Consider the following 114,051-nt stretch of genomic DNA (forward strand, 5'->3'; position numbering starts at 1 on the left):
GGGGGGGGGGGGGGGGGGGGGGGGGGGGGGGGGGGGGGGGGGGGGGGGGGGGGGGGGGGGGGTGGGGGGGGGGGGGGGGGGGGGGGGGGGGGGGGGGGGGGGGGGGGGGGGGGGGGGGGGGGGGGAGGGCGGGCGTCCGCCGCGTCCGGAGCGCGGGGGCGGGGGCTGCTGGCGCAGCCAGCCGTGTTCTTCCAGCAGGGCCAGGGCGGGGTCGAGATCGGCCATGGCGGGGAAGTCGCCGCGGGAAAGCTGCCGGAACAACTCGCGCTTGGTGAAGCCGCTCAGCCGGGTGTCGGTGAGGTGGGCGAGGACCAGGTGCGCGGCGTCCTGGGCGGGGTCGGCACCCATGGCGTCGAAGACGTGCTGGGCGTGCGCGGTGAAGTAGTCCCCCAGGCGGGTCGCGTCCGCGACGGTGGCCGCTTCGATGGGCCGCGTCCAGCCGTCTTGCGGGTGAGCGGCGAGGTGGAGCAGCCCGGCGATGCGGGCGACCGCCCCATCGCGCTTGCTCGCCCACTTCACGATGCCCGCGAGTGAACCACCCTTGCCGATACGGGATTCGGTGGTCCGCTGGTAGGCCAGCAGCACCCCGTCCGCCTCCGGGCTGAGCGTCAGCAGCGCCGGATCGGTCCACCCGGCGAGCGCCAACGCGAGTCCGCCGAGCCGGGCCGCGTAGGTCTCGGCAACAGCGTCGGGGATCAGGGCGGGGGTGAGGTTGCGCCGGCCGACGAGCGATTCGGGCTGCGAGTACAGGAACCGCGCGAGCAGCCCGCGGCCGTCCGCCCCCTTGATCTGGCCGATGGATTCCAGGACTTCGGGCTGGACGGCCAGGCCCATGGTGACGGCCGGGGCCTGGATGTGCTGCGCGTCGCGGCCCTGCCGGTTGACGCGCACCATGTCTCCGGCGTGCCCTTTGAGGAAGATCTCCATGTTGGGGGCGCCGCTGTAGCGACCGGCGATGATCTCGAAGATGCCGCCCTCGGGCGACAGGACGCCGATGCGGCCGTCCTGTTCGGCCAGCAGCGTGGCCAGGCTCTCCGGCGTCACGTCGTCCGCGACAAGCACCGGCTCGAACGGCACCTTGATCTCCTCTGCCGCCTGCGCGAGCGCGACGGCTTCGGCGGTGAGCTGGTCACGCAGCCCGGGTTCGGCGTTGGCGGCCTTGGCGGCTGCCTTGTCGGCCGCGGACTTGGCCAGCCGTGCGGTCACCTCCGCCTCGGCCCGCGCGGGCAGCGACAGTTCCACGAGGGTCTTCTCGACGGCCAGCAGGGGCGAGGTCATCAGCGCGAACACGGCGCTCTTGCGGTTGCCGGGGTCGAGGGCGACGGCGGTGTAGACGTTGACCGGCTCGCGCCACCGGCCCCGCACGCACACCACGGCCCGTCCGCCGGCGGCGGTGGCGACGACGGACAGCGCCAGGCACCCGGCGAGGTCGGCGGGGGTCTGCGTCTCCTCCGCGACCGCGGTCACCATGTCGGCCAGCCACGCGGGCAAGGCGTCGGTGGGGAAGTCGGGCAACTCCCTGCGGGGGGTGAGGGGTACGGGTTCGTCCCAGACCGGACCGGTGACCTCTTCGGCCGTCAGGGCGTCGAACCCGGCCCACAGCTCGGAGCTGTCCACAGGTGGTGTGCTCATGCCGCGCTCGTCTCGGTGGCGCCGCCGCGTGCGAGGCCGGAGCGGATCGCGGTGCGGCACTCGGGGGCGGACAGGCCGGCGGCCTGCCCGGCGCTCATCAGCTCATCCGTGACGGCCGTCTCCGTCAGGTCGCCGGTGCGGATGAGGCGGGCGAGGGCGTAGGCGGCTGCGTACACCGACCGGTTACGGCCGCCCTCGCGGGCGGACAGCACCTTCTCCAGCTCCCCCCGCAGGGCGGTGGTGCTGTAGGCGGTGGCGTTGCGCATCCGGGCCGACAGCTCCGACAGCGGCATGGGGGCGGGTGCGGGCTTGCGGGTGAGCAGGCCAGTGAGCCACGCAGGGAGGGGGGCGGCAGGACCGTCGTGAATGATCTCGTACGGTGCCCCGCTCACGGTGCTGCCGGCGGCGACCACGTACCCGCCCCAGGCCCGGGTGTCGACCTTCCACCCCAGGCTGCCGCCCGTGCTGCGTAGCGTCTTTCCCTCCGGTGCGGTGAAGTACAGGTGCAGTCCGCCGCGGCGGGTGCGCACCGTGTACGTCTCGGTCGGCAGCCGCTCCCCCGCGCGCTCGCACAGCGCGGCGAACACATCCAGCCCATCGGCCACGCCCAGCGCCGCCCACTCGGGTGGCGCGGTGTCCGTGTCGTCCTTGGGAAGGTCCAGGTCCACCACGACCAGCCCGGCCGGGCCGGTGGCGATGCCGACGTTGTACGGCGCCGCCTGCCAGCAGCGGGCGATGCTGTCGGCCTCCACGGTCGCCCGCTGCTCCGGGGTGCGGTGACCGTCCGCGCAGCGGCCGGTGCGGGGGCAGTCGCGCTCAGGGTGCCCGGCGGGCCGCTTGTCCCCCGGGCGTAGAGGGAAGACCGGCCACCCGCGCGAAGCGGCGCTCAGGGCGGCGCGCGGCAGCGCCGCGGCCTCGGGGGTGTGGCTCGTTGAGGTGGTGCGGTCGGGGTGGGGCTCGCCGGATACGGCGTGATGGGTCATGCTGGGGATCTCCTGTTCCGTCCTGGTGGCGGTTCGGGTAGGCCGGAGGCGGCGGGCGACCATGGAGTGGAGTCCCGCCGCCTCCGGTGCGCGGAGGCGCTAAGTGCAGCCGTTAGGAGGGCTGTTCGTCGCTGTGACCGGTGGCCCACGGGTCGGTGGCACCGTGCAGGCGGCGCCAGGGCAGGTGCGGAAGGCGCGGAAGGGGCATCAGCGTCCAGCGCAGGCGTTCGTTCCAGCAGCCGCACGGCTCCCACTCGCTTCCGGCGTACTCGCCGGTCTCGTAGTCGCCGTAAGGCCACTCGATGCCGCCGTCGCCGTCGCACTGCGGGCAGCCGGGGCGGGGGGTGTCGGTGAGGATGAGCGCGGGGCGCGGCCAGACGGCCCGCTGAATGCGTAAGCGGATCACAGGGTTCTCCCAGGTCTCAGTAGGTGAGGCAGGCGGGGTAGGTGGTGCCGGTCGTGCAGTGGCCGAACGCGTCGGCGTCCACCGCGGGTGGGGTCAGAGGGTCGTCGTGGTGCCGTCGAGGCGGGTGTGGGTGACGGGGCAGCCGCAGGTGCCGGCGTAGTTGCCGCACTGGGTGCAGCACTGGCAGTAGGGGGAACCGCCGCAGTCGCAGCAGTGGTCGGGGATGGTCTGGCCGGTGCCGCCGCACTCGTAGCAGCCGTCGTCCGTCCCGGCGTACATGTCCTCGCCGGAACCGTCGCAAGCGGCGCAGTCCTCGTACCGCTCGCACATCTCGCATGCGAAGTCGTCCTCTTCGTGGGGAGATTCGGGCACGTTGGCTTCCTTCGTTCAGTAGGTGAGGCAGGCGGGGTAGGTGGTGCCGGTTGTGCAGTGGCCGAACGCCTCGGCGTCCACGGTGTAGGTGTGGTGCTGGCCGTCCTGGCTGCGCACGGTGATGTGGTCTCCGGTGGCGTCCGTGGTGCGGGTGGTGACGACGCCGGTGGGCCCGGCGGCGGGGGCGGGTCCCTGGCAGGTGGACAGCAGGACAGCGGCACCAGCGAGGGCGATGAGGGCGGTGATGGTCCGGCTGCGGAGCTGGTCAAGCACGTGGGGCCCCTTACTTGCGGCGCGGGGTGCGGTTGTTGTTGAAGGTGCGCAGGGTGATGGCTGCGGCGGCGCCGAGGCCGAGTGCGGTGCCGCCGATGGCGAGGGCGGTGATGGCGAGGGTTTGGAGGGTGGCCAGGACCATGGGGCCGATGAGGGCGAACGCGGTGATGGCTCCGGCGCCGATGCCGCCGCCGACGATGAGCCGCGTGGTGATGGGGCTCAACTCCCGCCCGCGCTCCGTCTGCTGGGGTACGACGATGATCTGCGGGGGTGCGGCGTAGTACGGGGGCTGGCCGGGCGGCTGCACGACCACGGGCACGCCGATGGTGTACGGCGCGGGGGTGTTGGGGTCGGGCAGGGGGATGGGCGTGTGGTCAGTCACGGTGTCTCCGTCCCGGTGGGGTTAGTGGCCGAGTTGGGCCACGGAGTGGGCCAGGTCGTGGGTGACCTGGTTGATGGGGGCCGCGAGCCCGGTGCTGGCGAGGTAGAAGCCGAACAGCACGGCGACGACGCACGATCCGGCGCCCAGGGAGCGCGAGCGCAGGAGGAAGGCGAGGAAGACGCCGAGCAGGACGGCGGCGGAGATGGACAGGATCACGGGTGAACCTCCGGGGTGGTCAGCGGCGACGGCGTGCGGCGCGGCGGGCGGTCCTGGCGTCCTCGCGGGCTTGGGCGGTCTCGCGGATGCGGTCGATCTCGCGCTCGATGGCGCGAGTGGACTTGCCGCGGGCTTCGAGGCGGACGGCTTTGGCGGCGAGGTAGATCACGCGGGCGGTCTCGCGGGCGTTGTGCGGGTCGCGGTCGGTCAGCGCCATGGCGGGGTGTCCTTCCGGGCGGCACGGGCGGCGGGTTCGGCGGTGGCGTCGTGCCAGGTGCGGCGGGCGGCGTTGAACAGGCGCCGGCCGATGCGGATGCGTTTGCCGTGGCCGTCGCAGCGGCGGCAGTGCTTGCCGCGCTTGGGGCGTCCCTTGCGGTCGGTCTTCATGGCGAAGCCGAAGCCGCGGCACTTGCGGCAGTCTCCGAGCGGACTGCCCGCACACACCAGCCCGTAACAGAGTGTGATGGCGGGTGGGATGGCTATAGCAGCCTCGATAGGGGTCACGGGTGCCCTTCCAGGCGGGTTTCCGGGGGTTTCCGCAGGTGGGCTGCTAGGTGCTAGGTAGCAGATCAGCCCATGGATGGGGTGCTAGCAGGGGTGCTAGACCTAGCAGCGGCGGCTGCTAGGTCTAGCACCGCGCCGGAGGGCGCCCACCTCTACTTTTCGTCACGCTCGGTGATGGCTTTGAGGAGGTCGGCGCGGACGGTGCCGCGCCGGGTGGTGCCCTTCCCGGCGTCGGTGGTGCCCCACACGTCCACGGCGGTGATGCCGTGCGGCTTGAGGTTCGCGGTCACCGTCTCGCCCTTCCAGGTGCCGTAGACGGCGGGGCGCAGGTCGGCCAGACGGGCGGCGATCTTCTCGTTCCACACCTTCTTCTCATCCGCCGCGACGACGGACAGCACGTCCTTGAGGAGGTCGAAGACGGGGGTGGTGTCGGCGGCCGGGGCCTGGCCGGTGGCGTGGCCGGTGATGTTGCCGTACTTCTCCCGCATCACCCGCGCCCGGGCGACGACCTGCCCGGCGGCGACCGCGTCGACGAACGCGGAGGAGACGATGCGCGGGTCGTCGCCCTCACCGGCCATCCAGCAGATGCCGCGGTCGGAGCGGGAGAACATGGTGGCCTGGTACCCGGCCTTGTTCATGCCGGAGCCCAGCACCATGTCGTTGGCCTGGTGCCCCATCACCTTCAGGCAGAACCGCAGCACCGCGTTGTTGCTGATCCCGGGCGGCAGGGACTTGGCGTCGGGGCGCTGGGTGCCGAACATCACGACCATGCCCAGCGCCGGGCCACGCTTGGTCAGGTCGGTGCAGATGGCCTCGATCTCCTTGCCGTACTTCTCGTGCTCGAAAGGCACCTGGCACTCATCGAACCCGGCCACGATCGGGTGCAGCCGCAGTGACTTGTCGTTCGCCAGCTCCGGGGTGACCTTCGACTCCGGGCAGCGCGAGGTGGGCAGGGACTTGATGACCTTCGCCCGCCGGCGCAGCTCTTCCTTCAGCTCCCGCAGCGTGGCCACCAGGTACTCGATGTCCTCGTCTTCCTCACCGGCGCGGTAGCGGTGGCAGACCGGCTCCAGCGTCTTGAAGTCGCCGGTGCCCTTGAAGTCGAACGCGTACAGTTCCGTGCGCGGATCGAGTGCGGCGATGAGCAGCAGCAGCCGCATGAGGAAGGTCTTGCCCATGCGGGGGATGGAGCCGACGACGACGGCGGCGAACATCAGCGTCACGCTGACTTCGCCCATGCGCTGGTCGTTGCCGAACACGGCGGGCTTGAACAGGTCCACGGTGCCGGACTTCAGCAGCGGCCAGGCCGGTTTCGTGGTCTCGTTCATCGGCCGGTCCCCCACCCACAAGATGAGCCGGCCTTCGTGCTCGCCGGGGTCGGCGGACGGCCACACGCACCCCACCTTGCGGCGCAGGCCGGAGGCGAGTTCCTTGCGGGACTCCATGATGTCCTCGGGGGTGACGCCGTAGGGCAGGTCGAGGTCGGCGCGGTAGCCGGGCCCGTCGCGGACGATCTCCGAGACGAAGCGCATGCCGTTCATGTCGCCGCCCTTCTTGATGGCGGCGCAGATCTTGGGGTTCCCGATGTTGTCCAGCGCCCGCAGCACGATGGTGCCGGTCAGCTTCTCCACCTCGGTGCGCAGCACGGCCGGGCCGATGATGGGGTGGTCCTTCTCCTGCCCGTAGAAGCCCAGCGCGGCGACCGCGGCCAGCGCCAGCACCGTCAGCCAGTCCGGCGCCATCACATACAAGGCCAAGGCCAGCACCGGCCCGGTGACGCACGCCAGCAACATCACCAGAGTCCGGCCGCGCACCCGGCGGTCACGCTGGCGCGAGAGGGTCAGGTACTGGCTCACGTCCTCATCGCGGACGGCGGCGGCGCGAAGCGGTTCGGCCTCGGTGTCCCACACCCACCGCCGCGTCGCGCCGGCGAACCGGATGCCGCCGCGCGGCGCGGTCACCGCCAGCCGCAGCCCGTACCAAGGGGTGCGGATCGAGTGGTATGCGGCTGTGTAGGCGGTGCGGGCGCCGAAGTGCCGGGCGGTGAGCGCGAATTCGGTCTTCGTGGCCAGCCACGGCGGCAGGATCGGACGCCGCTTCTCGTACACCACCCCGGACCGCGGCAGGTCCGGGGAGTCGACGGGCACCCGACGCGGCGCGTCGTCGTCCGGCTCGTCGTCCACCGGACCGGTCGGCCCGGCCGGGTCGGCCGGTCCGGTGTGCGGACGGTCGGGGGTGGAGTCGGCCGACCGGTCGGCGCCCGGACGGGTGGGCGAGTCGGGCGACTTGGCGCGGGCGGATCGGGCCTTGCCGAGGTCGACCACCTCAGCGCCCGAACCGGCGGTCATCTCGGCTTCGAGCCGGTGGAACAGCTCGTCATCGTCGTCGGGATGGTTCACTTCAGGGACCTTCCGCTTCCGGGTGGGAGGGGTGAGGCGGGCCCGGCCTCGCTGTGAGAGGTGGGGCGGCCGGGCCCGCGCTGTGCGGCGGGGGGTCAGAGCTGGTTGGGCTCCAGGGCGAAGAAGACGACGTTGCCCCGGGCGAGGTCGGGATTGTCCAGTGCGATCTGGCGGCGCAGGTCGGTGAACACGTCGTGGCGGGTGGAGTCCACCGGGCTGCACGTGCCGAAGTAGGTGCCCGACACGCTGCCGGGGATCTCCAGCGTGATCACGTACTGGTGGGTGCCCTGCGAGGCAGGATCGGACGGCGTGGTGGCCTGAGTGTGGGTGCTCACGGGTGGAAGCTCCTTGATGGTGGGATTCAGGCTGCGCGGGCGGGTGTGTCCGCGCAGGTGACGCAGGTACCGAGCGAGGACGGGATGACGTACCCGGCGTCGCGGCGGCAGGCGGGGCAGGTGCGGCGCGCGCTGTTCGCGGCGGCGAGCGCGGCGCGCTTCGCGGCCGTCAACGGCCGCACCGGTAGCGCCAGTTCGAGGCGGTAGAGGTAGGCGACCCGCACACCGCGCGTGCGGCGCGAGCGCCACATGAGCTGCGCGGCGACCGCTTGCCCGCCGGGCCGCAGGCCGCGGGAGCGGAGTTGGCGGCGGGTGGCGTACCCGTCCGGGGCCAGCTTGTACGGGAAGGTGGGGATGCCGTAGCGGGCCCCGGACGGGTCGTAGAACCTCACGCCGCCTCGCCGTCAGGCGTGTCCTCGCGGACCTCGCCTCCGGCTTCCTTGATACGCGCGGCGACCCAGCCGACGGACCACCCGGTCTCGCGGGCGAGGTGACGAACACTCGCACCGAGCTGGATACCGGTGTCGATGACGGCCAACGCGTCGCGTTCATCGAGCTTGCCCGGCTTGCCCACGACCGTGTTCACCGAGGTGTTCACCGGTGCGGCCGTGGTGTTCACGCCCGCCCCGCCACCCGGCGAGACGGGGGCGTTCACGGCAGGCTTGCCAGGGGCCTGAGCGGTGCGCTGGCGCTTACGCGCTTCGCGCTCGCGGCGTTCACGCTCGGCCCGTTCGGCAGCAAGCTGCTCTTGCCGCTGCCGCTCGGCACGTTCGCGTTCCCGCTCGCGCTCAGCACGTTCGGCCTGTTCCCGCTCGCGGGTGGCTTCAGCGTCGCGGGCCTCGCGGGCGAGAAGGGCTTCGTGCTCGCGCTGTTCACGCAACCCGGCTGCTTCCCACTCCCGGCGTTCACGCTCGACGCGTTCGGCGTGTTCACGCTTTTCGCGCTCCCGCTGTTCACGCGTCGCGCGTTCGCGTTCACGCTCAGCCCGCAACCGTTCGGCCCGGGCATCACGCTCGCGCTGTTCACGCGTGCGCCGCTCAGCCTCTTCAGCGTTCAGCCGGGCCAGCGCACGGGCGATGGCATGCCGGTAGGCGAGGGAAGTTTCCGAGGTGACGATCAGCAGCAGCGGCGCCACCGAATGAACCGCGACCCCGACCCCATCCCCCGACAGCGCGGAGTTGCCGATATTGAGGGCCAGGGTCATCACGCCGGTCATCCACCGCAGCACGACCGGCCACCGCCCGCCACGCCCACCGAGGCGAGCCAGCGTGGCATCGAGGCAGACCACGATCACCACCGCCGCATCGACCACGATGGGAAGGATCGGGGCGGTCCACCGCCACGCGGTAGGGGTATGACCAGCGGCCAGCGGAGTGACCGTCAGAACGCTGTAGAGCATCGCCCCGGCCACGATCAGCCACGTCCCCGCCGACAGCGTGCGCTCCGCCTTACGGATCGCACCCGGGGAGGTCAGGACGCCCACGGGTTCCTCCCCGGGGTGCGCAGGGCGGCCAGCAGCGGTCCGGCGTGCCGGTTGATGCCCGCGGCGGCCGCGGCCACGGACTGCTTCGCGGCCACGGTCAGTTCGTGGCCGGGGTGCAGTTCGCCGGGCTCGGGCAGCCCCCAGTCGTCGCCCACGGGCAGGCGGATGACGGTGGTGGTCAGCAGGGCCGGGCGGTCGGCGTCCGGCTCAGCCCACCACCGGTGCTCCGGCTCGACGAAGACGGGCTCGGTGCGCCAGTCACGCCACCGCGCGGGCACCGCACGGGCGTTGGCGAGGGCCTGGTGGGGCAAAGGCACGTGCACGTCGAACAGCAGCCCTTCGCCGTTCTCGTCCCAGGCCGGGACGACCGCTCGCACGTCGGGGCGGATACGGACGTAACCCGGGGACATGACGGGCTCGGTCGCGATCCGCCACACCACCGCCGCGAACTCCTCAGCGGTCAACGGCTCGTCGGGGCTGGTGAGGTGTCCGGCTTCCTGGCGCAGGTAGGCGCCGAAGCGGGAGTGGCGGTCGGAGGCGTACAGCCGGTCGTGGTCGTCATCGACCACCGCCAGCACACCCCCGGTCCACGTGACACTCATGCCGCTCCCCCCGCAGACGGGGTGTGGGTGCCGGTGCGGCCGGCGCGGCGGCCGTTGACGCTCGCCATCACCGGAACCGGCGCGTCGGTCAGCAGCCAGCCGCCGCCACCACGCTTGGCCTCGTACATGGCCTCGTCCGCCCGCCGCAGCAGCGCGGACCACTGGTCGGGGCGGGTCGGCACGGTGCAGGCGGCGCCGATCGACGCCCCCAGACGCAGCGTGCGGCCCTCGTAGCCGAACGGGTGGCACAACCACTCGTGCAGCGCGACGAGTTCACCGTTCAGGTCCCAGTCGGCCAGGGGCAGCAGGGCGGCGAACTCATCCCCGCCGAGGCGAGCGACGATGCCCAGCGGTTCGGCCCACTCCGCGAGACGAACCCCGGTCTCGCGGATCGCGGCGTCCCCGGCCGCATGGCCGAAGGTGTCGTTGACGCCCTTGAAACCGTCCAGGTCGATCACCACGGCGGCCACCGGCCCCCGTCGCAGCAGCCGTACCGCGCGGCGCTCGAACATGGCCCGGGCGGGCAGGCCGGTCAGCGGGTCACGGCGGGCCTGCGCGATACGGTGGCGCATCCACAGCGTGTGGACGGACCACCCGGCCGACAGCGGCCCGGCGGTCACGGCGGCGGACAGCAACGTGCTCATGCCGCCACCCCCCACGGCACCTCGCCGGGGGCGCCGATCAGGTCGGCGGCCAGCCGGATCATGCGGCCGTACAGGGCGGGGTCGTCGGCGAGGATGTCACGGGCCGCGGCCTCACGCGCGGCGCGCTCCTCAGCCGACTCGCCCTGCTCCCCGAACCACAGCTCAACCGGGGTACCGAGGGCAAGTTCCAGGAAGTCGGTGGTACTGCGGGCCTCATGCCCGGCGACGAACGAACGCATAGTTGCTCCCCCTTGGAGCGGTTCGGGTAGGCCCGGGGCGGCGGTCGACCATTGGAGTGGAGTGCCGCCACCCCGGGGCAGAACGGAAGGTCAAACGGCGGCGATGATCAGGGCTGCGATCAGCAGCCACAGGTGGTGCCACGACTGGTCCAGCGCGTATGCGCCGGTGTCCAGCGTCGGCGCGTAACCGCCCGCGGCGGTCGCGGGGGCCGCCGGGTGAGCGGGCGTGCCCAGCTCGTAGAACTCGCTGTTGCGGGTGACCTTGGCCAGCCAGGCGAGCGTGCTGCGGCGGTCGGCCCACCAGTGCGAGGCCGCGTCCACCGCGAACCCCACCACCAGCCCGACCACCCGCAGGTGCAGCCCGAGCACGCCGGCGACCAGCGCCAGCACCATGGCCTTCGTCAGCGTCAGGGACGCGACGTGCCGGGTGTCGGCGAGACGACCCGGCCAGCCCGAGCGGCCCTTGTCGGCTGCCTGACGTGAGGTCTGAACCCAGTGGTCGCCCACGCTGTGGGCGACGTATAAGGCGATGAAGACGACAGCGAACGTGATGGTCATCGTCGCCCCTCAGACCCGCACGCGGCGCGGTCGGTTGAACAGGTTGTTCAGGCCGTTGGAGACCGCGGTCACGGAGGTCAGGGCGACGAACGTGGTCATCGGCCAGCCGACGTGGTGCTGGTGGACGGTGCTGGCGTTGAGGATCGCGGCGGCGATGGCCAGGGCGAGGAACAGCAGGGAGGCCCAGGCGCGGGCGGTCGTGATCGGCCGCGAACCGCGGGCGACGAACTCCAGGTCCTTCGGGGCGACGATGGCGCGAGGGGCGGCCGCGCCGTTGCTGACCTCCACCAGGTTGCCGCTGGTGTGGCTGGCGATGCCGGACACGGTGCACAGCACCGCGCTGGTACGCACGCGCACCACGTCTCCGATGGCGAGATACATGGGGTGGTCTCCTGTTCAACGAGGTGAAGAGAGGGAGGCGGCTGACGGGTCGTCAGTGGCGGTGCCAGGTGCCGGCGGCGGCGTTGCCGTCGACCTGGGCCTGCCCGCGCTGCTCACGCGCGGCGGCCTGCGTCTGCGGGCTGTGGTGGCGCCGGTAGTCGTCCGCCGCTTCGGCCTGGAGCCGCTCGACGGCGGACGGGGCGGCGGGCTGTTCGGCGGTGCGGGAGCGGAATACGCTCATTGGGATCCCTCCGGGGATTTCAGGGCGCACCCCGCGAGCTGCCAGGCGAAGGGGGTGCGCCCGCTTGCGTAGAGACGGCGGCTCGGCTTCGAGCAGCCACGCCCCCAGACACGCCGCAGCGCGGCCATGCCGGGGAACGTGCGCGCTCGATGCGCAACGAGACCCAGCCGCGATCGGGCGGTAACCCGACCGCTTCCGGATCAAGTGATGACGCGGGCGGGAACGTCGCCGTGCCGGTCCAGCGCGGCGACTCCCGAGGTATGTCGGCGACCCATGCCGGTTCCTTCCGGACGGGATGGCTTCCAGGTGATCGGTAGCCGCACCACTCCCCGCCGGCCGGAAGGCCGGGGTCGTGCTGGCGCGACCCGCCATCCACCCCTGAGCGGTCAGTGGACAGCGCCCCTTTTCGTGCCCCGGGGAGGTGGTGGCCCCGGACCGCGTGATCCACGACGCGGCGGCGTGCGGCCGGATCGCTCCGGCTGCTTCCCGGGTCCGTGCCAGGACCGGAAGCGGCCTCCCGGACCCAGCGGAGCCGGGCCGGAGGCGACCCCATCGACCACCCGTGTGCAGGTGGCTGGGGCGGCACGCTGTGGAGTTTTCAAGGAACAGCCGCTCCCCTCCCGCCCCGTTTCCAGGGCGTTCAGGCGCGTTCGGGCAGTTCAGACGGCTCGCCGCGTCGCTCTCAGCGAGGTGGACCCGCTTTGCAGCTCCGCCTCAGAGTGCACTGTGAGGCAGAGTGAGTCAAGTCCCCTCCGGAACAAGCCGCGCCGGGAGCTTGGTTCTACCTCTGCCGCTTGGGCACTATGAGGCAGAGACGCAACGAGGCTTGGGGTACAGATGGTCGAGTGGACCGGCAGATTCGCCTATCAGCAGGTGGCCGACCGCCTCCGGCGACGGATCGCCGACGGCGAGTTCGCCGAGACCGGGCAGCTCCCTTCGCTGGCACAGATCCAGAAGGACTACGAGGTCACAGTGACCGTCGCCCGCGCCGCCATTCGCCAGTTGACGACGGACGGGCTGGCCGTGAGCCACCAGGGCAAGGGGGCCTTCCTGACCCCGAACGCGAGTCAGGCCGCGCGGACGGCAGATCCGGCCGAGACCGCCACCGAGCTGCGCGAGGAGATCGAGCGACTGCGGACCGAAGTCAGCGAGTTGCGCGACCGGGTCGCGAACCTCGAAGGACGCTGAGCGTCCAGCCTGGGCAACGGCTGTGCGGGACATCCGGACCTCCTCGTTCGGTGTGTCACAACTTCACCGCGAACGAACGAAAGCCGGTATCACGTCTCGCTATCCGAAAAGACGGCATGCGTTTTACACATCCGCTTATACATGCTCTATCGCGGCGTTCCGTTGCTCTACTCGGCCCGCTACACTCGCGGTTCCGGGTAGCTACCTAGGAGGGGCAGATGGCTCGGCGGCACCCTGACTGGAAGCCTGAGCTTCTACGTAAACACCGAGAGGAAGTCGGCTTAACTCTGGAAGACACCGGGGAAAAGCTTCGTGAGATCGCAGAGCGACACGGGTTCAATATCGCCGCGAACTTCCAGACTATTTGGGGACACGAGAAAGGGTCGGTCTACCCCGGCCCTCACTATCGCCGAGCGTACTGCCGACTGTACCGATGCAATGAGGCTCAGCTCGGCTTCCGTGGGGCCCTGCCCGGAGAGGACGCACCGGTGGCATCTGCCGCAGCAACGATTCCCGCAATACGGGAGAGCAACGACCAGCCGCAGGCCGTGCGTCAGGCGCTCAGCAGCATTCGTGAGGGTACTGACGACGTAGACGGTGAGGCTCTCAGAAGCCGCGTGGTCGAAGCGTGGCGCCGGCACACTGCCGGTAGCACCGAGGGCCCCACGGTCGTGCTGGTCGGCGGCTTCGCGGGATCAGGGAAGTCCGAGTTCGCCAAGTTCCTTGGTGGCCTGACGGGCTGGCCCATCCTCGACAAGGACTCCTTGACGCGGCCACTGGTCGACCAACTTCTCATCGCGTTGGGCGGCGAGGCCCACGACCGGAGTTCGCAACTCTATCGGGAGAAGGTGCGCCCGCTCGAATACCGCTGCTTGATGGAAGCCGCCTGGGACAATGTGGACTGCGGCATCTCGACAATCCTTGATGCGCCGTTCGTCTCAGAATTCTCTCAGGCCGATTGGATGCAGCGTTTTCAGAACCGCTGCCGCTCCAAGCGTGTCTCCGTCGCCACCATCTGGGTTGAGTGCGACCCGGAATCCATGCGGGAGTACATCGAGTTCCGCGGCGCGGCCCGCGACGCCTGGAAGATGGAGGCGTGGGAGGACTACTTGGCCACTCTGGACCTCAAGTTGCGCCCGCAGGGCCCCCACTTCGTCGTTGACAACCGACTGGGCGCTGCCGTGGCCCTCGTAGACGAAGCACGCGATGTGCTGAGCGGAGGCGGCTTGTGACCGGCGCCGGCGTCATCTTGTACGGCCCCCCGGCCTCGGGGAAGGACACGATCACCGCCCAACTGGCCCAGGCACAACAGAACTTCGCCCTGTTCGAGCGACTCAAGGCGGGCCCAGGAAGAACGACCGGATACCGGCCGACGACACCGGATCACATCGAGCGGCTTGCCCAAGCAGGCGCTCTCCTCTACCGGAACGCCCGCTACGGCGCGGAATACGCGATCGACCGGGAGGGCGTATCGGCTCTACTTGAAAGCGGGCAGGTTCCTGTGCTGCACATGGGCCAGGTTGCCGGCGTGGTGGCTCTGGCCGCCTATCCCCTCCGATGGCTCCGAGTGCTCCTGTGGTGCCCGTTGGAGACCACCGAGAACCGTTCAGCGGAGCGCGGGGACAAGGATGCCGAGGCAAGGGTCAAGGCATGGCACGAGACCCGGGAAGACCTCCTGGCGAACGCCCAAGAGCCCTGGTCGCTCGTTCTCCGTACCGACCAGCTCGCGCCGGTCGAATCCGCACAGGCCATTGCAGCAGCGCTGCGCGACGGGCTGATGCCGCGTCCGCAGAACATCCCGGAGTTGATCAAGTGACGACCGTGGGCATCCTGCATCCCGGAAGTATGGGGGCGGCCGTCGCCGGTCAAGCGGCCCTTGGAGGGGCGGAGGTTCTGTGGTGCCCAGACAGGCGGAGCAGCGCGACGCAAAAACGTGCTGCACGCTACGGCCTTACCCCCGTCAGCAGCCTCGCTGAGCTGTCCGCACGGGCAGACATCATCCTAAGCATCTGCCCTCCGGCCGCAGCGCGTGAGGTAGCGGAAGCGGTAGCCGAGACGGCGTTTTCCGGGATCTACGTGGAAGGCAACGCAGTCGCTCCGACCTCCACGAGGACTATCAAAGACATCCTCACGGCCGCAGGCGCGTGCCTCGTCGATGGTGCGCTGGTCGGCTCGCCGCCGTCTGAGGTGAAAGGCCCCCGGTTCTATCTCGCGGGTCCGACCAAAGCTGTGGACACAGTGGCACAGCTATTCACGAACAGTGCGGTAGACACGCATTTCCTGTCGGGCGAACTCGGCAAGGCGTCGGCCTTGAAACTCTCTTATAGCAGCTACCAGAAGACCAGCCGCGTTCTAGCCGCAGTAGCGTACGCCCTTGCACGCGATCACGGAGTTGAGCAAGAGCTAGTTGAGATCGCTAATCAGCGCACCACCAGCTACCTATCCGAGATTGAATACATTCCCAAAACGCATGCACGGTCATGGCGCTGGGGATCTGAAATGCGAGAAGCAGAACAAGCAATTAATGAATCCGACCTACCGGCACACCTCGTCAGCGCTGCGGCAAGACTAATGGAACACTGGAAACTAAGCTCGGACTTTCCAAGTGTAGAAGAATCACTTGATTCGCTACATTGCCCCCGAGACGTTTCTCGGTAGCCATTCTTCCAGAACCTGGCTTGGCACGAGGCGGCGGACCAACTAGCTCCTGTGCACCAGTGCGAGCACCTTGTTGCCAAGTTCGAAAGCCCCATTCGCAACCGCTACGGCGGCATTAATCATTTGCCCTAGCTTAGTCAGGCGCGGAAGGACTCCCCGATCTTCAAGTTGTGCCACGGCGGTTGGCTGTCGCACCAGCGCACCCACAAATGCGTCTAGGCTCTCCTCAAGCGGAGCACACCCTGTAATGCGCACCTGATGTACAGCTCTAAGCATGGCGTGGAGATGACGGAGGAGTAGGATTCGCGCATCTGGTTCCAACTCCATTTCTGCCACGTCGCTCATCAGGCTCGTGATTGCTTGTTCAATCCGAGATAGATCTTCGGCGGAAATCACGGGTTCCGGTCGGTAACTACGCAGAGCACGCGAACATGTTGAAAGGCGCCCTACGGCTGCACTGCGCGGCACATCACAGCCGGGAGCGAATTTAATAAAGAACTGCTGCAAATTTTGGCCACGATTGGTCATTAGTGCCAGTGCACTCTCAACTTCATCAAGATGCTCCAGGAGATGTTCCATCTCATCCACGTCATCTACGGTGAATGCAGCTACAGCGTCACGAATTTCCATTGGCAGGGCAAGAACTTGAGCAAGAGCCACCACAGCTTCAGGGCTACTCGCACCGTATTGGGGCACAGTAATTGCAGCCAATGCGTCCCAGGCAAGCGCGCCTTGGGGGCTCTGAGAATGCCTGCGATGCAACTCCAGTAGGAGGGCGTGGAGGCGGCCAGCGGGGTTGTCGAGGTGCTCTGCCATGGCGCGCAGGGTACGTCCCGCAGTGTCCGCAGTGCCAGGTGCGCGAGGGGGGCTCTTCATCCTTCACTGGGGCTACTTGGGCGAGGTGTCTTGTGTGGCTCGTGGCCAACCCTTGGCCAAGCTGAGGCAGGCGCGAGGTTACCGGCGGCCATCCTTGCTGGTCACGCCGCTAAGTGGCACCGAGAGCGGCGCGGTCTTGAAAACTGTCGTGGCGGCAACGCCACCGTGGGTTCAAATCCCACACCCTCCGCAGCACAACGGCCTCTGACCAGGTGTTACCGGTCAGAGGCCGTTTCGTTTCGCGGTGACGGTGCGGACAGCGCGTCGTGGTCGGGCTGCGTCAGCTGGGGCATTCGCCCGGCTGCGCGGGTGACTGGACCAGTGTCACCTCCGTCTGGACCGAGCCGTCGGACTGCTTCACCGGGGACGTCTCGGTGAAGCCGGTGATGGCGTAGTAGTGGTGACCGTAGCCCTGGCCCGGGGAGTCGCCGGTCTTGCCGTAGTTGATCCACAGCGTGCCGGTGAGCTGCTGCTCCTCGTACCGGTACGCCATGTGGGCCTTGTCGCCGGGATCGACGGTCTCGTTGTACGTCTGCGTCGTGGTCTGCGCCGAACCCCAGGTGTAGGAGTACGAAGTGGACACCGTCGTCTTGAACAGGTCCTCGATGCCCGACTCCACGCTCACGCCGACCGTCACGGAGTTGCTCTCCGAGTAGGTCTCGGCCGCCGAGTAGCTCTCCGTTGCCGTGCCGCCGGAGCAGTTGAGGAAGTCGCTGGTCACCTGCTGCCAGGGGCCGAAGCCGATCTGTGTCGGGGTGCCGTCGCCGTTCGGGTAGAAGCCGCAGCTGATGTTCTTCTCCTGGCCCGCCAGGGCGGCGTTGCAGTCCGAGACGAGCTGCGTGGCGCTGACGGCTCCCGGCTGCGACTGCGCCGGGTAGTCGCTCGCGGGGGCGCCGAAGACGGTGCCGTCCTTCAGGCAGACGTACCCGCCGTCGCAGGGCTGGGGGGTCTCGGCGTAGGCGACCGCGGTGGCGGCCGCGGACATGAGCACCGCGGCGGCCGTTACCGCCAGGGCTCGGGTGGTGCGACGTGTCATGGTGCTGCTCCAGTCCCAGGGAAGCCGGCCGTCGTGTCACACGTTCACGGGCATGGGCAGGCTGCGCGCACGCGGATGCCCGGCGAGCGGTGGGGTGACGGGGGATCAACGCCCCTCGCCGTCCGGGCGGGGGCCTGAGCAGGACAGTAGGCGCACCGGGCGGCCTGGTTCACGCGTCGGGCGGGACCGCGCACGAGTGGTGACGGGTTCCTTCGCGCGCCGTGACAGCGCAGGCCCGGTTCTGGTAGTTCGGCGGAACGCCGCGCTCGTCCCGCGCCTCAACGGCCGCTTCCGGCCGCCTGGCGGGCGCTGCGCGGGTCAGTCCGCAGTCCGGTGGGCCAGGACGTAGCAGCGCTGGGTCTCGGCCTCCTGGGGGACGGGGGCGCGTTGCATCGTGGCGGTGACCGTGAAGCCCGCCTCGCGCAGCGGGGCGAGGACCGCCTCCGGCGGGAAGAAGTGGAAGTCGACGTCCACCTCGTGGCCCCACCAGTCGGTCAGGTGGCGCGTCTCCGCGCCGACGTGGAACGCGAGCAGCAGCGGGGCGCCGGGACGCAGCACGCGGCGCAACTCGTCGAAGACGGCACGCAGTTCGGACGGGTCGAGGTGGATGACGCAGTACAGCGCGACGGCCGCGCCGAACTCACCGTCGCGCGCGGGCAGTTCCCGCAGGTCGCCCTCGCGGAACTCGCACCCCGGATACGCCTGCCGGGCTGTGGCCACCATCGCGGGGGACAGGTCGACGCCGACGACCGCCCGCGCGCCGTGCTCCGTGAGCCAGCCGGCCACGTGCCCAGGACCGCACCCGAGGTCCGCCACCGGCGCACCCGCGACCGCCTGCTCGACCACCGAGGCCAGCAGCGCCCGGTCCAGCGGCTTGTACGCCAATTCCCCGCCGACGCGCGCGAGATACTCCCCCGCCACCGCGTCATAACTCCGCCGCGTCCGAACGCGGTCGTCGGCAGTACCCATACGGACAGCGTGCCACGCGGTGCAGAGGCAAGGGGCGCATCCCCTCCCGTCGTCCGCCGCGTCACTACTGTGGGACCGGGTCAATCAGGAGCCGACCGGGTCGATCAGGAAAACGGTGGAAGGCGGACAGCGGCGTGAAGTATCTGGTGCGCGAGAAGATGTTCTCGATCGGGGACGACTTCTGGATCGAGGACGAGCACGGGAACAAGGCCTTCTACGTCGACGGGAAGGTGCTGCGGCTGCGCGAGACGCTCGTCGTGCAGGACCCGCACGGGCGGGAGCTGGCCGTCATCCACAAGAAGGTGATCAGCGTCCGCGACGCGATGACCGTCGAGCGGGACGGCGAGGTGCTGGTCACCGTGCGCAAGAAGCTCTTCACGCCGTTCCACGACTCCTACCGCGCGGAACTGGCCTCCGGTGACGAGCTGGAGATCCGCGGCGACATCATCGCCAAGGAGTACGACATCGAGTACGGGGACGAGCGGCTCGCCCGCATCTCCCGCAAGTGGTTCCGGCTGCGCGACACCTACGCGATCCACGTCGACCGCGACGACGCGGACCCGGCGATGCTCATCGCCATCGCGGTGTGCGTCGACCGCCTCGTCGAGCACGAGCACGAGAAGCACGAGCACGAACGCGAGCAGCACGAACGTTAAGCGCCCGCGGCCGACAGGGTCTACGCGAACGTCAGGCGCAGGTGGTCGCTCACCCGGGCCGCCTGCGCCGCCGCGCCGCGCAGGCCCAGGTAGCCGTCGGGACGCACGACGAACGCCTCGCCGCCGAAAGCGCCGTACGCATCACGGAACTCGCCGGAGGCGTCCCGCAGCACAGGCGGCGGCACCTCCCGCGCCGTCCACCGCGTCCCCGGCGCCAGCACCGCGTAGACGTCCACCTTCCCGTGCGCCGCCTCCCGCGCCGCCGTGGCACAGGCGGCCAGCTCCGGCGTCTGCGCGTCGGCGTCCGCGTACAGCAGCACCGTGTGCCGCGCCCCGTCCAGCACGTCGAACAACCGCAGCGGGAACGTCATCACGTCCCGCTCCAGCCCGCCGCAGTCCGGTACGCGCTCACCGGGTGCCGGCGAGGAGCCGCCGTCCGGGCTGACGATCGGGCTGTCGGGATATCCGACGAGCAGTTGGGCCTCTCGCCTGATGATCGTGGAGACGTCGTTGGGGTCCGCCTCGAAGCCCGCCCTGGCGTGCCGCACGGTCCGTCCGACGACCTCCTCGCCGACCGGCCGCCGCTCCGCGTCGTACGAGGCGACCAGGCCCTCGCTCGCCTCCCCGCCGACCGCCAGCGCCAGCTTCCAGGCGAGGTTGTACGCGTCCTGGATACCGGTGTTCATGCCCTGCGCGCCGGTCGGCGGATGGATGTGCGCCGCGTCGCCCGCGACCATCACGCGGCCGTCCGCGTACCGGTCGACGATGCGGTGGCTGATGCGGAAGACCGACGACCAGCGCAGGGCGGACGCCGTCGTGCGCTGCGGGGACAGGCGGTCCAGCACAGCCTGGATGTGGTGGAGTTCGGGCGCACGGCCCGCCTCCAGGCCGTGCGTGACGCCGTCGTCCGCGGTGCCCCCGGCGCCCGTCCCCGCCGCCGACAGCTCCGGCGGCACCAGCATCGACATCCGGTAGCGGTTGCGCCCGGGCAGCGGGATGCACACCAGCAGGTCGTCCGTACTGCCGTCGTCGGTCTGGTGCAGGGAGCGCACGCCGTAGCCGCGCGGCATGTCCCAGTCCACCTCGACGTCCCCGAGCATGTACTCCTCGGGGAACGCGTCACCCTCGAAGGACAGCCCGAGCCCCTTGCGCACCACGCTGTGCGCGCCGTCGCAACCGACCAGATAACGTGCGGTGACTTCCCGCTCCGTACCGGACGCGTTCCGCAGGCGTGCCGTCACACGCTCCGGGTCCTGCGCGAACGAGAGCAGTTCCGTGCCGCGTTCGACCCGTGTGCCCAGACCCGCCAGGTGCTCGGCCAGCACGCGTTCCGTCTCGTACTGCGGCAGCGCGGCGAAGCCGTACGGGATGTCGGGCGGCAGCGTCAGCTCCAGCCGGGCCGCCTGCTCGCCGTTGACGTACATCAGCTGGCCGGACATCGGCACCGCCGCGTCCAGGGCGCGCCGCAGGACGCCCATCGCCGCCCAGATCTCCAGCGTCCGCGGCTGCACGCCGACCGCCTTCGCGTACGGCATGCGCTCCGTGAGCCGGTCCACGACCCGGCAGTCGACGCCCCTGCGGCACAGCTCCGCCGCCGCGGTCAGGCCGACCGGCCCGGCGCCCACCACCAGGACATCGACATCCGTTTCGGACATGGGACGCCACCTCCGTGCTTCCAGCGCAGCACAGACGGGGTGGTTTGTCGAAGCGGGGGCCCGCGGCGGCCTGGTGGGCGGGAAGACCCGTGCCGCTACGCTCTCGGGCTCTTCCCGTACCGCCCCCGGTCGCTTCCCGTGCCGCTACGCTCCCGGCCTCTTCGGCGTCGGCACGCCCAGGACGCGGTCGCGCAGGACCGGGAACTCCGCCCGGGTGCGCTCCACCCGTGCCGGGTCCAGCTCGACCGTGAGGACCTGCTCCCCGGCGCCCGCCTCGGCCAGCACCTCGCCCCACGGGTCCACGACGACGCTGTGCCCGGCCTGCTCGACGCCCGCGTGGGTGCCGGCCGAGCAGCAGGCCAGCACGTACGCCTGCGACTCGACCGCGCGCGCCCGGGCCAGCAGCGACCAGTGCTCACGCCGCCGGGCCGGCCAGCCCGCGCTGACCACGACCGCCTGCGCGCCCGCGTCCACCAGGAGCCGGAACTGCTCGGGGAAGCGCAGGTCGTAGCAGGTGGTCAGGCCCAGGGTGAGGTCAGGACCCGGCAGGTGGGCGGTGACGATGTCCTCGCCCGCCGACATCAGCGCCGCCTCGCCCTTGTCGAAGCCGAAGCGGTGGATCTTGCGGTAGACGCGGTGCAGTCGGCCGTCCGGCGCGAAGAGCAGCGCGGTGTTGTAGAGGGCATCGTTGTGGAGGGCGTCGCCGCCGTGCTCCGGCGCGAGGGCGTCACGGCCTTGCTCCGGTGCGATCGCGTCACCGTGCTCCGGCGCGCGCCCGCGGTCGTCGGCCTCCGGGTGTGCGCCTGCGCGCGGCACGCGCTCCACGATCGACCCCGCGTGCAGCCACACGCCCGCGTCGCGCGCCGCCGCGCTCATCGCCGCCGCCGTCGGCCCGTCGACCGGTTCCGCGCCCGGCGCGAAGTCGTCGTAGGCGAACGCGCCCACCGTCCACAGTTCCGGCAGCACCACGAGGTCCGCGCCCGCCTGGTCGCGTACCAGTCCGGCCGCCCTGGCGCGGCGCGAATCGACCGACTCGTCCGGCTTGACGTCGATCTGGATGAGGGATGCGCGCACGGTACCACCGCCCATGAGTCGGGTCTGCTTCTCCGAAGCCTACGATCGTCACACGAAAGCACTGCCATGGTGCCTGCCCACAGCGTAATTTGGGCGCACACCGCCGCCTACGAAGCACCGTCGTACTCACGTACCACCGCAAGCCGCACCCGCCCGCCCGCCACACCGCCGTCCACCGCATCGTCGTCTCAGCGCCGCGACCGAGCACCGATCCGTTCGAGGGGTCCCGTGACCGTCCACAGCAAGCTCCAGCCCTACATCGATGCCTGGACCCACTCCATCGAAGCGATATCCGAGATGGTGACCCCGCTCAGTGAGGGCGAGTGGAACCGGGCGACGGAATGCCCGGGCTGGTCGGTGCGTGACGTGGTGTCACACATCATCGGCTTCGAGTGCGAGGCGCTGGGCGATCCGCGACCGATCCACTCGCTGCCGCGCGACCTGTACCACGTCACGGACGAGTTCAGCCGTTACTGCGAGGTGCAGGTCGACGTCCGCCGCTGCCACACCGCGCCCGAGATGACCTCCGAACTGGAGTACACGATCATCCGGCGCTCCCGTCAGCTGCGCAACGAGACCCGGGCGCCGGAGACCACGGTGCGCGGCCTGATGGGCCGTGAGGTCACGCTGGAACTCCAGCTGCGTATGCGCGCGTTCGACGTATGGGTGCACGAGCAGGACCTGCGCCGGACGCTGGACCGCCCCGGCAACCTCGACTCGCCGGGCGGGCTGGTCACCCGCGACTTCCTGCTGCCCCAACTGCCCAAGGTGGTCGCCAAGGAGGCGGGCGCGCCCGCGGGTTCCGCGGTCGTCTTCGACGTGCACGGGCCGGTCGAGTTCATGCGGACGGTACGGGTCGACGCCGAGGGCCACGGGACGATCGACGGCAGCGTGTCGCTGGGACCCGCGGTGACGCTGGCGATGGACTGGGAGACGTTCGTACGGCTGGCGTGCGGCCGGGTGCGGGGGGACGCGGTCGGCGACCTGGTGAAGACCGAGGGCGACCAGGACCTGGCGGCGGCGATCCTGGGCCACATGGCGGTCACGCCGTAAGGCGGTCGCCGGTGGGGCGGCGGAGGTGGCGGGCGCGGAGCGTCCCGGAGGAGAGGGCGGGTGCGGAGGGCCCCGGCGGAGGGGGCGGGCACGGAGCGTCCCGGCCGAAGGAGCGGGCGCCGCGCCCCCTGTGCCATGCCAGCCAGGACCCCGAGTGCGCCGTAAAGCCCCCCGTAGCGCCTCCTACGCCCTGACTACGCTCCGACCTCCGCCGTGTGCACCGTCTCCACCCTGCTCACCGTGATCCTCTCCCGTTCGCGCCGGGCGGCCTTCCCGCGCAGGCGGAGGATCTGGCTCAGGCCGATGGCCTGGAGGACGAAGACGCTGCACATCGCGACCGCGTAGTCGTCACCGGTGGCGTCGAGCAGTTCGCCGATGGCCAGCAGGGCGAGCATCGTCGCGGTGAAGCCGCCCATGTTGACGACGCCGGAGGCGGTGCCGAACCGTTCCGGCGGATTGGCCGGACGGGCGAAGTCGAACCCGATCATCGAGGCCGGCCCGCACGCCCCCAGCACCGCGCACAGCACCACCAGCAGCCACATCGGCGCGTGTCCCGCGGCGGCGGCGGACGCGGCGGAGGCGGCCGTCGAGCCCGCGCCGGCGTGCGCCCCGGTCGGGCCGCCGTGCCACGTCAGCACCGCGACCCAGCAGGCCGCCGTGGCCAGCACCGTGCCCAGCGCCAGCGGCATCCGCGCGCCGTGGTGGCGGGCGATGACCTGGCCGAAGACCATGCCGAGCACCATGTTGGAGACCACCACGAGCGTCAGCAGCGACCCGGCGGTGGCCCGGGTCAGGCCCTCGCCCTCGACCAGGAACGGCATCCCCCACAGCAGCAGGAAGACCATCGCGGAGAACTGCGTGGTGAAGTGCACCCACATCCCGAGCCGGGTGCCGGGTTCCCGCCAGGCGTCGGCGAGTTGACGCCGGACCGCGCCGGGCGCGCGGGGCTGGGCGGGCGGCGGCTCGTAGCCCTCGGGGTGGTCCTTCATGAACAGCAGCACGAGGACGAGGACCGAGGCGCCGCCGAGGGCCGTGCCCACGAAGGTCGGCGTCCAGCCCGCCGAGTGCAGCAGGCGGGCCAGCACGAGGGTGCTGACCAGGTTGCCCGCCATGCCGAACAGCGCGGCGCCCTGGGCTATCAACGGCCCGCGCCGGGCCGGGAACCAGCGCGAGCCGAGCCGCAGCACGCTGATGAACGTCATCGCGTCGCCGCAGCCGAGCACCGCGCGGGCGGCCAGCGCGGCGCCGTAGGAGTGCGAGAGCGCGAAGCCCAGTTGACCGGCGGTCAGCAGGATCACGCCGCAGATCAGGACGCGCTTGGTGCCGAAACGGTCGACCAGCACGCCCACGGGTATCTGCATGCCCGCGTAGACCAGCACCTGGAGGATGGAGAACGTGGACAGCGCGGAGGCGTCGATGTGGAAGCGGTGGGCCGCGTCGATGCCTGCCACGCCGAGGCTGGAGCGGTGTACGACCGCCACCATGTAGACGAAGACGCCGATACCCCAGACGGCCGCCGCCCGCGCGCCGCCGGGCGGATCACCCGGCAGCCGCAGGGCCCGCCGGTCGGTCTCGGTCGTGCTCACGCTTCCTCCCCCCTGACGATGGCCTTGACCCGGCCGACGTGCCGGCGCACCGCCGCCGCGGCACCGTCGGCGTCCCCGGCGCGGATCGCGGCGAGGATCTCGGCGTGCTCGGTGATGTTCCTGGCGATGCGGTCCGGCTCGGCGTGCATGACCTGCACGCCCATGCGCAGCTGACGGTCCCGCATCTGGTCGTACAGGTGCGCGAGGATGGCGTTGCCCGCGGCGCGCACGATCTCCGCGTGGAAGCAGCGGTCGGTCACCGAGGCGCGGGCCAGGTCGCCGGTCTCGCGGTGCTCCTCGTGCTCGTCCAGCAGCTCTTCGAGGCGGCGCAGCAGCTGGTCCCCGGCCGGGATCACCTTGCGCACCGCGTGCTCCTCGATGAGCAGGCGGGTCTCCACCACGTCGGCGATCTCCTGCGCCGAGACCGGCAGCACCAGGGCGCCCTTCTTGGGGTAGAGCTTGATCAGCCCTTCGGCCTCCAGCCGCAGCAGCCCTTCGCGCACCGGCGTGCGCGACACCCCCACGGCGTCCGCGAGGTCGCCCTCGGTCAGCAGCGTCCCGCCTTCGTACGACCGGTCGAGCACGGCCTGTTTGACGTGCGCGTAGACCCGCTCGGCGGCGGGCGCCCGCTTGACGGCGTGCGCCTGCTTGACGGCGTGCGCGTGCGCCTGCGCCTTGCCGACGGGGTCGGGCGCTTCGGCGGTGGTGATGTCGGTAGCCATGATGCGCACATCATAGATACAACACGCATACGGAAGAAGTACGCGCCCACCATGTGGACCAGGGACCGCGCCGGGCGCGCGGGGCCGGGCGGGCGGCGACCCTCGCGCCTACGGGTGGAGGTGGCCCACCACGCCCGCTGTGGCGGTGATGCCGGACTGGATGGTGGGCGCCAGGCTGGTGCCCGCCAGGGTGAAGCCCAGCAGGACGCACAGCACGGCGTGGGAGAGCTTCAGGCTCCCGGCCCGCAGCAGGATCAGCGCGAAGACCAGGAGGAGCAGGACGACGGAGATGGAGACGACCATGGTCAGTCCTTCGGCGTAACTCCGGGTGCCGGAAGTGGCGAAATCCGATGGATAGGTCTATATCGCCATACTTTCTCCCCGCTGTCCCGTAGGCGCGCGAGGGTGCCCGGCACAGGGCACCGGCTCCGCACAGGGCGAAGGCCCGGACGCGGCGGACGCGTCCGGGCCTTCGCCCTGGTGGGAATCGACGGCTACGACCAGGTCATGAGCCGCTTCGGGTACTCCAGCACCGCCGCGATGTCGGCGAGGAACTTCGAGCCCAGCTCGCCGTCGATCAGCCGGTGGTCGAAGGAGAGCGCCAGCGTGGTGACCTGGCGGACCTTCACCTTGCCCTTGTGCACCCAGGGCTGGTCCTTGACCGCGCCGAACGCGAGGATCGCGGACTCGCCCGGGTTGAGGATCGGCGTCCCGGCGTCGACGCCGAAGACGCCGACGTTGGTGATGGTGATCGTGCCGCCCTGCATGGCAGCCGGGGTCGTCTTGCCCTCGCGGGCCGTACCGACCAACTCGCCCAGCGCCGCCGCGAGTTCGGGCAGCGTCTTGGCCTGCGCGTCCTTGATGTTGGGCACGATCAGACCGCGCGGGGTGGCGGCGGCGATGCCCAGGTTCACGTAGCCCTTGTGGACGATCTCCTGGTTGGCCTCGTCCCAGGCGGCGTTGACCTCGGGGTTGCGCTTGACGGCGACCAGCAGTGCCTTGGCCACCAGCAGCAGGGGGCTGACCCGCAGTCCGGCGAAGCCCGGATCGATCTTGAGCTCCTGCACCAGACGCATGGTGCGCGTGATGTCGAACGTCACGAACTCGGTGACATGCGGCGCGGTGAACGCGCTGGCCACCATCGCCTGCGCGGTGGCCTTGCGCACACCCTTGACGGGGATGCGCGTTTCACGTGAAACATCCCCGCCGGCCGTCGAGGCCGAAGCCACCGCCGACTCCGCGCGGGCCGCCGGGGCGGGCTCGACGGGACGCACGGTCTCGGGTGCCGCCTGCTCCGGGGCGGCCGCCGCGTGGACGTCCTCCCGGGTGACGGTGTTGTTGGGGCCGGTCGGGACGACGGTCGCCAGGTCGACGCCGAGGTCCTTGGCCAGCTTGCGCACCGGCGGCTTGGCCAGCGGCCTCGCCAGCCCCTCCGCGGGAGCCGCAGCCGGAGCCGCGGACGCGGGGCCCGCCGGTGCCGGAGCCTCCGGGGCCGGTGCGGCCGGGGCCGCGTGGCCGTTCAGCTCGCCCTGCACGGCCGCGGCGGCCTGCGTCGGCACCCCGGTGCCGCCCTGCTTGCGCGGGCGGCGCTTGGTGGACGACTGGGCGACGCCGTAGCCGACCAGCACGGCCTGCCGCTTGGGCGCCTCGCCCTCGGCCGCGGCGGGCTCCGCCGGAACGGATTCGGGGGAGGTGGGCGCGGACGCCGTGGGCTCGGACGCCACGGCGTCGGTGGCCTCCAGCACCTCGGGCGAGGCGGGCCCGGCCGAGGCCGCGCCGGGGGTGGTGTCCACGGTGATGATGGCGGTGCCCACGTCGACGGTCTCCCCCTCGGGGAACCGCACCTCGTGCACCACGCCGTCGAACGGGATCGGCAGCTCGACGGCCGCCTTGGCGGTCTCCACCTCGCAGACCACCTGTCCGTCGGTGACGGTGTCGCCGACGGAGACGAACCACTTGAGGATCTCGGCCTCCGTGAGCCCCTCGCCCACGTCGGGCATCTTGAACTCGCGGTAGCGCTGCCCGGTCTCAGTCACGGTCACTGCTCTCCTCGGCTTTCAGAAGGCCAGTGCGCGGTCGACGGCGTCGAGCACACGGTCAAGGCCGGGCAGGTATTCCTCCTCGACCCGGGCCGGCGGGTACGGCGAGTGGAAACCGCCCACCCGCAGCACCGGCGCCTCCAGGTGGTAGAAGCACCGCTCGGTGATCCGGGACGCGATCTCCGCGCCGGAGCCGAAGAACACCGGCGCCTCGTGGACCACGACCAGCCGCCGGGTCTTCTCCACCGACGCCTGGAGGGTGTCGAAGTCGACCGGGGAGATCGACCTGAGGTCGACGACCTCCAGGTTGCGGCCCTCCTCCTCGGCCGCCTTCGCGGCCTCGAGGCAGACCTTCACCATCGGGCCGTAGGCGGCCAGCGTCAGGTCGGTGCCCTCGCGGGCGACCAGGGCCCGGTGCAGCGGGGCGGGGACGGCGGCCGTGTCGACCTCGCCCTTGTCCCAGTAGCGCCGCTTGGGCTCGAAGAAGATCACCGGGTCGTCGCACTCGATGGCCTGCTGGAGCATCCAGTACGCGTCGGACGGCGTCGCCGGGGAGATCACCTTCAGGCCCGCCACGTGCGCGAACAGCGCCTCGGGCGACTCGCTGTGGTGCTCGACCGCACCGATGCCGCCGCCGTAGGGGATGCGGATGACGACCGGCATCTTGACCTTGCCGAGCGCCCTGGCGTGCATCTTGGCCAGCTGGGTGACGATCTGGTCGTACGCGGGGAAGACGAAGCCGTCGAACTGGATCTCCACCACCGGGCGGTAGCCGCGCAGCGCCAGGCCGATCGCGCTGCCGACGATGCCGGACTCGGCCAGCGGGGTGTCGATGACCCGCTCCTCGCCGAAGTCCTTCTGCAGGCCGTCGGTGACCCGGAAGACGCCGCCGAGCTTGCCGACGTCCTCGCCCATCACCAGGACCTTGGGGTCGCTCTCCATCGCGGTGCGCAGGCTGGAGTTGATGGCCTTGGCCAGGGTCATGGCGGTCATCGGACGGCCCCTTCCTGCGTGTCGGCGAAGGACGCCCGGTAGGCGGCGAACTGCGCGCGCTCCTCGTCGACCAGCGCGTGGCCGTCCGCGTAGACGTTGTCGAAGATCGTCATGGGGTCGGGGTCGGGCATCGCGCGCACCCCTTCGCGCACCCGCTTGGCCAGGGCGTCGCTCTCCGCCTCGACCTCGGCGTAGAACGCGTCGTCGGCCGCCTTCTCGTTGTCCAGGTAGGCCTTCAGGCGGGCGATCGGGTCCTTGGCCTCCCACTCCTGGCGCTCGGTGTCGAGCCGGTAGCGGCTGGCGTCGTCGGAGGTGGTGTGCGCGCCCATGCGGTAGGTGAACGCCTCGACCAGCGTCGGGCCGCCGCCGGAGCGGGCCCGCTCCAGGGCCGCGCGGGTCACGGCGAGCACGGCCAGCACGTCGTTGCCGTCCACGCGGACGCCCGGGAAGCCGAAACCCGCGGCGCGCTGGTAGAGCGGCACGCGGGTCTGCTTCTCGGTGGGCTCGGAGATCGCCCACTGGTTGTTCTGGCAGAAGAAGACGACCGGAGCGTTGTAGACGGCCGAGAAGGTGAACGCCTCGGCGACGTCGCCCTGGCTGGAGGCGCCGTCGCCGAAGTAGGCGATGACCGCGGAGTCGGCGCCGTCCTTGGCGACGCCCATGGCGTAGCCGGTGGCGTGCAGCGTCTGCGAGCCGATGACGATGGTGTAGAGCTGGAAGTTGTTGGTGTTCGGATCCCAGCCGCCGTTGTTCACGCCCCGGAACATCCCCAGCAGGTTCAGCGGGTCGACCCCACGGGTCCAGGCCACGCCGTGCTCACGGTAGGTGGGGAACACGTAGTCGTCGGGGCGGGTGGCGCGTCCGGAGCCGATCTGCGCGGCCTCCTGGCCCAGCAGCGAGGCCCACAGTCCCAGCTCGCCCTGGCGCTGGAGGGTGATGGCCTCGGCGTCGAAGCGACGGGTCAGCACCATGTCGCGGTACAGGCCGCGCAGCTCTTCGGGGGACAGGTCGATGGAGTACTCGCTGTGCTCTACGCGCTCGCCCTCGGGGGTCAGCAACTGCACCAGCTCGGGTACCTGCCCGGCTGCCCCTCGGCGCTTCGCGCCGCCGCGGCTGCTGCGCGCGGCAGTGCTCTTCACGCTCACGTCTTGCTCCTCCGTCTGGCCGGCCCCCGGGGTCCGCCGGCGGCCGTACGGGTTCACCCGACTCGGCTCGGCGCACGGGGTGTGTGCGACAAGGCCGGAGTCCGGGCGTGACAAGTGCCCCGGCTGGCGGCCTGCAAAAGAGACGTTACCCACTACTGCCGCAATAGCGCGAAGGGGCATCTACCTGCGGTTTTGCTTGGATTTCCTAGTAAGTCACCGTGAAGGCGTCATTCCCGCAGGCCACCGGGACAACGGCACGGTATCCCGCGGATCGCGACTGCGTAAGAGGGAAACGACGCGAATCGGGTGAGTGAGCGGCAACCGTGTGAACACGAGGCAGGTCACGACCCCGGGGGCGCGGACCACCGATCGGGCGCCCCCGCGCGGGCCCGGGCGCCGTCAGCGGCGGAATATGACACAGGCGTGACCACGTACGCACTCTGGGTGATCTACGATGCGCCGGTGCCCTCTCGAAGTCCGGCGACGGCGCCGCCCTCCGACCGCACGATCGGACGCCTGCTCAGCCGCTACCACCACGCCGGGACCCCGTTGTCCTGCCAGCCCGTCGCACGGGGACTGCTCAACCGCGGATACCGCGTCGCCACCACCCGTGGCCGCTTCTTCCTCAAGCAGTACCTCGACGACCCCGACCGTGACACCGCCCACCCGGAGACCATCGCCCGCCAGCACCACGCGACGCTGCGCCTGGGCGCGCTCGGCCTGCCGGTGGCCGCGCCGCTGCGGGACGCGGACGGCCGCACGGTGGTGGTGATCGGCGGCAGCCCGTACGCGCTCTACCCCTGGGTCGACGGGCGGCACCGGGCCGGCACCGAGCTGAGCTTCGGCGAGTCGCGGCGGCTGGGCGCGCTGCTCGGCCTGGTGCACACCTCCCTGGAGCGGGTCCTGCCGCCGCAGCGCGAACCGGCGACGGCGGTGCCGCATCCGAGTGCCTCCCCCGAGGACAGCTACGCGCTCATCGACGAGCTGCTGCGGCTGGCCCGCCGCCACCACCCGCGCGACGCCTTCGACGCGCTGGCGGAGGACCGGCTGCTGGAACGGCGGCTCCTGCTGGAGCGGCACGCCCACCGCAGACCGGCCGACGCGACGACCCGTGTGACCGGCTGGGTGCACGGCGACTTCCACCCCTTCAACCTGCTCTACCGGGGCGCCGAACCCGCCGCGATCGTGGACTGGGACCGCCTGGGTGTGCAGCCGCGCGCCGAGGAGGCCGTGCGCGCGGCGGCCATCTTCTTCTTACGGGAGGAGGACGGGACGCTGGACCTCGCCCGGGTGCGCGGCTACGCCCGGGCGTACCGGCGCACCGCCCGGGTGCCCGCGGACGAGCTGGCGGCGGCCGTGCACCGGGTGTGGTGGGAGCGGCTGAACGACCTGTGGATGCTGCGCTGGCGCTACCAGCGGCACGACCGCAGGGCCGACCCGCTCTTCCCCGCGGCGGCCGGGCTGGTGGTGTGGTGGACGCGGGAGTACGCAGAGGTGCTGGCCGCCTTCACGGGGTGAAGGCGGCCAGTGGATGAGGGGCGGAGCGGGGTCAGTCGGAGTTCTGACCGGCGGTGTTACCCGCCGTGCTACCGGCGGTGGTGCCCACCGTGGAGCCGGCCGTGGTGCCCTGGCTGGTCCCCTTGGTGGCGCCGCCGTCCTGCCCCGCGGTCGTACCAGCGCTCTGCCCGGCCGTCGACCCGGCCGACGTGCCCTCCGTGCTGCCGCCGTCCGAGGTGCTGGGCGGCGGGGAGCTGGGCGGGGCGGAGCTCGGCGGAGGGGAGCTGGGCGTGTCCGAGTCGTCCGGCTGCGACGGGTAGGGGTCGACCGGCTGGGTCGACGGGTAGTCGCTGGTCGAGCCGTCGTCGCCGGTGCCCGTGCTGGGCGTGTCCGAGTCGCTGGGCGTCTGCGAGGGCTGGGTGCTGTCGCTCGGCTGCGGGGACTGCGACGTGGTGGCGGGCGGACGCTTGGCGTCGTTCGCCTGGCCGAAGTGGACGGCGAAGAAGACACCCAGACCGATCGCGACGATCGCGGCGACCACGAGCAGCATGGTGTTGCGGGCCCGGTGGCCGCTGCCGCCGCGCCCGTTGCCGCCCGGCCCGGAACCGTAACCGTCATAGCCGTCGTACCCGCCGTCGCCCTCCCTGCCGGGCGGGCCCATCAGCAGCGGCGGGGCGAGGGCAGCGGTCTGCCCGGCCTGCGGGTGCGGCATCACGGTGGTGGCCGCGGTCCCGCCGACCGGGGTGGACTCCGCGCCGTGGTTCACGTAGCCGGTGTCCCAGGCGTCGGTCCAGCCGCCCTGCTCCTGGAGCATGCGCAGGGCGTACTGGACGAGGCCGTGCATCTCTTCGGCGCTCTGGAAGCGGTCGTCCGGGTTCTTGGCGAGAGCGCGCAGCACCATGCCGTCCAGCTCCGGCGGAACCCGGTCGCTGACCTGCGAGGGGATCTTGGGGTCGTCCTGGACGTGCTGGTAGACCACCGACAGCGGCGTCTCGCCGGTGAACGGCGGCCGCAGCGTGAGGAGTTCGTAGAGCAGACAGCCCGTCGCGTACAGGTCGCTGCGGTGGTCGACGGCCTTGCCGAGGGCCTGCTCGGGGGAGAGGTACTGCGGCGTGCCCATGACCATGCCGGTCTGCGTCATCGTGGTGGACGCGCCGTGCAGGGCGCGGGCGATGCCGAAGTCCATCACCTTGACCGCGCCCTGGTTGGTGATGATGACGTTGGCGGGCTTGATGTCGCGGTGCACGATGCCGTGCTGGTGGCTGTAGGCGAGCGCCTCCAGCACACCGGAGACGATGATCAACGCCTGGTCGACCGGCGGCGACTCCTCCGCGATCAGCAGGTCGCGGATGGTGCGGCCCTCGCACAGCTCCATGACGATGTACGGAACGACGTTGGGGCCGATCCGGTCCTCGCCGGAGTCGTAGACGGCGACCACGGCGTGGTGGTTGAGGCCCGCGACCGACTGCGCCTCACGCGTGAAGCGGGCCTTGGAGACCGGGTCCTCCGCGAGGTCGCTGCGCAGCAGCTTGACGGCCACCGTGCGCCCGAGGCGGACGTCCTCGGCCGCGAAGACCTCGGCCATGCCGCCCCGGCCAAGGCGCCGGGTGAGCCGGTAACGGCCGTCGCCGATCAGACCGTTCGCGCCCCACAGCTCCGGTGTGTCGTAGGTCTGGGCCTCGGGGGCCGAGGCCTTCTCGGGGTCACCGGAGGCCTGCGTGTGGTCCATCAGTCCTCGCCGTCGCTCATCGCCTCGTACCGGACGGGTCCGTACGCGCCTCGTTGCCGTACGTTGTACGTTGCCGGTTACGCTCCGCGGTACGTGCCTCGTACAGGTGCCGTCACAGTGCTACGAGGGTGAACGCTACCGTCTTCGCGGCCCGCGGTGGGAAGCCGAGGACCGGACGAAACCTCCCATAGCCGCTGTGACCAGCGCATTCCTCCGCCGGGGGTGACCAATACCGGCCTGCTCACAGATCGGAAACGGTTTCCTGGGCATCCGGTGACGGATCGGTCAAGCAACTTGACGCATAACCGCTCTCCGGCAGACTGGCCAGGGTCAAGGATGGCATCGGTGTCTTGTGCGCGTGCGGCTTCCCGTGCGCCAAGGGGGAAGCGGTTACATGAGCGGGGACGCAACTGGCGACTTCTCCGGCAACACGGTGGGACACGGCCGCTACCAGCTGCGCAGTCTGCTCGGCGAAGGCGGCATGGCCTCCGTCCACCTCGGATACGACACGGTGCTGGAACGACCGGTCGCGGTCAAGACCCTGCACAGCGAACTCGGCCGAGAAGCGTCGTTCCGCGAGCGCTTCCGCCGCGAGGCCCAGTCGGTCGCCAAGCTGAACCACACCAACATCGTCTCGGTCTTCGACTCCGGCGAGGACGAGATCGACGGCCGCTCGGTGCCGTACATCGTCATGGAGCTGGTCGACGGCAAGCCGCTGCGCACCGTGCTCGACGAGGACGTGGCCACGCACGGCGCCATGCCGACCGAGAAGGCGCTGAAGATCACCGGCGACGTGCTGGCGGCGCTCGCGGTCAGCCACGAGATGGGCCTGGTCCACCGCGACATCAAGCCGGGCAACGTCATGCTGACCAAGCGCGGCGTGGTCAAGGTGATGGACTTCGGCATCGCGCGCGCCCTCCAGTCGGGCGTGACCTCGATGACGCAGACCGGCATGGTCGTCGGCACGCCGCAGTACCTCTCCCCCGAACAGGCCCTCGGGCGCGGCGTGGACGCCCGCTCCGACCTGTACTCGGTGGGCTGCATGCTCTTCGAACTCCTCACCGGGCGGTTGCCGTTCGACGGCGACTCGCCGCTGTCGGTGGCCTACCAGCACGTGCAGGAGGAGCCGCCGACCCCCTCCTCGATCAACCGCTCGCTGCCCCCGGCCGTGGACGCGCTGGTCGCCCGCGCGCTGCGGAAGAACCCGGCCGAGCGCTTCCCCAGCGCCGAGGCCATGCAGGACGAGTGCGAACGGGTCACCTCGGCCGCCAAGGGCACCGCGACCCCGCTGGTCATCGGCGAGGGCCCGAAGGTCCACCACGGCACCGCGGGCACCCCGCACCCGGACTCCTTCGCGGTCTTCCCCAACGCGACCGGCGACCCGCACACCCCGGCGCCCGGCCCGCTCCAGTCGCCCTACCAGCCGCAGCCGACGCCCGCACCGCAGGCCGGCTACGGCCCGCCGACGCCGCCGCCGAACACCGTGCCCCAGCAGTACGCGCACGGCGGCTACCAGGCGCATTCCCCCGCCCCGGCGCCCGCTCCCGCGTACAGCACCCGGCCGCCCGCGCCCCGCAAGTCCGGGGGCAACTGGAAGCCGCTGCTGATCTTCGGCGGCGTCGCCGTGGTGATCGCGATCGCGCTGCTCGCCGTCATCGGCTCGCTGGGCGGCAAGAAGACGCCCGACGCCGACCCGACCACCTCGACGGTGGCCTCGACCGGCGGAACCCCCGACGGCCAGGGCGTCGTCCAGGGCGACCCGAGCCGCACGGTCGACCAGTCGGAGTGCACCAACGCCTCCGACGGCTTCGGCAGCTCCAGCACCCAGGTCGACATGCCGGACCTGACGTTCAAGTACATCGACTCCGTCAAGTCCTGTCTGCAGGCGGCGGGTTGGAAGTACAACGTCAAGTACGAGGACGAGCAGGTGTGGGGCAAGGGCACGGTCATCACGACCAACCCGACGAAGTACTCGCAGTTCAACCCGAAGAAGCAGACCATCACGCTGTGGGTCTCGACGGGCAGGAGCAGCGACTGAGTCCGCGGCTGAGCCACGCCACGTTCGAACGCGGGGGCGCCCTGAACGTGTTGCGTTCGAACGCGGGGCGCCTGGACGCACGAAAGGGCCCGCCACGCCTGACGCGTGGCGGGCCCTTTCGTGCGCGCGAGCCTGTGGCGGGCCTGTCGTCCGCGAGCCTGTGGCAGGCCTGTCGTGCGCGCGCCTTCGGAAGTACGGGCGGCCGCGGCCGGATCAGAGGTACGGGCGCCCGCGGGCCGGATCAGAGGTACGGGCCGGAGCGGGTGGCGCCGGGGTGGCCGCCGCCCTCGCCCTCCTCGAAACCGCCCACCCCGGGCGGCAACGCGCGCCGCATCTGCTCCAACTGCGCCCGCGCCGCCATCTGCTGGGCGAACAGCGCCGTCTGGATGCCGTGGAACAGCCCCTCCAGCCAGCCGACCAACTGCGCCTGAGCGATGCGCAGTTCGGCTTCGGTCGGCACGCTGTCGTCGGTGAACGGCAACGACAGCCGCTCCAACTCCTCGACCAGTTCGGGCGCGAGGCCCTCCTCGAGCTCCTTCACCGAGCTGTGGTGGATCTCCTTGAGCCGGACCCGGCTGGCCTCGTCCAGAGGTGCCGCCCGCACTTCCTCCAGAAGCTGCTTGATCATGCTGCCGATGCGCATGACCTTCGCGGGCTGCTCGACCATCTCCGTCACCGGCGTCTCCCGGGACTCCCCGTCCTCGCCGTCGCGGCTGACGCCGCCGAGGGCCATCCCGTCCGGACCGACGACCAGGACGTGCGGGCTTTCCTGCTGCGACCGTTCGTTCATCGGCATATCCATGCCGCCATTCTCTCGCACACATGACTCACCATGGGTGTGCCCCGGCGCACGCGTGATCCACCCTCGCGACGCGCACGAAACCACGCGTGAGCACGCGGGACCGTGCGTACGTCCCTCCAGGGCCGGGAGCTCCTCAGCGGCGGCGCAGCCGCAGGGCGATCACGCCCAGCCCCAGGCCCAGCAAAGCCAGGCCGGTGCCCAACGGAAGCACCCTGAGCACGTGCGCGGGCCGCGGTTCAGCGATCTGCCGCCCCTGGGGAGCGGCGGTCGGCGCCGTGGACGCCTTGGAGGCGGCGGGGGCGCCGGAGGCGGGGGCTCGCGGCGGCCGGGCGGCTGTGCCCGGCGGGGGCGCGGTGGGTCGTGCGGGGGGTCGTGCGGGGACGGCCGGAGGCGCGGCGGGCGGCTGCGCGGCGGCTGACGGAGGCGTGGCGGCGGTAGGGGGTGCGGCGGGCAGGGCGGTCGGCGGATCGGTCGCATCCGGGCCACCCAGCGCGGGCTGTACGGCGTCCAGGTCCGGCCCCAGCTCGGCGGTGTCATCGTCCCGCCCGGGATGCGGCCGCCCCTGCCCGGCCCGGCTTCCGGCGAGCGCGGCGGGGGCAGGGGTTGTGACGGGGCGGGGGGTGGCGCCTGCGGCCGCGGGGCGGAGGGCGGCGGTCGCGGGGCGGAGGGCGGCGCCGGTCGCGGGGCGGAGTGCGGCGCCGGTCGCGGGGCGGAGTGCGGCGTGGGCTGCCTCGGCGCTGAAGGCTGCGTGGGCTGCCGCGGTGCCGGGTCTGGCGTAGGCGCCCGGCGTGAGCAGCAGTACCGCCCCCACCGCACACGCGGCCGACCCGCCCGCCAGCCAGGTCCGGACCTGCGACGTCACAGCCACCACCTCCCGCTCGCCCACCCGAGACCCCCGTCACGCAGTGACTCAAGCGTCACACGCAGCGACGGGGACGGCATCCGGAGACGATGGTGTTCCGGGGGGAGGGGGCGGCATCGGGTGGGGCGCGGGCGCCGGGCCCGGGTGCCTCGGCTCCAGGGGGATGTGCGGGCGGCGGGCCCTGGCGCCTCGGCTCAGGTGCGAGGTCCGAGGTGCGAGACGCGGGTGCCGGGCCCGCCGTCTCGGCCTCGCCGGGAGTACGGGCGCCGGGCCCGCCGCCTCAGCCTCGCCTGGGAGTACGGGTGCCGGCGCGACCGCCGCGCCTCAGGCGATCAGCAGAACCTTCCCCACGTGTCCCCCTTCCTCCAGCACCTGGTGCCCCTGGGCCGCGTCCGCCATCGGGAGTACGCGGTCGATGACCGGGCGGACCTGGCCGTTCTCCAGCAGGGGCCAGACGTGTTCGCGTACGGCGGCGATGATGGCCGCCTTCTCGCCGAGGGGGCGGCCACGCAGCGAGGTGGCCGTGACCGCGGCACGCTTGGCCAGCATCTTGCCCAGGTCGAGTTCGCCCTTGGTGCCGCCCTGGAGCCCGATGACGGCGAGGCGGCCGTTGACGGCGAGGGCGTCGACGTTGCGGCCCAGGTACTTCGCGCCCATGTTGTCGAGGATGACGTCCGCCTTGGCGCCGTCCGTCGCCTGCTTCAGCTCGGCCACGAAGTCCTGCTCGTGGTAGTTGATGAGGATGTCCGCGCCCAGTTCGCGGCATCGCTCCAGCTTCTGCGCGCTGCCCGCGGTCACCGCGACGCGCGCGCCGACCGCCTTGGCGAGCTGGATGGCCATGGTGCCGATACCGCTCGCGCCACCGTGCACCAACAGCGTCTCACCCGGCCGCAGATGGGCCACCATGAACACGTTCGACCAGACCGTCGCGGTGACTTCGGGCAGCGCCGCGGCGTGCACCAACTCGATTCCCTTGGGCACGGGGAGGAGTTGGCCGTACGGGACGGCCACCTTCTGCGCGTAGCCGCCACCCGCGAGGAGCGCGCAGACCTCGTCGCCGACCGCCCAGCCGGTGACGCCGGGGCCGACCTCCGCGATCCGGCCGGAGCACTCCATGCCCGGGTAGACGGACGCGCCGGGCGGCGGGTCGTAGAAGCCCTGACGTTGCAGCAGGTCGGCGCGGTTGATGGCACTGGCCACCACCTCGACGACCACCTCGCCCTCGCCGGGCACGGGGTCGGGGACCTCGGTCCACACCAGGGCTTCGGGGCCGCCGGGTTCCGGAATCGTGATCGCGTACATGCGGCGAGGCTACTCCGCGCCGAGCCCCGGATCCGGGTTGTCCACAGGGGGAACGAGGGGCTGGAGAAAGTTGTCCACAGGCCCGGGGAGGGCGCTGGCGCGGGGCCACGGGACCCCTCACACTGGTGCCGTCGGCGGGGAAGGTCAGAGGGCTCCCGTCGCGATCGGCAGGATCTCGACCTGCGTGTGGCGCGTCGCCGCCGAGTCCCCCGGCGGTACGACGGCCATGGCGTCCGCGCAGGCGATCCCGCGGAGCATGGCCGGGCCGCCGAACCGCAGCGGCCGCGCGAAGGCGGTGCCCCGTTCCCCCTCCTTCTCGGAGAAGTCGTGGACGTCGGGGAGGTCATGGAGGTCGTGGAGGGAGACGGGGACCAGCCGGGTGTCGGTGGCGTGCGCGCGCACGTCCTCGGCGAGCCGGGCATGCCGCGGCGCAGGCTGCGGGCGTCCGGCGAGCGTCCTGGCCAGTGGCGCGACGAGGGTCAGCAGTCCGCAGACCGCGGCCAGCGGGTTGCCGGGCAGCCCGACCAGCGGCCGTCCGCTGGGCAGCCGGGCCAGCAGCATGGGGTGCCCCGGCCGCACGGCCACGCCGTCGACCAGCAACTCGGCGTCGAGGTCGTCCAGCACCGGCCGCACGAAGTCGACCGGCCCGGCCGCCGTCCCGCCGGTGGTCACGATCAGGTCGGCGGTGCTCCCGCCCACGGCCTGCCGCAGCGTGTCCGCGTCGTCCTCCAGGCGTCGCACCTCGCCGGGTTCGACGCCCAGCGCACGCAGCCACGGCGGCAGCAGCGGTCCCAGCGCGTCCCGCACGCGCCCGTCACGCGGCGGCCCCGCGTCCAGCAACTCGTCGCCCAGGACGAACACGTCGGCGCGCGGTCCGGGCACGACGGTCAGTTCGTCGCGGCCCGCGGCGGCGGCCAGTCCGAGGGCGGCCGGTCCCACCAGGGTGCCGGCGGCGAGGAGTTCGTCGCCGACACGGCACTCCTGCCCGCGCGGCCGGATGTCCTGCCCCGGCGCGGGACCGGCCGGGTCCGTGGCGTGCGCGGTCAGTACGTGCAGCCATGCGGTGGGCTGCCCGGAGCGGTGTTCGACGTGGCCGCCCTCCCGCCTGAGCACGGCGGTCGCCCCGGGCGGCAGCGCGGCACCGGTGGCGATGCGGGTGGCCCAGCCCTCGGCCAGCGGTTCCGCAGACCGCTGGCCTGCGAGGAGCTGGCCGGACAGCCGCCAGGGGCCGGGACCGGCCACCGCCCAGCCGTCCATCGCGGAGGTGTCGAAGGGCGGCAGGTCGCCGGCGGCGGTGAGCGGCGCCGCGAGCACCTGGCCGATGGCCGCACGCAGCGGCAGGGTGATCGGCGTCAGCCGCCGCCCGGCGCCCTGGGCGACGCGCCGGGCGTCCGGCCAGGGCAGGCCGCCGTGCGGGTGGTACGGCGGCTCGGCGGGGGAACCGGGGCGGCGCGCGGGGGGCCCGGGGGTGTGTTCGCCGCGCGGGGCGTGCGCGCCGGTCTCGCGCGGACCGGCCGTCGTGGGGTGGGCGCGGGCGGTCACGGGGCCGGGTCGCCGCCGTCCTTCTCGGGCGGCGCGACCTCGGCGGCCCACCGCTGGGCCAGCGCGGCGGCACGCCGCGCGGCGTCGGCGACCGCGTCCGGGCCGCCGCCCGCGCTCGCGGCCGCGTAGCCGACCAGGAACGTGGTCAGCGGGGCTGCCGGGCGCGCGACGCCGTGCGCCGCGTCGCGGGCGAGGTCGAGGAGGGCGGCGACGTCCACATCGAGGTCGATGCCGAGTTCGGCCTTGGCCGTGGCGATCCATTCGTCGAGCACGCGTCCATGCTCCCTGATCCGTGACCGGGCCGCTGCCAGGGCCTCCCAGGTGTCGCAGTCGAACGACGCGTCACCGCCGGGGTCGGGCAGCCGGACCAGGTCGAGTTCGCCGGTGAGCAGGCGCAGCGGCAGGCCGCCGAGCCCGCCGTGTTCCGCGGCGAGCAGCGCGGTCTCGCGCCGCAGCGCGTCCGCGCGGTAGGCGGCGACCAGCGGGTTGTCGCGCCCCGAGGGGTCCACGAGGACGGCGCCGTCGGTCCGGTCGCCTCCGTCGCGTACCGCCTCCAGCAGCGCGGTCACGGTCGCCGGGGTCACGAACGGCAGGTCCGCCGCGAGCACCAGCACGTACGGCGCGGTGGCGTGCCGGACTCCGGCCGCGAGCGCGGGCACCGGGCCGCCGCCCGGCGGATCCTCGCGGGTCCACGTCACCGGGCGGGCGGTCGGGCGGCGCGGGCCCACGACGACGGTGGTGGCCGCCCGGGCGCAGGCGTCCAGCACCCGGTCGAGCAGGGTGGCGCCGCCGACCTGCAAGGCGGGCTTGTCCGCGCCGCCGACCCGCCGTCCGGCGCCGCCCGCGAGCACGACGGCGTCGTACGGAACGGCGGCGGGGGCACCGCTCGGCGTTCCGTCCGGCCCGCGCCCTCGCGCACCGTCAAGCGTCATGAGCCATCACGCCTCCCGTGGTCGTCCCCATGGCGTGCAGTATCTCCGCCGGACGCGATCCATGACGGGGGAGGCCGTCACACCCCGCGCAGCAGCACCGCCGGATGCTCCACGCAGTCGGCGACGTACCGCAGGAAGCCGCCCGCCGCGCCGCCGTCGCACACCCGGTGGTCGAAGGTGAACGACAGCTGCACGACGTGGCGCACCGCCAACTCCCCTTCGTGCACCCACGGCTTGGGGCATATCCGGCCGACGCCGAGCATCGCGGCCTCGGGGTGGTTGACGATCGGTGTGGAGCCGTCGACACCGAACACGCCGTAGTTGTTGAGGGTGAAGGTGCCGCCGGTCAGGTCGGCCGGGGCGAGAGTGCCCGCGCGAGCCGCCTCGGTGAGCCGGGTGATCTCGGCGCCGAGTTCCTCGGTGGTGCGGGTGTGCGCATCGCGGATCACCGGCACCACGAGTCCGCGGTCGGTCTGCGCGGCGAACCCGAGGTGCACGGCCGGCAGGCGCACGATCTCGGCGCGTTCGGTGTCCACCGTGGCGTTCAGCTCGGGGAAGCGGGCGAGGGCGGCCACCGCGATGCGGGCCAGCAGCGCCAGCAGCGGCACCTTGGAGCCACCGGCGGCGTTCATCGCGGCGCGTGCGGCGAGCAGTTCGGTGGCGTCGGCGTCGACCCAGGTCGTGGCGTCGGGGATCTCCCTGCGGCTGCGCGACAGCTTCTCGGCGACCACACCGCGCAGGCCGCGCAGCGGGATCCGGGTCTCCTCCGGAGCGTTGGCGACTCGGCGCGAACCGGCTTGCGCGGCAGGCGCGTCGGCCTGCGCCACGGTGACCGGGGCCGGGGCGGCGGAGTCGGCTATCGCCCGTTCCACGTCGGCCCGCAGGATCAGGCCGTCCTTGCCGCTGCCGCGCAACGCGCGCAGGTCCACGCCGTGTTCCCGGGCCAGCCGCCGCACCAGAGGCGAGACGACCGCGACCGGCCCGGCGGGCGCGGGGACGGCCGGAACGGGCGCGGCGGGAGTGACGGCGGCGGGCTTCGGCGGCGTCGCGCCGGACCGGTCACCGCCCGAACCGTTGGCCAGCGGTGTCGTCGGCCGCACCCTGCGGCGGCGCGGCGCGCTGCCCGAAGTGCCGTACCCCACCAGCACGTTGCCGGAGCCGGAGTCGGCGCTCTGGTCGCCGGACGGGGCGCGTTCCGGTTCCGCGGCGGCGTCGGGACCGCCCACCGCGACGGTTACCAGCGGACGGCCGACCGGGACCTCGTCGCCCGGCTCGCCGAAGCGCGCGGTGACCACACCGCCGTACGGGCACGGCACCTCGACCATCGCCTTGGCGGTCTCGACCTCGACCACCGGCTGGTCGACGGCGACCACGTCACCGACCTCGACCAGCCACCGGACGATCTCCGCCTCGGTCAGGCCCTCGCCGAGGTCGGGAAGCGTGAACTCCTTGACCGCAGCCATCAGTTCCCCTCCCACTGCAACCGGGCGACGGCGTCCAGCACCCGGTCGACACCGGGCAGGTGGTGGCGCTCCAGCATCGGCGGCGGGTACGGGATGTCGAACCCGGCCACCCGCAGCACCGGGGCCTCCAGGTGGTGGAAGCAGCGTTCGCTGACCCGGGCCGCTATCTCCGCGCCGGTGCCGCAGAAGCCCGCCGACTCGTGCACGACGATCGCCCGGCCGGTCCTGCGCACCGAGGCGCACACCGTCTCGTCGTCGAACGGCATCAGGCTGCGCAGGTCCACCACTTCGAGGTCCCAGCCCTCCTGGCGCGCCGCCTCGGCGGCCTCCAGGCAGACCGGCACCGAGGGCCCGTAGGTGATGAGCGTCGCCGAGGTGCCGGCCCGGCGCACCACCGCGCGGCCCAGCGGCGGCACGGTCTCCGGCGCGTCCGCCGACCAGTCGGCCTTGCCCCAGTACAGCCGCTTGGGTTCGAGGAAGACCACCGGGTCGTCGGAGGCGATGGCGGCGCGCAGCAGCCCGTAGGCGTCGGCGACCGTCGCGGGCGTGACGACGTGCAGGCCGGGGGTGTGCAGGTAGTACGCCTCGGAGGAGTCGCTGTGGTGCTCCACACCGCCGATGCCGCCGCCGTACGGGACGCGGATGGTGATCGGCATCGGCAGGGCGCCCCGGGTGCGGTTGCGCATCCGGGAGACGTGACTGATCAGCTGCTCCATCGCGGGGTAGGCGAAGGCGTCGAACTGCATCTCCACGACCGGCCGCAGTCCGTACATCGCCATGCCGACCGCCGTGCCGAGGATGCCGGCCTCGGCGAGCGGGGTGTCCGTGACGCGCTCGGGGCCGAACTCGGCGGCCAGCCCGTCGGTGACGCGGAAGACGCCGCCGAGGGTGCCGACGTCCTCGCCCATCACGTGGACGTCCCGGTCCTCCGCGAGCGCGTCGCGCATCGCCTGGCGCAGCGCCTGGGCCATGGTGGCCGGCTTGCGCGTGGCGGGCGCCGGCGCGGGGGCGGTGGCGGTGCCCATCACTCCTCCTCGGCGTCGAGTTCGGCTCGCAGCTGCGCGGCCTGTTCGCGCAGCTGGGAGGTCTTCTCGGCGTAGACGTGGTCGAACAGCTCCATCGGGTCGAGCACCGGCTCGGCGTTCATCTCTTCGCGCAGCCGGGCCGCCATCTCCTCGGCGGCGGCCTCGACGGCGCGTATGCCGGCGTCGTCGATCAGGCCGCGCTCGCGAAGTTCGCGTTCCAGCAGCGCTACCGGGTCGTGCGCCCGCCACGGTTCGACCTCGGCGTCGTCCCGGTAGCGGGTGGCGTCGTCGGCGTTGGTGTGCGCGTCGACGCGGTAGGTGAGCGCCTCCACGAGCGTCGGTCCGCCACCGGCCCTGGCGTGCTCCACCGCCTCGCACAGCACCTGGTGCACGGCGGGCGCGTCATTGCCGTCGACTAGGCGGCCGGGCATGCCGTAGCCGACCGCCTTGTGGGCGAGCGACGGCGCCGCGGTCTGCTTGTCCAGGGGGACGGAGATGGCGAAGCCGTTGTTCTGCACGAGGAAGACCACCGGCGCCTTCCACACGGCCGCGAAGTTGAGCGCCTCGTGGAAGTCGCCCTCGCTGGTGCCGCCGTCGCCCACGAGGGCGAGCGCGACGGTGTCGTCACCGCGCAGCCGGGCGGCGTGTGCCAGGCCCACGGCGTGCGGCAGCTGGGTGGCCAGCGGGGTCGACAGCGGCGCAACCTTCGTCGCGCGCGGGTCGTAGCCGCTGTGCCAGTCGCCGCGCAGCAGGGTCAGCGCCTCGGCCGGGTCGACGCCGCGGGCGACGACCGCGAGGGTGTCGCGATAGCTGGGGAAGAGCCAGTCCTGCGGGCGCAGCGCCAGCGCGGCGGCGACCTCGCAGGCCTCCTGGCCGGTGGTGGACGGGTAGACCGCGAGCCTGCCCTGCTGAGTGAGGGCGGTGGCCTGGCGGTTGTAGCGGCGGCCGCGTACCAGCTGGCCGTACAGCTCGCGCAGCAGCTGCGGGTCCAGGTCGGCGACGGCGGGCGTGCCCAGCAGGCGGTACGGCTCGCGGTCGGGGAGCAGCGGGCCGGGGTCGACGCGGGGCCGCCAGTCGGGGGGCGGCGTGTGGCCCGGGCGGGTGCCGTCCGGCCGCGCGGCGGCGGGACGGCCCTGGCCGGACGACGGGCGCTCGGCGGAACGGGCGCGTTTCCCCGTGCCGGAGGCCAGGGAGGATCGGGCCATTGCGCACCTCCTCGTAGGCGGTGTCCGCGCACCCGGTTGTGGCGGGTGCCTGCTGGTGAGCGGGGGCTCCCGCTTCACCTACCGATTGTTCGGTCGTCGGCGGCATTTTGGCCACAGTCGCGATCCGCCTGTGGACAAACGGTTCTCCACAGCCTGAGATGGAGGCAGTACGTCCATGGTAGGGAGGCCCGGGGGGATGGCGAGTGAACAGATGGCCGAGCCGGGCCGCCCCGGCCGCGCGCTCGACTCCACGGATCGCGCCATCCTGCGGCTGCTCCAGGAGGACGGCAGGGCGTCGATACGGTCGGTCGCGGACCGGGTGCACGTCTCGCGGGCCAACGCCTACGCCCGGATCAACCGGCTGATCGACGAGGGGATCATCCGCGGCTTCACCGCGCGGGTCGACCACGAGCGGGCGGGCCAGGGGGCGTCCGCGTACATCACGCTCAAGATCGTGCAGAACTCCTGGCGGACGGTGCGCGAGCAGCTGCTGACGCTGCCGGGCGTCGCCCACATCGCGCTGGTCAGCGGCGACTTCGACGTGCTGCTGCTGGTCCACACGCCGGACAACCGCAGCCTGCGGGAGCTGGTCCTCACCCGCATCCAGGCGGTCCCCGAAGTGCTGAGCAGCCGCACGCTGCTGGTCTTCGAGGAGACGGACCTCGTGGTGGACGAGTAACGCTCGGCGTGGTTCACCGCCGGCGGGCGAGGTGGACGGAATAGTGCCGGAGCGGCTCGCCGCCCGGCGGACGGGGGCGGACCAACAGCACCCGGAGTGGCTCGCTGCCCGGCGCGCGGGGTGGACGGCCGGCGCCCGGAGCGCGGCTCGCCGCCCGGTGTGCGCCGGGCGGCGTCTCCTGCCTGCTACCTGCGGACCCGCTACCTGTTGCCTGCTACTTGCGCAGGCCCTCGAAGGCCATGCGCACGACCGTGTCCGCCACTCGCTCGTCGGTGGCGGCCGTGCTGCCGGCCGGTGGCCGGTACCACTCCACGATGGAGTTGATCATGCCGAACAGCAGCCGGGTGGCGAGCCGGACGTCCACGTCCGCGCGCAGGTCGCCCTCCGCGACGGCCGCCCGCAGCAGTTCCGCCACCCGCTGGTCGAACTCCCGGCGACGCTCCATCGCCCAGCGTTCGGTGCGCGTGTTGCCGCGTACCCGCAGCAGCAGGGTGACGTACGGCAGTTCCGCCATCAGGACGTCCGTGGTGCGGTGGACGACGTGCTCCAGCCGTTCGACGGCGCGGCCCCGCGACGCGGCGGGCTCGTCCAGGATGCCGAACAGGCCGTCCAGCGCGCGGCCGACAGCGCGCTCCAGCAGTTCCTCCTTGCCCCGCACGTGGTGGTAGATCGAGGACTTCGAGATCCCCGCCGCGCGCGACAGGTGCTCCATGGACGTGCCGTCGTAGCCGCGCTCGATGAACACCTCCACGGCAACCGCCAGCAGCGATTCAGGCGTGTAGGTATCCCTCTTCCGGGTGATTTCGGAGGTGCTGTCGTGCTCGGCCATGGTCATGATGAGAGCACACCTTCCGGCGACGCGTACCAGCGGCTGAGCCCGACCGAGGGCGCGTAACGCCCGGTGGGGTGGTGGACGTGCAGCGCGCGCAGGACGTCGCGCACCCAGCCGGGGGTCAGCCGGGTGCCCCATTCGACAGGTCCGAGCGGGTAGTTGACGCCGAGCCGCATGGCGGTGTCCACGTCCTGCGGGGTCGCCACGCCCTTGGCCACCGCGTCCGCGGCGAAGTCGACCAGCATCGCGACGGTACGCGCGACGATCAGACCGGGGCTGTCGCGCACCACGCTGACCTGCTTGCCCAGCGCCTGGAACAGCCCGATCGCCTCGTCCACCGCGGCGGCGCGTGCACCGGGCGCGTGGGCGATCGCGATGCGAATGGCGGCCGCGTAGTCCAGCGCCAGGTCGTACTGCACGGTGTCGCCGCCACCGTCGGCCGCGTACGTGCCGTCGGCGAGGGTGAGGCGGGCGCCGCCCGGCAGGGTGATGACGCCGTGGCCGGCCGCCTCGTCGCGGTCCACCCCGATGCCCGCCTTCTCGATGACCCCGACCAGTTCGCGCACCGGCGGCGGTCCGTCCGTGAAGCCGACGCGGGCCGGGGGCGTGCGGGGCGGCGCGGTGTGCGGTACGGGCCCGTCGGCACCCCCTCCGCCGTGGTGTTCGTCGTAACGGAACCAGCCCGCCCCCGACTTGCGGCCGTGCCGCCCGGACTCCACGAGCCTGCGCTGCGCGAGCGAGGGGGTGAACTTCGGGCTCTGGAAGAACGCCTCCCACACCGAGCGCGTGACGGCTTCGTTCACGTCCTGGCCGATCAGGTCGGTCAGCTCGAACGGGCCCATCCGGAAGCCACCACCCTCCCGCAGCACCGCGTCGATGGTGGCCGGGTCCGCCACCCGGTCCTCCAGCGCGGCGAACGCCTCGGCGTAGAACGGTCGCGCCACCCGGTTGACGACGAAGCCGGGGGTGTCGGTGCAGCGCACCGGGGTCTTGCCCCAGCCGAGGGCGGTCTCGTACCCGAAGTCGGCGACCGCGGGGTCGGTGGCGTGGCCGGAGACCACCTCGACCAGCGGCAGGAGGGGGGCCGGGTTGAAGAAGTGCAGGCCGAGGAATCGTTCCGGCCGCCGCAGGGCACCCGCGATCGCGGTGACCGACAGCGAGGAGGTGTTGGTGGCCAGCACGCAGTCGTCGCCGACGACGTCCTCCAGGTCGGCGAACAGGCGCTGCTTGACCTCCAGCCGCTCGGCGACCGCCTCGATCACGAGCCCGGCGGACGCCAACTGCTCCAGGCCGGTCACCGGCGTGATCGCGGCGCGGGCGGCGTCCCGTCGCTCCGCGGTCATCCGGCCCTTCTCCACCAGCCGGTCCAGCCGCGCGCCGATCGTCCCGGCGGCCCGCACGGCGAAGCCCTCGGCCACGTCGTGGAGCAGCACGGGGTGGCCCGCGGCCAGGGCGACCTGCGCGATCCCCTGGCCCATCGTGCCGGTGCCGACAACGGCGACGGTGACGCGGCTGCCTGCCGTAGCGGCACCCGCCGCACCGGAATCCGTCGCGCTCAAGTCGGTCGTCGCGGCACCCGCCGCGACGGAGGCGGTGTGGCCGACCTCGCCGGAGTACTCGGAATGCCCGGGGTTCCCGGAGTTCCCGGAGAGATGCCCGGAGTTCCCGGAGTGAGAAGAGTTCATCGAGTCCGTTCCCCAAGTTGTCCACAGGCCGCGCGGCCCGCGTTGTCCGGCGGTGCGCGTTGTCCACAGGCCGGATCGCCCCCTTGCCCCGACCGACCATTCGGTCAAGACTATGAGCGCGAGGGCGCCGACGGAACCTCCTGACCGGTTCCGCGTCGCCCCCGCCCCGATATCCGTCCGTACCCACTCACCGAGGAGTGGCCCGCATGACCGCAGACCTCGCCGTCGCCCAGCTGACCGAACGGCACCGCGCGACCCTGGACAAGGCCCTCCAGGCGATCCGCACCCGTGAGTACTGGTCGCCGCACCCCGAGCACCCCAAGGCCTACGGAGACGGACACGGCCTGGACGCCGCCGAGGGCAAGGCGGCGTTCGAGGCACTCCTCGGCAAGCGCTTCGCGTTCGACGGCTCCGGCCACGCCGACCAGCCGGGCACCGACGAGTGGACCGGCGCGGAGATCTCGCCGTACGGGATCGACCTGGGCGTCAGCTACCCGCACGCCGACCTGGACACGCTGCTCGCGGCGATGCGCGCCGCCATGCCGTCCTGGCGGGACGCGGGACCGGAGACCAGGGCCCTGGTGTGCCTGGAGATCCTGGCCCGCATCAACGCCCGCACCCACGAGTTCGCGCACGCGGTGATGCACACCAGCGGCCAGGCCTTCACGATGGCGTTCCAGGCGGGCGGCCCGCACGCCCAGGACCGCGGCCTGGAGGCCGTGGCGTACGCGTACCAGGAGCAGACCCGCACGCCGTCCTCGGCGCACTGGGTCAAGCCGCAGGGCAAGCGCGACCCGCTGAAGCTGCGCACCACGTTCAAGGCGGTGCCGCGCGGTGTCTCGCTGCTCATCGGCTGCAACACCTTCCCGACGTGGAACGGCTTCCCCGGCCTGTTCGCCTCGCTGGCCACCGGCAACCCGGTGCTGGTCAAGCCGCACCCGCGGGCGATCCTGCCGCTGGCGCTGACCGTGCGGATCGCGCGGGAGGTGCTCGGCGAAGCCGGGTTCGACCCCGATCTGGTCTGCCTGGTGGCCGAGCGTCCGGGCGAGGGGATCGCCAAGACCCTGGCGCTGCGCCCGGAGATCCGGATCATCGACTACACCGGCTCGACCTCCTTCGGCGACTGGCTGGAGACCAACGCCCGCCAGGCGCAGGTCTACACGGAGAAGGCCGGGGTCAACACGGTCGTCGTCGACTCCACCGACGACTACCGCGGCATGCTGGGCAACCTCGCCTTCGCCCTGTCGCTCTACAGCGGCCAGATGTGCACCACCCCGCAGAACCTGCTGATCCCCCGCGACGGCATCGACACCGACGCCGGGCACAAGACCTACGACGAGGTGGTCGCCGACCTCGCGGCGGCCGTCGACAAGCTGCTGGGCGACGACGCGCGGGCCAACGCCCTGCTGGGCGCGATCGTCAACCCGCAGGTGCGCGAACGGCTCGACGGCGTCGCCTCGTTGGGCACGGTGGCGCTGGCGTCGCGGTCCGTGGCGCACCCCGAGTTCCCCGACGCGCTGGTGCGCACCCCGGCGATCGTCACGCTGGACGGCGCCAAGCCCGACGACGAGGCCGCCTACCTGTCGGAGTGCTTCGGCCCGGTGTCGTTCGCCGTCGCGGTGGACTCCACGGCGGACGCGCTGGCGCTGCTGCGCAGGACGGTCCGCGAGAAGGGGGCGATGACGGTCGGCGCGTACACCACGTCGGCCGAGGTGGAACGCGCCGTGGAGGAGGTCTGCGAGGAGGAGAGCGCCAACCTGTCGCTGAACCTCACCGGCGGCGTGTACGTGAACCAGACCGCCGCCTTCGCCGACTTCCACGGCACCGGCGGCAACCCGGCGGCCAACGCGACGCTGTGCGACGGGGCGTTCGTGGCCAACCGCTTCCGCACGGTGGAGGTGCGGCGGCCGGAGTGACGCGACGGGCGGACCGGTCCGGCGGGCGCGGCGCGATCACGACGCCGCCGCCGGGCCCCCGCCCCGCGCCGCCGCGCCGCCCCGCCGCAGCCTCCGCCTCCGCCACGTAGGCCCAGGTCAGGCCCGGCGGGGCGCGTCGGGCCCGTAGGCTTGGCGCATGTCCGACGACCTGACCGCCGACGTCGTACGGCACTGGCGCGAGGCCGCCGCCTCGGGCGTGCTGCTCGACGGGTTCCACGCCCTCAAGCACGCGTTGCGCTTCGGGGCGGAGGTACGCCTCGTCCTCGCCACCGACAAGGACGCCGTGCTGGCCCTGGCGGCGGAGCTGGCGCCGGACGTGGCGGAGCGGCTGGACGCGCTGGTGCGGCCCGTTCCGGCTTCGCTGCTGCGGGAGTTGCTGCCGCGCACCCATCCGACCGGCATCGCCGCGATCGCCGACCGGCCGCACCGCGACGCCAACCTGGCCACGCTGGCCCGGCAGCCCCGGCGGGCCCCCGTCGTCGTCCTGGAGAACCCGCGCAACCTCGGCAACGTCGGAGCTGTCGTCCGGCTCGCGGCGGGCATGGGCGTCACCGGCGTGATCACCACCGGGGACGCCGACCCGTGGCACCCCAACGTCGTGCGCGCCGGCGCCGGGCTGCACTACGCCACCGCCGTCGAACGCCTCGACCTCGGCTCGCTGCCGGACGGCCCGTTGTACGTCCTCGACCCGGAGGGCGACGACCTCAGGACGACGGTCCTGCCCGACGACGCGCTGCTCGCCTTCGGCTCCGAACGGCACGGCGTCTCGGACGAACTGCGCGGCGCGGCGACCCGGTTGCTGGCGCTGCCGATGCGAGCGCAGGTCTCCAGCTTCAACCTGGCCACCAGCGTGGCGATGAGCCTGTACCACTGGAGCGCGGGCCCGACACGCGGGCATGGCGCGGGCCCCGGCACGCGGGCATAGCGCGCGCCCCTCAGCACGGCGGACGGTTCCGGCGAAGCCTCAGCCCGGCAGCGTGTCCGCCGTGGCGGGTCGTGGTCGCTCGCCGTCGCGCTGGGCCGGGACGGCGGGACGATCGCCGCGCGAGACCGTCCGCACCAGCCGGTCGCCCGCCCAGCGCAGGAAACCGGTCGGCAGGAAGACCGCGTCGGCCGTGATCATCGCGAGGGAGAAGAACGGCAGCCCCAGCGTGACCGCGATCGCCGCGTGCTCACACATCATGGCCACCAGCAGCACGTTCTTCACCCGGCGGTTGAAGAGCGTGAACGGGAAGGCGACCTGCACGATCACCGTTCCGTAGGTGATCAGCATGACGACGACGCCGTTGGACGACATCAGGTGCGACAAGGCCGGCCAGGGGGTGAAGTCGTTGAGGTGCAGCGGGTAGTACAGCGCGGTGCCGTCCTCCCAGCGCGAACCCTGGATCTTGTACCAGCCGGCGGTCGCGTAGATGAAGCAGACCTCGACGACGATCACCAGCATGGCGCCCGCGTGCACGACGTTGGCGACCATCTCCATCACCGCGCGCGGCTCACCCTGCGCGTACTTGCGCAGCAGCCACCACACCCCCTGCAGCGCGAGGGCGACGTAGAACGCGGACGCCCAGAACATGCTGAGGTCGCCGAGCGCGCAGACCACCAGCAGCCCGATCGCCGCGGCGGTCCAGGCGGCGACGCCGACCACGTCGTTCGTCTCGTACGGGTCGCGTGCGGCGCGCCGCGGATCGCGCTCGCGGCGGCGCCTGGCACGGCGGGCGTCCAGCGACCAGACCTGGCCGCAACGGGTGAAGAGCAGGTAGATCGCCATGATGTGGATGACGTTGTCGCCGCCGTCGCCCTCGAAGACACTGCGGTTCTGCAACGACAGCACGCCGATCATGAACAGCAGCGCGGAGGTACGGGTGCGCCAGCCGAGCATCAGGGCGGCGCTCGCCAGGATCGCGACCGTGTAGACGATCTCGAACCACACCCTGCTGTCGGACCACAGCAGTACGGTGAAGGCGTGGTTGGACGCGATCAGGCTTCGCGCCATGTCCCAGCTCCACGGGCTGCCCGGCCCGTACAGCTCGTCGCGGTGCGGCCACTCGCGCAGCAGGAACAGCAGCCAGGTCAGGGCGAAGCCGATCCGTATCACCGCCGACTGGTACGGAGCCACCGGCCTGCCGGTGACGCGGGCCAGTCCGCGTCCGATCGCGCTGTCCAGCCCGCGCAGTGCCCCCGCGAAGGGAGAGGGCACGGCTGCCTCGTCGCGGGACGCGGCAGCCCCAGGGCGGGACGCGGGAACCCCGGCGCGGGACGCCGCGACCTCGTCACGCGGCGCGGGCACCTCGGCGCCGGGCGCTTCGGCGCGAGGCTCGGAGGGCTGCCCGGAAGTCCGGTCGTCGGTCACGTGAAGTCCTTGGGGCTGACGGTCCACCACGACATCACGCGGTAGGTGGTCTGGGTGTCGATCCGCTCGGCACTCCACTTGGGCGCCGCCACCGGCATGGTGGCCAGGCGCACCTGGATGCGCTGCACGGAGCCGCCGTTGAGGTGCGGGCCGAACCGGTGGGCGATGATCCGCAGCAGGTACTCCTGCGACAGGTCGCCGCGGTCCCCGATCGGGTGGTCCTGCTCGTCGTGGGTGTCGGTGTAGAAGCCCCAGGCGCGGCGCAGTTCGTTCTGCTCGGTGTGGCTGGGGATCGGATTGTGCCGGATCTTGGCGAGGTCCATGGCGGTGAAGTCGACCCAGCCGGTGGTACTCACGGTGCCGTCCGCCTGCCGCACCTCGGCACGGGCCTGGACGTCGGTGTTGACCTGCACCGGGTTGGGCGCGAACAGCTGCCAGTTCTGCTCGAACTCGGGGTCGACGTAGCCGTTGATCGCCGAGGCGTGCGCCTTGGAGATCGTGTTGGACGGCGCGACGCTCAGGAAGACCATGCCGAGATGGACCGCGGCGCCGACCACGACGGCGGCGACGGTGAGCGCGACGACGACCCGCGAGGGCAGCGAGAGACGGGCGATGGGGCCGAGCTCGGAGGGGTGCCCGGTGTCGTCGGCGTCGGGGCGGCCCGCCTCGGGAACGCCGGAGGCGGCCTCGCCGGGGGTGGTCTCGCCGGAGGCGGTCTCGCCGGGGGTGGTCTGGGCCGAGGCGGCCTCGCCGGAGGCGGCCTGGGCAGAGGCAACCTCACCGGGGGCGGTCCGGGCCGGGGCAGCCTCGCCGGAGGCGGTCCCGGCGGAGACCCGGCTGTCGTCCGCGGTCTCCCCTGGTCCTCCCTGCGCGGCCGTCCCCTCTTTCGGACCTCCCGGCGTGGCCGCCCGCTCTCCCGGCTCGTACGCGCGATGTCCCGGCGCGTGCGCGCGATCTCCCGGCGCGTGCGCGCGATCTCCCGGCTCGCCCGCCCGCGCGGGCGCGTCGGGACCGCCCGCGTCGGCGCTGCGGTCCCGGGCCGCACCGGCTCCGGACCCGTTCCGCGCCGCCCCCTCCTCGGGTGGCTCCATCTCGTGCCCCGTTCCCTTCCCTGACGGCCCGAGGGCCGAGATCCCTGCGGCCCGAGGGCCGTCTCACCTGCGGCCGATGGGCCTTCCGGCCGGGCCGCCGCGCCACCGCTGGTCTTGACCACCGGAACGCTACTCATGAGGCCGCCGCTAGGACAGCCGTACGAGGTTATCCACAGGCCCGCGGCCCGGCCTTGACACCCTCCGCCACCCGGCACACCATTGAACCGAACGGTCGGTCGGTAGCTCATGAGGTCCACAGGGCCCAAACAGGAGTGAGGGAGGCTTCGGCATGGCCACGGCACAGACGGCGGACGCCGTCGACCAGCAGGCGGAGTTCGACGCGTTGGTGGCCGCCGAAGGGCGGATCGAGCCGCGCGACTGGATGCCCGATGCCTACCGGGCCACCCTGGTCCGCCAGATCGCGCAGCACGCGCACTCGGAGATCATCGGCATGCAGCCGGAGGCCAACTGGATAACCCGCGCCCCCAGCCTGCGCCGCAAGGCGATCCTGTTGGCCAAGGTGCAGGACGAGGCCGGACACGGCCTGTACCTGTACGGCGCCGCCGAGACCCTGGGCGTCAACCGCGACGACCTGCTCGACAAGCTGCACGCGGGCCGCCAGCGCTACAGCTCGATCTTCAACTACCCCACCCTGACCTGGGCGGACGTCGGCGCGATCGGCTGGCTGGTGGACGGCGCGGCGATCACCAACCAGGTGCCGCTGTGCCGCTGCTCCTACGGGCCGTACGCGCGCGCCATGGTGCGGGTGTGCAAGGAGGAGTCCTTCCACCAGCGCCAGGGCTACGAGCTGCTGCTCGCGCTGTCCCGCGGCACCGAGGCGCAGCACGCGATGGCGCAGGACGCGGTCGACCGCTGGTGGTGGCCGTCGCTGATGATGTTCGGTCCGCCGGACGACGAGTCGGCGCACTCCGCGCAGTCGATGGCCTGGCGCATCAAGCGGCACTCCAACGACGAACTGCGTCAGCGGTTCGTGGACATATGCGTCCCGCAGGCGGAGTCGCTGGGGCTCACCCTGCCCGACCCGGACATCGCCTGGAACGAGGAGCGCGGCTGCTACGACTTCGGGCCGATCGACTGGTCGGAGTTCCAGCGGGTGCTGCGCGGTGACGGCCCCTGCAACGAGCAGCGCCTCGAGCAGCGCCGCGCCGCGCACGAGAACGGCGCGTGGGTCCGCGAGGCGGCGGCCGCCTACGCCGCCAAGCACTCCGGCGCGGGCACGACGAACAGCACCGAGAGCACCGACAGCACCAAGACCGGCGAGAACAGCGAGAGCACTGAGGGGGCGATGGCGGGATGAGCGGCGACTGGCCGTTGTGGGAGGTCTTCGTGCGCAGCAGGCGCGGGCTGAGCCACAGCCACGCGGGAAGCCTGCACGCGCCCGACGCGCAGATGGCCCTGCGCAACGCGCGCGACCTGTTCACCCGGCGCGGGGAGGGCGTGTCGATATGGGTGGTCCCGGCCGCCGCGATCACCGCCTCGTCGCCGGACGAGAAGGACCCGTTCTTCGAACCGGCGGCCGACAAGGTCTACCGGCACCCGACGTTCTACGAGATCCCGGAGGGGGTGCAGCACCTGTGAGCGGCGAGCCGACCGAGCCCGGCGCCCTCGCCACCACCACGGGCGCCGGCGTCACCCCCGGCACGACCGCCTGGGCCGCGGTGGCGCTGGCGGACGACGCGCTGGTGCTCTCGCACCGGCTCGGCGAGTGGGTGGGGCACGCCCCGGCGCTGGAGGAGGAGGTGGCCCTGGCCAACATCGCGCTCGACCTGCTGGGCCAGGCCCGCTTCCTGTACTCGCTGGCGGGCGACGAGGACGAGCTGGCGTACCTGAGGGAGGAACGGGCCTTCCGCAACGCGCAGTTGGTGGAGCGGCCCAACGGCGACTTCGCGTCCACCATCGTCCGGCAGCTGTTCTTCTCCACCTACCAGGAGCTGCTGTACCAGGAGCTGGCCGCGGCCGAACCGGCGGGCGAGCTGGGCGCGTTGGCCGCGAAGGCGGTCAAGGAGGTCGCGTACCACCGCGACCACGCCACCCAGTGGACGCTGCGGCTCGGCGACGGCACGCCGGAGAGCCACCGCCGCACGCAGGAAGCACTGGACGGCCTGTGGCGCTACACCGGTGAACTCTTCGATCCGCTCGAAGGGTTGGCGATACGCACCGACACGCTGCGGCAGCCGTGGCTGGCGTCGGTCACCGAAGTCGTCACGCGCGCCACCTTGACCATGCCGGAAGGCACCGAACGGATCAGCTGGGCGGCGGGCGGCGGGCGGCAGGGCGTCCACACCGAGCCGTTCGGCCGGATGCTCGCCGAGATGCAGCACCTGCACCGGGCGCACCCGGGGGCGTCATGGTGACGATGACGGCGCTGGAGGAGGAGTTGCTGCGCATAGCGGGCGACGTCCCCGATCCCGAGCTGCCCATGCTCACCCTCGACGAGCTGGGCGTGCTGCGGGGCCTGCGGGTCGTCGCGCCGGGCGCGGTGGAGGTCGAGCTGACCCCGACGTACACCGGCTGCCCGGCGGTCGGGACGATGGCCGCCGACATCACCGACCGGCTCCGCGAACGTGGCATGGCCGAGGTGTCGGTGCGCACGGTGCTGTCCCCGCCGTGGACCACGGACGCCATCAGCGCTGAAGGCCGCCGCAAGCTGGCGGAGTCCGGCATAGCCCCGCCGCGCCCGAAGGAGGCCTCGGGCCCGGTGCCGGTCGAGCTGTCGGTGCGCTGCCCGCACTGCGGTTCGCTGGAGACCACGTTGCTCAACCGGTTCTCCTCCACCGCCTGCAAGTCGCTGCGGCGGTGCGAGAGCTGCCGTGAACCGTTCGACCACTTCAAGGAGTTGTGAGGGATGGCGATGACGGCGACGGCCCGCCACAGCGCGTTCCACGCGCTCCGGGTGGCCGAGGTCGACCGGCTCACCGACGACGCGGTGGCGCTCACCTTCGAGGTGCCGCCCGCGCTGCGCGAGGCGTACCGCTTCACGCCCGGGCAGCACATCGCGGTGCGGCGGTTCGTGGACGGCGCGGAGGTTCGCCGCACGTACTCGGTCTGCGATCCGGCGCCCGCTGACGACGCCGCCGACGCCGAAGACGCCGAAGACGCCGACGGCGGTGCGGTTGCGGGGCCCGGGCGGCTGCGGGTCGGGGTGCGGCTGGTGGAGGGCGGGGCGTTCTCCACGTACGCGCTCAAGGAGTTGCGGGCGGGTGACGAGCTGGAGGTGATGACTCCGGCCGGGCGGTTCGGCGCGGGCGCGTGGACGGCGGTGCCGGGGACCGGACGCGGCGGGCACTTCGCCGCGGTCGTCGGGGGCAGCGGCATCACCCCGGTCCTGTCGATCATGACGACGTTGCTGGCGCGGCGGCCCGAGGCGCGTTTCTGCCTGATTCGCAGCGACCGCACGGCGGCCTCCACGATGTTCCTGGAGGAGGTGGCGGACCTCAAGGACCGCTACCCGGGACGCTTCCAGCTGGTGCACGTGCTCTCCCGGGAGGAGCAGCAGGCGGGGCTGCCGTCCGGGCGGCTGGACGGGGAGCGGCTGGAGAAGCTGCTGCCCGCGCTGTTGCCGGTGGAGGCGGTGGACGCCTGGTTCCTGTGCGGGCCCTACGGACTCGTGGAGGACGCGGACCGCACGTTGCGCGGGCTCGGGGTGGCCGGTGACCGGGTCCACCAGGAGATCTTCCACGTGGACACCGGTGCCGTGGCCGACGCCACGGCCCGTCCCGCCGTCCCGGTGGGCGCCACCGTCCACGCGACGCTCGACGGCCGCAGCGGCGACTGGCCGTCACGGGACGGGGAGTCGGTGCTGGAGACGGTCCTGCGCAACCGCGCCGACGCGCCCTACGCCTGCAAGGGCGGGGTGTGCGGCACCTGCCGGGCCAAGCTGGTCTTCGGCGAGGTGCGGATGGACCGCAACTTCGCGCTGGAACCGTCGGAGGTGGACGCCGGGTACGTGCTGGCCTGCCAGTCGCATCCGGTCACGGAGAAGGTCGAGGTCGACTTCGACGCCTGACCCCGGCGGGCGCCTTGGCCGCCGGGCTTGCCGTGCCCGCGGGGTTCAGAGAACGCCGGCCGGGGCGCCCGACTCGCTGATCAGCGGGCGCCCGGCCTCGTGCCAGGCGAGCATGCCGCCGTCGACGTTGACCGCGTCCACGCCCTGCGCGATCAGGTACTGGGCGACCTGCGCGGAGCGTCCGCCGACCCGGCACACCACGTGGATCGTGCGGTCGGCGGGCAGTTCCGCGGTGCGCGCGACCAGTTCGCTCATCGGGATGTGGACCGCCTCGGGGGCGTGACCAACCGACCACTCGTCGTTCTCCCGCACGTCGAGCAGGTACCCGTCGGACGGGACGGCGGCGGCGTCCACGGCGGGCAGCGGGGCGAAGTTCATCGGTGGGCCTTCCGTCGGTTCCGGTCGCCCCATCCTCTCATCCGCGCCCGCGCCGACCCCAGCTCGCCGCCCGCTCAGCCCTCCGCGCGGTCCACCTTGCCGACGAGGTCCGCGAGGCGCCGTTCGCGTTCGGAGACCTGGGACAGCAGTTGCTCGGCGATCTCGTTCAGCAGGCCGTCCGGGTCCTGCGGGGCGAGCTTCATCATCTGGCCGATCGCGCTGGCCTCCAGTTCCGCGGCGACCGCGGCCAGGGACTCCTTGCGCTGGGCCAGCCACTCCAGCCGGGCGTACAGCTCCTCGGCCTTGGTCAGCTGCGGGCGCTCGGGCGCGGGCCCGGCCTCCCACTCCTCGGCGAGCGAGCGCAGCGCGGCCTCGTCTCCTTGCGCGTACGCCTCGTTGACGCGGGCGATGAACTCGCCGCGCAGCCGCTGGTCCTCCTCGCCGCGGGCCAGGTCGGGGTGGGCCTTGCGGACCAGTTCGCGGTAGAGGCGGCGGGCCTCCTCGGCGGGCCGCACCCGGCGCGGCGCCTGCGGGTCGTCCACCTGCCGCACGCCGTCCGAGCCCAGCAGTCCCTCGAACAGTTCCTCCACGCCCGGCATCGGCATCACCAGGGCGCGCGCCTCCCAGGCGCGCCGGATGTCGTCGCGTTCGCCGCTGTGCGCCGCGACCGCCTCGGCGATCAGGGCGTCGAGCTCGTCGAGCCGCGCGTACATCGGGCCGAGCCGCTGGTGGTGCAGCCGGGAGAAGTTCTCCACCTCGACCCGGAAGCTCTCCACCGCGATCTCGAACTCGATCAGGGCCCGCTCGGCGGCGAGCACCGCCTGCTCCAAGCGGTCCTCGGTGCCGCCCTGCTTCGAACGGTCCTCGGTGCCGCCCTGCTCCGAGCGGTCGTCGGTGCCGCTCGGCGGCTGGTCGGACGGCGGGCCCGCGGTCTCGCCGTCGTGCCGCCGGGTCTCCTGTGCGCCTTCCGGGTTCGTCACGCGACCAGCCTACGAGCCGGCGCAAACCGAGCCGCCCGGCCGCCGGCACCCGGCTCCCGTCAGCCCCCGTCCGCCCTCTCGGCTCGCGTCCGCCCCCTCGGCTCGCGTCGCCCCCCGGCCCCTGCACCCGGCCCCCGCCCGCTCCGGCGCCCGGCCGGCGCCCGCGCCGCGGCCCCGCCCCCTGCCCCTCGGCCTGCCTCTCGGCGCGGCGGGCCCGTCCCGTTCCGGCGCGGTTCAACCCCCGTCCACAGGTGGGCAATCTCGGTGTTTCGCCGCACTCCCATGACGTTTCGTGCTTGCCTGGAGCCAGAATGTATTCACGGCTGCCCTGAGGCGACCGTCGGCCGAGAACCGTAGGTGCACGACGTTGGACAAGACGTTGGACGACTCACACGGGACCAGCAGACCTCCGGTCACCACGGACGGCGTGGACGCCGGTCGCGGCGACGTCGGGAGCGGCGGTACGCATGAGGGGGCCGCTCGCGTGCCCGGGATCGCGGCGCTGCTGCGGCTGGCCGTGGTGGCCATCGACCCGGACCGGCGCGTCTCGTACTGGAACCGCGGCGCGCAGGAACTCTTCGGCCACCGCTGGGAGTCGGTCCACGGCCATCGCGCGGCGGGCTTACTCGCCGCGCCGGTGCCGAACTCGCACGGCCAGTTGCGGGACGCGGCCGAACTCCTCGACGACCTGACCCGTCCCTGCTGGGCCGGCGGATTCCCGGTCACCGACCGGGACGGCGCGCTACGGGACGTGCTGTGGTGGTCGTACCGCGTGGCCGAACCGGTGGGCCACAGCCTGCTGGTGCTGGCCGCGCACGCCACGCCGTTGAGCACCGGCGGCCTGCGCGTCGCGGTCGGCGACCGCCTGCTGCCGTACGCGCTGGTCGGTGAGCCGGGCACGGAGGGCGTCCGCGTCGCCGCCCGGCTGTCCGACCCCGTGGAGCCCGAACGCACCACAGGCACCGCGGACACCGTCGGGCCCGCCGACCGCCTGGGCGCCGTGCTGCCCCGGGTCAGCCCCGGCCGCCTGGAGCGGATCACCCGGGAGATCACGCGCCTCGGCCCGCCCGCGCTGGAGATCGAGGGCACCGCCGTGCTGCCCGTGCTCCCCCACGAGGCGCTCCCGTACGAGACCACGCGCCCCGGCGGCGCCACGGCCCGGCCTGACGCGACGGCCGCCCCGGGTCAGCCGACCGCCACCGCCCAGCCGACCCCCGCCGGCACCGCGCCCGCGCGGCGTCCCGCGCCCCGGCCCTTCTCCCGGCGCCGCGCCGAACTGCTTCCCGCGCCCCGCGACGCCGCGCCTGCCCCGGCGCACGAAGGGCCCCGGGGCGTCGCCGCCGACGCGCTCACTCCGGTGCCCGCCTTCCCGCCCGTCGTTCCCGGCACGGTGCTGGACGAGCAGCTCGCGCTGCTGCGCGAGACCGGCGCCCGCGTCGGGACCACCCTCGAACTCGACGCCACGGCAGCGGAGTTGTGCGCTGTCGCCGTACCGCGCTTCGCCGACTTCGCCACCGTCCTCCTCGTCGACCAGGTCTTCTCCGACACCGCGCCGGAACCCGGCACCGACCCGCACGGCACGGGCCCGCACGGCACCGATCCAGACGGCCCTGCCACGGCCGCCGACCGTACGCCCGGCGCCCCCTCGAACGGTTCGCCGGCCCGTGTGGTGCGCCGCATCGCCGTCGCCAAGGGCAGCCCGCACGGCCCGTGGAGCCGCGCCCTGCCGGAGGGCGAGCTGTACACCATCCCGGCCGGGCTCGCGCCCGCGCTGGACGAACCCTTCCTGCTGCCGGTCGTCGACCCGGTGATCGCCGCAGGGCTCGCCGAGGACCTCGGGGTGCCCGCGCTCGCCCCGCTGCTGCCGGGCCGTTCCGTGCTGCTGACCCCGCTGACCGCGCGCGGCACCGTGCTGGGCCGGATGTGCTTCGTACGGGAGCCGCAGCGGCGGCCGTTCGACGCCACGGACGCGGCGACCGCCGCCGAACTCGCCGCGCGCGGCGCCGTCCACCTGGACAACGCCCGCCTGCACCGCATGGAGTCGCGCGCCGCCGCGACCCTCCAGCGCAGCATGCTGCCGACCTCCCCGCCGCGCATCCCCGGCGTGCGCATCGCCCACCACTACCGGCCGGGCGACCGGCAGGCGCAGGTCGGCGGCGACTGGTTCGACGCGGTCCAACTGCCGGGCGGGCGCGTCGCGTTGATCGTCGGCGACGTGATGGGCCACGGGCTGCTGAGCGCGGCCGTGATGGGGCAGTTCCGCACCGCCGTGCAGACCATGGCGGCGCTCGACCTGCCGCCCGCCCAGTTGCTGCGCCACCTGGACAACCTCGCCCAGCGGCTCGGCGCCGACCACCTGGCGACCTGCGTCTACGCGGTCTACGACCCGATCCACCGCACCCTCGCACTGGCCAACGCGGGCCACATCCCGCCCGTCCTGGTACGCGGCGACGGCCGGGGCGAGCTGCTGCGCATCCCGGAGGGCGCGCCGATCGGGGTGGGCGGGGTGCCGTTCGAGACGGTGGAGTTCCCCGTTCCCGACGGCAGTTGGCTGGTGCTGTGCACCGACGGGCTGGTGGAGGTGCGGGGCGAGGGGATAGACGCGGGACTGGCCGCGCTCTGCTCCAACGTGATCGAACCGCAGCAGACACCCGAGGACGTCTGCGACCAGATCCTCTCCCGCGTCCACTCCGAGGACCGCAGGGACGACGTGGCGCTGCTGGTCGCCCGCTTCGAGGGCATCGCGTCGGCGGACGTCGCCGAGTGGCAGCTCGCGCTCGACCCCTCCGAGGTGCGCACCGCGCGGGCCGTGACCCGCAAGCAGTTGGCGCAGTGGGGCCTCGGCCAGCTGTCCGACCTGACGGAACTGCTGGTCAGCGAGCTGGTGACCAACGCGCTGCGGGTCGCCTCGCACGAGGTGCAGCTGCGCCTGATGCGGGTCGGCAAGCTGCTGGTCGAGGTCAGCGACGACAACCACAACCTCCCGCAACTGCGCCGGGCCGACGCGGGCGACGAGAACGGCCGGGGGCTGGCGCTGGTCAGCAACCTGTCGCGCCGGTGGGGGACGAGCCGCAAGGCGGTCGGCAAGGTGGTGTGGTTCGAACTGCCCCTGCCGAAGGAACAGGCCCTGCCCAAGGAGCAACCACTGCCCAAGGAGCAACCACCCCCGAAGGAGCAGCCCCTGCCGACGAAGCAACCGCCCCCACTGACGGAGCAGCCGCTGCCGGAGGCAGTAGACCCTCCTGGAGGCCTGGAGGAGTAGCCGCGATCGCGGGAGGGCATGCCGCAGAGAGTCCGAAAAACCGTCCGACGGACCGCTTTTCCCCTCACGTGTGTTGTAATATACAACCATTCGAAAGGGGAATCCCGTGTCAGCTTCGCCAGGCCCCGCCGCCCGGAGCGCCGAGCGCGCCGTGAGCGGCTACGACGACAGCCGGGAGGAAGGGGAGGACCGCGAGGAGTCGGTCGAGACCATCCACCGCGAGCTGACCGCCTTCGCCCGCCGCGCCCGCTCGACGGCCGCCCGGATGCATCCGGAACTCTCGCTCGTCGCCTTCACCCTGCTCGCCCACCTCGCCGATCAGCGCGGCTGCCGGGCCACCGATCTCGCCGCGCACTACATGCTGGACAAGTCCACCGTCAGCAGGCAGGTGGCCGCGCTGGAGAAGCTGGGCTTCGTCGAACGCCGCCCCGACCCGGACGACCAGCGCGTCCAGGTCCTGCACCCGACACCTTCCGGGTACGAGGTGCTGACCACGGCGCACGCGCGCCGCCAGGAGGTCTTCCGCCGCCGCTTCGCGGACTGGCCGCAGGACGATCTGACCCGCTTCGCGGAGTACCTGGTCCGCTTCAACGAGGCGTCGGTCGCGTACGACGCCTCGGCCTCGTAGGCCGGCGCCTGCCGGTCGTCGCAGAGCGGCACCTGGCCGCGACACGGAACGCGAGGCTTCCGACGGCAGAGGCTTCCGACGGGACGAGCCGCCGATGACGCGGGCGCCCAACGCCCCTGCCACGGCCCGTCAACACCCCTCCCGCAAGCCGCCGTTCCTCCCGCAGGCCGTCGTTCCTCCCGCAGGCCGCCGTTGAGACGTCAGGCGTTCTCCACCCCGGCGGCCGAGCCCGCGTTCTCCGCCCCGGCGGCCGGCGCGCGGGGGCAGGCCGGGGCCTCGGGCATGTGACGGGCGGCCCAGTCGGCCAGCTCGTTCATCGCGGGGGCCAGCGCGTCGCCCGCGGGCGTGAGCTGGTAGCCGACCCGCAACGGCGGACCCTCGTCCACCTCGCGCAGCACCAGACCGGCCGCCGTCAGCTCGGAGAGCCGGTCGGAGAGCATGCGCTCGCTGATGCCGGGCACCGCCCGGCGCAGCTCGGCGAAGTGCGACCGCCCCTGGGCCATCAGCACGGCGATGATCACACCGGTCCAGCGCTTGCCGAGCAGCGTGAAGACGCGGGTGATTCCCTGGTCGATCGCGTTGCACTCCTGAGGATCCCGCATGGGCCCATCGTACTGCATCGTTCGCAGTCACTATATTTTTGTTAGTAGGTGTGGTATCTCTAGTGGAGGTAAGGATTTCAACTAACTGGGCCCCATGGAGGACCGTCATGGCCACCCTGCTGCACATCGACTCCTCGCTGAACGGCGACAACTCCGCCTCGCGTGCCGTCACCGCCACCTTCCGCAAGGAATGGGAGGCCCAGCACCCGGGCGGCACGGTGATCTACCGCGATCTCGCAGCCGAGCCCCTGCCGCACCTCGACACGGCCGCCGCGAGCGCGGGCTTCGCCGACCCGGCCACCCACACCCCGGAGCAGGCGGAGGGGTTCGCCCTGCGGGTGAAGCTGGCGGAGGAGCTGGAGCGGGCCGACGCGGTGCTCATCGGCGCGCCGATGTACAACTTCACGATCCCCTCCACCCTGAAGGCGTGGCTGGACCAGGTCATCCTCATGGGACGCACTTCCGGTGAGAACCCCTCCGCCAAGGGCACCCCGGCCATCGTCGTGGCCAGCCGCGGCGGCGGTTACGGGCCGGGCACCCCCCGCGAGAGCTTCGAGTTCGTCACCACTTACCTGGACAAGGCGCTGAACGGCGCCCTCGGCCTGGACGTGGAGTTCATCATCCCCGAGCTGACGCTGGCCCGCGTCAACCCGGCGATGGCCGAGCTGGTCGAGCTGGCGGACGCGTCGGCGGCCAAGGCCCACGAGACCGCGACCACCCGCGCCAAGGAGCTGGCCGCCCGCCTGGCAGCCTGATCCGGGACGGCCGACCGGTCGGCCGAACCACCGAACGAGCACGGCGAAGGGCCGCGCGGAACACTCCGCACGGCCCTTCGCCGTGATCCGGCTCACCGCCGGCCCTCGCCCCCTCGACGGCCGGCGGCCACGTCAACGACGGCGGCGCTGTCATCCGTACGGAAAGCGGCACCGTCAACGACGGCGGCGCCGTCAGCCGTGCGGAAAGGCGCCGTCATCCGTCGGAAAGAAGACCCTCACAGCGTCACGCCGAAGTCGCGGGCGATGCCGACCAGGCCGGACGCGTAGCCCTGACCGATCGCGCGGAACTTCCACTCCGCGCCGTTGCGGTACAGCTCGCCGAAGACCATCGCGGTCTCGGTGGAGGCGTCCTCCGTGAGGTCGTAGCGCGCCAGCTCCTTGCCGTCCGCCTGGTTGACGACGCGGATGAACGCGTTGCGCACCTGTCCGAAGCTCTGGCCGCGGCCCTCGGCCTCGTAGATGGAGACCGGGAAGACGATCTTGTCGACCTCGGGCGCGACGGCCGCGAGGTTCACCTTGATCGCCTCGTCGTCGCCCTCGCCCTCACCGGTGAGGTTGTCGCCGGTGTGCTCGACGGCGCCGTCGGGGCTCTTGAGGTTGTTGAAGAAGACGAAGTGCCCGTTGGACAGCACCTTGCCGCCGCCGTCCAGCATCAGCGCGCTCGCGTCCAGGTCGAAGTCGGTCCCGGTGGTGGTGCGCACGTCCCAGCCCAGCCCCACGGTGACCGCGGTCAGACCCGGGGCCTCCTTGGTCAGCGAGACGTTGCCGCCCTTGGTGAGGCTGACACCCATTACGACACCCCGCACAATCCGGCGTGGGCCACGCCACTTGACGATTCCTTTGCCCACCCCGCCCAACGACCGCCCGCCCGGTGAGGTTCCCGCGCGACGAACCGTCGAGGCCCCCGGCGCGATCCGCGCCCCCCGGCGAAGGCCCCGTCAACGGACCCGTACACCCCCGTCAACGGACCCGTACAACGAAGAAGACCCCCGCTCCGGATCTCCGGAGCGGGGGTCTCACTCTGTGCGCGAGGGGGGAGTTGAACCCCCACGCCCTTTCGGGCACTGGAACCTGAATCCAGCGCGTCTGCCTATTCCGCCACCCGCGCATTGGGTGCTGCCGTTCGATTCTGCCACACTTTCCGAGCCGTTCTTGCTGGCCTTCGGAACCGGTGGGAGCGCCTCCCGACGTCCTGAAGACTAGCACGTCATCCGGGGTGGATTCACATCCGTTCCCGGGGGCAGGGCTCCAGGGGGCAGGGGGCCGGACCTGTCCACACGGGACCTTGCGGGACACTGACAGGAGCCGCATCTACCATCCCTGTGAAGACGACGGCACCGCAGTACGACGAACGTCACCGCAGCACGACAACCGGACGGAAGGCTTCCGTCCGACCCGCGTCGGGGCCGCGGTGTGTGAGGGTCGACACTGTTGTAGTCGATGGCTGAGGGGAACCACCTGATTTCCCGTCGCGTGGATACGATCAGTAAGCAGTACGAAGCGAGAACCGCACCGTACGGAAGCGGAACCGAGGAAGGAGGTGCCCCGTGGGAGTACTGAAGCGCTTCGAGCAGCGACTCGAAGGTCTCGTCAACGGCACCTTCGCCAAGGTGTTCAAGTCCGAGGTCCAGCCGGTCGAGATCGCGGGCGCGCTCCAGCGTGAGTGCGACAACAACGCGACGATCTGGAACCGCGACCGCACGGTCGTGCCCAACGACTTCATCGTCGAACTGAGCCCCTCCGACCACGAGCGCCTGAGCCCCTACGCGACCCAGCTCGGCGACGAGCTGTCCAGCATGGTCGCGGACTACGCCAAGCAGCAGCGGTACACCTTCCTGGGCCCGATCAAGGTGCACCTGGAGAAGGCCGACGACCTCGACACCGGGCTGTACCGGGTGCGCAGCCGCACGCTGGCGACCAGCGAGTCGCAGCCGCACGCCGCCGAGGCCCGCCAGTCCCACGACGCCGGGCAGTACCCGCCGTCCGGCGGCCGGCCGGCCGGTCGTCAGCAGCGGCCCGGGGGCTACGGCTACCCCCCGCAGCCCGCCTCCCCGCCGCCCATGCCGGCCGGTCCGCCGCCCGGGCGCGGCTCGGTGACCCGGCTGCCGGGCACCGGCGACCCGTCGTCCACCGCCCGGCGGTGGATCGAGATCAACGGCAACCGCCACCAGATCTCCGGCTCCACCCTGGTGCTGGGCCGCAGCACCGAAGCGGACGTGCGGATCGACGACCCCGGGGTCTCCCGCAAGCACTGCGAGATCCGCGTCGGATCGCCCTCGATGGTCCAGGACCTCGGCTCCACCAACGGCATCGTGGTGGACGGGCAGCACACCCAGCGCGCTACGCTCCGCGACGGCTCACGCATCGTCGTGGGCAGTACCACCATCGTGTACCGGCAAGCCGAAGGGTGAAGCGGGGGCAATGTCAGAGCTGACCCTGACGGTCATGCGGTTGGGCTTTCTCGCCGTGTTGTGGCTGTTCGTCATCGTCGCGGTGCAGGTCATCCGTAGTGATCTGTTCGGAACCAAGGTGACGCAGCGCGCCGCCCGGCGCGCGGAGAGCGGCCAGCGTCCGCCGCAGCAGCGCCAGCAGGCCGCGCCCGCCCCGCAGCGCCAGCAGAACCGCCAGCGCCGGGGCGCGCCGAGCAAGCTCGTCGTCACCGAGGGTTCGCTGACGGGTACGACCGTCGCACTCCAGGGCCAGACCATCACCCTCGGCCGGGCACACGATTCGACCATCGTGCTCGACGACGACTACGCGTCGTCGCGGCATGCCAGGATCTATCCGGACCGCGACGGTCAGTGGATCGTCGAGGACCTCGGATCCACCAACGGCACCTACCTGGACCGCGCGCGGCTCACCACACCGACGCCCATTCCGCCCGGTGCCCCGATCCGCATCGGCAAGACCGTCATCGAGCTGCGGAAGTAGTCGCACTATGAGCCAGCGGAGCGAGCGAGCGCGACCGAGAGGGTGGGCAGCGTGCGGATGTACCCCGAGCCGACGGGCGAGGTGCGCATGAGTCTGTCCCTGCGCTTCGCCGCCGGGTCCCACGTGGGCATGATCCGCGAGCACAACGAGGACTCCGGCTACGCCGGCCCGCGGCTGCTCGCGATCGCCGACGGCATGGGCGGCCAGGCGGCCGGCGAGGTCGCCAGCTCCGAGGTCATCTCCACCCTCGTCACCCTCGACGACGACGTGCCCGGCTCCGACGTGCTCACTTCCCTCGGCGAGGCCGTGCAGCGCGCCAACGACCAGCTGCGCGACATGGTCGAGGAGGACCCGCAGCTGGAGGGCATGGGCTGCACGCTCACCGCGATGCTGTGGACCGGGCAGCGGCTCGGCATGGTGCACATCGGCGACTCCCGCGGCTACCTGCTGCGCGACGGGGTGCTGACGCAGATCACCCAGGACCACACCTGGGTGCAGCGGCTGGTCGACGAGGGCCGGATCACCGAGGAGGAGGCCGGCACCCACCCGCAGCGCTCCTTGCTGATGCGCGCGCTGGACGGCCGCGGCCAGGTGGAGCCCGACCTGTCGATCCGCGAGGTCCGGGTCGGCGACCGCTACCTGATCTGCTCCGACGGCCTGTCCGGCGTCGTCAGCCACCAGACCCTCGAAGAGACGCTCGCCAGCTACCAGGGCCCCTACGAGACGGTGCAGGAGCTGATCCAGCTCGCGCTGCGCGGCGGCGGCCCGGACAACATCACCTGCATCGTGGCCGACGTCCTGGACGCCGAGGACGGCGACACCCTGGCCGGCCAGCTCGACGAGAACCCGGTCGTGGTCGGCGCCGTCGCGGAGAACCCGCACGGCCTGGCCGACCCCCGCCACCTCCAGACCCCCGCGGGCCGCGCCTCCGGCCTCGGCCGCGGCACGCCTCAGCAACCGCAGGCGCCGCAGGGCGCGTTCGGCCCGCCGGAGGGCGGCGACGAGGCGACGCAGGCCCCGCTGGGCAGCTTCGGACCGTACGACGAGTCGGCGGCGTCGGCAGCGTCGGAGGGCCACGCCAAGCCCCGGCGCAAGCGCAAGTGGCCCAAGCGCACCGCGATCGCGATCGCGGTCCTCGCGGTCATCGGCGGCGGGCTGTACGGCGGCTACCGATGGACCCAGACGCAGTACTACGTGGGCGCCAACGGCGACCACGTAGCCGTCTACCAGGGCATCAACCAGAGCCTGCTGGGGCTGAACCTCTCCAAGGTGCACACCGACCACCCGGAGATCGAACTCAAGTACCTGCCGACCTACCAGCGCAGCCAGGTGCAGAGCACCATGGGCGTCACCAGCCTCACCCAGGCGAACGCGGAGGCGGGCGACCTCGGCAAGCAGGCCACCGTCTGCCGGATCGTCGCCGAGAGCAAGCAGAAGACGCCCGTCACCGGCGGGAAGACCAACGGGAAGACCAGCGGCACGACCGGCACCAAGGACGGCGCCACGACCGGCGGCCAGGCCACCCCGAACGGGTCCACCGTCAGCACCGACGCGGCCGGGAACACCACGGGCCACGGCACGCCCGGCACCACCTCCCCGTCCGCCAAGCCGAGCCCGAGCCCGTCGGCGCCGGCACTCTCCGCCGACGAGCAGAAGCTGGCGCAGCAGTGCGGCACCGGCCAGCAGTAGCAGCAGGAGGGAGCGGCCCGCAGTGAGCAGCGTCAGCAACACCACCACCATCAGCTCGGTCGGGGCACCGAACCGGCGCAACACCGAGCTGTTGATGCTCCTGTTCGCGGTGGCGATCCCGGTGCTCGCCTACGCCAACGTCGGCCTGGCCAAGAACGGCTCGGTCCCCGCCGGAATGCTCGGCTACGGCCTCGGCCTCGGGCTGATCGCGGGCGTCGCGCACGTGATGGTGCGCAAGTTCGCGCCGTACGCCGACCCGTTGATGCTGCCGATCGCGACGTTGCTCAACGGACTCGGACTGGTGCTGATCTACCGGCTCGACCTGGAGCCGTCGATCACCACCAAGGCGCTCGGCGGGCCGCGGGCGCCGGGGCAGCTGATGTGGTCGGCGCTGGCGGTCGCGCTGTTCGTGGCGGTGCTGGTGTTCCTCAAGGACCACCGCATCCTCCAGCGCTACACCTACATCTCCGGGGTGGCCGCGCTGCTGCTGCTGGTCGCGCCGATGTTCTTCCCCGCGGTCAACGGCTCGAAGCTGTGGATCATCATCCCGGGCCTCGGTTCCATCCAGCCCGGTGAGTTCGCCAAGATCATCCTGGCGATCTTCTTCTCCGGTTATCTGATGGTCAAGCGGGACGCGCTCGCGCTGGCCAGCCGCCGCTTCATGGGCCTGTACCTGCCGCGCGGCCGCGACCTCGGCCCGATCCTGGTGATCTGGGCGCTGAGCATGATGATCCTGGTCGTCGAGACCGACCTGGGCTCCACGCTGCTGTACTTCGGCCTGTTCGTGGTGATGCTCTACGTCGCCACCGAGCGCACCAGCTGGATCGTCTTCGGCCTGCTGCTGGCCGCGGGCGGCGCCACGGTCGTCGGACTGACCTCGCCGCACGTGAAGGTCCGCGTCGACCAGTGGCTCAACCCCTTCGCCGGCATCGCCCAGCACGGCGCCACCGAGGCGGCCCAGGTGATGTGGTCGTTCGGTTCCGGCGGCGTGCTCGGCTCGGGCCTGGGCCAGGGCTACTCCCGCCTGATCGGCGGCATCGGCGTGAAGTCCGACTACATCCTCGCCACCGTCGGCGAGGAACTGGGCCTGTGCGGCCTGATGGCGATCCTGCTGCTGTACGGCCTGCTGGTGGAACGCGGTGTGCGCACCGCGCTGGCCGCCCGCGACCCGTTCGGCAAGCTGCTGGCGATCGGGCTGTCCAGCGCGATGGCCCTCCAGGTCTTCGTCGTCGCGGGCGGCGTGACCGGCCTGATCCCGCTGACCGGTATGACCATGCCGTTCCTCGCCCAGGGCGGTTCCTCCGTGGTCGCCAACTGGGCGCTGGTCGCGATCCTGCTGAGGATCAGCGACACCGCGCGCCGCCCGGCGCCCGCGCCCGCCTCGTCCCCCGACGCCGAGCCGACCCAGGTGGTCCGCCTGTGAACAAGCCCCTGCGCCGAGTCGCCATATTCTGCGGCCTGCTGATCTTCGCCCTGCTGCTGCGCGACAACTGGATCCAGTTCGTCGAGGCCGACTCGCTCAAGAACGACACGCACAACCGCCGGGTGCAGATCGAGGAGTACGCCAAGCCGCGCGGCGACATCATCGTGGACGGCAAGGCGGTCACCGGCCACACCACCACCTCCGGCAGCGACTTCAAGTACAAGCGCACCTACACCGACGGCCCGATGTGGGCGCCGGTGACCGGGTTCGCCTCGCAGGCCTTCGGCACCACGATGCTGGAGGGCGTCGAGGACAAGATCCTCACCGGCGACGACGACCGGCTGTTCTTCAACCGGACCATCGACATGCTCACCGGCAAGCAGCAGCAGGGCGGTGACGTGGTGACCACGCTCAACGCCAAGGCGCAGGCCGCCGCGTTCAACGGGCTGGGGAACAAGAAGGGCGCGGTCGCCGCGATCAACCCGCAGACCGGCGCGATCCTGGCGCTGGCCAGCACCCCGTCGTACGACCCGGCGAGCATCGCCGGGAACTCGACCCAGGACTCCCAGAACTGGACGAAGCTGGTCAACGACCCCAACCAGCCGATGCTCAACCGGGCGCTGCGGCAGACCTACCCGCCCGGCTCCACGTTCAAGATCGTGACGGCGGCGGCGGCGCTGGACAACGGCCTGTACAGCAACATCGACACGCCGACCGACTCCCCGCTGCCGTACACCCTGCCCGGCACCAGCACCGTGCTGAACAACGAGGGCGACATCCCCTGCAAGAACGCCACGCTGATGGTGGCGCTGCAGTACTCCTGCAACACCGTCTTCGGCAAGATCGGCGCCGACCTGGGGCAGAGCAAGATGCTGGCCGAGGCGAAGAAGTTCGGCTTCGACTCCACCACCGACACCCCGGTGCGCACGGTGGCCAGCAACTTCGACAGCAAGACGATGTACCCGTCGCAGACCGCGCTGTCCTCGATCGGCCAGTTCGACACCGCGGCCACCCCGCTGCAGATGGCGATGGTCGCCGGTGCGGTCGCCGACGACGGCAAGCTGATGCAGCCGTACATGGTCGACCAGCTGCGGGCGCCCAACCTGAGCGTCGTCGACCAGACGAGCCCGAAGCAGATGAGCCAGGCGATGACCCCGGAGACCGCGCAGAAGCTCCAGCAGATGATGGAGAACGTGGTGAACAAGGGCACCGGCACCATGGCGCAGATCCCCGGCGTCACCGTCGGCGGCAAGACCGGTACCGCGCAGCACGGCGTCGCCAACAGCGCGCTGCCGTACGCGTGGTTCATCAGCTACGCCAAGACCGACCAGGGCTCCCCGGTCGCGGTCGCGGTCGTCGTGGAGGACGGCAACGCCAACCGTGACGACATCTCCGGTGGCGGCCTGGCCGCCCCGATCGCCAAGTCCGTCATGGAGGCCGTCCTGAACAAGTGACCCGGGTCACTTGGGTTCCGCGCGGGCCACGGCAAACCGGCCGGCCGGAAGTGAATCCGCTCACGTCCGACTTCTACGAAGCGTCCGTTTTCGCACGTCACGGTACCGGTCGCGTATCGGCTCGCGGTCGGGGCCCGGATCGCCGTGAGGCGGCCGGTACGGTATGGCCGAGCGCGGTGTGCGTCATGGACGCGGCACCGGACCCGACGGGAACCTCCGGAAAAGGGAGAGGCTGGAACTGACTATGGAAGAGCCGCGTCGCCTCGGCGGCCGGTACGAGCTGGGCTCGGTGCTCGGCCGCGGCGGCATGGCCGAGGTCTACCTCGCCCATGACACCCGTCTCGGTCGCACCGTCGCTGTGAAGACGCTGCGGGCGGACCTCGCTCGTGACCCGTCGTTCCAGGCCCGGTTCCGCCGGGAGGCCCAGTCGGCCGCCTCGCTCAACCATCCCGCGATCGTCGCGGTCTACGACACCGGCGAGGACTACGTCGACGGGGTCTCGATCCCGTACATCGTCATGGAGTACGTGGACGGCTCCACGTTGCGCGAGCTGCTGCACTCCGGGCGCAAGCTGCTGCCCGAGCGCTCACTGGAGATGACCGTCGGCATCCTCCAGGCGCTGGAGTACTCGCACCGCAACGGCATCGTCCACCGCGACATCAAGCCGGCGAACGTGATGCTCACGCGCACCGGCCAGGTCAAGGTCATGGACTTCGGCATCGCCCGCGCGATGGGCGACTCCGGCATGACCATGACGCAGACCGCGGCGGTCATCGGCACCGCGCAGTACCTCTCGCCCGAGCAGGCCAAGGGCGAGGCCGTGGACGCGCGCTCCGACCTGTACTCCACCGGCTGCCTGCTGTACGAACTGCTGACCGTACGACCGCCGTTCGTCGGCGACTCGCCGGTCGCGGTCGCCTACCAGCACGTCCGCGAGGACCCGCAGCCGCCCAGCGTCTACGACCCCGAGGTCACGCCCGAGATGGACGCGATCGTCCTGAAGGCGCTGACCAAGGACCCCGACTACCGCTACCAGAGCGCCGACGAGATGCGCGCCGACATCGAGGCCTACCTCGACGGCCAGCCGGTCGGCGCCACCGCCGCGATGGGCGCGGTCGGCTACGGCTACGCGGGCGGCGGGTACGGCGACGGCGCCGCGACCACCGCGCTGCCCGCGCAGGACGGCGGCCCGAAGACCTCGATGCTGCCGCCGATGCGCGACGACGACGGGGGCTACGGCTACGACGACGACCGGCAGGGCAGGCGGCGCCAGCAGAAGAAGAACCACACCTCGACGGTGCTGCTGGCGGTCGCCGCGGTGCTGGTGCTGATCGGTGCCATCTTCATCGGCAAGTCGCTCTTCTCCGGCTCCGCCAACGACGGCATCAACGCGCCCAACCTCACCGGCGAGACGATGGCCCAGGCCAGGACGTCGGTGTCCAACGTGGGCCTGAAGGTGGCCGAGGGCGGCACCGACTACTGCGACCAGGACAAGGGCAAGATCTGCTCGCAGAACCCGTCGCCTGACTCCTCGGTCTCCAAGGGCGCGACGATCACGGTGACCGTCTCCAAGGGCGCCAAGCCGATCGCGATCCCCGACGAGTCGGGCCAGAACGTCGACACGGCCAAGCAGGACCTCCAGTCCAAGGGCTTCACCAACATCCAGACCAAGGCGGACGACGGCAACTCGGGCAAGCCCGCCAACACCGTGGTCTCCCAGGACCCGACGGCCGGCACCGACGTCGCCAAGGACGCCAAGATCACGCTGACCTACGCGGCCGCGCCGCAGCAGCAGACGGTGCCCAACGTGGTCGGCAACCAGTTCGACGCGGCCAAGCAGCAGCTGACCAGCCTGGGCTTCCAGGTCGTGGAGTCCGACGCGCAGTCCAACCAGCCGTCCGGCCAGGTCATCGCCCAGTCCCCGGGCGCCAACTCCCAGGCGAACGACGGCGCGACGATCACCCTGACGGTCTCCAAGGGCGGCCAGCAGAGCACCCTGCCCAGCGACATCGTGGGCAAGAAGCTCAGCGACGTGCAGTCGGAGCTGTCCGGGCTCAACCTCAGCATCCAGACCTCCGGCCCGAACGACGGCAAGGCCATCGTCGTCGGCAGCAACCCGCAGCCGGGCAGCCAGGTCACCCAGGGCCAGACCGTCACGTTGCAGACCATGGACAACCCGGCCGGTGGCAACGGCGGGAATGGCTGGAACGGCGACGGTGGTGATGACGGGGGTGTCATCGGGGGCGGCCTCGGGTGACGAACTGAGCTGACGCTCGGCCCACCCCGTGCCGCCGGAATCCGCCCGGCACCGCAGCACACGAGAAGGGGCCGTCGGCGGGAGTACTCCTCCCGCCGACGGCCCCTTCTCCGTACCCGCCGTTCACGCGCCTTGGCCGTACGTGCCGTTCACGCGCCGTGCGGCTCAGCGCAGTTCGGGGGGCGGGGTGCGCTTGGCGTCGACCTTCTCGGTGCGCACCAGCTTGCCCCAGACCACGTACCGGTACAGCGAGGTGTAGACCGGTGTGCAGGTGGTCAGCGTGATGTAGCGGCCCGGCGCCTTCACGCCGGACTCCTTGGGGATCTGGTCGATCACGTGGACGTCGTACTTCGAGGTCTGCGGCAGGATCGCGTAGACCCGGTAGACGAACCAGGTGTCCCGGTCCTCGAAGACGATCGGGTCGCCCTTCTTGATCTTGTCGATGTTGTGGAACTTGGCGCCGTGCCCGTCCCGGTGCGCGGCGACCGCGAAGTTGCCGGTCGTGTCCCACGGCATCGCGGCCTTCGCCGGGTCGGTGTAGTACCCCGCCACGCCCTCGTTGAGCACCGGGACCGAGGTGCCCTTCTTGACCAGCACCTCGTAGCCCTTGCCCATCGCGGGCACGTGCAGGAAGCCGATGCCGGCCCCGGTGTCGAGCGGTCCCGGACTGCCGTCCGGCTGCTTCGCCCAGCTCTGCCGCACCTTGGCGGCCTCGTGCTGCTCCTGGCGGTCGGCGACGACGTTCGTCCACCACAGCGAGTAGACGACGAAGAGCGCGAGGACCAGGCCGACGGTGATCAGGACCTCGCCGAAGACGCTTATCGCGAAGCCGATCCTGCCGCGTGTCCGGGCGCGGGGCAGCCGCACCGCGTTCCCCGCCCCCTCGTCCCTGGCGTCCTCGGTGCCCTTGTCGTGCTCGGTGGTCGCCACCGGTCACCTCGTTCTGTTGTTGTCCTGCGTGCTCAGCCGCCTTGCAGTGCCGCGGGGGTTCCCTGGCTGCGCGGTTGCTCGGCGACCATCTTTCCCCACACGATCATCCGGAACTCACTGGTGAACTCCGGTGTGCAGGTGGTCAGGGTGATGTAGCGGCCCGGCTTGGTGAAGCCGGAGCCCGGCGGCACCGGCTCGATGACGCTGACGTTCGTCGGCGAGGTCTGCGGCAGCGCGCTGGTGATCTGGTACGTGTAGTACATCCCGCGGGTCTCGACCACGACCTTGTCGCCGGGGACCAGCTTGTTGATGTAACGGAACGGCTCACCATGGGTGTTGCGGTGACCGGCGAGCGCGAAGTTGCCGGTCTTGGCCCACGGCATCGCGGTCTCCTGGGCGCCGTCGTAGTGCCCGACCTCGCCCTTGTCCAGGATCTTGGTCTTGTCCACGCCCTCGGCGATCGGCGCCTTCACGTCCAGCTTGGGGATGTAGATGATCGCGAAGACCGTGCCCGAAGGGAACTTGTCCGGCTCGCCCGCGTCGGACGAGGCCGTGCTCTGGCTCCACTGGCTCTGCAGGTGCTTCGTGGCGCTGCCCGCCGCCTCGTGGGCGAGGACGTTGGTGTACCAGAGCTGGTAGACGACGAACAGCAGCATCAACACCCCGATGGTGATGAAGAGTTCGCCGGTGACGCGGCTGGCGACGACGAGCGGGCTCTCCTTGGCGGCCCGGGCCGCCCGGCGGGCCTCCAGACGGGAGGCGGGCCTCGGGGGGCCGTCCTGGGGTGATGCGGGGTGCTCGGAGTGCTGCTCAGGGCGGTCCGCGGTGACCGGGCGCCTGCGGCCGCCGTGCTTCGCCGCCTTGCGGCGCTCGGCGCGACCACCGGGGGGCGGTGCCACGGGAGTTGGCGTCGCGGGCGCCGATGTCGCGGGGGCGGGCGCGGGAACGGGGACGGCCGCCGGGGGCGTCGAGTCCGCCTCGAAGCGCGGGAGTTCGGCGGTCGCGTCGGGGGCTGGGGCCGGGGTGCGTACGGGGGCGGGCTCGGGGGGCGCCTGCGGCTCCGGCGCGTACGTCTCGTACGCGGGCGGCGCCGGGGGGTGCTGCGCCTGTTCCCGCGCCTGGCCCTGCGCCTGGCCCTGCGGCGGTACGGGCCTGCGGGGGCGCTGCGGACGGGCCTGCGCGCCGGGCTGCTGCTGCGGGGCGAACCACGGACTGCCCTGGGATATCCCGCTGTTGGCGGCGGGCGCGGCAGGGGCGGGCGCGGGCGCGGGTGCGGCCGGGCGCGGTGCCTGGCGGCCGGGCAGCGGATCGCTCAGCGGGTCGGCGAGCTGGTCGACGGCGGCCGCGAACTCGGCGGTGTCCTCGTACGACGGCGGGCCCGCCGCACCCCCCGGCTCCGGCCGCACCGCGGTCACGCCGTGGTCCCGCCGACCACCGGCGCCAGCCCCGCCGATCGTTCGACGGCGCCGGTGTCGCCGCAGACGGCGAGCCAGTTGGCGAGCATCCGGTGACCCCACTCGGTGAGCACCGACTCCGGGTGGAACTGCACGCCCTCGACCGGCAGGTCACGGTGTCTCAGCCCCATCACCACGCCGTCGCCCGGGCCGGTGCCGGTCCACGCGGTGACTTCCAACTCCGGCGGCACGGTGGCCGGTTCGACCGCGAGCGAGTGGTAGCGCGTCGCGGTGTACGGCGAGGGGAGCCCGGCGAAGACGCCGCAGCCCGCGTGCGAGACCCGGGAGGTCTTTCCGTGCAGCAGCTCGGGGGCACGGTCGACCACGCCGCCGTAGGCCACCGCGATCGACTGGAGGCCCAGGCAGACGCCGAAGACCGGCACCCCGGCCTCGGCGCAGTGCCGGACCATCTCGACGCAGACCCCGGCCTCTTCGGGGGTGCCGGGTCCGGGCGAGAGCAGCACTCCGTCGAAGCCCGACGTCGCGTGGTCGAGGGTGACCTCGTCGTTGCGCAGCACCTCGCACTCGGCGCCGAGCTGGTAGAGGTACTGGACCAGGTTGAACACGAAGCTGTCGTAGTTGTCGACGACGAGGATCCGTGCGTGCGTCGTACTCATCAGCCCGCGCTGCCTCCGCCGTTCACCGTCACGTCGTTGAACGGAAGGAGCGGCTCCGCCCAGGGGAACACCCACTGGAACAGGACGAAGACGATCGCCACGGCGAGTACGAGCGAGATCAGCGCCTTCGCCCACACGTTGCCCGGCAGATGCCGCCAGATCCAGCCGTACATTCGGTGCCTTCCTTCCGGTTCCGCACCAGAGTAAGGGGAGACGGGGGGCACGGGTGGGCCACCCGGGCAAAGCTCTCGGCATCCCTTGACCAACCGGCCGGATTCGCGGTCCGGGCGGCCCGGCGGCCTCCCGTCAGCTCGCGGGCTGCGCGTAGTGCAGGCCCACCGTTCCGGTGTAGCCGGGCAGCGTGGTGCGCTGGTCCGCGACGGACTTCCAGCCCAGTCCGTACGCGGTCACGTACTGCCGGTAGTTGATGATCGACGGGTCGGCGTCGAGCGCGCTGCGAAGTCTGTTCTGGTCACCCACAGCGGTGATGACATAGGGCGGCGAGTAGACGCGGCCCTGGAGGATCAGGGTGTTGCCGACGCAGCGGACCGCGCTGGTGGAGATCAGCCGCTGGTCCATCACCTTGATCCCCTGGGCGCCGCCCCGCCACAGCGCGTTGACGACCGCCTGGAGGTCCTGCTGGTGCACGACGAGGTCGTCGGGCTGCGGCTCGGGGACGCCGGGGATGCGGGCGGTGGCGTTGGGCGGCGCGTCGTTCAGCGTGACGGTCAGGCCGGGGCCGGTCAGCGCGGTGAGGCCGGCCGCCTGCTCCAGGGCCTGGGTGCGGCGCTGGTCGGCGGTGCTCTGCCCGCCCTCGCGGTGCGCCAGCCCGTCGACCTGGGAGTGCAGCGCCGCCAACTGCCGGTCGAGGTCGGCGTTCTGCTGGCTCTTGGACTGGATCAGGTCCGAGGTGCGCTGGAGGGTGGCGTCACTGCGGATGTTGGTGCCGTGCGAGGTGTCGTAGCTGGTCCAGAAGATCACTCCGGCGAGGGCGAACACCGCGGCGGAGAGTACTTTGGGAAGTACCGAACGGCGAGCGGGGCCGCCGGGGCCACCTGCTCGGGTGCCTCCCGGATTGCTCATGGGACCCTTATCTCCTTCGCACCCGCGGAAGCACTACGCTAACGGACGCCCGGGGGCGGCGCCGCCGCGCTCCCGCCCGGCGACAGACATCAGATTCCGCCCTGCGCGTCCCGCAGCGCATCGACAGGAGAGTCCCTCGTGCCGAAGTCACGGATCCGCAAGAAGGCCGACTTCACCCCGCCGCCCCAGAAGGGCACCGCGATCAAACTGCACAGCGGGCGCGGCTGGGTGGCCCCCCTGATGCTGGCGCTGTTCCTGATCGGCCTGGCCTGGATCGTCATCTTCTACGTGACCACCGGCAGCTACCCGGTCGAGGCGATCGGCAACTGGAACATCGTGATCGGGTTCGGCTTCATCGCGGGCGGGTTCGTCGTCTCGACGCAGTGGAAGTAGCCCACGCGGTGGGCGGGGCCCCGGAACGGGGCAGGACACGGGCCTGAGGCGACCGCCTCGGGCCCGTGGCGTCCCGCGCGCGTCGGGCCACGGGGCGCCCGTGCCCACGGTGGCCGCGTCGCGAGCCGCCCTGGCCGTCAACCTTCCGCCTCACTTGTCCACAGAGTTATCCACAGGGACATCCACAGTGGGGAAAAGGTCGGAAGATCTGTGGATAACCTCCACGGCGTTGACGCCGGTGTGATCGGTCGTACACGGTGATCTTGCTGGGCAAACAAGGGTTCGGACCGGCGCCCCGCCGTTGCCCACACCGTGCACAGGGCCCCGCACGGTCTGTGGATAAGTCGTACGAACGAGGGGATGGCCTGCCCGGGCGCCCCCATCCGGGGGAACGAGCGGGTCAGCCGTTGATGCGGAAACCGGCGGTCAGCCGTTGATGCGGACCATGCCCGCGTAGACCACGCCGATGATCACCGCGAGCATGACCACGCAGGTCGCCCACTGCACCACGTCCCGGCGCTCGCGCGGCGCGTGCACCATCCCGTAGCCGACCACCGCGCCGGTGACCAGCCCGCCGATGTGCGCCCGCCAGTCGATGCCGCTCATGGTGAAGGTGAAGACCAGGTTGAGCACGATCAGGATGGCGATCGGCCGCAGGTCCGCCTTGACCCGCCGCATCAGCACGAAGAGCGCGCCCAGCAGGCCGAAGATCGCACCGGACGCCCCGAGGCCGAGCTCGTTGGAGGGCGCCAGCAGGAACGACAGCGCGCTGCCGCCGAGCCCCGCGAGCAGGTAGACCGCCAGGTAGCGCAGACGGCCGAGCGCGGCCTCGACCGGCGGGCCGATCCACCACAGGGACAGCATGTTCAGCGCGATGTGCGGCACCTGCTGGTGCAGGAAGACCGCGGTCAGCAGCCGGTACCACTGGCCGTCGGCGATGCCGACGACGTGGCCCGACGCCGGGTCGTACGCCTTGCCGATCAGCCCGAGGTCGGTCACCAGGGCGTTGCCGTACGCCTGTACGGCGAGGAAGACGGCCACGTTGATCCCGATGAGGATCATGGTGACCAGGCGCGGGTTGGTGGCCACCGAGCCGCCTGCGATGGTGCGCGGCTGGACCCGCACCTGGGCGCGCCGGGTGTCGGCCACGCACTCGGGGCACTGGAAGCCGACCGAGGCGCTGACCATGCACTCCGGGCATATCGGCCGGTCGCAGCGGGAGCAGCGCACACCGGTCTCGCGCTCCGGATGCCGGTAGCAGCAGACCGCCTGTTCCATGGCTCCTCTTCCCCGCTTCCCCGCGTTTCCTGCGATGTCCCGGTGACGAACGTCGCCCCGCCCGTCATACGGACGGGCGGGGCTGTGAAGTTCCCGTGGCCGCCCTTTCGGGTGGCCTGCGGCGTCAGCGGGTCTCGATCACGACCGACTGGATGACCACGTCGTTGACCGGACGGTCGGTGCGCGGGTTGGTCTGGGTGGTCGCGATGGTGTCCACGACCTTCTGGCTCGCCTCGTCGGCGACCTCGCCGAAGATGGTGTGCTTGCCGGTCAGCCAGGTGGTGGGCGAGACCGTGACGAAGAACTGCGAGCCGTTGGTGCCCGGGCCGGCGTTGGCCATCGCGAGCAGGTAGGGCTTGTTGAAGGCGAGGTCCGGGTGGAACTCGTCGGCGAACTTGTAGCCCGGGCCGCCGGTGCCGTTGCCCAGCGGGTCGCCGCCCTGGATCATGAACCCCTCGATGACCCGGTGGAAGACCGTGCCGTCGTACAGACGCGCGTTGGTCTTCTGACCGGTGTTCGGGTCGATCCACTCGCGCTCGCCGTTGGCGAGCTCGACGAAGTTCTTCACCGTCTTGGGGGCGTGGTCCGGCAGGAGCCGGACGACGATGTCCCCCTGGTTGGTCTTGAGGGTGGCGTAGAGCTGCTCGGCCACGGCGTACCTTCCATAGACTTCACTGACAACCACGAATCCTCGCACGTCCCGGCCCCGCTCCGGCGAACCGGTGGCGGCCGCCCGCGACACACGCCGTGCCCCGGATGCCCGAGCACGCATGCCGTAACGAGGGCGAACAGGCATGATCTCTATTCGGGCGGAAAGGCGAAAAGCCAGTACGCCACCGTCGTACGCCACCGAGGAGGAGGTACTCGTGACCCGCACAGACAGCGCGCGCCACGCAGCCGCGACGACGAAGGAAAGCGTGCGGCACGCTGCGGAGGTGGTGGCACCCTACGTCGGTACGGCGAAGGACACCGCCGCCCACTATGCCGACGAGGCCCGGCGCAGGATCAGCCCCAAGGTCGCGGCGGCCGCGGGCCAGGCGAAGGACACGGCACTGGCGCAGTACGACAGCTACGTCGCCCCGCGCGTGGCGCAGGCCAAGGACGCGGTGCCGCCCAAGGTGGCGGCGACCACCGCGACCGCAGCCCGGCGCACCCGTGCCGCCGCCCAGCAAGCCGCGCAGCAGGCCGCCGACTACACCGCGCCCCGCGTGAACCAGGCCGTCGACTCGGCCCGGTCCGCCGCGGAGCCGGTGCGCGAGGAGGCCGTCGCCCGTGCCGGGGCCGCGCTCGCCGCACTGCGCGGGCAGGTGTCGGCCGCCGAGGTCGAGAAGCTGGTCAGGAAGCACCAGCGGCGCGGCCGGGTCGGCCGGTTCGCCAAGCGGACGCTGGTGCTGGGCGCGCTGGCCGGTGCCGGGTTCGCCGCCTGGCGCTGGTGGAGCAAGCAGACCAACCCGGACTGGCTGGTCGAGGCACCGTCCGCGACCGAGCCGCTGGAGGACGAGGCGCGTTCCGTGCCCGGCGACACGGAGCTGGACCCGGAGGTGCGCCGCAAGCAGGCCGAGGAGGCCGCCCACCGCGCGGAGGGCGGCGAGGACTGAGTCCTCGGCGTCCTCGGCCTCCGGGTTCGCGTAGGACGACGGCGTGGGGTGCGGGGCCTGTCCGGTCCCGCACCCTCGCGCTGTCCTGCGTGCCGTATCCCGCCCTCGCGCTGTCCTGCGTGCCCTGCTCGCCCCGCCTAGTGCCGGCCGCGGCCCTGTGACGCCGCGTGCTCGGACGTGCGGGCAGGCGCCCGGCCCGGCCCAGCGTGGGTCTGCGGTCCCTGGTCCTGATCGACGTCCTCGATGACCGCCGGCACGCCACGTAGGGCGAAGAGCGCCGCGACCGCGCCCAGCAGGAGCAGCGCCGCACCGGCGAGGGTCGTCACGTGGACCGCGTGGGTGAACGCCAGCTTCGCGCCCGCCACGAACGACCGCCCCGCCTGCCCCGGCAGCGTCGCGCCCGCCTGCACCCCGCCGCTGACCGACTCCCGCGCGAGGTGCGCGGCGGAGACCGGAAGGCGCGCGGGCAGCGTCAGACCGCCGCGGTAGACGGCGGACAGTACGGAGCCCAGGACCGCGATGCCCAGCGCGCCCCCGAGTTCCTGCGCGGTCTCCGAGACGGCGGCGGCCGCGCCCGTACGGTCCCTGGGCGCCGCGGCGAGCACGGTGTCCGAGGTGACGGCGATGGTGAGGATGATCCCGCAGCCGTTGACGACCACGACCGGCAGGAACGCCCAGTAGTCGGAGTGCGGCGTCATCGTGCCGAGCCCCGCGGTGCTGACCGCCATCAGGAACAGGCCGATCGCCACCACTCGGGCCCGCCCGATCCGCGGCACCAGCACGGCCGCCAGCGGCGCCGCGGCCACGGCGGACAGCGGTCCCGGCAACAGCGCCAGGCTCGCCACCAGCGGGGACCAGCCGCGTACGGTCTGGAAGTAGAGCGAGAAGGCGAGCGACAGCGTCGAGGACGCGAACATCGTCACCGTCGTCGAGCCGACCGCGCCGCTGAACGCCGGATTACGGAAGAGCCGCAGGTCCAGCAGGGGTTCCTCGAGCCGTGCCTGCCGCCGTACGAAGACCGTGAGCGCGGCCAGCCCGACGGCTCCGGCGAGCCAGGCGGAGGTGACGTGGGCGCCGTTCACGCCGAGCGTCTTGATCGCGTAGATCAGCCCCAGCAGCCCGACCACCGACAACGGCACGCTCAACCGGTCCAGTCTGCCCGGCCGGGGGTTGCGCGACTCGGGCAGCACGACCGCGCCGACGAGCACCACGAGCGCCATGACGGGCACGTTGATCAGGAAGACCGATCCCCACCAGAAGTGGTCGAGCAGCAGGCCGCCGACGACCGGCCCGAGCGCGAAGCTCGCGGCGCCGGTACCGCCGCTGATCCCGATCGCCATGGTGCGTTCCTTCGGATCGGTGAAGGCGTTGCGCACCAGGGAGAGCGTCGAGGGCAGGACCATCGCCCCGGCCGCCCCGAGCAGCACACGGGCCGCGATGAGCGTCGCGGCACCGGAGGCGTAGGCGGTGGCCAGCGACGCGGCGCCGAACGCGGTGGCGCCCAGCAGCAGCATCCGTTTGCGCCCGAAGCGGTCACCGAGGTTGCCCATGAGCACCATCAGGCCGGCCATCGCGAAGCCGTAGCTGTCGGCGATCCAGAGAAGTTGGGTGGCGGACGGGTCGAGGGCCTTGACCAGTGACGGGATGGCGTAGTTCAGGACGCTGTTGTCGATCCCGAGCAGCATGCCGGCGACGCAGCACACGGCCAGCGTGGCCCACCGCGTCCTGGCGCCGGGCGACGCGCCGCCCGGTTCGTTCTTCTCGCGTGTCTCGTTCGTCGTCATGCGGGCCAGCGTGCGAGCCCCCGCTGACCGCGCCCGCACCGTCCGCTGACGGGAGCTGACGGGGGGCTGACGGGTGTGATGGGGGGGGCCGACTGGTGGCGCGGGATGACGGACGGCCGACCGGGGGCGCGGGATGACGGACAGCCGACGGATGCCGGGGCGGGCGGGGCGGTCTACGCGGCCCCGTCCGGCTCGGCCAGTCGTCGGCCCAGCGCCGCGTACGCACCGGCCGCGTCGAGCCCCGCGCCCCGGTCGTGGGCGGTCGCGTAGGCCTCCGCGCCCAGCGCCTCGCGCGTCGCGGCCTCGGTGACGGCGGCGTCGGGGCCCGCCACGACCTGCATGCCGCGCAGGGCACGGGCGATCCCCAGCAGTTCCGCCGCGCGTTCCGGGGCGCCGTCGAGCAGGGCCAGGTCGGCGGCGGCGTCCGCCACGGTGGCGGTGAACGGCCGGTTGCGGTCGGTCTGCGGAGCCCCGTAGGCCTCGCGGTAGCACGCCCTCGCACGGTCCCGCCGCCCACGCGCCGCGTGCAGGCGGCCACGGCAGACCAGGGTCTCGGTGCGGCTGACGTCGCCCGCGAACCACGCGGGCAGGCTCTCGGCCGCCGCCCGGTCGCACCAGCGGTCCGCCTCCTCCAGTTCGCCGCGCAGCCGGGCGGACTCGGCCAGCCCCAGGTGGGCCACGGCCAGGAACTCCGTGGTGCCGATCCGCCGGGCCAGGTCCGCGGCGGCCCGGAAGTCCGCGCACGCGGCGTCGTGATCGAGCGCCCGCAGTCGGCAGTGCCCGCGATGGCACAGCAGATCAGCCCTGCTCTCGACCGCCTCCAGCTCGTCGGCGAGCGCCATCGCCTCGTCGATCAGCCGTACCGCGCGCGGCAGTTCGCCGCGTACGGACAGAAACGACGCGAGATGGCTGCTGGCCAGCGCCTCGCCCCAACGATCTCCGAGTTCACGGAACTTGTCACGCGCGAGCGTGAACTCCCTTTCCACGACGTCGGCGTGGCCCAGCACCATCCAGTTCTGGTAGGCGACACCGATGTGGTTGAGCGCCTGGAACCAGGGGTCGGTCTCCATGAGCGCGAGTGCCGCCTCCTGACGGACGTAGGTCTCCTCGTCCGGCACCCCCGCGAACGGCGCCCACAGCAGGAACATCACGGGATACCGCACGGGGCCGCGTTCCACGGTCACCCGCACGGACTTCAGGTGCTCGGCCAGTTCCCGCTGGTCGGCCACGTCCGGCGCCGCGGTCATGACGCACAGCGCGAACTCCTCCTCCAGCCCCTCCGGCGCTCGCGGCCCCACCGCCGTCACCAACTGCCTTGCCGGAACGGCGCCTTCGTACCGTGAACCGCGCAGCAGCCAGTACGTCGAGAGCGCGGCGACCAGCCGCATGCCGGTCGCCGTGTCACCGTCCGCGACGCAGCGGTGCAGCGCGGCGTGGAGGTTGTCGTGGTCGCCCGACAGCCGCCGGAGCCAGTCGAGTTGTCCGGCCCGCCGCAGCCGCGGTTCCGCGGTGACCGCCAGGTCCAGGAAGTACGCGGCGTGCCGCCGGCGCGCCGCGGCGGTCCCGTGGGCCTCGGCGAGCCGCTCGGCGCCGTAGGAGCGGATGGTCTCCAGCATCCGGTAACGCGCCTCGCCACCGCCGTCCGGCTGATGGGCCACCACCAACGACTTGTCCACCAGCGAGTCGACGAGGTCCAGCACGTCCCCGGGGTCGATCGGTTCACCGGAAACGGCACCGGGGGGAGCGCCGTCGCGGGCCCCCTGCGCCGGGTCCGCGCAGACCGCCTCCGCCGCCTCCAGCGTCCAGCCGCCCGCGAAGACCGAGGCGCGACTCAGCATCACGCGTTCCGGCCCGGTCAGCAGGTCCCAGCTCCAGTCGATGACACCTCGCAGGGTGCGCTGCCTGGGCTGGGCGGTGCGGCTGCCCCGGGACAGCAGCCGGAACATCTCGGAGGACCGCAGAGGGGGCCCGGACTCCACCTCGGGCGGCGGGCCGAGCCGGTCGGCGATCTCACCGGCGGACAGCGACCGCAGCCGGGCGGCGGCCAGTTCGAGGGCGAGCGGCTGTCCGTCGAGCGCGGCGCAGATCCGCAGCACCGCTTCGCGCTCGTCGTCCAGCGAGAACGTGGGCCGTACCGCGGCGGCGCGTTCCACGAAGAGCCGCACCGCGGGGAAGTCGGCCACCCCGTCCGTCGCGGCGCCGAGCGGCGGAAGCGCCAACGGGGGTACGGGACAGAGGGTTTCACCGGTGATACCGAAGGCCTCCCGGCTCGTGGCCAGGATCCTGAGCGAAGGGCACCGGGTGAGCAGGGTCTCGACGAGCCCGGCGGCGGCCTCGATGAGGTGCTCGCAGTTGTCCAGCACGAGCAGCGCCGGCCGCTCCGCGAGCGCGGCCGCCAGTCGGCTCACGGGATCCTGTGCGGGGCCGTTCGGGGTGAGCAGCCCCACCTCGCGCAGGCCCAGCGCCCCCAGCAGCGCCTGCGGCAGGTCGACGCCGTCGGTGACCCCGGCCAGCGGCACGAAGCACACCTCGCCGTCGAACCGGCCTGCGGCCTCGATCGACAATCGCGTCTTGCCCGCGCCGCCGGGACCGGTCAGCGTGACGAGCCGGGAGCCATGCAAACGCCCCGCGATGAGCGCGAGTTCGCTCTCGCGCCCCACGAAGCTGGTCAGCTGAGCGGGGAGCGCTGTTTCACGTGAAACACCCGGATGGGTCGCGGTCGGGCGGGTCGATGTTTCACGTGAAACACGTCCCGCACTCCCCTCGGAGGTCTCCCCTCGCAACACCGCGAGGTGCGCGGCGGCCAGCTCCTCCCCCGGATCGACCCCCAGGCTCTCCGCCAACGTCTCCCGGGCGGTCTCGTAGACGGCCAGGGCGTCCGCCTGCCGCCCGTCGGCGGCCAGCGCACGCATCAGCTGCGCCGTCAGCCGCTCCCGCAGCGGATGTGCGGCGACCAGCTCCCGCAGTTCCGCCACGAGGTCGCGATGCCCGCCGAGCGCCAGATCGGCCGCCACCCGGTCCTCCACCGCACCCAGCCGCAGTTCCTCCAGCCGGACCACCTGCGCCGCGGCGAACGGCGCCTCCCCGACGTCCGCGAGCGCGTCCCCGCGCCAGAGCCCCAGCGCCTCGCGCAGCAGCGCGGCGGCCCGCGCCGCCTCCCCGGCCGCCAGCGCCTCACGCCCCTGCCCGGCGAGCCGCTCGAACCGGTGCACGTCGACCTCGTCGCGATCGACGGCCAGCCGGTAGCCACCCGGCCGGTTCTCGATCGCTTCCCCCAACGCGGCCCGCAGCCGCGACACCTGGGACTGAAGGGCGTTGCCGACCCCGGCGGGCGGCTCGTCCCCGTAGATCCCGTCGATCAGCCGCTGCGTCGCGACGACCCGCCCGGCGTCCAGCAGCAGCATCGCGAGCAGAGCGCGCCGCCCGTACCCCCCGACAGCCACCCCCCGCCCATCAGCCCGCCGAGCCCACGTCCCCCCGAGAATCCCAAATCGCACACAGCCGATTCTTCCCCACCGCCCAGGGCCCCCGCAGGCCCGCGGCCACGGGATTCACCGGTGCCCGCGCCGCCGGAACTCCTTCGCGAGCGCGCCCCGCGCAACAGCGTCGTGGCAACGGGGCCGCGTCGCCACGGCGCCGACATCACCCACGCGAAAAAGCTCCCCGACCCGCGTTTCCGCAGTTCAGGGAGCATCTGAGGAGTGGAGCCTAGGGGAGTCGAACCCGAAATTGTTACCCATCTGACCTGCGGAAACGCCGAAGAATCGGATATTCGGCCCCGTTTCCATCTCCCTGCACCCTGCTCCATCCGCCTCGGTCAGACTCCCGTGCTGACACGTCAGCACGGGCCTGGAACACATTGCTGAAGAGAATCTCCGCTCATGATCAAGCCCGTACTCATCATGCCCGTCGGATGATATGCGTCCGCTCAAGACCCATTGCACAAGTGAAAGCATCGATGAAGGCTCCAGACGGCGTCGACACCGGGGCATACACGAAAATCAGGACAGGCCCACGCGGGCACTGATCGCGGCAGGATCAGCGATTGATGGCAGCGTCGTAACTGGCTGACTCACGCGCAGTGCCGGACTTCGTCAAGCGGCTGCCGCACGACTGGCCGGCGAGGAGCAAGCTATGCAGCACGACACGCTGGCGAGCAACAGGCCCAGGCCGTCTTGAAGACGGTGCAGCAGACCCTGGAAGCACAGGCCAGGGCGCAGCAGCTGGAAGCCAAGCGCGACGTACGTGGCCTTCCTGCAAGCCGCCCAAGCGCTCATCGAAGACCGAAAGCGCGACCGAGGCGCTTTGGACAAGGTGCTCCTCGCCGAGGCTCAGCGGCCGTACCAGGTCCTGCGGCTGGACGGACCCGACAATGTTGCGACGCATGGGCACTTCCTGATGCAGGCGATCATCGACTCCATGGATGACCGCTCGGTGGGCGCAGCTGCGATCGACCACTGCCTGCACCAGCACGTCACCGTGGCACAGCGCCAACTTCAGGAACCGTGGTGCTGGATGGGCGGAAGCCGTAACTCCTGGATCGCAGGCGGGACGCCCGTACCCCCTGCCACCGGGACCTGAGGCGAACCAAGGTCGCATCACAATGAGGCGGCCGCTCGTTCACCAGGAACGTTACGCGATGATCCCCATGAGCAGGGGCTATGCCAAGATCCCCGCTACACCACTCGGTCTCTCGGTGGGACACCATCCGTTCGATGCGATGGTTCTCGACTTCATGCCTCGGGGCGAGCTGCGGCTGGCAGCCTGCCCGCCTCAAGGACCTTGCCAGCGGATCACCGTCGACTACCTTCGTGTCGGGGGCGCCTGAACCGTGGCTCAGGACGACTACGCCCACCTTCAGGTGATCAAACCATCTGACGATACGGGGTCGTGAGTCCGGCGGCCCTCACACCGTTATCCACAGCCTGCAAACCATGCAGATCTCCGCCGGTACAGTGGGTTCGCTGCCCAGCGTTGCGCTAAGCGAGAATCGGACGTGATCTGTAGCGGAGAGTAGCGGGTTTAGGGATGGGGATCGCGTAGGGACAGCACTGGCGACCTAACGTGCTACTTGGTGGATGGAGACATGGAGCGTTTGGAAACACCGGTCACGCGAGAGACCTCCGTCATGGGTGAGGGTGTCTCAGTGAGGCAAGCACCCCTGCCACCAGGTCGTGCGTCCGTTGACGATGGCAAGTTGAAGGACACACCAGCGAACCGGGCGCTGCATCCCGTGGTGACACCGCAGGCTCTCTTTACGGATCCAGAACTGATTGACCACGCCTACTACGCTGACGAGAAGGCTGTCGTGCTCCGCGACGACGTCCGCGCCGGGCTACGCAAATTGATCGATGCGGGAATCAAAGTCGACTGCATTGTGACTTCGCCGCCCTACTACGGGCAGCGTGATTACGGATACGATGGTCAACTCGGCCTCGAAGAGCGCCCACAACAGTTCATCGACAACCTGGTGGAAGTATTCCAGCTGTGTTGGGAGGTTCTCAGCGATACTGGTTCGCTGTGGATCAACATCGGTGACACCTACTGGAGTGGCAAGGGCGCGCATAAGAGCGGTGAAGCCAAGCAAGGGGCGCGACGCTTCGGAATCAGACCTCAAGACCGGCCCGGAGATGGCACGTGGGCGCGGCCGAAGCAGTTGCTTCTAATCCCTCATAGGCTTGCTATCGCTCTGCAGGACGCCGGCTGGCTTGTCCGCAACGACAATGTGTGGGTGAAGCCCAATCCTGTTCCAGACCAGGTACGTGATCGCTGCTCAATCTCGCACGAGTACGTGTTCCATTTTACGAAGAGCCGGTGGTACTACTTTGATCGCCTTCCTGTAGGGCGGAAGCAAGAGAAGACGGGGAGCGTGTTGCCGCCGCTCGATACGTGGGATGCGCGAACTGCCTCTGGTAACGGAGGGAAGCATCGAGCGACCTTCTCTGATGACCTCGTGAGCATCCCGATCTTGGCTTCGACGCCACCCGATGGAATTGTTCTGGATCCATTCAATGGGTCAGGAACTTCTATGTTGTTCGCTAGAGCACGTGGATTTCGGTCAATTGGGATCGACCGTAGCGAGGACTACTGCGAGCATGTTGCAGATGAGCTCAAGAGCCTAGACAGTCAACTCCACCTGGAGCCGTAGGGTGCCGATTTACCTGTCGAAATCCGACCTCAAAGAATCTGTTCGCCGTCTCGGTGAATCGTCGGCTGCATCTCGGCTTGGCGACTTCCTTGTCTTCAAAAGGGCTCTAGAAATCAGAAAGCGTGAGGCGCAGGCGGGAGGGCCTGAGCCCACTGATGTAGTCACGGGCACTAAGTCTTCCCACTTCGTTAGAGCGATCAGGGAACTAACCTCGTGTCATTCAGATTTGGAGGAAGAGGTTAAAGCTGGGAACCCGTACTTTGTTCCATTCGGGGCTATGCGTGAGGACAGTCGGGGCTACCGTTCTCATAAATACCCGTCAAATGGCCCGTCTGACACGGCTAGTCGCTGGCAGACTCGTGCCACGCCGCCGTTCAGGCTGGTGCCCGGGACTAGCCCAAAAGCCTTCCGGTTCGAGGAGCGCAGCAAGCAAGAGTTGGTGTCGTTCTTCATTGTCAAGAATGCGCAAGCTCATTTTTCAGGTGAGCGACCGCGGATAATTGATACTGCCATGTGGTGGTTCCGATTTACTGATCTTGAGGAAAGATTTCAGCACGAGCCGACCGAGGAGGAGCTGATTGATGCAGCTATCGCCGACCTCGGACTAAATCATGCTGAACTCCATGCCTTGTTTACTGCGAGCAATGAGAACCCACTCGATTTGGCGTCGCAAGTCGAATCGACGACCGCCGAGGAGTCCTTGTGACGCATGCCTTCGCCGATATGCTCGCCGATCCAGCGGAATACCTCCCAGCGGCCCCTCAGCCTCGAGCTTCGACACCACTTTCCACCCCAACGTCGACTTCCGCAGCACCACCCGCAAACCTTGCAGAGCAGATAGAACATGTCGCGCAGTACGTAGCAACCCGGGGCTTCGTGTTCGACCCTTGGCAAATTGCCGCGTTCATTACAGCTGTGCGTACCAAGCCGTTTGTGATTCTGGCCGGTATCTCGGGAACCGGAAAGACCAAGCTACCTAGGCTTGTGGCTGAGGCGACGGGAGCTAAATGTATCACCATCCCTGTCCGCCCAGACTGGACTGACAGCAGTGATCTGATCGGCTTTGAACGACTCGATGGTTCGTTTCAACCCGGAGAGCTGTTGCGTGTTGCTCGCCAAGCGCAGGAGCATCCCGAGCAACAGTTCTTCTTCGTATTGGACGAGATGAACATTGCGCGGGTTGAGTATTATCTAGCTGAAGTGCTTAGCCACTTGGAGAACCGTAGTCCGGACTCTGACGGCCGAGTTATGTCCGACCCCTTGGCCCCCCAGTTGATTGATTCAGCTGCGAATGAATGGGCGCAGGTGCGGCTGCCAGATAATCTGTGCCTCGTTGGCTCTGTCAACATGGATGAGACCACGTATGGCTTCTCCAAGAAAGTTCTTGACCGTGCTTTCGTGATTGAGTTCTCGCAAGTCGACTTGTCTGCAGTGAAGCCAGCGAATGGGCAATCTGTACAATCACCCCAATGGGAAAGCTCTCACTGGAAGGCTCGTGCGCTCTCGCTAAGCAGTCATCCCGACTGTGATACTGAAGCTGTTGCCTCTATCATCGAAACCTTGACAGAGGTCAATGGGATTCTGGAGCAAGGCCAGCTTCAATTCGGCTATCGGGTGCGCGATGAAATCACCATGTTCTGCCTCGCAGCGAAGGATTGCGCAGACCTGTTTGCTACCTCCGACTCAGGAACGGTCGATCCGCTTGATCTCGCCATCGCGATGAAGGTGCTGCCACGAGTACAGGGTGGAGGAGCGACCATCCGGAACGTACTCGACGGCCTCCACGTTTGGGCATCTCCATCTTCAGAGGAGGAAGCTCATGGATTGCCCTCGGGCAACGATTCTCAGTACCCATTCTGCGCTGACCGACTGGAGCTCATGTTGCGACGTTTGCAGGAAACGGGCTTCACTAACTTCTGGCTGTAGCGCATGGTAACCGGACGTTTGCTTCAAGTCGTTACGCCATTCGCGACTATGGAGATCCATGGGCCGCGACGGGCACGCTGGGCTCTCTCAACTCCGTCGGACGTTGAGCCACGCCTCGAGGTTGAGGCATCGACTGGCTCAGCCGGCGTGCAGGTGGTGGGACATTCTGACTCTGCCTCGGGGATAACAGGGGGAGAATTCCCACATTTCTTCGAGGATACTACTTATCGGATAAGAGTTAAGTCCCATATTCCGGGAAGATCCCCGGTGCTAGCCCACCGCGATCCGCTGCTACTTAATTCCATCGACTCCTATCCAGAGGACTTGATGTGCGCCGGGTCAGTGAATTTTGGTCGACAGGTTGGTTTGTGCACACTGGAGGTGGGTGTCGGGCACGAAACATTGCGGCTGACAATCGAGATTTTCCCTGCCAAGATTGACTATGCTACTGATTACCAGAACCTGCTCTCCGATGTAGCAGGTACGTCTCGGGCGCTTGCGTTGGAGTATCTGCGAGCCACATATCAGACGGGTGAAGCTCGTGACGTTCGAGATGCGACCAGTCTCGATTGGCTAACGCTGTTGCGCAATGAGATCAGCCTGCTTGATCGATCAATCCGGTACGTTAATGAACACCCGCACAGAGCGCTGAGTCGTGAGATTGACTATGTACGCGCCGACCGCATCAAGCGGGCAGACGCGACCATCCGCGATGCGATCGTTCGAGGCCGTGGGCGGGGTCCCTGGACTAAGCTGCCAGGCGCTGGCCGCATCCGAAGCATTCTGCCAGCATCCCGCAGCCGCGAAACCTTGGATACCGCTGAACACCGGTGGCTTCGTCTGCAACTCGCTCTGATCCACGATCGACTATCAGACATCCATGCCACTGTGTCCGCGGAGCTGGAACGGACCCGGAGAGGTGGAGGCGCCGCGCCAGCAAGGCTGGTAGCTGAGGAGGAGGAGGTTGCCGGCTTCTCTCGGAGTATCTCGGAGCTGCTGGCACTTCCGCTGTTCGACAATATAACGGAGCCTCCTCCATCAGGCTTCGCTTCGCTCACGCTGCTGAGTGGTATCGGGTACGGCGAAGCTCATCGTGTGATCATGGTGTTGAGGCTTGGGCTGTCGATCCGAGGCGAATCCTTTGACCTATCAGTCATGGATGTTCATGGCCTGTACGAAACTTGGTGTTACCTCGAAGTTCTGAGGATTGTTTTGGCGAAGATGGGTGGATCCGCCGACCTTTCGACCTTGTTGAGAGTGGAAGAGAATGGCATTCGGGTACGCCTTGCTCAGGGGCGACGCACGACCGTTACATGTAAATCACCCACTGTCACACTCGATGTTTCTTACAACGATCACTACCGAGGGCTAACGGGGCTGCAGAAACCGGATATCGCTCTTAAATTTCGGAATGATGGCTGGCCAGATCTGCTCGTTTTGCTTGATGCGAAGTATCGACTGGATGCTTCAGACGGCTACCGGCATCAATTCGGCTGCCCGGGTCCTCCAATTGATGCCATTAACGCCCTTCATCGTTATAGGGATGCGATCGTAGTTGTTCGAGGAGAAAGCAAAACTCGTCCCGTTGTGAAGGGGGCGGCACTATTTCCTCTATCCAGCGCTGCGTCTTCAGAATTTCCTAACTCGAAACTTCGTGAGGCCCTCGAATCGCTTGGAATTGGGGCACTTCCTTTCTTGCCGGGAAACGTACAACATGTTGAGGATTGGCTGGATGGACTACTGTCACTCGCACCGGAAGACCTTGCTGTGCCCGGTCCTCCGTTTGCAGGCCTGGCTGAGAGACGTAGCCGAGGTTTGGAGTGATCACGCTCGGAGAATTTTTGACCAGGTGGGAATCCCTTTGCGAGTCGACGAGGAAGGGTTCGCTTGCCGTGGCGGGGACGCAATTACCGCAACTACTAACCTAAGCATGCCGGTTATCTAGATATTTCATCCAGGAGGCTTCGCTCAGTTCGTGGTCCAAGTATCGGATCCTGAGTGTCTGGGCAACGGTTCGTTGGTATTTTGACGTCGCCGTCATCCTCATTTGGGAGACTAGTTGGTCCAAACTTGCCACCTTTATGAGATCCGGCCTATTGAGTGCTTCTCGATACAGTTCTGCCATTTTAGGTGCCGATTGGTCGCCAGGGTGATGTAGGACAAGAATGATAGGAAGTTCCCCTCCTTTGTGAGTGGTGAGCCAAAGATCGGCGGCTAGGGCATGACATCGAAGCAATTGGTTGACTGGTCGAGATTGACTTTTTCGGCCACTTAGATCCCATAGTCCAGTTTCGTTTGCTAGCGCTTGATATTTAGGATTCACGGAAACATTCAAATGACGACTGTTGAAACGGTCGGAATACTTGACTTCGACAGCAAGGCCGAGGGGGCCGCTTTCGGTTTCGAGATGGATCCACGCATCCAGCCTTGTCATGTCTCCGAGGTGAAGGCTGCGCCTCTGAGGAGCAAACTCGACATCCATCTTGGTAACCCGATTGATGTTCATGCAAATTAGGCCGCTTATGGAGCGAGCGGCCCAGTCAGGGTCTTCCTTCAAGGGGGCCAGGAGATTGATAGTCAACGCTTGACTGGATGTTAGATATCCTGTACAGCGAATAGGGTCAATCCCCCAGCCCTCGCGCCGGCGTGTTCGGTAGAGATTCTCTGCTGAAAGCGTCGTGAAGTTCTTCCCGGCTACGGCGTCTTCGGGATGTAGAATGCTGCCCCTCGGTCGACCTCCGGAGTGGGGTTCAGTATTCCCATATCTCGGAAGTTTTAGTATGTGCCGGCGGTACCATGATTGATGGAATCTAACCCGTGCCCGGTTTCCTGATTCTCCCGGGGCTTGCGGGCCGATATCCTGGATATCGGAGGGACTCGCAGTCGGGTTTGATGAGGCATTGGCCATTCTGGTACTCCGATGTGGTGCGGCGCGTCCTATACTTTCCGACCTTATCCGATTACGGAGGGCGTTTTGGGCTCCGGATGCCGCCTCCACTTGTAGGGGGTGGTGACATGTGGAGCCGTTCCTGGAAGGCTTGCTTCTCTGACGTCTGAGCTTGGGTTCGTTTGACGGCCTACGGGAGTCGAGCCTGGCTGTCGCCACTCGGCGGCCGGCATGTGGTCGCGGCGGGAACTCGGTCTTCCCCTAAGGCGTGTTGCAGAAGGCTGTGACTTTGCAGGTCAGGACCCGGTCATTGCCGTTCTGATCACACGGCCAGGGCGAGGTTGTGCATGTGGGCGACGGCTTGGACTGCGTGGTGGAGGCCGTCGCCATACTGCCGGCAGTCACGGAGAATCTTGTAGTTCTTCAGCCGGCCGATCGCATGCTCGCCCTCGCACGGACCCGGCGATGCTCCGCGTTGTCGGCTTCCTCGCCAGCCAGCAGGGCCCGGCCGGGTCGTTTGCGGTGCGGGACTACCAAGCCGGTGTTGATATAGGCGCCGTCGCCGAACACGGTCACGCCCTGACACCGCTGCGGAAGACCGGAGTCGCGCCACACATGAGCGTCGGCCCTGTTGCCCGGCGCCGGACGAGCGGCCGCCACGACCAGGCGAGTGTCGGCATCGATGATGACCTGCACGTTCGCGGAGAACCGGTAGTTGCGGCTAGAGGAACCGACCTTGTGGTCCCGGACCGGGACCAGCGTGCCGTCCACGATCCACAACCGGTCCGCGGCATCGACGGGACGTGCGGCCGACTCGAGCGCGAGGAGGGGCCGTAACCGTTGGATGACCCTGCACACCGTGGCCGGCGAAACCCCGAAGAGCGGCGCCAGCTGCCGCATGGTGAGGTTCGTCCGGTAGTAGACAGCCACCAGCAGCACCCGGTCAGCAAGCGGCAGACACCATCGACGCCCGATACGCGGCCCGTCCCCACCCCGCTCCCGCACCACCTTCAGCAACCCCTCTAACTGCTTCATCCGCAGCCCCGTAAACGTCTTCACCCACGACGGCTCAGCTCTCAAAACCCCAGCCATACAAAGGAAATGCCCAGATCGCAGCCTTCTGCAACACGCTTTAGCCTCGCGGTTTTGGTTGGGGTGATGAGGGTGTCACTGATCATCGGTCACCGGGTGGTTTCGTTCCGTGGGCGTGCTGGAGGCCCGGCGCGGTGGTCGGGTTCTCCAGGGTCCTTCGGGTTGTGGGCGGGCAGTTGGGGTGTCGGTGAGCCGGCTGGTCGGGGCAATGCGTCGAGGCGGTGGAAGGCGTCGGCGAGTTCGTTTCTCCATGGCCAGGTCGCCGATATGCGCCGGTGGACGCGGCGGCCGCCGCGGGTGAGGCGGGCGGCGACGTGCAGCAGCCGGTAGCGGGGCTTCTTGGGCTCTGCGGTGGCCAGTTCGCCGTCAGGGAGCAGGACGAGCATCCAGGCGAGCAGGTCGATCGCCGCGAGGGACAGTTCGAGCCAGGCGGTGTTGATCGCGAAGTCGCGGGAGGGGAAGCGGCCGAATCCGGTGGTCTTGCCGCACCGGATGCAGTTCTCGACGGTGGCATGGCCGCGGTGGCGGACCTCCAGGAACTGGCGGACCCGCCGCGGGAGTACGGGGTGTCGGTGAGGAACACCTGATGCCTCAGCCCCTCGTCCTGATCGAACAGGGAGAGCTGGGCGCCGGGGTGCAGGCGTTCGCGGCGCACGATGATGTGGGTGCCCGCCGGATAGTCGGTCAGGTTGACCATGCCGGTCAGCTCGGCGACCTCAGCACCGGCACGGAGCGTCCCGTCCTGGTCCAGTGCTGGATGCCACAGATGGTCGGGCAGTTGGCGGATCGCGCGGCGGTCAGCCCGGTGATATCGGCGAGATCCGCGAGCAACCACGCCCCAGCGTGCCCGACCACCCCCATCCCATCGGCAGTGACCTGGACCTTGGGACGCAACCCGATATCCTGCACGTAGAGAGTGCCCTTTGCTTGGACCGACAGAACCCCTCAACAAGATTCATCGTCCCAGGTCAGGAAGGCACTTTCGTCTTTCCGACCCACTCACAGCTGCACCCAAGTGAAACGGCGAGGCTAGGGCGGCAGCTGGAAGACGGTCAGCCAGTCCCGGCCGGCGAGTGACGGTGTGAAGTACCACGAGAAGTTGGACAGCGGATGTTTACACTGCGGGGGTGAGGTCCTGCGTGATCAAGACCCTCGTTTCGAGTGGGGTGAACAGCCTCAGCGAATCTTCTTGAAGTTGGTACGCACAGTCACCGCAACCCCCGCGATGGAGAACCCGATCTCCTCACCGAACCGGTAGGGCACAGCCGAGGTGTACTCGTCCCCCTTCGGTTCCCGGTAGAGCACGCACTCCCCGGTCAGCACGTCCACGATCAGATACGTCGAGATCCCACGCGCCGCGTACTGGTTGAGCTTACGCCCGTAGTCCTGCCCGACCGTTGAGCGCGAAACGCTTTCCGCGACGAAGTGCACATGCTCCTGATCGACAAAGGCGTCTCCGGGGCCGAGTACGCCCGCATCCACCACCAGCACATCCGGCTCGGGCGTATAACCGTCCAACTCCGGCAGCACCCCCTTGTCCCGCGTGACATGCAGACCGGGCCCCCCACCCAGTTGCTCCGCCAACTGCGACCGGATCGAGTCGTCCGCGTCGCTGTGCGCCTCCGTAACAGGCGACATGTACAGACGTCCCTGATCAAACAGCAGCTTGGCCGCCTTGGGCAGCCTCATCGAACTGCGCACCTGCCGCAGCCACTGCGCATACTCCGGATACATCGCGGTCATCACGCCTCCCAGCCCGTCCCGAGACACCGCCATCGTACGGGCCAAGCACCTCTCACCGCCGGTCCGTGAACGGTGACCTCAGCCCCGGCCCCTCACGAAGATCCCCCACTCCGACCTCGCGGTACCAGGAAATCCACCAGGAGAACGAGAACCGGGAAATCCCTTGGAATCACTGGGCACCCGAACCCCCCGTCGGCACCGACGTGCTGACATGTCAGCACAGAAAATCGGGACAAAAGAACCCCTCTGACCACATTTCCGCAGGTCAGAGGGGTTTACATGTGTGGAGCCTAGGGGAGTCGAACCCCTGACATCTGCCATGCAAAGACAGCGCTCTACCAACTGAGCTAAGGCCCCTCGGCACGGGAGGATCGCCGTGCCGGTGACCAGGGTACCGGGTGGGCGTGGGCATTCTGTACCCGGAATCGGGGCAGGCGTCCCTAGGATGGGTTTGCGGTCGTGAAGACGGGAGCCGGATGGAGAGCTCGCCGCGGGAGGCGGTGCGGGAGCGGCAGCGGGAGTGGTACGGGGAGCCGCTGGGGGATCTGTTCCGGAGGATGATCGCCGGTCTGGGGCTGAACCAGGCCCGGCTGGCCGCCGTCCTGGGGCTGTCCGCGCCGATGCTGTCGCAGCTGATGAGCGGGCAGCGGGCCAAGATCGGCAACCCCGCCGTGATCCAGCGCATGCAGGCCCTGCTGGAGCTCGCCGCCGACGTGGCGGACGGCGCCGTGGCCGTCGGTGAGGTCGCCGGACGCATGGACGTGATCCGCGAGTCCGCAGGCGGCTCGCTGACCGGCACCACCGGCTCGGCCTCGAACGGCCTCGACGGCAGCCTCGGCCGCGGTGTGCGCCAAGCGCTTCCCGCCCGGTCCGTCGTCCGCGAGATCCAGGCCCTGCTGCGCTCGATGGGCTCGGCGCAGGAGCTGGTGACCGCCTCGGACGTCCTCGCGGCGGCCCACCCCGAGCTGGCAGAGTTCCTGAGGGTGTACGGCGCGGGCCGCACCGACGACGCCCTCGCCCACTTCGAGGCCCACCAGGACTGACCAGGAGCCGCTGCATGGGTGAGCTGTTCGCCGGGCGCTACGAGCTGGTCGACCCGATCGGGCGCGGCGGAGTGGGCGCCGTGTGGCGTGCCTGGGACCACCGGCGGCGGCGCTACGTCGCGGCGAAGGTGCTGCGGCAGTCCGACGCGCACGCCCTGATCCGCTTCGTCCGTGAGCAGGCGCTGCGCATCGACCACCCGCACGTGCTGGCGCCGATGAGCTGGGCGGCCGACGACGAACAGGTGCTGTTCACCATGGAGTTGGTGCGCGGCGGCTCGCTGGCGCACCTGGTGGGGGACTACGGGCCGCTGGCGCCGCGCTACGTGTGCGTCCTGCTCGACCAGTTGCTCGCCGGGGTGACCGCGGTGCACGCGGAGGGCGTGGTGCACCGCGACATCAAGCCCGCCAACATCCTGCTGGAGGCCACCGGCACCGGTCGGCCGCACTTACGCCTGTCCGACTTCGGGATCGCGATGCGCAAGGGCGAGCCGCGGCTGACCGACACCAACTACGTCGTCGGAACGCCGGGTTACTTCGCCCCCGAGCAACTGCTGGGCGCGGAGCCGGACTTCCCCGCCGACCTCTACGCGGTCGGGCTGGTCGCCCTCTTCCTGCTCACCGGCCGCAAGCCGGACGCTCAGGCCCTGGTCGAGCGCTACACCGCGCTCGGCGCCGTGCCCAACGCTCCGCTGGGGGTGCCGGAGCCGCTCTGGCAGGTCGTCGCGACGCTGCTCAACCCCGATCCGCAGGCCCGCTTCCGCACCGCGACCGGGGCGCGCAAGGCACTGGCGGCGGCCGTCGAACTGCTGCCGGAACCGGGGATCGACGACGAGCCGGTGGAGGTCTTCGACCAACTCGGGCCGCTGCCGGACGGGTTCGGTCCCGACGGCTCGCTCAGACCGCGCAGGACGGACGCCCAGGCTGCGCGGGACACCGCCGCCACCGGCACCACCGAAGGCCTCCGGCGCCCGCCGCTGCCGGTCCGCCGCGTCCCGGGGACCTCAGCGCCCGGCGCGTCCTTCCCCGGCAGGCCGTCCGCGTCGCCCCCGGCCCGCCTCGACGTCTACCGCATCGCGCCGCCCCGGCCCGCCCATCCCCCGCGCGCCGGCGACGCCGCGACCCGGCCGTACACCGCGGACCCGGGCGCCGTCGCGGTGCGCGAGCCGCGGACGGTCACCGTGCGGCAGGGGCCGTCCGCCAGGATCGTGGTCCCGGTGCTGCTGGTCGCCGCGCTCTGCTTCGCCGTCGGCATCTGGGCGCTCACCACGGCCGCGTGAAGTCCCGAGCGCTCACCACGGCCGCGCGAGCCCCGAGCGCCGCCGACCGGGAACGTGCCGTGCCTACCCTGGAACGCGTCGCGCCCGCAGCACCCACGCCCCGATCCCCGCCACCAGCACCGTCCCCGCACCCAGTGCCGCGTACCCCAGCGCCCGCAACCGCGGACGCGCCGTCCCGGACGGGCCCGCCCCCGGCACCGCGACCCCCGTCACCCCGAAGCCCGTTCCGGTCAGCGCGCTCACGTAGCGGGGACCGGCCTGCGGCGCACCGCTGACTGCCACGCGCAACGTGACCGGGACCGTTCCGCTCGTGTACGACGCCACCTGGGGGTGCACGCCGACCTGCACGTAGTACCAGCCCGCCACCGGCGAGCCGTTGACCCGCGGATCCTGGGACCAGCGGTTGGCGTAACGCACCGGCGGGGTCTGCGCGGTGACCGCCGCGGACGTTCCGGTGTACGAGGCCGCGTCGCCGCCCGCGTAGCCGCGCGCCGGGTCGTAGACGGTGACGCTCACGCCGCCGCCGGTGAAGCCGCCCGCCCGCGTGACGTGCGCGGCGCCGAAGGCCGCGGTGACGGAGAGGGACTGCCCCCAGTCGACGGGGACGCGGAAGTAGTGCGTGACGCCGGGCGCGAGGCGGTCGGTGTAGACGCCCGTACCCGGCACGCGGGCGGCGGCGTCCATCGCGACGGCGCCGGACAGCGGACGCGGTGCCGTGGTGACCGTGGGCGGGGGCGAGGAGACGAAGCCCTCCGGCGAACCGGCGCCCCCGCCCGCCGCGGCTCCCGAAGCCCCGGCCCCCGCCACACCCGGCTCGTTCATGAAGCGGATGTCCAGTGGCCAGACGTCCCCGGACGAGGTGCCGGCGCTGTCGCGCTCGACGACCAGCAGATAGGTGCCGGCCCCGTGGCAGGGCCCGTCCGCCCCGGCGACGCGACGGACGGCGCCTCCCACCGGGGCCGTGGCGTCGTCCGCGCCGAACCGTGCGTCGTACGCGTCGCACAGCGCGCCGCCCGAGCTCAACAGCCGCAGGCTGACACCGTCGATGAAGGAGACCCGGCTGCCCGGGCGGGGGACGGCGAAGACCGACAGGTACGCGGTGGAGGCGGCGTCCAGCCGTACCGCGTAGTACTTGGACTCACCCTTCGCGAGGCCGTCGCGGTAGGCGCGTCCCGTCTCCAGCCGGGGTGGATCGCCGGGACCCGCGCTGCCGTGCACCTCGACGCCGTCCGGGACCCAGACCGGCGTCGCCGCGGCGCCCGCGTCCGTGCTCGCCGCACGGGCGGATAACGCGAGCGGCGGCGCGGTCGCCGCCAGAGCCCCCAGAGCGGCCAGCGCCGCCAGAGCGGCCGGCAGCGCCAGGGCGGCGAACCGGTGGTGCCGTCTCATACCCCACCCCTCGAACCCCCCGAGCCCACGACCCCGCGATCCGCCGTCGTGCTGCGGCGAAGCTATTGATGTGCGAGGGCGAATTCAAGAGCGGGTGAGGCCCGGGCCGTGAGCGAGTGAGGCCCCGACCGCGCCTTGGGCGGTCGGGGCCTCACCGGAGAGTTGGGGGTTTTCAGGCGCTCGTGCCGGAACCCGCCGGTACGGAGTCCGTCGCCTCCGTCCACAGGTCCTGCTCGGCGCGGTCCGCCTGGATCTGGCGGTACACGAGGAGCCCGCCGATGGCGGCCAGTGCGACCAGGAGAAGCTTCTTCACCGCGCGACCTCGTCCTTCTTGCGTTTGGGGATCCTCCGACGCGCCCGATGATACACACCGGCCGATACCGAACAGTGACCTCCCCGCCCCCGGCGACGAGCGACCCCGTTTCGCGGCGAAGCCCACGCCACTCCCCAGCCACGCCCCCGTCGGCCCGCCCCGCAGAGAAGCCCGGGATCCAACGCTCCCGTCGGCCCGCCCCCGCAGAAATCCCACGCCACCCCGATCCAACGCCCCCGGAGCCCCGCCCCCGCAGAAGGGGGGTGCGGGTGGGCGAAGCCCCCCGCCACGCGCGGCGAAGCCGCGCAAAAACGACGAAGGCGAGGAGGTCCACGCTTTCCGTGGACACGCCTCGCCTATCGCGTTCGTGGGGCTAACAGGACTTGAACCTGTGGCCTCTTCCTTATCAGGGAAGCGCTCTAACCGTCTGAGCTATAGCCCCGCGCTGCACCGAAAGATTAGCGCACGTGGGGCCATGTCCCAAAATCGGTTCCCGCCGCTACTCGTCCTCCGCCAGCGTGAGCTCCACGCCGCCCACGAAACCGGCGGAGAGGTTGTAGACGAACGACCCCAGCGTGGCCAGCGCGGTCATCAGTACGACGTCGATCACGGCGATCACCGCCGTGAACATCACGACCCGCGGCAGCGACAGGAACGACTGGAGGTCGAACCCGCCCTGCGAACCCGAGCCGGTGGCGTCGCTGATGGTGCTGCCCACGGTGGAGAAGACACCGAGCGCGTCAAGCACCATCCACAGCACCGCGACCGCCACGACCGTGCAGATGCCCAGCGCGATCGAGAACAGGAAGCTGACCTTCATCACCGACCACGGATCGGCCTTGGCCACCCGCAGCCGGGCACTGCGGGTGCGCGGCGCGGTACGGGCCGCCGCCGGGCGGGGCTTGCGCACGCCCGGCGCACCGCTGCCGCCCACCGTCAGGCCCTGCCCGCCCTCCGTACCGGAAGGACCGGAGCGGCCGGAAGAACCGGCGGCACCGGAGGGACCGGCGGCACCGGTCGGCGGCAGGGGAGAAGCGGAGCCGGCGCCCTCGGACGTGCCGGAAGCGCCCTGGGACGGCACGGTCGCGCCCTTGGGCGGGGCGTACGCCTGCGGCGGGTGGTGCGGCTGGGGCGGGCGGGCGCCGCCTCGGGTGTCTGTCACGGTTGTCCCCCCACGGTGTGGGTCGTCGCGCTGTGGTCCCTGAGAGTCGTGCGATGCGGTGCCGACGGAGCCGGAGCGCCGCCCGCGAGGGCCGTCGCCCGCGCGTCACCCGAGGTGGCGTCCCCGGCTCCTGTCACGTCCTACTCCTGCGACTCGTCGGCCGCGGGCACGGCGCCCTCGGCCCCTTCGGCGCCCTCCGCTGCGGGGGTGCCGTCCGCTTCGACCTCTTCGGCCTCCGCGCCTGCCTCGGCGTTGCGGGCGATGCCGACGACGGCGTCCCGCTTGCCCAGGTTGATCAGTTGGACGCCCATGGTGTCACGGCCGGTTTCCCGCACTTCGCTGACGCGGGTGCGGATGACGCCGCCGCCGAGGGTGATGGCGAGGATCTCGTCGCTCTCCTCGACCACCAGGGCACCGACCAGGGAGCCGCGGTCCTCGACGATCTTCGCCGCCTTGATACCGAGACCGCCCCGGCCCTGGACACGGTACTCATCGACCGGGGTCCGCTTGGCGTAGCCGCCGTCGGTGGCGGTGAAGACGAAGGTATCGGCCCGCACCACGTTCATCGACAGCAGTTCGTCGCCCTCGCGGAAGCTCATGCCCTTCACGCCGGAGGTCGCCCGGCCCATCGGCCGCAGCGCGTCGTCGGTGGCGGTGAAGCGGATGGACTGCGCCTTGCGGCTGATCAGCAGCAGATCGTCCTCGGCGGAGACCAGTTCGGCGCCGATCAGCTCGTCCTCGCGGCCGTCGTCCATCGCGCGCAGGTTGATCGCGATGACGCCGCCGGCCCGCGGGGAGTCGTAGTCCTTGAGCGGGGTCTTCTTCACCAGGCCGGACTTGGTGGCGAGCACCAGGTAGGGCGCCGCCTCGTAGTCACGCACCGCCATGATCTGCGCGATGTGCTCGTCCGGCTGGAACGCCAGCAGGTTGGCGACGTGCTGGCCGCGCGCGTCCCGTCCGGCGTCCGGGAGTTCGTACGCCTTGGCGCGGTAGACGCGGCCCTTGTTGGTGAAGAACAGCAGCCAGTTGTGCGTGGTGGTGACGAAGAAGTGGTCGACGATGTCGTCCTGCTTCAGCTGGGTGCCGCGCACGCCCTTGCCGCCGCGCTTCTGCGAGCGGTAGTGCTCGGTCTTGGTGCGCTTGACGTAGCCGCCACGCGTGATGGTGACGACGATGTCCTCCTCGGCGATCAGGTCCTCGATGGACATGTCGCCGTCGAAGGGCACCAGCTGGCTGCGCCGGTCGTCGCCGAACTTCTCGACGATCGCGGTCAGCTCCTCGCTGATGATGCCGCGCTGCCGCTCCGGCGAGGCGAGGATCGCGTTGTACTCGTCGATCTTCGCCTGGAGTTCGTCGTGCTCGGCGACGATCTTCTGCCGCTCCAGGGCGGCCAGGCGGCGCAGCTGCATCTCCAGGATCGCGTTGGCCTGGATCTCGTCGATCTCCAGCAGGTCCATCAGGCCGCCGCGCGCGGTGTCGACGGTGTCGCTGCGCCGGATCAGCGCGATGACCTCGTCGATGGCGTCCAGGGCCTTGAGCAGGCCGCGCAGGATGTGGGCGCGCTCCTCCGCCTTGCGCAGCCGGAAGCGGGTGCGGCGGACGATGACCTCGATCTGGTGCGTCACCCAGTGACGGATGAACGCGTCGAGCGACAGGGTGCGCGGCACACCGTCGACCAGCGCCAGCATGTTGGCGCCGAAGTTGGTCTGCAGGTCGGTGTGCTTGTAGAGGTTGTTGAGCACGACCTTGGCGACCGCGTCCCGCTTCAGGACGATGACCAGGCGCTGGCCGGTGCGCGAGGAGGTCTCGTCGCGCACGTCGGCGATGCCGCCGACCCTGCCGTCCTTGACGAGGTCGGCGATCTTCTGCGCGAGGTTGTCCGGGTTGACCTGGTACGGCAGTTCGGTGACGACCAGGCACTGGCGGTTCTGGATCTCCTCGACCTCGACGACCGCGCGCATGGTGATCGAGCCGCGCCCGGTGCGGTACGCGTCCTCGATGCCGCGGCGGCCGACGACCAGGCCGCCGGTGGGGAAGTCCGGGCCCTTGATGCGCTGCATCAGGGCTTCGAGCAGTTCCTCGGCGGAGGCGGCCGGGTTGGCCAGGTACCACTGGGCGCCCTCGGCGACCTCGCGCAGGTTGTGCGGCGGGATGTTGGTCGCCATGCCGACCGCGATGCCGGCGGAGCCGTTGATCAGCAGGTTGGGGAAGCGCGACGGCAGGACCGTCGGCTCCTGGTTGCGGCCGTCGTAGTTGTCCTGGAAGTCGACGGTGTCCTCGTCGATGTCCCGGACCATCTCCATCGACAGCGGCGCCATCTTGCACTCGGTGTACCGCATGGCGGCGGCCGGGTCGTTGCCCGGGGAACCGAAGTTGCCGTTGGAGTCCACCAGCGGCATCCGCATCGCCCACGACTGCGCCAGGCGCACCAGGGCGTCGTAGATGGAGGCGTCGCCGTGCGGGTGGTACGTACCCATGACGTCACCGACGACGCGGGCGCACTTGTAGAAGCCCTTCTCGGGCCGGTAGCCACCGTCGTACATCGCGTACAGCACCCGGCGGTGCACCGGCTTGAGCCCGTCGCGCACGTCCGGCAGCGCACGCGAGACGATCACGCTCATCGCGTAGTCGAGGTAGCTGCGCTGCATCTCGGTTTCGAGCCCGACCGGCTCGACGCGCATCCCGACGCCCTCGACGGCGGCCGGGCCGCCCTCCGGCGTGACGGGCGTGGGGGAGCCGTCGGGGGTGATGGGGGTCTCGTCGGCCATTGCTGGTCAAAGTCCTTTCGCGGTCCGGCTGTTCGGCAGGCCGACTCAGATGTCGAGGAAGCGGACGTCCTTGGCGTTGCGCTGGATGAACGAGCGCCGCGCCTCGACGTCCTCGCCCATCAGGACGGAGAACAGGTCGTCGGCCTGGGCCGCGTCGTCCAGGCTGACCTGGCCGAGGACCCGGTGGTCGATGTCCATGGTGGTCACCCGCAGTTCCTCGGCGTTCATCTCGCCGAGACCCTTGAAGCGCTGCACCGAGTCGTCCCTGATGCGCTTGCCGGCCTGCTTGCCCAGCTCGATCAGCGCGTCGCGCTCGCGGTCGGAGTACGCGTACTCGACGTCGTTCTCGCGCCACTTGATCTTGTACAGCGGCGGGCGGGAGAGGTAGACGTGCCCGGCCTCGACCAGCGGCCGCATGAAGCGGAACAGGAAGGTCAGCAGCAGGGTGTTGATGTGCTGGCCGTCGACGTCGGCGTCCGCCATCAGGATGATCTTGTGATAGCGCAGCTTCGCGATGTCGAAGTCGTCGTGGACACCGGTGCCGAAGGCCGAGATGAGGGCCTGGATCTCCTGGTTCTGCAGGATCTTGTCGATCCTGGCCTTCTCCACGTTGAGGATCTTGCCGCGGATCGGGAGGATCGCCTGGTACTGCGGGTCACGGCCGGACTTGGCCGAGCCGCCCGCGGAGTCGCCCTCGACGATGAAGATCTCGCACTTGGCCGGGTCGTTGGACTGGCAGTCCGACAGCTTGCCGGGCAGCGACGCGCTCTCCAGCAGCCCCTTGCGCCGGGTCAGGTCGCGCGCCTTGCGGGCGGCGACCCGGGCGGTGGCGGCCTGGATGCCCTTGCGGACGATGTCGGCGGCCTCGTTGGGGTTGCGGTCGAACCAGTCGGTGAGGTGCTCGTGCACGACCTTCTGGACGTACGTCTTCGCCTCGGTGTTGCCCAGCTTGGTCTTGGTCTGGCCCTCGAACTGCGGCTCGCCCAGCTTCACCGAGATGATCGCGGTCAGACCCTCGCGGATGTCCTCGCCGCTGAGGTTCTCGTCCTTCTCGCGCAGCAGCTTCTTCTCCCGCGCGTAGCGGTTGACCAGGCCGGTCAGCGCGGCGCGGAAGCCCTCCTCATGGGTGCCGCCCTCGTGGGTGTGGATGGTGTTGGCGAACGAGTAGACACCCTCGGTGTACTGGGAGTTCCACTGCATCGCCAGCTCCACCGACAGGAGCCGCTCGGTGTCCTCGGCCTCCACGGAGATCACCGAGGGGTGGATGACCTCGCCCTTGCGGGAGTTGAGGTACTTCACGAAGTCGACGATGCCGCCCTCGTAGTGGTACCGCACCGACAGCGGGTTGCCCTCCTCGTCGACGTGCTCGGGGCGCTCGTCGGTCAGCGAGATGGTCAGGCCCTTGTTGAGGAACGCCATCTCCTGGAAGCGCCGCGAGAGGGTCTCGAAGGAGTACTCGGTGGTCTCGAAGATGTCGCCGTCGGCCCAGAACGTCACCGACGTGCCGGTCTCGTCGGTCGCCTCGTGCTGCGCCAGCGGCGCGGTGGGCACGCCCAGCTTGTAGTCCTGGGTCCAGCGGTGGCCGTCGGTCCTGACCTCCACGGCGACCCGGTGGGACAGCGCGTTCACCACGGAGACGCCCACGCCGTGCAGACCGCCGGAGACCGCGTAGCCGCCGCCGCCGAACTTACCGCCCGCGTGCAGCACCGTCAGCACGACCTCGACCGCGGGCTTGCCCTCGGACGGGATGATGCCGACCGGGATGCCGCGGCCGTTGTCGATGACGCGCACGCCGCCGTCGGCCAGGATCGTCACGCCGATGGTGTCCGCGTGCCCGGCGAGCGCCTCGTCGACCGAGTTGTCCACGACCTCGTAGACGAGGTGGTGCAGACCGCGCTCACCGGTCGACCCGATGTACATGCCGGGACGCTTGCGGACCGCGTCGAGGCCTTCGAGGACGGTGATCGCGCTGGCGTCGTACGAAGCGCCGCCTGCCGCCTTGCCGTTCGGCGGAACGGTCTCGGACGGCGCGCCGTCCGTGGGCGCGCCGGTGCCGGCGGTGGGTGTGCGGTTCTCGTTGGGGTTGCCGGAATCGGCCACGAAGCGCCCTTTCTGGCACAGCACGAGCCGACTCCGGGCACGCCGGAGCGGCTACGTCGTTCGACAGGTTCCGCGAGGTCTCCCCTGCCGGTGGCAGAGGCGGGCGGACTGCTCCCCAGTCTACCGGTAGCGGCGACATAGAGGGGGGTTTGCCGGTGCCTGAGTTCCCATGTGCCGGTCCCGGAGGCCTTGCGCCGACTCCCCATACGCGGCCCTGGACTCCAGGCGGCTCACACGGGCGCTCAGGGCTTCGCCGCGATTACAGCCCGCGCCGGTCCGGTACGGGAGGGAACGTCCCGTGATGACCACTGTGACGGGCGGTCGATGCGCGCCGCCGAAAGTGAGACGTACGTCACCCGTAGGTGTCACCCGGTCCCCTGCTGCCAGGGGCACGCAAGCGACCATAGGTACGGGTGGGGCCGGTGGGACCGAGGACCTTGATCAGCTTCACCGTGCCGTGGCCCAGGTCCGCGTTGAGCCGGGCGACCAGCTGCGGGGCGAGCAGCCTGAGCTGGGTCGCCCAGGCCGTCGCGTCGCACCGCACGGTCAGCACCCGCTCGCGTTCGTCGTAGCTCTCCGGCTCGCAGTGCTTGGCCACCTCGTCGCCCACGATCTGCGGCCAGCGCCCCATCACGCCGCCCACCGCCGCCGGAGCCTCCCAGCCGCGTTCGGTGATCAGGCGGTTGATGGCGGCGCCCAACGGCAGCGGATCGCGTCCGTCGGCGCGGGCTCCGGAGCGCAGACCGCCGCGCCGGGCCTGCCGGCGTTCCTGGGCGGCGGCGCCACGGGCCCGGGCCTGCTCCTTGGCGGCGCGCAGGGCGACGCGGGCGAGATCGACGCCGGACAGGGGGGTGCCGGAGCCAGCGGCGGACGCCGAGTCGGAGGCGGACGCCGAGTCGGAGGCGGACGCCGAGTCGGAGGCGGACGCCGAGTCGGAGGCGGACGCGGACGCGGGCGTGGCGGCGGGGCCCGGGCCGGACGCGGCGGGGCCGTCGGGCTGCTGCCGGCCGGTCATACGCGGTCCACCTCTCCGTCCGAGACCCGGAACCGCGCCCCGGACAGCGCCCCGGGCACGTCGTCGTCGACCGCCGCCGTCACGAGCACCTGCTCGCCCGGAGCCACCAGTTCCGCCAGCCGGTCCCTGCGCCGGGCGTCCAGCTCGGCGAAGACGTCGTCCAGGATCAGCACCGGTTCGCCGCCCGCGCGTTCGCCGTCGGCGCGCAGCAGCTCGTACGAGGCGAGCCGCAGCGCCAGCGCGTACGACCAGGACTCGCCGTGGCTCGCGTACCCCTTGGCGGGCAACTCCCCCAGTTTCAGGAGCAGATCGTCGCGGTGCGGCCCGACCAGCGTGACCCCGCGCTCGATCTCCTGCTTGCGCGCCCCCTCCAGCGCGCCCATCAGCACCTCGTACAGCTCCTCGCGCGAGCGCGCCCCGGCGGTCTCGCTGGACGGGCGGTACTCCAGGCCCACCGGGCCGCCACCGGGCGCCAGTTGCTCGTACGCCTTGTCGGTCAGCGGTTCCAGGCCCGCGACGAGGTCGAGCCGCTGGGCCAGCAACTCCGCTCCGTGGCGCGCCAGATGCTGGTCCCACACGTCCAGCGTGGACAGGTCCGCCCCGCGGCCGCCGCCGTGCCTGCGGGCCAGCGCGGCCGACTTCAGCAGGGTGTTGCGCTGCCGCAGCACCCGTTCGTAGTCCTGCCGCACCCCCGCCATCCGGGGCGCGCGCAGGGTGACCAGCTCGTCGAGGAACCGGCGGCGCTCGCCGGGATCGCCCTTGACCAGCGACAGGTCCTCCGGCGCGAACAGCACGGTACGGACGATCCCCAGCACGTCACGCGGGCGCACCTGCGAAGAGCGGTTGATCCGGGCGCGGTTGGCACGGCCCGGGTTGATCTCCAGTTCGACCAGCTGCTGCCGGTCCCCGTGGGCCACGGAGGCGCGCACCACCGCACGTTCGGCGCCCATCCGTACCAGCGGGGCGTCCGAGGCGACCCGGTGGCTGCCGAGGGTCGCCAGATAGCCGACCGCCTCGACGAGGTTGGTCTTGCCCTGCCCGTTCGGGCCCACGAAAGCGGTGACGCCCGGGTCGAGCGGTACCTCGACCCGGGCGTAGGAACGGAAGTCGGCGAGCGAGAGGTGCGCTACGTGCATCGCGTGCGGTGGCACTGGCGAAGTCGCCGGCGCCGGCCTCCTGTTCCTCTCGACATGCCTGCTGGCGTGGCTACTTGGACTTGTCCGCGCTGGCCTCGACCGCGTGACCGCCGAACTGGTTGCGCAGCGCCGCGATCATCTTCATCGACGGCGAGTCGTCCTGCCGCGAGGAGAAACGGGCGAACAGCGACGCGGTGATCGCCGGCAGCGGCACCGCGTGGTCGATCGCCGCCTCGACCGTCCAGCGGCCCTCGCCGGAGTCCTGCGCGAAGCCGCGCAGCTTCTCCAGGTGCTCGTCGTCGTCCAGCGCGTTGACCGCGAGGTCCAGCAGCCAGGAGCGGATGACGGTGCCCTCGCGCCAGGAACGGAAGACCTCGCGCACGTCGGTGACCGAGTCGACGGCCTCCAGCAGCTCCCAGCCCTCGGCGTACGCCTGCATCATCGCGTACTCGATGCCGTTGTGGACCATCTTGGCGAAGTGGCCGGCGCCGACCTTGCCCGCGTGCACCGAACCGAAGTCGCCCTCGGGCTTGAGCGCGTCGAAGATGGGCTGGACCTTCGCCACGTCCTTGGCGTCGCCGCCGTACATCAGGGCGTAGCCGTTCTTCAGGCCCCAGACGCCGCCGGAGACACCGCAGTCGACGAACCCGATGCCGCGTTCGGCCAGTTCCGCCGCGTGCTTCTCGTCGTCCGTCCAGCGGGAGTTGCCGCCGTCGACCACGACGTCGCCGGGGGACAGCAGCCGGCCGAGCTCGTCGATCGTGGCCTGGGTGGGCTCGCCCGCCGGGACCATCACCCACACCACCCGCGGGCCCTGCAGCGCGTCCACCAGCGCCTTGAGGCTGGCGACGTCGGCGAGGTCCTGGTTGCGGTCGTACCCGACGACGGTGTGGCCGGCGCGGCGGATGCGCTCGCGCATGTTGCCGCCCATCTTGCCGAGACCGATGAGACCGAGCTCCATCACTGATCCTTCGTTCGATGCGTGCCTGACCGTAGGTCCGAGCCTACGTCCCGGCCCGGCGCCGGGCGCGGCGGACGCTGCGACCGGACGCGAGCCGGGATCGGCGGGCGGGTGCGGGACGGGACCGGCGGACGCGGGCGTGGGCCGGGTCAGCCCGACAGGCGCACCGGCATGATCAGGTACTTGTACGCGTCGTCCGCCTCGGTGTCGATCGCGGGGCGGCCGCTGAGCAGCGCGGGCTTGGTGGAGGTGGTGAACGACAGCTGCGCGACCGGGGAGTCGATGGCGCTCAGACCGTCCAGCAGGAAGGTCGGGTTGAACGCGATCGAGATGTCGTCGCCCTCCAGCTGGGCGTCGACCCTTTCCACAGCCTGTGCGTCGTCGCTCGATCCGGCCTCCAGGGTCAGCACACCTGTGGAGAAGCTCAGCCGGATCGGGGTGTTGCGCTCGGCGACCAGCGCGACGCGCTTGACGGCCTCGACGAACGGCGCGGTCTCGATCACCGCGACCGAGGCGAACTCGGTCGGGAACAGCGTGCGGTACTTCGGCAGGTCGCCTTCGAGCAGCCGGGTCGTGGTGCGGCGGCCGGCGCCCTCGAAGCCGATCAGGCCCTCGCCCTGGCCCGCTCCGGCCAGCGCGATCGAGACGGTGTCACCGCTGGTCAGCGCCTTGGCGGTGTCCAGCAGGGTCTTGGCGGGGACCAGCGCGACGGCGGAGATGTCCGGCACCTCGGGCTTCCACAGGAACTCGCGGACGGCGAACCGGTAGCGGTCGGTGGCGGCGAGCGTGACGGTGTCGCCCTCGATCTCGATGCGGACACCGGTCAGCACCGGCAGGGTGTCGTCGCGGCCGGCGGCGACGGCGACCTGGGAGACGGCGGCGGCGAAGACCTCACCGGGGACGGAGCCGGAGGCGGTCGGCATCTGCGGCAGGGCCGGGTACTCCTCCACAGGCAGGGTGTGGAGTGTGAATCGCGAGCTGCCGCAGACCACGGTGACCCGCACGCCGTCGGTGGAGATCTCCACAGGCCTGTTGGGAAGTGCCCGCGAGATGTCGGCGAGCAGGCGGCCGGAGACCAGGACCGTGCCCTCCTCGTCGATCTCCGCGTCGACGGAGACCCGGGCCGAGACCTCGTAGTCGAAGGCCGACAGGCTCAGCTGCCCTTCCTCGGCCTTCAGCAGCAGTCCGGCGAGGACCGGGGCCGGGGGGCGGGCCGGGAGACTCCGGGCTGCCCAGGCCACTGCATCCGCGAGTACGTCGCGCTCCACCCGGAACTTCACCGGAACCGCCTCCTGCTGTTTCTGGCTTGCTGGCTGTCTGTGCCGACCGTCCTCACGGCCATCTGCCGGAGAACAGTCTGACGCACACCGCTGACATCAGGTGCGGGTTGGGGTCAAGCCGGGACCTCGGGTCGCGGCGAGCTCGGAGCCCGGTTGTGCACAGGCCCGACTTCGATCTTGCTCGCTCGCTCTCTACGTGTAGTCGTAGTAATAGGGGGTGTGGATACCGTGGATAACCGGTTCCTGCCCAGGTCAGGGGTGATTTTTTATCCACCGCGCCTGTGGGTGGAGCCGGTGGACAACCCGGCTCCGCTGTGGACAGCCGGAAGTTGTGCACACCCGATGCACAGGTGACCCGGGGTTCTCCCCAGACTCGTCCCCAGGAATACCCACGTTGTCCCCAGGCCAATCCAGCACCTTGGTGTGACGGCTTTCACTCCATCCGGCGACGGGGCCCGTTTCGTTGCCGAACAGTGGACAGACCTGTGGAGAAGCTGTTCATAACTCCGGTCCGCCTGTGGGCGAGCGGTGGACAACCGCGAACACCCTTGGTGGACAAGGTCGTTGTCCACAGTCTGTGGAGGAAGGTTAACCACATTTCCACACCCTTCTGACCAGCGGCGATGATCTTCCGGCGGACACCCCTGTGGAGGGATTCGGGACAACTCCGCTCTCCCCAGGCTGTGGACAGCGGATCCGGCCGGATTCTGTGGACGAAGGGGCCTCTGACCTGCGTATTCGAACAGCGGGGGGTGGGGGTGTGGATGGGCGGTCGGCGGGGGGCGCGGGTCCGGAGGCCCTCCGGAGGCCCTCCGGAGGCCCTCCGGCGGGCCGTCGAGGGGCCTTCGGAGGGCTTTCGGGGGCCGGAGAAGGCGGGCGGGTCCGGCAGGCTTCCGGGGTCGGAGAGGCGGCGCACCGGCACGCCTTCGGAGGCCGGAGCGGGGCCGGTGCGGCATCGCGGGGGGCGTCGGCGCGTGCGTCGGCGGCCGTCCGGGCGCAGCCCCCGAAACGCCGGTGGGCGTGGGGAGAACCTGCTCCCCACGCCCACCGACAGGCCGGCCCCGGCGGGCCGGGCCGCTAGCTCTTGATGCGGTTGGTCAGCTCCGTGACCTGGTTGTAGATGGACCGCCGCTCCGCCATCAGCGCGCGGATCTTGCGGTCCGCGTGCATCACCGTCGTGTGGTCGCGGCCGCCGAACAGCGCGCCGATCTTCGGCAGCGACAGGTCCGTCAGCTCGCGGCACAGGTACATCGCGATCTGCCGCGCGGTGACCAGGACCCGGCTGCGCGAGGAGCCGCACAGGTCGTCCACCGTCAGCCCGAAGTACGCGGCCGTCTCCGCCATGATCGCGTTGCCGGTGATCTCGGGCACCGCGTCCTCGCCGCCGGGGATCAGGTCCTTCAGGACGATCTCCGTCAACTGCAGGTCCACCGGCTGCCGGTTGAGGCTGGCGAAGGCGGTCACCCGGATCAACGCGCCTTCCAGCTCACGGATGTTGCGCGAGATCCGTGACGCGATGAACTCCAGCACCTCCGGCGGCGCGTTCAGCTGCTCCTGCACCGCCTTCTTGCGCAGGATCGCGATCCGGGTCTCCAGCTCGGGCGGCTGGACGTCGGTGATCAGGCCCCACTCGAAGCGGTTGCGCAGTCGGTCCTCCAGGGTGACCAGCTGCTTGGGCGGCCGGTCGGAGGAGAGCACGATCTGCTTGTTGGCGTTGTGCAGGGTGTTGAAGGTGTGGAAGAACTCCTCCTGCGTCGACTCCTTCTGGGCCAGGAACTGGATGTCGTCGACGAGCAGGATGTCCATCTCGCGGTAGCGCTTGCGGAAGGTGTCGCCCTTGCCATCGCGGATGGAGTTGATGAACTCGTTGGTGAACTCCTCCGAGCTGACGTACCGCACCCGGGTGCCCGGGTAGAGGCTGCGCGCGTAGTGCCCGATGGCGTGCAGCAGGTGCGTCTTGCCCAGGCCGGACTCGCCGTAGATGAACAGTGGGTTGTACGCCTTGGCCGGCGCCTCGGCGACCGCGACCGCCGCGGCGTGCGCGAAGCGGTTGGAGGCACCGATGACGAAGGTGTCGAAGAGGTACTTCGGGTTCAGCCGCGCGGTCGGCTCGCCGGGGCCCGGCGCGGGCGCCGGCTGCGCGGCCAGCGGACCGGGGGCACCGCTCGGGGCGGGCAGCGGGGGCTGCTCACCGGGGCGCACACCGCCGCCGGGGCGCTCCGGGAGCTGGTGCGCCGGGAGCTGGTGCGGCTGCGGGTAGCCGGACTGACGGCCGTAGCCGGGCTCGGCGTAGTCGTCCCGCTTGTACGCGTCGCGGTCGTCCCGCTTGTACTCGTCGCGCTTGCCGTAGTCCTTGCCGTACTCCTTGCGCGGACCGGGCGGCGTCGCGTTGCCGTACGGGTCGCGGTCGTCGTAGCCGTCGTGCAGCGGCTGCTGCCAGTCTCCGGAGTCCCCGTGCCCGCGGCCGTGCCCGTGACCGTGGTCCTGGCCGCGACCGGGTCCCTGCCCGCCAGGCCCTCCGGGGCCGGCCTGCCCGCCGCCGACCGCTCCGCCGCCGTACGGGTCGGCGCCGCCGGGGCGCGGCCAGGCGCCGGGCAGCTCGCGGCCGCCCGGGTAGTCGGGGTAGGCGCGCCGCATCGTGGGTTCGTCGTCGCCGCGCCCGTAGTCGTCGTACTCGTGCCGCTGCTCGCGACGCTGTTCGCCGTAGGACGGCGGGGCGGACGCCTGCTGGGGTACGGGGGCCGGGCGCTGCGGCGCGGGCCCCGACGCACCGGGATCGGCACTGGAGTCGACGGTGATCGCGATCCTGATCGGGCGGCCGAACTCGCGGCCCAGCCCCTCGGTGATCACGTCCAACAGCCGGCCCTCCAGCACGCCCTTCGCGTACTCGTTGGGCGCGGCCAGCAGCGCGGTGTCGGCGACCAGGGCGAGCGCCTGGCAGGCGTTGAGCCAGCGGCGGTCCTTGGCGTCGACCCCCTGGCCGTCCGCGAGGAGCTGTTCGAGCACGCGCGGCCACACTGCGGCAAGATCGGCAGTCACATCGGCCACAGTGCACGCTCTCTCGATCGGTCGGTGGGGTGGGCGGTCGGCTCTCGGTCGGAGCGGGCACCGGCTCCGCCCCTGGTACCCGGGCGTCCCCGGCCTCCCACGAAGGTGTGATTCCTGGGGTGTGCGGGAAAGATGCCGGGTTGGGCCGGAGTCACCTGGGTTCGGCCACGGTAGTCAGCGCCGCATACGTGGTTCAAGTCGTTGTCCACAGGGTGTGTACAAATGTGCCATGCCCGGGCGGGCTCTGGTTCCGTGGGAGGGGTCGGCGCGTCGCGGCTCCGGCGCGGTTTGACCGGATGGCGTAGCCCCGCGTACCGTGGCGAGGTCGAGTTGTCGATGGCTGCTGCCGCCTGCCTTACGAAGGGCACAGACCACCTCGAGTGGCTGGATCAGCGGTGCACCTAGGGCGTATCGCGAGACTTCGTGGGCGCACGGTGACAGCCAAGCGACGCCCCACGCCCGTCTCGACCGAGACGACAAGCATTCCTGGAGTCCCCGAGTGAGCAAGCGCACCTTCCAGCCGAACAACCGCCGCCGCGCGAAGACCCACGGCTTCCGGCTGCGCATGCGCACCCGTGCCGGTCGCGCCATCCTCGCGTCGCGCCGCAGCAAGGGCCGCGCGCGCCTGTCCGCCTGAGTTCGCACGGGTCATGCTGTGCTGCCCACCGAGAACCGGCTGAGGCGGCGCCAGGACTTCGCGACCGCGGTACGACGCGGGCGCCGGGCCGGACGCCCGCTGCTCGTCGTGCACCTGCGAGAAGGTCAGACCACGGACCCGCACGCTGCGGGGGGGAGTGCTCCCCCGGCGCGTGCGGGTTTCGTCGTGAGCAAGGCCGTCGGTGGTGCCGTCCAGCGCAACCTGGTCAAGCGGCGCCTGCGGCATCTCGTGCGCGATCGGCTCTCCGTGCTGCCCGCGGGTAGCCTGGTGGTGGTACGGGCACTGCCAGG

The 114,051-nt window shown here is 70.8% G+C and carries 103 protein-coding genes, 4 tRNA genes and 4 pseudogenes (1 of these 111 only partly in view); 37 read left to right on the forward strand and 74 right to left on the reverse strand.

The features are described 5' to 3' along the window. The 19 genes from K7472_RS24805 to K7472_RS24895 all read right to left on the reverse strand — a co-directional run. On the reverse strand, positions 1-1,632 hold a 1,632-nt coding region (locus tag K7472_RS24805), incomplete at its 3' end, for a YfjI family protein (protein ID WP_222980774.1). After that, positions 1,629-2,615, reverse strand: a complete 987-nt coding sequence (locus K7472_RS24810; RefSeq protein ID WP_222980775.1) for a bifunctional DNA primase/polymerase — start codon at positions 2,613-2,615, stop codon at positions 1,629-1,631. The genes K7472_RS24810 and K7472_RS24805, both read right to left, overlap by 4 nt. A gap of 112 nt (positions 2,616-2,727) precedes the next feature. Beyond that, positions 2,728-3,021 (reverse strand): hypothetical protein, encoded by a 294-nt coding sequence (locus K7472_RS24815; protein ID WP_222980776.1) that lies wholly within the window; start codon positions 3,019-3,021, stop codon positions 2,728-2,730. 93 nt (positions 3,022-3,114) lie between these two features. Then, complete coding sequence (locus K7472_RS24820; protein WP_222980777.1) at positions 3,115-3,393, reverse strand: hypothetical protein; 279 nt, start codon at positions 3,391-3,393, stop codon at positions 3,115-3,117. A gap of 15 nt (positions 3,394-3,408) precedes the next feature. Then, the gene (locus tag K7472_RS24825) at positions 3,409-3,666 is read right to left on the reverse strand and encodes a hypothetical protein (RefSeq protein ID WP_222980778.1); all 258 of its coding nucleotides are present in this window, start codon (positions 3,664-3,666) and stop codon (positions 3,409-3,411) included. 10 nt (positions 3,667-3,676) lie between these two features. Next, a complete protein-coding gene (locus K7472_RS24830; protein WP_222980779.1) occupies positions 3,677-4,048 on the reverse strand; it encodes a hypothetical protein in 372 nt (123 codons plus the stop codon). A gap of 21 nt (positions 4,049-4,069) precedes the next feature. Then, positions 4,070-4,264 carry a hypothetical protein gene (locus K7472_RS24835; protein WP_222980780.1) on the reverse strand — a complete coding sequence of 65 codons (195 nt, stop codon included), beginning with the start codon at positions 4,262-4,264 and terminating at the stop codon, positions 4,070-4,072. A 19-nt stretch (positions 4,265-4,283) separates the two neighbouring features. Next, positions 4,284-4,481 (reverse strand): hypothetical protein, encoded by a 198-nt coding sequence (locus tag K7472_RS24840; RefSeq protein ID WP_222980781.1) that lies wholly within the window; start codon positions 4,479-4,481, stop codon positions 4,284-4,286. Further along, entirely contained in the window at positions 4,472-4,651 is a 180-nt protein-coding gene (locus tag K7472_RS33775; RefSeq protein WP_372458051.1) for a hypothetical protein, read from the reverse strand. The genes K7472_RS24840 and K7472_RS33775 overlap by 10 nt, the downstream gene beginning before the upstream one ends. A 269-nt stretch (positions 4,652-4,920) precedes the next feature. Beyond that, positions 4,921-7,167 carry an FtsK/SpoIIIE domain-containing protein gene (locus K7472_RS24850; RefSeq protein ID WP_308014072.1) on the reverse strand — a complete coding sequence of 749 codons (2,247 nt, stop codon included), beginning with the start codon at positions 7,165-7,167 and terminating at the stop codon, positions 4,921-4,923. A gap of 95 nt (positions 7,168-7,262) precedes the next feature. Further along, on the reverse strand, positions 7,263-7,502 hold the full coding sequence (locus tag K7472_RS24855; protein WP_222980783.1) for a hypothetical protein: 240 nt from the start codon (positions 7,500-7,502) through the stop codon (positions 7,263-7,265). A gap of 26 nt (positions 7,503-7,528) precedes the next feature. Further along, positions 7,529-7,894, reverse strand: a complete 366-nt coding sequence (locus K7472_RS24860; RefSeq protein WP_222980784.1) for an RRQRL motif-containing zinc-binding protein — start codon at positions 7,892-7,894, stop codon at positions 7,529-7,531. Continuing rightward, entirely contained in the window at positions 7,891-8,985 is a 1,095-nt protein-coding gene (locus tag K7472_RS24865; RefSeq protein WP_308014073.1) for a hypothetical protein, read from the reverse strand. Before K7472_RS24865 ends, K7472_RS24860 begins: the two co-directional genes overlap by 4 nt. After that, the gene (locus K7472_RS24870; protein ID WP_222980785.1) at positions 8,973-9,587 is read right to left on the reverse strand and encodes a hypothetical protein; all 615 of its coding nucleotides are present in this window, start codon (positions 9,585-9,587) and stop codon (positions 8,973-8,975) included. The genes K7472_RS24865 and K7472_RS24870 overlap by 13 nt, the downstream gene beginning before the upstream one ends. After that, entirely contained in the window at positions 9,584-10,231 is a 648-nt protein-coding gene (locus tag K7472_RS24875; RefSeq protein WP_222980786.1) for a GGDEF domain-containing protein, read from the reverse strand. Before K7472_RS24875 ends, K7472_RS24870 begins: the two co-directional genes overlap by 4 nt. Further along, positions 10,228-10,470: a hypothetical protein gene (locus K7472_RS24880; RefSeq protein ID WP_222980787.1), complete on the reverse strand. Its 243-nt coding sequence runs from the start codon at positions 10,468-10,470 to the stop codon at positions 10,228-10,230. Before K7472_RS24880 ends, K7472_RS24875 begins: the two co-directional genes overlap by 4 nt. Positions 10,471-10,560: 90 nt before the next feature. Next, positions 10,561-11,028, reverse strand: coding sequence for a DUF3307 domain-containing protein (locus tag K7472_RS24885; protein WP_222980788.1), 468 nt, complete (start codon positions 11,026-11,028; stop codon positions 10,561-10,563). Between the two features lie 9 nt (positions 11,029-11,037). Beyond that, entirely contained in the window at positions 11,038-11,409 is a 372-nt protein-coding gene (locus tag K7472_RS24890; protein ID WP_222980789.1) for a hypothetical protein, read from the reverse strand. Between the two features lie 52 nt (positions 11,410-11,461). Continuing rightward, on the reverse strand, positions 11,462-11,650 hold the full coding sequence (locus K7472_RS24895) for a hypothetical protein (RefSeq protein ID WP_222980790.1): 189 nt from the start codon (positions 11,648-11,650) through the stop codon (positions 11,462-11,464). 837 nt (positions 11,651-12,487) lie between these two features. On the opposite strand from K7472_RS24895, the gene K7472_RS24900 reads away from it, so the two are divergent. From K7472_RS24900 to K7472_RS24915, 4 genes are all read left to right on the forward strand, one after another. After that, positions 12,488-12,838, forward strand: a complete 351-nt coding sequence (locus K7472_RS24900; RefSeq protein WP_222980791.1) for a winged helix-turn-helix domain-containing protein — start codon at positions 12,488-12,490, stop codon at positions 12,836-12,838. Positions 12,839-13,326: 488 nt separating this feature from the next. Next, positions 13,327-14,070, forward strand: coding sequence for a P-loop nucleotide/nucleoside kinase family protein (locus K7472_RS24905; protein ID WP_308014074.1), 744 nt, complete (start codon positions 13,327-13,329; stop codon positions 14,068-14,070). Then, positions 14,067-14,654 (forward strand): AAA family ATPase, encoded by a 588-nt coding sequence (locus tag K7472_RS24910; protein WP_222980793.1) that lies wholly within the window; start codon positions 14,067-14,069, stop codon positions 14,652-14,654. The genes K7472_RS24905 and K7472_RS24910 overlap by 4 nt, the downstream gene beginning before the upstream one ends. Before the next feature lie 5 nt (positions 14,655-14,659). Further along, the gene (locus tag K7472_RS24915; protein WP_308014075.1) at positions 14,660-15,496 is read left to right on the forward strand and encodes a DUF1932 domain-containing protein; all 837 of its coding nucleotides are present in this window, start codon (positions 14,660-14,662) and stop codon (positions 15,494-15,496) included. 42 nt (positions 15,497-15,538) lie between these two features. Here K7472_RS24915 and K7472_RS24920 read toward each other — a convergent pair whose 3' ends face one another. After that, a complete protein-coding gene (locus K7472_RS24920) occupies positions 15,539-16,312 on the reverse strand; it encodes a hypothetical protein (protein WP_222980795.1) in 774 nt (257 codons plus the stop codon). 165 nt (positions 16,313-16,477) lie between these two features. Between K7472_RS24920 and K7472_RS24925 the strand changes: the two genes are divergently transcribed. Beyond that, positions 16,478-16,559, forward strand: a tRNA-Ser gene (locus tag K7472_RS24925). 93 nt (positions 16,560-16,652) lie between these two features. Here the strand turns inward: K7472_RS24925 and K7472_RS24930 are convergent. Both K7472_RS24930 and K7472_RS24935 read right to left on the reverse strand, forming a co-directional pair. Next, positions 16,653-17,408, reverse strand: coding sequence for a hypothetical protein (locus K7472_RS24930; RefSeq protein WP_222980796.1), 756 nt, complete (start codon positions 17,406-17,408; stop codon positions 16,653-16,655). 318 nt (positions 17,409-17,726) lie between these two features. After that, positions 17,727-18,377, reverse strand: a complete 651-nt coding sequence (locus K7472_RS24935; RefSeq protein ID WP_222980797.1) for a class I SAM-dependent methyltransferase — start codon at positions 18,375-18,377, stop codon at positions 17,727-17,729. 134 nt (positions 18,378-18,511) lie between these two features. Between K7472_RS24935 and K7472_RS24940 the strand changes: the two genes are divergently transcribed. Further along, the gene (locus K7472_RS24940; protein ID WP_222980798.1) at positions 18,512-19,033 is read left to right on the forward strand and encodes an LURP-one-related/scramblase family protein; all 522 of its coding nucleotides are present in this window, start codon (positions 18,512-18,514) and stop codon (positions 19,031-19,033) included. A 20-nt stretch (positions 19,034-19,053) separates the two neighbouring features. On the opposite strand, the gene K7472_RS24945 is transcribed toward K7472_RS24940, so the two are convergent. Then, positions 19,054-20,688, reverse strand: a complete 1,635-nt coding sequence (locus K7472_RS24945) for an FAD-dependent monooxygenase (protein WP_222980799.1) — start codon at positions 20,686-20,688, stop codon at positions 19,054-19,056. Positions 20,689-20,832: 144 nt separating this feature from the next. Continuing rightward, complete coding sequence (locus tag K7472_RS24950) at positions 20,833-21,762, reverse strand: carbon-nitrogen family hydrolase (protein ID WP_222980800.1); 930 nt, start codon at positions 21,760-21,762, stop codon at positions 20,833-20,835. A gap of 228 nt (positions 21,763-21,990) precedes the next feature. Here K7472_RS24950 and K7472_RS24955 point away from each other — a divergent pair, with 228 nt between their 5' ends. After that, positions 21,991-22,815, forward strand: a complete 825-nt coding sequence (locus K7472_RS24955; RefSeq protein ID WP_222980801.1) for a maleylpyruvate isomerase family mycothiol-dependent enzyme — start codon at positions 21,991-21,993, stop codon at positions 22,813-22,815. 194 nt (positions 22,816-23,009) lie between these two features. On the opposite strand, the gene K7472_RS24960 is transcribed toward K7472_RS24955, so the two are convergent. From K7472_RS24960 to pdhA (K7472_RS24985), 6 genes are all read right to left on the reverse strand, one after another. Then, entirely contained in the window at positions 23,010-24,401 is a 1,392-nt protein-coding gene (locus K7472_RS24960; protein WP_222980802.1) for an MFS transporter, read from the reverse strand. Beyond that, positions 24,398-25,123, reverse strand: coding sequence for a GntR family transcriptional regulator (locus tag K7472_RS24965; RefSeq protein WP_222980803.1), 726 nt, complete (start codon positions 25,121-25,123; stop codon positions 24,398-24,400). The genes K7472_RS24960 and K7472_RS24965 overlap by 4 nt, the downstream gene beginning before the upstream one ends. Before the next feature lie 108 nt (positions 25,124-25,231). After that, on the reverse strand, positions 25,232-25,426 hold the full coding sequence (locus tag K7472_RS24970) for a hypothetical protein (protein WP_222980804.1): 195 nt from the start codon (positions 25,424-25,426) through the stop codon (positions 25,232-25,234). A 191-nt stretch (positions 25,427-25,617) separates the two neighbouring features. Next, on the reverse strand, positions 25,618-27,123 hold the full coding sequence (locus tag K7472_RS24975; protein ID WP_222980882.1) for a dihydrolipoamide acetyltransferase family protein: 1,506 nt from the start codon (positions 27,121-27,123) through the stop codon (positions 25,618-25,620). A gap of 57 nt (positions 27,124-27,180) precedes the next feature. Continuing rightward, positions 27,181-28,155 carry an alpha-ketoacid dehydrogenase subunit beta gene (locus K7472_RS24980; RefSeq protein WP_222980805.1) on the reverse strand — a complete coding sequence of 325 codons (975 nt, stop codon included), beginning with the start codon at positions 28,153-28,155 and terminating at the stop codon, positions 27,181-27,183. Then, complete coding sequence (gene pdhA, locus K7472_RS24985) at positions 28,152-29,300, reverse strand: pyruvate dehydrogenase (acetyl-transferring) E1 component subunit alpha (RefSeq protein WP_222980806.1); 1,149 nt, start codon at positions 29,298-29,300, stop codon at positions 28,152-28,154. Before pdhA (K7472_RS24985) ends, K7472_RS24980 begins: the two co-directional genes overlap by 4 nt. 462 nt (positions 29,301-29,762) lie before the next feature. On the opposite strand from pdhA (K7472_RS24985), the gene K7472_RS24990 reads away from it, so the two are divergent. Further along, positions 29,763-30,818: a phosphotransferase gene (locus tag K7472_RS24990; RefSeq protein WP_222980807.1), complete on the forward strand. Its 1,056-nt coding sequence runs from the start codon at positions 29,763-29,765 to the stop codon at positions 30,816-30,818. A 31-nt stretch (positions 30,819-30,849) separates the two neighbouring features. On the opposite strand, the gene K7472_RS24995 is transcribed toward K7472_RS24990, so the two are convergent. Further along, the gene (locus K7472_RS24995) at positions 30,850-32,526 is read right to left on the reverse strand and encodes a protein kinase domain-containing protein (RefSeq protein WP_222980808.1); all 1,677 of its coding nucleotides are present in this window, start codon (positions 32,524-32,526) and stop codon (positions 30,850-30,852) included. A 394-nt stretch (positions 32,527-32,920) separates the two neighbouring features. On the opposite strand from K7472_RS24995, the gene K7472_RS25000 reads away from it, so the two are divergent. Next, positions 32,921-34,564, forward strand: coding sequence for a protein kinase domain-containing protein (locus K7472_RS25000; protein ID WP_222980809.1), 1,644 nt, complete (start codon positions 32,921-32,923; stop codon positions 34,562-34,564). A 241-nt stretch (positions 34,565-34,805) separates the two neighbouring features. Here K7472_RS25000 and K7472_RS25005 read toward each other — a convergent pair whose 3' ends face one another. The 8 genes from K7472_RS25005 to pdhA (K7472_RS25040) all read right to left on the reverse strand — a co-directional run bounded on the left by K7472_RS25005 (position 34,806) and on the right by pdhA (K7472_RS25040) (position 43,697). Further along, positions 34,806-35,366, reverse strand: a complete 561-nt coding sequence (locus K7472_RS25005) for a bacterial proteasome activator family protein (RefSeq protein ID WP_222980810.1) — start codon at positions 35,364-35,366, stop codon at positions 34,806-34,808. 133 nt (positions 35,367-35,499) lie between these two features. After that, positions 35,500-36,228, reverse strand: a complete 729-nt coding sequence (locus K7472_RS25010; protein WP_222980811.1) for a hypothetical protein — start codon at positions 36,226-36,228, stop codon at positions 35,500-35,502. A gap of 324 nt (positions 36,229-36,552) precedes the next feature. Beyond that, a complete protein-coding gene (locus tag K7472_RS25015; protein WP_222980812.1) occupies positions 36,553-37,530 on the reverse strand; it encodes an NAD(P)H-quinone oxidoreductase in 978 nt (325 codons plus the stop codon). A gap of 144 nt (positions 37,531-37,674) precedes the next feature. Continuing rightward, positions 37,675-39,072: a molybdopterin molybdotransferase MoeA gene (locus K7472_RS25020; protein ID WP_308014076.1), complete on the reverse strand. Its 1,398-nt coding sequence runs from the start codon at positions 39,070-39,072 to the stop codon at positions 37,675-37,677. Beyond that, positions 39,069-40,004, reverse strand: a complete 936-nt coding sequence (locus tag K7472_RS25025) for an NTP transferase domain-containing protein (RefSeq protein ID WP_222980814.1) — start codon at positions 40,002-40,004, stop codon at positions 39,069-39,071. Before K7472_RS25025 ends, K7472_RS25020 begins: the two co-directional genes overlap by 4 nt. A gap of 77 nt (positions 40,005-40,081) precedes the next feature. Then, positions 40,082-41,467, reverse strand: coding sequence for a dihydrolipoamide acetyltransferase family protein (locus K7472_RS25030; RefSeq protein ID WP_222980815.1), 1,386 nt, complete (start codon positions 41,465-41,467; stop codon positions 40,082-40,084). Continuing rightward, positions 41,467-42,492, reverse strand: coding sequence for an alpha-ketoacid dehydrogenase subunit beta (locus K7472_RS25035; RefSeq protein ID WP_222980816.1), 1,026 nt, complete (start codon positions 42,490-42,492; stop codon positions 41,467-41,469). The genes K7472_RS25030 and K7472_RS25035 overlap by 1 nt, the downstream gene beginning before the upstream one ends. Beyond that, complete coding sequence (gene pdhA / locus K7472_RS25040; protein ID WP_222980817.1) at positions 42,492-43,697, reverse strand: pyruvate dehydrogenase (acetyl-transferring) E1 component subunit alpha; 1,206 nt, start codon at positions 43,695-43,697, stop codon at positions 42,492-42,494. Before pdhA (K7472_RS25040) ends, K7472_RS25035 begins: the two co-directional genes overlap by 1 nt. 196 nt (positions 43,698-43,893) lie before the next feature. Between pdhA (K7472_RS25040) and K7472_RS25045 the strand changes: the two genes are divergently transcribed. Further along, positions 43,894-44,376 (forward strand): Lrp/AsnC family transcriptional regulator, encoded by a 483-nt coding sequence (locus tag K7472_RS25045; protein WP_222980818.1) that lies wholly within the window; start codon positions 43,894-43,896, stop codon positions 44,374-44,376. Positions 44,377-44,590: 214 nt separating this feature from the next. On the opposite strand, the gene K7472_RS25050 is transcribed toward K7472_RS25045, so the two are convergent. Together K7472_RS25050 and K7472_RS25055 are read right to left on the reverse strand one after the other, a co-directional pair. Continuing rightward, the gene (locus K7472_RS25050) at positions 44,591-45,211 is read right to left on the reverse strand and encodes a TetR/AcrR family transcriptional regulator (RefSeq protein WP_222980819.1); all 621 of its coding nucleotides are present in this window, start codon (positions 45,209-45,211) and stop codon (positions 44,591-44,593) included. Beyond that, positions 45,208-46,686 carry a 3-hydroxyacyl-CoA dehydrogenase gene (locus tag K7472_RS25055; RefSeq protein WP_252396211.1) on the reverse strand — a complete coding sequence of 493 codons (1,479 nt, stop codon included), beginning with the start codon at positions 46,684-46,686 and terminating at the stop codon, positions 45,208-45,210. Before K7472_RS25055 ends, K7472_RS25050 begins: the two co-directional genes overlap by 4 nt. Positions 46,687-47,099: 413 nt before the next feature. On the opposite strand from K7472_RS25055, the gene paaN reads away from it, so the two are divergent. Together paaN and K7472_RS25065 are read left to right on the forward strand one after the other, a co-directional pair. Beyond that, complete coding sequence (gene paaN, locus K7472_RS25060) at positions 47,100-48,809, forward strand: phenylacetic acid degradation protein PaaN (protein WP_222980821.1); 1,710 nt, start codon at positions 47,100-47,102, stop codon at positions 48,807-48,809. A gap of 157 nt (positions 48,810-48,966) precedes the next feature. Then, positions 48,967-49,755: a TrmH family RNA methyltransferase gene (locus tag K7472_RS25065; protein WP_222980822.1), complete on the forward strand. Its 789-nt coding sequence runs from the start codon at positions 48,967-48,969 to the stop codon at positions 49,753-49,755. A 39-nt stretch (positions 49,756-49,794) separates the two neighbouring features. Here the strand turns inward: K7472_RS25065 and K7472_RS25070 are convergent, their stop codons facing one another. After that, entirely contained in the window at positions 49,795-51,180 is a 1,386-nt protein-coding gene (locus K7472_RS25070) for an HTTM domain-containing protein (protein ID WP_222980823.1), read from the reverse strand. Continuing rightward, on the reverse strand, positions 51,177-52,271 hold the full coding sequence (locus tag K7472_RS25075) for a DUF5819 family protein (RefSeq protein ID WP_222980824.1): 1,095 nt from the start codon (positions 52,269-52,271) through the stop codon (positions 51,177-51,179). Before K7472_RS25075 ends, K7472_RS25070 begins: the two co-directional genes overlap by 4 nt. Before the next feature lie 289 nt (positions 52,272-52,560). Here K7472_RS25075 and paaA point away from each other — a divergent pair, with 289 nt between their 5' ends. The 5 genes from paaA (at position 52,561) to K7472_RS25100 (ending at position 56,298) form a co-directional block, all read left to right on the forward strand. Further along, a complete protein-coding gene (gene paaA, locus K7472_RS25080; RefSeq protein ID WP_222980825.1) occupies positions 52,561-53,589 on the forward strand; it encodes a 1,2-phenylacetyl-CoA epoxidase subunit PaaA in 1,029 nt (342 codons plus the stop codon). After that, a complete protein-coding gene (paaB, locus tag K7472_RS25085) occupies positions 53,586-53,870 on the forward strand; it encodes a 1,2-phenylacetyl-CoA epoxidase subunit PaaB (protein ID WP_109454718.1) in 285 nt (94 codons plus the stop codon). The genes paaA and paaB overlap by 4 nt, the downstream gene beginning before the upstream one ends. 80 nt (positions 53,871-53,950) lie before the next feature. Beyond that, positions 53,951-54,646: a 1,2-phenylacetyl-CoA epoxidase subunit PaaC gene (gene paaC, locus K7472_RS25090; RefSeq protein WP_308014083.1), complete on the forward strand. Its 696-nt coding sequence runs from the start codon at positions 53,951-53,953 to the stop codon at positions 54,644-54,646. Next, positions 54,640-55,134 carry a 1,2-phenylacetyl-CoA epoxidase subunit PaaD gene (gene paaD / locus K7472_RS25095; protein WP_222980827.1) on the forward strand — a complete coding sequence of 165 codons (495 nt, stop codon included), beginning with the start codon at positions 54,640-54,642 and terminating at the stop codon, positions 55,132-55,134. The genes paaC and paaD overlap by 7 nt, the downstream gene beginning before the upstream one ends. A 3-nt stretch (positions 55,135-55,137) precedes the next feature. After that, positions 55,138-56,298: a 2Fe-2S iron-sulfur cluster-binding protein gene (locus tag K7472_RS25100; protein ID WP_372458052.1), complete on the forward strand. Its 1,161-nt coding sequence runs from the start codon at positions 55,138-55,140 to the stop codon at positions 56,296-56,298. A gap of 45 nt (positions 56,299-56,343) precedes the next feature. On the opposite strand, the gene K7472_RS25105 is transcribed toward K7472_RS25100, so the two are convergent. Further along, complete coding sequence (locus tag K7472_RS25105; RefSeq protein ID WP_222980828.1) at positions 56,344-56,676, reverse strand: rhodanese-like domain-containing protein; 333 nt, start codon at positions 56,674-56,676, stop codon at positions 56,344-56,346. A 74-nt stretch (positions 56,677-56,750) separates the two neighbouring features. After that, positions 56,751-57,656 carry a J domain-containing protein gene (locus K7472_RS25110; protein ID WP_222980829.1) on the reverse strand — a complete coding sequence of 302 codons (906 nt, stop codon included), beginning with the start codon at positions 57,654-57,656 and terminating at the stop codon, positions 56,751-56,753. Positions 57,657-58,140: 484 nt separating this feature from the next. On the opposite strand from K7472_RS25110, the gene K7472_RS25115 reads away from it, so the two are divergent. Together K7472_RS25115 and K7472_RS25120 are read left to right on the forward strand one after the other, a co-directional pair. Then, on the forward strand, positions 58,141-60,918 hold the full coding sequence (locus K7472_RS25115) for a SpoIIE family protein phosphatase (RefSeq protein WP_308014077.1): 2,778 nt from the start codon (positions 58,141-58,143) through the stop codon (positions 60,916-60,918). A 151-nt stretch (positions 60,919-61,069) separates the two neighbouring features. After that, complete coding sequence (locus tag K7472_RS25120; RefSeq protein ID WP_308014084.1) at positions 61,070-61,546, forward strand: MarR family winged helix-turn-helix transcriptional regulator; 477 nt, start codon at positions 61,070-61,072, stop codon at positions 61,544-61,546. A 200-nt stretch (positions 61,547-61,746) separates the two neighbouring features. Here K7472_RS25120 and K7472_RS25125 read toward each other — a convergent pair whose 3' ends face one another. Beyond that, positions 61,747-62,148, reverse strand: a complete 402-nt coding sequence (locus tag K7472_RS25125; RefSeq protein ID WP_222980830.1) for a winged helix-turn-helix transcriptional regulator — start codon at positions 62,146-62,148, stop codon at positions 61,747-61,749. 107 nt (positions 62,149-62,255) lie between these two features. On the opposite strand from K7472_RS25125, the gene K7472_RS25130 reads away from it, so the two are divergent. Further along, positions 62,256-62,903 (forward strand): FMN-dependent NADH-azoreductase, encoded by a 648-nt coding sequence (locus tag K7472_RS25130; RefSeq protein ID WP_222980831.1) that lies wholly within the window; start codon positions 62,256-62,258, stop codon positions 62,901-62,903. 236 nt (positions 62,904-63,139) lie between these two features. On the opposite strand, the gene K7472_RS25135 is transcribed toward K7472_RS25130, so the two are convergent. Both K7472_RS25135 and K7472_RS25140 read right to left on the reverse strand, forming a co-directional pair. Next, positions 63,140-63,715 (reverse strand): TerD family protein, encoded by a 576-nt coding sequence (locus K7472_RS25135; RefSeq protein WP_222980832.1) that lies wholly within the window; start codon positions 63,713-63,715, stop codon positions 63,140-63,142. Positions 63,716-63,948: 233 nt separating this feature from the next. Continuing rightward, positions 63,949-64,032: transfer RNA gene (locus K7472_RS25140), tRNA-Leu, on the reverse strand. A 439-nt stretch (positions 64,033-64,471) separates the two neighbouring features. On the opposite strand from K7472_RS25140, the gene K7472_RS25145 reads away from it, so the two are divergent. From K7472_RS25145 to pknB, 6 genes are all read left to right on the forward strand, one after another. Next, the gene (locus K7472_RS25145) at positions 64,472-65,335 is read left to right on the forward strand and encodes an FHA domain-containing protein (RefSeq protein ID WP_222980833.1); all 864 of its coding nucleotides are present in this window, start codon (positions 64,472-64,474) and stop codon (positions 65,333-65,335) included. 10 nt (positions 65,336-65,345) lie between these two features. Further along, complete coding sequence (locus K7472_RS25150; protein ID WP_222980834.1) at positions 65,346-65,855, forward strand: FHA domain-containing protein FhaB/FipA; 510 nt, start codon at positions 65,346-65,348, stop codon at positions 65,853-65,855. A 57-nt stretch (positions 65,856-65,912) separates the two neighbouring features. Further along, entirely contained in the window at positions 65,913-67,544 is a 1,632-nt protein-coding gene (locus K7472_RS25155; RefSeq protein ID WP_289679229.1) for a PP2C family protein-serine/threonine phosphatase, read from the forward strand. A 22-nt stretch (positions 67,545-67,566) separates the two neighbouring features. Continuing rightward, the gene (locus tag K7472_RS25160) at positions 67,567-68,967 is read left to right on the forward strand and encodes an FtsW/RodA/SpoVE family cell cycle protein (RefSeq protein ID WP_222980835.1); all 1,401 of its coding nucleotides are present in this window, start codon (positions 67,567-67,569) and stop codon (positions 68,965-68,967) included. Next, positions 68,964-70,421 (forward strand): peptidoglycan D,D-transpeptidase FtsI family protein, encoded by a 1,458-nt coding sequence (locus tag K7472_RS25165; protein ID WP_222980836.1) that lies wholly within the window; start codon positions 68,964-68,966, stop codon positions 70,419-70,421. Before K7472_RS25160 ends, K7472_RS25165 begins: the two co-directional genes overlap by 4 nt. Before the next feature lie 244 nt (positions 70,422-70,665). Then, on the forward strand, positions 70,666-72,678 hold the full coding sequence (pknB, locus tag K7472_RS25170) for a Stk1 family PASTA domain-containing Ser/Thr kinase (RefSeq protein WP_222980837.1): 2,013 nt from the start codon (positions 70,666-70,668) through the stop codon (positions 72,676-72,678). A gap of 165 nt (positions 72,679-72,843) precedes the next feature. Here pknB and K7472_RS25175 read toward each other — a convergent pair whose 3' ends face one another. The 5 genes from K7472_RS25175 to K7472_RS25195 all read right to left on the reverse strand — a co-directional run bounded on the left by K7472_RS25175 (position 72,844) and on the right by K7472_RS25195 (position 76,762). Further along, positions 72,844-73,608: a class E sortase gene (locus K7472_RS25175; RefSeq protein WP_222980838.1), complete on the reverse strand. Its 765-nt coding sequence runs from the start codon at positions 73,606-73,608 to the stop codon at positions 72,844-72,846. Between the two features lie 32 nt (positions 73,609-73,640). Further along, a complete protein-coding gene (locus K7472_RS25180) occupies positions 73,641-75,023 on the reverse strand; it encodes a class E sortase (RefSeq protein WP_222980839.1) in 1,383 nt (460 codons plus the stop codon). Continuing rightward, positions 75,020-75,679, reverse strand: a complete 660-nt coding sequence (locus K7472_RS25185; protein WP_222980840.1) for an aminodeoxychorismate/anthranilate synthase component II — start codon at positions 75,677-75,679, stop codon at positions 75,020-75,022. The genes K7472_RS25180 and K7472_RS25185 overlap by 4 nt, the downstream gene beginning before the upstream one ends. After that, positions 75,679-75,852: a hypothetical protein gene (locus K7472_RS25190; protein ID WP_222980841.1), complete on the reverse strand. Its 174-nt coding sequence runs from the start codon at positions 75,850-75,852 to the stop codon at positions 75,679-75,681. Before K7472_RS25190 ends, K7472_RS25185 begins: the two co-directional genes overlap by 1 nt. Positions 75,853-75,985: 133 nt before the next feature. Further along, positions 75,986-76,762: a DUF881 domain-containing protein gene (locus K7472_RS25195; RefSeq protein ID WP_222980842.1), complete on the reverse strand. Its 777-nt coding sequence runs from the start codon at positions 76,760-76,762 to the stop codon at positions 75,986-75,988. Between the two features lie 138 nt (positions 76,763-76,900). Between K7472_RS25195 and crgA the strand changes: the two genes are divergently transcribed. After that, a complete protein-coding gene (crgA, locus tag K7472_RS25200; protein ID WP_222980843.1) occupies positions 76,901-77,155 on the forward strand; it encodes a cell division protein CrgA in 255 nt (84 codons plus the stop codon). Positions 77,156-77,581: 426 nt separating this feature from the next. Here crgA and K7472_RS25205 read toward each other — a convergent pair whose 3' ends face one another. Beyond that, positions 77,582-78,433, reverse strand: coding sequence for a rhomboid family intramembrane serine protease (locus K7472_RS25205; protein ID WP_222980844.1), 852 nt, complete (start codon positions 78,431-78,433; stop codon positions 77,582-77,584). 124 nt (positions 78,434-78,557) lie between these two features. After that, entirely contained in the window at positions 78,558-79,085 is a 528-nt protein-coding gene (locus K7472_RS25210) for a peptidylprolyl isomerase (protein WP_222980845.1), read from the reverse strand. A 214-nt stretch (positions 79,086-79,299) separates the two neighbouring features. On the opposite strand from K7472_RS25210, the gene K7472_RS25215 reads away from it, so the two are divergent. Beyond that, complete coding sequence (locus K7472_RS25215; protein ID WP_222980846.1) at positions 79,300-80,031, forward strand: DUF5324 family protein; 732 nt, start codon at positions 79,300-79,302, stop codon at positions 80,029-80,031. A 137-nt stretch (positions 80,032-80,168) separates the two neighbouring features. On the opposite strand, the gene K7472_RS25220 is transcribed toward K7472_RS25215, so the two are convergent. Next, positions 80,169-81,815 carry an MFS transporter gene (locus tag K7472_RS25220; protein ID WP_222980847.1) on the reverse strand — a complete coding sequence of 549 codons (1,647 nt, stop codon included), beginning with the start codon at positions 81,813-81,815 and terminating at the stop codon, positions 80,169-80,171. A gap of 173 nt (positions 81,816-81,988) precedes the next feature. Then, complete coding sequence (locus tag K7472_RS25225) at positions 81,989-85,258, reverse strand: AfsR/SARP family transcriptional regulator (RefSeq protein WP_308014078.1); 3,270 nt, start codon at positions 85,256-85,258, stop codon at positions 81,989-81,991. 802 nt (positions 85,259-86,060) lie between these two features. Between K7472_RS25225 and K7472_RS25230 the strand changes: the two genes are divergently transcribed. From K7472_RS25230 to K7472_RS25250, 5 genes are all read left to right on the forward strand, one after another. Next, a complete protein-coding gene (locus tag K7472_RS25230) occupies positions 86,061-86,396 on the forward strand; it encodes a hypothetical protein (protein WP_222980849.1) in 336 nt (111 codons plus the stop codon). 616 nt (positions 86,397-87,012) lie between these two features. Continuing rightward, a complete protein-coding gene (locus K7472_RS25235; RefSeq protein ID WP_222980850.1) occupies positions 87,013-87,963 on the forward strand; it encodes a DNA-methyltransferase in 951 nt (316 codons plus the stop codon). A gap of 1 nt (position 87,964) precedes the next feature. Further along, positions 87,965-88,669 (forward strand): hypothetical protein, encoded by a 705-nt coding sequence (locus K7472_RS25240; RefSeq protein WP_222980851.1) that lies wholly within the window; start codon positions 87,965-87,967, stop codon positions 88,667-88,669. Continuing rightward, the gene (locus tag K7472_RS25245; protein WP_222980852.1) at positions 88,666-89,889 is read left to right on the forward strand and encodes an McrB family protein; all 1,224 of its coding nucleotides are present in this window, start codon (positions 88,666-88,668) and stop codon (positions 89,887-89,889) included. The genes K7472_RS25240 and K7472_RS25245 overlap by 4 nt, the downstream gene beginning before the upstream one ends. A gap of 267 nt (positions 89,890-90,156) precedes the next feature. Further along, entirely contained in the window at positions 90,157-91,713 is a 1,557-nt protein-coding gene (locus K7472_RS25250; protein ID WP_222980853.1) for a DUF2357 domain-containing protein, read from the forward strand. 100 nt (positions 91,714-91,813) lie between these two features. Here K7472_RS25250 and K7472_RS33780 read toward each other — a convergent pair whose 3' ends face one another. The 5 genes and pseudogenes from K7472_RS33780 to K7472_RS25275 all read right to left on the reverse strand — a co-directional run bounded on the left by K7472_RS33780 (position 91,814) and on the right by K7472_RS25275 (position 95,968). Further along, entirely contained in the window at positions 91,814-92,797 is a 984-nt protein-coding gene (locus tag K7472_RS33780) for a PGN_0703 family putative restriction endonuclease (RefSeq protein ID WP_372458057.1), read from the reverse strand. A gap of 301 nt (positions 92,798-93,098) precedes the next feature. Then, positions 93,099-93,868 (reverse strand): annotated as a pseudogene (locus K7472_RS25260) (transposase family protein). 191 nt (positions 93,869-94,059) lie between these two features. Next, positions 94,060-94,631, reverse strand: a pseudogene (locus K7472_RS32950) (transposase); the annotation flags it as partial. Positions 94,632-95,044: 413 nt separating this feature from the next. Then, entirely contained in the window at positions 95,045-95,611 is a 567-nt protein-coding gene (locus K7472_RS25270; RefSeq protein ID WP_252396198.1) for a Uma2 family endonuclease, read from the reverse strand. A gap of 284 nt (positions 95,612-95,895) precedes the next feature. After that, positions 95,896-95,968, reverse strand: a tRNA-Ala gene (locus K7472_RS25275). 119 nt (positions 95,969-96,087) lie between these two features. Between K7472_RS25275 and K7472_RS25280 the strand changes: the two genes are divergently transcribed. Together K7472_RS25280 and K7472_RS25285 are read left to right on the forward strand one after the other, a co-directional pair. After that, positions 96,088-96,654 (forward strand): helix-turn-helix domain-containing protein, encoded by a 567-nt coding sequence (locus tag K7472_RS25280; protein ID WP_222980856.1) that lies wholly within the window; start codon positions 96,088-96,090, stop codon positions 96,652-96,654. Positions 96,655-96,668: 14 nt separating this feature from the next. Then, positions 96,669-97,931: a serine/threonine-protein kinase gene (locus K7472_RS25285; protein WP_222980857.1), complete on the forward strand. Its 1,263-nt coding sequence runs from the start codon at positions 96,669-96,671 to the stop codon at positions 97,929-97,931. A 63-nt stretch (positions 97,932-97,994) separates the two neighbouring features. Here K7472_RS25285 and K7472_RS25290 read toward each other — a convergent pair whose 3' ends face one another. The 12 genes and pseudogenes from K7472_RS25290 to K7472_RS33865 all read right to left on the reverse strand — a co-directional run. Beyond that, positions 97,995-99,320, reverse strand: coding sequence for a hypothetical protein (locus K7472_RS25290; RefSeq protein ID WP_222980858.1), 1,326 nt, complete (start codon positions 99,318-99,320; stop codon positions 97,995-97,997). Positions 99,321-99,492: 172 nt separating this feature from the next. Further along, positions 99,493-99,633, reverse strand: coding sequence for a DLW-39 family protein (locus K7472_RS25295; RefSeq protein WP_014143844.1), 141 nt, complete (start codon positions 99,631-99,633; stop codon positions 99,493-99,495). 368 nt (positions 99,634-100,001) lie between these two features. Then, positions 100,002-100,075, reverse strand: a tRNA-Ile gene (locus tag K7472_RS25300). Positions 100,076-100,132: 57 nt separating this feature from the next. Continuing rightward, complete coding sequence (locus K7472_RS25305) at positions 100,133-100,795, reverse strand: DUF3566 domain-containing protein (RefSeq protein ID WP_308014079.1); 663 nt, start codon at positions 100,793-100,795, stop codon at positions 100,133-100,135. A gap of 140 nt (positions 100,796-100,935) precedes the next feature. After that, on the reverse strand, positions 100,936-103,563 hold the full coding sequence (gyrA, locus tag K7472_RS25310; RefSeq protein ID WP_222980859.1) for a DNA gyrase subunit A: 2,628 nt from the start codon (positions 103,561-103,563) through the stop codon (positions 100,936-100,938). Between the two features lie 45 nt (positions 103,564-103,608). Continuing rightward, positions 103,609-105,687, reverse strand: coding sequence for a DNA topoisomerase (ATP-hydrolyzing) subunit B (gene gyrB, locus K7472_RS25315; protein ID WP_222980860.1), 2,079 nt, complete (start codon positions 105,685-105,687; stop codon positions 103,609-103,611). A 328-nt stretch (positions 105,688-106,015) separates the two neighbouring features. Further along, entirely contained in the window at positions 106,016-106,678 is a 663-nt protein-coding gene (locus K7472_RS25320) for a DciA family protein (protein WP_222980861.1), read from the reverse strand. Beyond that, positions 106,675-107,814: a DNA replication/repair protein RecF gene (gene recF / locus K7472_RS25325; protein WP_222980862.1), complete on the reverse strand. Its 1,140-nt coding sequence runs from the start codon at positions 107,812-107,814 to the stop codon at positions 106,675-106,677. The genes K7472_RS25320 and recF overlap by 4 nt, the downstream gene beginning before the upstream one ends. Before the next feature lie 70 nt (positions 107,815-107,884). Then, positions 107,885-108,775 carry a phosphogluconate dehydrogenase (NAD(+)-dependent, decarboxylating) gene (gene gnd, locus K7472_RS25330; RefSeq protein ID WP_222980863.1) on the reverse strand — a complete coding sequence of 297 codons (891 nt, stop codon included), beginning with the start codon at positions 108,773-108,775 and terminating at the stop codon, positions 107,885-107,887. Positions 108,776-108,924: 149 nt separating this feature from the next. Further along, the gene (dnaN, locus tag K7472_RS25335) at positions 108,925-110,055 is read right to left on the reverse strand and encodes a DNA polymerase III subunit beta (RefSeq protein WP_222980864.1); all 1,131 of its coding nucleotides are present in this window, start codon (positions 110,053-110,055) and stop codon (positions 108,925-108,927) included. Positions 110,056-111,132: 1,077 nt separating this feature from the next. Further along, positions 111,133-112,284: pseudogene (dnaA, locus tag K7472_RS33860) on the reverse strand (chromosomal replication initiator protein DnaA); the annotation flags it as partial. A 324-nt stretch (positions 112,285-112,608) separates the two neighbouring features. Further along, a pseudogene (locus tag K7472_RS33865) lies at positions 112,609-113,103 on the reverse strand (chromosomal replication initiator protein DnaA); the annotation flags it as partial. 499 nt (positions 113,104-113,602) lie between these two features. On the opposite strand from K7472_RS33865, the gene rpmH reads away from it, so the two are divergent. Both rpmH and rnpA read left to right on the forward strand, forming a co-directional pair. After that, positions 113,603-113,740 (forward strand): 50S ribosomal protein L34, encoded by a 138-nt coding sequence (gene rpmH / locus K7472_RS25345; protein ID WP_003956500.1) that lies wholly within the window; start codon positions 113,603-113,605, stop codon positions 113,738-113,740. Positions 113,741-113,758: 18 nt separating this feature from the next. Further along, positions 113,759-114,051: the 5' portion of a ribonuclease P protein component gene (gene rnpA / locus K7472_RS25350; protein ID WP_222980866.1), read on the forward strand. The gene runs 85 nt beyond the window's last position; the window shows 293 of its 378 coding nt (coding positions 1-293); its start codon is at positions 113,759-113,761; its stop codon lies beyond the right edge, outside the window.

The sequence above is a fragment of the Streptantibioticus parmotrematis genome, assembly GCF_019890615.1.
Classification (GTDB): Bacteria; Actinomycetota; Actinomycetes; order Streptomycetales; family Streptomycetaceae; genus Streptantibioticus_D; species Streptantibioticus_D parmotrematis.

Excerpts from the sequence above, each read along its gene's own strand:
- K7472_RS25320 (WP_222980861.1), bottom strand. The coding sequence starts at position 106,678 with ATGACCGGCCGGCAGCAGCCCGACGGCCCCGCCGCGTCCGGCCCGGGC.
- K7472_RS24980 (WP_222980805.1), bottom strand. The coding sequence starts at position 28,155 with ATGACCGCCATGACCCTGGCCAAGGCCATCAACTCCAGCCTGCGCACC.
- K7472_RS25220 (WP_222980847.1), bottom strand. The coding sequence starts at position 81,815 with ATGACGACGAACGAGACACGCGAGAAGAACGAACCGGGCGGCGCGTCG.
- K7472_RS25135 (WP_222980832.1), bottom strand. The coding sequence starts at position 63,715 with ATGGGTGTCAGCCTCACCAAGGGCGGCAACGTCTCGCTGACCAAGGAG.
- K7472_RS24900 (WP_222980791.1), top strand. The coding sequence starts at position 12,488 with ATGGTCGAGTGGACCGGCAGATTCGCCTATCAGCAGGTGGCCGACCGC.
- K7472_RS25050 (WP_222980819.1), bottom strand. The coding sequence starts at position 45,211 with ATGACCATGGCCGAGCACGACAGCACCTCCGAAATCACCCGGAAGAGG.
- pdhA (WP_222980817.1), bottom strand. The coding sequence starts at position 43,697 with ATGGCCCGATCCTCCCTGGCCTCCGGCACGGGGAAACGCGCCCGTTCC.
- K7472_RS25290 (WP_222980858.1), bottom strand. The coding sequence starts at position 99,320 with ATGAGACGGCACCACCGGTTCGCCGCCCTGGCGCTGCCGGCCGCTCTG.
- K7472_RS25150 (WP_222980834.1), top strand. The coding sequence starts at position 65,346 with ATGTCAGAGCTGACCCTGACGGTCATGCGGTTGGGCTTTCTCGCCGTG.
- K7472_RS25000 (WP_222980809.1), top strand. The coding sequence starts at position 32,921 with ATGAGCGGGGACGCAACTGGCGACTTCTCCGGCAACACGGTGGGACAC.
- K7472_RS24935 (WP_222980797.1), bottom strand. The coding sequence starts at position 18,377 with ATGGGTACTGCCGACGACCGCGTTCGGACGCGGCGGAGTTATGACGCG.
- K7472_RS25045 (WP_222980818.1), top strand. The coding sequence starts at position 43,894 with ATGGCGAGTGAACAGATGGCCGAGCCGGGCCGCCCCGGCCGCGCGCTC.
- K7472_RS25270 (WP_252396198.1), bottom strand. The coding sequence starts at position 95,611 with ATGACCGCGATGTATCCGGAGTATGCGCAGTGGCTGCGGCAGGTGCGC.
- K7472_RS25015 (WP_222980812.1), bottom strand. The coding sequence starts at position 37,530 with ATGTACGCGATCACGATTCCGGAACCCGGCGGCCCCGAAGCCCTGGTG.
- paaD (WP_222980827.1), top strand. The coding sequence starts at position 54,640 with ATGGTGACGATGACGGCGCTGGAGGAGGAGTTGCTGCGCATAGCGGGC.
- K7472_RS25125 (WP_222980830.1), bottom strand. The coding sequence starts at position 62,148 with ATGCGGGATCCTCAGGAGTGCAACGCGATCGACCAGGGAATCACCCGC.
- K7472_RS25100 (WP_372458052.1), top strand. The coding sequence starts at position 55,138 with ATGGCGATGACGGCGACGGCCCGCCACAGCGCGTTCCACGCGCTCCGG.
- K7472_RS25280 (WP_222980856.1), top strand. The coding sequence starts at position 96,088 with ATGGAGAGCTCGCCGCGGGAGGCGGTGCGGGAGCGGCAGCGGGAGTGG.
- K7472_RS24875 (WP_222980786.1), bottom strand. The coding sequence starts at position 10,231 with ATGAGCACGTTGCTGTCCGCCGCCGTGACCGCCGGGCCGCTGTCGGCC.
- K7472_RS25195 (WP_222980842.1), bottom strand. The coding sequence starts at position 76,762 with ATGAGCAATCCGGGAGGCACCCGAGCAGGTGGCCCCGGCGGCCCCGCT.
- pknB (WP_222980837.1), top strand. The coding sequence starts at position 70,666 with ATGGAAGAGCCGCGTCGCCTCGGCGGCCGGTACGAGCTGGGCTCGGTG.
- K7472_RS24890 (WP_222980789.1), bottom strand. The coding sequence starts at position 11,409 with ATGTATCTCGCCATCGGAGACGTGGTGCGCGTGCGTACCAGCGCGGTG.
- K7472_RS25185 (WP_222980840.1), bottom strand. The coding sequence starts at position 75,679 with ATGAGTACGACGCACGCACGGATCCTCGTCGTCGACAACTACGACAGC.
- K7472_RS25025 (WP_222980814.1), bottom strand. The coding sequence starts at position 40,004 with ATGACGCTTGACGGTGCGCGAGGGCGCGGGCCGGACGGAACGCCGAGC.
- K7472_RS24810 (WP_222980775.1), bottom strand. The coding sequence starts at position 2,615 with ATGACCCATCACGCCGTATCCGGCGAGCCCCACCCCGACCGCACCACC.
- K7472_RS25035 (WP_222980816.1), bottom strand. The coding sequence starts at position 42,492 with ATGGGCACCGCCACCGCCCCCGCGCCGGCGCCCGCCACGCGCAAGCCG.
- K7472_RS25075 (WP_222980824.1), bottom strand. The coding sequence starts at position 52,271 with ATGGAGCCACCCGAGGAGGGGGCGGCGCGGAACGGGTCCGGAGCCGGT.
- K7472_RS24970 (WP_222980804.1), bottom strand. The coding sequence starts at position 25,426 with ATGGTCGTCTCCATCTCCGTCGTCCTGCTCCTCCTGGTCTTCGCGCTG.
- K7472_RS24930 (WP_222980796.1), bottom strand. The coding sequence starts at position 17,408 with ATGACACGTCGCACCACCCGAGCCCTGGCGGTAACGGCCGCCGCGGTG.
- paaN (WP_222980821.1), top strand. The coding sequence starts at position 47,100 with ATGACCGCAGACCTCGCCGTCGCCCAGCTGACCGAACGGCACCGCGCG.
- K7472_RS25065 (WP_222980822.1), top strand. The coding sequence starts at position 48,967 with ATGTCCGACGACCTGACCGCCGACGTCGTACGGCACTGGCGCGAGGCC.
- gyrA (WP_222980859.1), bottom strand. The coding sequence starts at position 103,563 with ATGGCCGACGAGACCCCCATCACCCCCGACGGCTCCCCCACGCCCGTC.
- K7472_RS24840 (WP_222980781.1), bottom strand. The coding sequence starts at position 4,481 with ATGGCGCTGACCGACCGCGACCCGCACAACGCCCGCGAGACCGCCCGC.
- K7472_RS25190 (WP_222980841.1), bottom strand. The coding sequence starts at position 75,852 with ATGTACGGCTGGATCTGGCGGCATCTGCCGGGCAACGTGTGGGCGAAG.
- K7472_RS24945 (WP_222980799.1), bottom strand. The coding sequence starts at position 20,688 with ATGTCCGAAACGGATGTCGATGTCCTGGTGGTGGGCGCCGGGCCGGTC.
- K7472_RS24885 (WP_222980788.1), bottom strand. The coding sequence starts at position 11,028 with ATGACCATCACGTTCGCTGTCGTCTTCATCGCCTTATACGTCGCCCAC.
- K7472_RS25205 (WP_222980844.1), bottom strand. The coding sequence starts at position 78,433 with ATGGAACAGGCGGTCTGCTGCTACCGGCATCCGGAGCGCGAGACCGGT.
- K7472_RS24870 (WP_222980785.1), bottom strand. The coding sequence starts at position 9,587 with ATGAGTGTCACGTGGACCGGGGGTGTGCTGGCGGTGGTCGATGACGAC.
- paaA (WP_222980825.1), top strand. The coding sequence starts at position 52,561 with ATGGCCACGGCACAGACGGCGGACGCCGTCGACCAGCAGGCGGAGTTC.
- K7472_RS33775 (WP_372458051.1), bottom strand. The coding sequence starts at position 4,651 with ATGAAGACCGACCGCAAGGGACGCCCCAAGCGCGGCAAGCACTGCCGC.
- recF (WP_222980862.1), bottom strand. The coding sequence starts at position 107,814 with ATGCACGTAGCGCACCTCTCGCTCGCCGACTTCCGTTCCTACGCCCGG.
- K7472_RS24920 (WP_222980795.1), bottom strand. The coding sequence starts at position 16,312 with ATGGCAGAGCACCTCGACAACCCCGCTGGCCGCCTCCACGCCCTCCTA.
- K7472_RS25130 (WP_222980831.1), top strand. The coding sequence starts at position 62,256 with ATGGCCACCCTGCTGCACATCGACTCCTCGCTGAACGGCGACAACTCC.
- K7472_RS25105 (WP_222980828.1), bottom strand. The coding sequence starts at position 56,676 with ATGAACTTCGCCCCGCTGCCCGCCGTGGACGCCGCCGCCGTCCCGTCC.
- paaB (WP_109454718.1), top strand. The coding sequence starts at position 53,586 with ATGAGCGGCGACTGGCCGTTGTGGGAGGTCTTCGTGCGCAGCAGGCGC.
- K7472_RS25055 (WP_252396211.1), bottom strand. The coding sequence starts at position 46,686 with ATGGGCCAGGGGATCGCGCAGGTCGCCCTGGCCGCGGGCCACCCCGTG.
- K7472_RS24995 (WP_222980808.1), bottom strand. The coding sequence starts at position 32,526 with ATGGACCACACGCAGGCCTCCGGTGACCCCGAGAAGGCCTCGGCCCCC.
- K7472_RS25005 (WP_222980810.1), bottom strand. The coding sequence starts at position 35,366 with ATGGATATGCCGATGAACGAACGGTCGCAGCAGGAAAGCCCGCACGTC.
- K7472_RS24880 (WP_222980787.1), bottom strand. The coding sequence starts at position 10,470 with ATGCGTTCGTTCGTCGCCGGGCATGAGGCCCGCAGTACCACCGACTTC.
- K7472_RS24895 (WP_222980790.1), bottom strand. The coding sequence starts at position 11,650 with ATGAGCGTATTCCGCTCCCGCACCGCCGAACAGCCCGCCGCCCCGTCC.
- K7472_RS24965 (WP_222980803.1), bottom strand. The coding sequence starts at position 25,123 with ATGGCTACCGACATCACCACCGCCGAAGCGCCCGACCCCGTCGGCAAG.
- K7472_RS25155 (WP_289679229.1), top strand. The coding sequence starts at position 65,913 with ATGTACCCCGAGCCGACGGGCGAGGTGCGCATGAGTCTGTCCCTGCGC.
- K7472_RS25030 (WP_222980815.1), bottom strand. The coding sequence starts at position 41,467 with ATGGCTGCGGTCAAGGAGTTCACGCTTCCCGACCTCGGCGAGGGCCTG.
- gnd (WP_222980863.1), bottom strand. The coding sequence starts at position 108,775 with ATGGAGCTCGGTCTCATCGGTCTCGGCAAGATGGGCGGCAACATGCGC.
- K7472_RS24975 (WP_222980882.1), bottom strand. The coding sequence starts at position 27,123 with ATGCCCGACGTGGGCGAGGGGCTCACGGAGGCCGAGATCCTCAAGTGG.
- K7472_RS33780 (WP_372458057.1), bottom strand. The coding sequence starts at position 92,797 with ATGGCCAATGCCTCATCAAACCCGACTGCGAGTCCCTCCGATATCCAG.
- K7472_RS25285 (WP_222980857.1), top strand. The coding sequence starts at position 96,669 with ATGGGTGAGCTGTTCGCCGGGCGCTACGAGCTGGTCGACCCGATCGGG.